Origin of the sequence: Mannheimia granulomatis (assembly GCF_011455695.1) — a bacterium.
GTDB lineage: Bacteria > Pseudomonadota > Gammaproteobacteria > Enterobacterales > Pasteurellaceae > Mannheimia > Mannheimia granulomatis_A.
The window spans coordinates 115343-230685 of record NZ_CP015030.1; the positions used below are offsets into that span (position 1 = coordinate 115343).

A 115343-nucleotide genomic window follows, 5' to 3' on the forward strand; every position below is an offset into this window, starting at 1 on the left:
CAACATGTGCATGCGGAAGTGGGTTAGGGTACACGCCTGCAGCGATTAAGCCTGCAACGTGTGCCATATCCACAAATAAGTAAGCTCCCACTTCGTCAGCAATTTCACGCATTTTTGCCCAATCAACGATTTGTGAATAAGCAGAGAAACCACCAACAATCATTTTAGGTTTTACTTCTAATGCTTGTTTACGTAGTGCATCATAGTCAATTAAGCCTTCAGCCGTAATGCCATATTGTTCAGCTTTATAGATTTTTCCTGAAAAGCTTACTGATGCACCATGAGTTAAGTGACCACCGTGAGCCAAGCTCATCCCTAAAATAGTATCACCCGGATTTAATAATGCCATATACACTGCTGCGTTTGCCTGAGAGCCTGAATGTGGTTGTACGTTTGCATAATCTGCACCGAATAACTCTTTAGCACGGTCGATAGCTAATTGTTCGATAATATCAACATATTCACAGCCACCATAGTAGCGTTTACCCGGGTAGCCTTCTGCATATTTATTGGTTAATTGTGAACCTTGAGCCTGCATTACACGCGGGCTTGCGTAATTTTCTGAAGCAATTAGTTCAATATGCTCTTCTTGACGGCGATCTTCATCTTGAATTGCTTGCCATAACACAGCATCGTAATCTGCGATATGCATATCTCTTTTTAACATTGCGGACTCCTCTAAAATTTAAGTAAACGTTTGCGTGGGTTATTTATAGCCCATTTTACGCATTTTTGAGCCTGATAGATAGTACTATTTATATAAAACTTTTTTAAAATCATAAAAACAAAGCGGTCATATTGAGTGAAATTTTTACCGAATATGACCGCTTGCTTGTTAGAATAATTTACTTGCCCAGCCTAATTTTGAGCCTAGCACCGTAAAGTAGTTGTAATCTTTCAAATGTAGAAGCTGTAGTTTATCAATGCTTTTTCTGACTAATACTCTATCTTCAGGGGTGAAGTTCATTTTCTCTTGTCCATCACAAATCACCTCTAAGTCAGGAGTATTATATTTGGCAAAGCGTAAGGAAATTTGACTATCACCATCAACCACTAACGGTCGGGAAGATAGGGTGTGTGGATGCATTGGGACTAATGCCATGGCATTCATATTTGGCGTCAGAATCGGGCCTCCGGCCGAAAGTGAATAAGCTGTTGAACCTGTAGGCGTTGATATAATTAACCCATCTGCACGTTGTGAAAAAGCAAATTTACCGTCAATATAAACCTCAAACTCAATAATACGGGCAACTTGGGTTGGGTGTACTACAATTTCGTTTAGTGCATTGTTAGAAGCAATAATTTTACCGTTACGCTCAATATAGGCTTCCAATAAAAAACGCTCTTCAATGATAAATTCATTTTTCACTAAGCAGCTATAGAGCTGTTCAAACGCGGTTTGAGGGGCAATATCCGTTAAAAAGCCCAGATTACCACGGTTAATACCAATAAGAGGAACCCGATATTTTGCCAATGCACGGGCGACTCCTAACATATTGCCGTCTCCACCGATTACAATCACCAACTCTGCACGTTGACCGATCTCATCTAAGTTGTAGCTTTCCTCAAGCTTTAACTGTGAGGCAACTGCTGATTCAACTAAAATGGTGTAGTTGCGATCTTTTAACCAGTTATAAATCGCAATATGGGTTTCGAATGCACTGTCGTGGCGAGGTGTGCCTACAATTGCAATTTTTTCAAATGGTTTTTGCTGATTCATCTTGTTAACCTAGATTAGGAGTTAAAGTATGTGAGTCTGATACCATTGGTTTAGTAAAATCCCGGCATTCACAGCAACATTTAATCCACTATTAAGTGGGTTTCCAAAGGAAAGTTGTACGGTAGTATCTTCTGCATGGGCAATATCACTGCTTGGAACTTCACTTAACACAAATACGACTTTTTCTGCAAGTTTAGTTTTGACGAGTGATTGGGCTTGTTTATTACGAGTTAAATGTACAATTTGGTAACCTGCTTGACGCAATTGTACTAAAGCAATCTGTTTATTTTTAGTTTCCAGCGTACGAACAAATTCCAAACCGCCTTCTGCAACACGGGCAGCAGCACTGGAATTTAAGGTATCGGCATTTTCAGTAATTATTCCTTTGATGCCATAAAAGGCACAGGTTCGTACAATGCCGCCTACATTCTGAGCATTATTGACACCATCTAATAGGATTAAACAATCCTGTTGCTTTGGTACTTGCAGATAACCTTCTAACACGAATGGTAAGTTTTTTTTCACCAATAAACAGACATCACCGTGATGTTCGGTACCGGTTACTCGTTCCATCTCTTCTCGGTCAATCACATGATAAGCTTTTTTGTTTTCTGCTAAATAGCTCATCATATCGCCCAATTTTTTCGCTCCCTCTACGGTTGCCCATAAACGGACAATCGCTTCAGGGCGTTGTTGGAAAAGCGTTATACAGGAATTTTCGCCGTAAATTTTCATCTCCTCGGCACGATTTTTTTTGATTTTTTCTGGTGCTCTTGGCGAAAGTGGGCCTGTCTTTTTCCCTTTTGTTGTCGCGTTTCCACCTTTTACCCAAATTTGAACATGACCTTCACCGTTAGCTTTTCTGCCCTCAGTTGGATAAATTCGTTCTTGAGGCGTATTTTCTTGCTCGCGGTTAACGCGAGGTTTGCGGTTGTCTTTATGTTCATATTTGGAATGTTCACCTTTACGGTTAAAAGCACCGGCTCTTCCTTTTTCTGAAGAGGGTGATGATTCATTAAAACGACGCTCATCTCTTATTTTGAAGCGGGCTTTATCTTGATTTTCTTTAAATTTGAATTGCATTTTTAATACCTAATAGGGGCTAAGATAAGGGCTATTATAACGAATCGTAACTGCAAGCGGTTAGAAAAAGCGAATTTTTTGCAAAATTTTTCACAGATTAGACCGCTTGTTATTTCTTTATCCGACTACTTTCTTTATAATCGCTATTCCTTATGTTCTTTAAAATCTGGTGGAAATATGAACCCAATGTTAAACATTGCTATTCGTGCTGCACGAAAAGCAGGCAATATTATTGCCAAAGGCTATGAACAATCGCCTCAAGATACACAGGTATCACAAAAAAATACAAATGATTACGTTACTGAAATTGATAAAGCGGCTGAAGCGGCAATTATTGATGTGATTCGTAAATCGTATCCTGACCATTCAATTGTTACAGAAGAATCAGGCATTTTAAACGGAAGCAATGAAAATGTGCAGTGGGTGATTGATCCATTAGATGGCACAACTAACTTCGTAAAACGCTTACCTCATTTTGCGGTTTCTATTGCTATTCGTGAAAATGGGCGTACCACTGTAGGTGTTATTTACGATCCTATCCGTAATGAGCTTTTCACAGCAGTACGTGGCGAAGGTGCGAAATTAAACGAGTTTCGTGTACGTATTGATGCTGAACGTCGTGACCTAAAAGGCGCGGTACTTGCAACAGGCTTTCCTTTCAAAGTAGTTAGACATCGTCCTGCACACTTAAATATGCTTGAAAGTTTGATGCATAATGGTGTGGCAGATTTCCGCCGTACGGGCTCAGCAGCCTTAGATTTAGCTTATGTTGCTGCAGGTCGTGTTGATGGTTTCTTTGAGATTGGCTTAAAACCTTGGGATTGTGCAGCCGGTGAACTGATTGCTCGTGAAGCGGGTGCGATTGTGACCAACTTTGTTGGCGGCACAGATTACTTGAAATCAGGTAATTTAGTTGTAGGTAACGGACGTGTGGTTAAAGAAATTTTAAATAGCATTCAACCGACTTTAACTGAAGAGTTAAAGGCATAAAGGAATTAGAGCGGCTTTCTGTTAATATCAGAAACAAGCGGTTCATTTTCGTCAAAAATTTGCGATATCCTGTTCTCTATTTTGTGGGAAGCTTGCCTCAAATATGAGGGAAGAAATTAGTAGGAGTGAAGATAAACATTATGGAAAAGAAGTATTCTTTGTTAAACAGCATCAACTCTCCGGAAGATTTGCGTGTACTTGCTAAAGATCAACTTCAAACGGTGGCCGATGAGCTGCGTGCCTATTTATTGGAGTCTGTCAGCCAAAGTAGCGGACATTTGGCTTCGGGGCTAGGTGTCGTTGAGCTTACCGTTGCATTGCATTACGTTTATCAAACACCGTTTGACCAACTAATTTGGGATGTTGGTCATCAAGCTTACCCGCATAAAATTTTAACCGGTCGCCGTGATCAAATGCACACTATTCGTCAAAAAGATGGTATTCATCCTTTCCCATGGCGTGAGGAGAGCCCTTATGATGTTTTAAGTGTGGGGCATTCTTCCACTTCAATTAGTGCAGGGGTAGGAATTGCGATTGCTGCCGAAAAAGAAAACGCCGGTCGTAAAACTGTTTGTGTGATTGGTGATGGCGCTATTACCGCCGGGATGGCTTTTGAAGCGTTAAATCACGCAGGTGCATTGCATACTGATATGTTGGTGATTTTAAATGACAATGAAATGTCTATTTCGGAGAATGTAGGTGCATTAAATAATCATCTTGCACGTATTTTTTCAGGCTCACTTTATACATCGGTACGTGATGGTAGCAAGAAAATTCTTGATAAAGTACCAACTATCAAAAACTTTATGAAAAAAAGCGAAGAGCATATGAAAGGGGTGATTTTCTCTCCTGAAAGTACGCTTTTTGAGGAGTTGGGCTTTAATTATATCGGTCCGATTGATGGACATAATATTGATGAGTTGGTGAAAACGCTTGGTAATATGCGAGAGCTGAAAGGACCTCAGTTTTTACACGTTCGTACCAAAAAAGGTAAAGGCTATACACCGGCGGAAAATGATCCGATTGGTTATCACGGTGTGCCGAAATTTGATTTAGCGGTAAGTGAGCTGCCTAAATCGAAAACATTACCTACTTATTCCAATATTTTTGGTGATTGGTTGTGTGAAATGGCTGAAAGTGAACCGAAAATTATAGGTATTACCCCTGCAATGCGTGAAGGCTCGGGGATGGTGGAATTTTCAAGACGCTTCCCTGAGCAATATTTTGATGTCGCGATTGCCGAACAACATGCTGTAACTTTTGGTGCAGGGCTTGCTATCGCAGGTTACAAACCGGTGGTGGCAATTTATTCGAGCTTCTTGCAGCGTGCTTACGATCAGCTAATTCATGATGTAGCGATTCAAAATCTGCCTGTTATTTTTGCTATCGACCGTGCCGGCATTGTTGGGGCAGACGGTCAAACTCACCAGGGAGCTTTTGATTTAAGTTTTATGCGTTGTATTCCGAATATGACTATTATGGCACCTAGTGATGAAAATGAAATGCGTCAGATGCTTTATACTGCTTATACGATGAATACGCCAACTGCAATCCGTTATCCACGAGGGAATGCAAAAGGAGTAGCGCTACAGCCGATGCAAGCATTGGAAATTGGTAAAGGTAAAGTGATCCGAGAGGGGAAAAAAGTCGCTATTATTAATTTCGGTGCTTTGTTAGATGAGGCAAAAGTCGTTGCGGAGAAATATGATTATACGTTAGTTGATATGCGTTTTGTAAAACCACTTGATGAAATATTACTCCAAAAAATGGCAGATTCTCACGAGCTTTTAGTCACGTTGGAAGAAAATGCAATTCAAGGCGGTGCAGGGAGTTTTGTAAATGAATATTTGCAAAATATTGGCAAAATCAAACCGCTTGTTATGCTTGGTATTCCTGACTTTTTCGTGCCTCAAGCGACCCAAACAGAGGCTTATGCAGAGCTTGGCTTAGATGCTAAAGGTATCGAAGCAAAAATTCAAAAATTAGGTTTCTAGTACTTTTCATATCCCCTTAAATTAAGGGGATTTTTGATGGGCTTCACACTTTTAGGAAAATATTCATACAAACCTAACAATTTGTTTTACTTTACCGGCACTCCTTCTTACAATAGCACGTCTTTTGGTCGTTTTGACTAAAAATAATCTTTTTCTCATTTATAATTTTATAGGATTTACTATTATGTTATGGTTCTTTTTCTGTGTAGCAGTTCTTGTGCTCGGCTACTTTGTTTACGGAAAGATCATTGAAAAGATTTTCGTGATTAACCCAAAAAGAACAACGCCTGCCTATTCTATGAAAGACGGTGTTGACTATATGCCAATGTCTAAGACAAAAATTTGGCTTATTCAGTTATTAAACATTGCCGGTACGGGGCCGATTTTCGGTCCTATCCTTGGCGCGTTATACGGACCTGTAGCAATGTTATGGATTGTTATCGGCTGTATTTTTGCCGGCGCTGTGCATGACTATTTCTGCGGTATGTTAAGTATCCGTAACGGTGGTGCAACAATGCCAAACCTTGCTGGTAAATTCTTAGGTCGCCCGGTCAAAGTGTTTATTAACGTGATGGCGCTAATTCTACTTTTATTAGTTGGCGTGGTATTCGTAGCAAGTCCTGCTCAATTATTAGCTACCATTACAATGGACGTTGCAGGAGCAACTCAAGGTACAATGGAGCTAGGTGATGTTGAAGCTATCAAACAAGCTGTTGCATCAGGTGGTGTAACTGTTTGGGGAATGGATAAAGCGACTGTTATATCCGTTTGGACATTGATTATTTTTGCTTACTATATTTTAGCGACGCTATTACCTGTGGATAAAATCATCGGTCGTATTTACCCATTCTTCGGTGCATTATTGCTATTCATGTCTGTAGGTATGGTATATGGCTTAGTTTCTGCACACTTAAGTGTTGCTGATCCGATTGACTTCTTCCGTACTGTAAATGCAGACGGTCAAGGCTTAACCTGGGAAAAATTTACCCAAAACTTCCAAGTGAAAGGTGATGTTCCAATTTGGCCATTACTATTCCTAACGATTTCTTGTGGTGCATTGTCAGGCTTCCACGCAACACAAACTCCGTTAATGGCTCGTTGTGCACAAAATGAAAGTGAAGGTCGTTTTATTTTCTACGGTGCAATGATTACCGAAGGTGTGATTGCATTAGTATGGTGTATGGTTGGTCTTGCATTCTATGAAAGCCCACAAGCATTACAAGATGCAATTAGTGCAGGTTCACCGTCTAAAGTGGTATATGATAGCTCATTACACTTCTTAGGCTTTATTGGCGGTATTTTTGCGGTCTTAGGTGTAGTTGTATTACCAATTACTTCAGGCGATACCGCATTCCGTGCAGCACGTTTACAATTAGCAGAAATTTTTGGTTTAGAGCAACGTACTTTAGTAAAACGTTTATATATTGCTATCCCATTGTTTGTGCTTGGTTTCATTGTATCGAAATTGGATTTCAGCGTATTATGGCGTTATTTCACTTGGGCAAACCAAATGACAGCAATGGTCATGTTATGGACAGCTGCAGCCTATTTATATCGTTATAAAAAGTTCCACTGGGTATGTTCGATCCCTGCATGGTTCATTACGACCGTATGTGCAACTTACTTAGCGTATAACAAAATCGGCTTTGGTTTAAATTACCAATTATCTGTATATATTGGTTTAGCTATTACATTAGTATGTATTATCTGCTTCTTCACCCTTCTAAAACCATTTGAAGGACGTGATGAACAAGCCTATATAACAAACTAAGCTTGATTAGATAATTAAAAATAGGGACAATGAAGTCCCTATTTTTCTTAGTTTTACTATGCGATTTTTTGATACCCACACTCATCTGGATTATTTATCCGAAAGTCTTAATTTAAGCGTGCCTACTCTAGTAGAAAATGCTAAACAAAATCAGGTTGAGAGAATTCTGATTGTATCTGTCTTTACAAAAAATTTCGCAAAAGTGACCGCTTGTGCCAAAGAAAAACCAGAAAATTTGGTGTATGGTTTAGGTTTACATCCGCTTTATATTCAACAACATACCTTGCAAGATTTGGATTTATTGGAAAATCTACTTCAACAGAAAGATCCACAATGCACTGCGATCGCTGAAATCGGTTTGGAAAAAGCTGTTGTTGAGCTGACTTCACCGGCGTTATGGAAGAAACAGTGTGAGTTTTTAGAGGCTCAACTGGCTTTCGCTAAACAATGCAACTTACCGGTGAATTTACATTCCAGGCGGAGCCATGATCAACTTTCCATTTTTTTGAAAAAAGTTCAATTGTCTAGAAGCGGTGTAGTGCATGGTTTCGCAGGAAGCTATGAGCAAGCCAAACGTTTTGTCGATTTAGGCTATAAAATAGGAGTAGGAGGTACTATTACTTACCAAAGGGCTAATAAGACTAGAGAGGCAATCCGCAAATTGCCGTTAGACAGCTTATTATTAGAAACTGATTCCCCTGATATGCCTGTTTGTGGCTTTCAAGGTGAACCAAATAGACCGGAACGTTTGATAAACACTTTTCATAGCCTTTGTGAGTTACGAACTGAATCACCACAGGAAATTGCTGAAACGATTTGGAAAAGTAGTGAAGTGCTGTTTTGGAAAAAATAAGATAAAAAAATCATAAAAGTTGAAAAACAGGATTTTAACCTAATTTCTTCGTAAATCAGTACTGCCAAATCTCCCCTAGCCCCTCTTTGCTAAAGAGGGGAATTGTATTGATTGTAAAATAAGTAAAATCAAAATGTTTAATTTTTCTTCTGCACTTGGTTGTGCTAAAATAGCCAAGCTTTTATTCCCCACTTGTACGGGCAATAATAAGCAATGCAAAATTTTAATAAAATAAGACCGCTTGTAAGCGGTTTTTTAATTCTATAAACCAAACAAGTAACCTCTCGTATGGGTTACCACTGTAACAAGGATACAAAATGCCTATTATCACTTTACCTGATGGCTCACAACGCCAATTTGATAGCCCGGTTTCCGTAATGGAAGTTGCTCAATCTATCGGAGCAGGTCTTGCTAAAGCTACCATTGCCGGTCGTGTAAACGGTGAACGCCGCGATGCGTGCGATATTATCAGCCAAGATAGCACTCTTGAAATCATTACTGCAAAAGATGAAGATGGTTTAGAGATCATTCGCCACTCTTGTGCTCACCTACTTGGTCATGCCATTAAACAATTATTCCCGGATGTCAAAATGGCAATAGGGCCAACTATTGAAAACGGTTTTTACTATGATGTGGATTTAGACCGTTCTTTAACCCAAGAAGATTTAGATGCAATTGAAAAACGTATGTTGGAATTAGCTAAAACCAACTACGATGTGGTAAAACGCCCGGTAACCTGGCAAGAAGCTCGCGATACCTTTGAGAAACGTGGCGAAAGCTACAAAATGGCGATCTTAGATGAAAATATCGAACGTACAGCTACACCTGCGTTATATCACCACGAAGAATATATTGATATGTGCCGTGGCCCACACGTGCCGAATATGCGTTTCTGCCAACATTTCAAACTACAGAAAGTCGCAGGTGCTTACTGGCGTGGCGACAGCAAAAACAAAATGTTGCAACGTATTTACGGTACGGCTTGGGCAGATAAAAAACAATTAGCGGAATATTTAACCCGTTTAGAAGAGGCGGCAAAACGCGATCACCGCCGTATCGGTAAAGCGTTAGACTTATATCATATGCAAGAAGAAGCACCGGGTATGGTGTTCTGGCACAATGACGGTTGGACGATTTTCCGTGAATTGGAAACTTTCGTACGTACCAAATTAAAAGAGTACGATTATCAAGAAGTGAAAGGTCCGTTTATGATGGACAGAGTGCTTTGGGAAAAAACGGGTCACTGGCAAAATTATGCAGATTTAATGTTCACCACACAATCTGAAAACCGTGAATATGCAATCAAACCGATGAACTGCCCAGGGCACGTTCAAATTTTTAACCAAGGTTTAAAATCTTACCGTGATCTTCCTATTCGTATGGCGGAATTTGGTTCTTGCCACCGTAATGAGCCATCAGGTTCTTTACACGGTTTAATGCGTGTGCGTGGCTTCACTCAAGATGATGCACATATTTTCTGTACTGAAGAACAAATCGAATCTGAAGTAACTTCGTGCATTAAAATGGTATATGACATCTACAGCACATTCGGCTTTACTAACATTGCGGTTAAGCTTTCTACCCGTCCAGAAAACCGTATTGGTGACGATGCAATGTGGGATAGAGCAGAAGAGGGCTTAGCAAATGCGTTACGTAACAATGGGTTGGAATATCAAATCCAAGAAGGTGAAGGGGCATTCTACGGACCGAAAATTGAATTTGCATTGCGTGACTGCCTAGGCCGTGAATGGCAATGTGGTACGGTGCAATTAGATTTTGCACTACCGGGTCGTTTAGATGCTTCTTATGTAGCGGAAGATAACGGTCGTCGAACACCGGTAATGATCCATCGTGCAATTCTTGGCTCCATCGAACGCTTCATCGGCATTATCACCGAAGAATATGCAGGTTTCTTCCCAACGTGGCTAGCTCCAGTGCAAGCCGTTGTGATGAACATTACCGATAGCCAAGCCGAATACGTTCAGCAAGTTGTTAAACAGCTTTCAGATGCAGGTATTCGTGTTAAAGCAGATCTTCGTAACGAAAAAGTCGGCTTTAAAGTGCGTGAGCACACTTTACGTCGAGTGCCTTATATGCTGGTTTGTGGTGATAAAGAAATTGCCGAAGGCAAAGTGTCAGTGCGTACCCGTAAAGGTGCAGATTTAGGTACTTATGCAGTGACTGAATTAGTTGAAATTCTGAAAAACCAAATCAAAGCACGTGAGCTGAAGTTATTGGGCGAAGAGTAAGCATTAAATAAAAATCCCCTCAAAACTAAATTTTTGAGGGGATTTTTTTATTCAATCGCAAATTTAACCGGTACGGTTACTTGAGTTGGGAATCCAGCAGGTGGAGGAGATACATTTAGACCTTCCGCACTTCTTACGGCGGCGGCATCCAAATTACTGTTACCTGATGAACTGACTACAGAGACATTCGAAATTGCTCCAGATGCGGAAATACTAAATTTAATCGTTACCGTCCCTGTTTTACGCATCATTTTTTCACGTTGAGGGTACGAGTTATTTGCTTTACGCTGTAATGCACGTTGTAATGCCACTTTATAAGCTGAAATTTCATTAGCGTTACCACCGTTTGCATTACTAGAGCCGGCAGTTGAAGTTGAATTTAGCGAGCCATTTTTCTGCCCACCTACAACACCTTTAACCTCTTTTTCACCTTGAATTGCATTTGGAATAGCTTTAGCAACAATACCTTGTTTGGCTTCTATGCCTCTCTCTAACGCTTTAATTGGCTTATTTTCTTTCGGTTTTGGTTTCTCTTTTGGCTTTTCTTCTTTAGGTTTTTCTTTTTTAGGCGGCTCTTTGCGTTTTTCCTCTTTTTTCGGTTTATCTTCTTTTGGCTTTTCTTTCTTTGGTTTCAAAGTAGGATCAGGAATCACATCGGGTTCCGGTTTGGGTTCAATTTTTTCTTCTTCAATTTCTTTGATTTCTTCCTTAACAGGCTCTGGTGCGACCGCAACTTGGGGCTGCTCAAGTAAGGCCGCAACCATTTCCAGTGATAATGCATTTTGCTCGGCAGCTTTTTCGATTGGGTGGTCACTTAACCACATATAAACACCGCCAATTAATGCACCATGAATTGCCAAAGAACTAATGAGCCCGATATGGGAATGTTTTTTTCTCATTCTCGTTTTGTCCTATTAAGGCGTTGTAGTTACTGGGGAGCTTGTTTGAGCAGGTTTGGTACTTGGTGATGCACTCTCTTTTTTAGTAATAATTGCCACATTTTTAATTTCATTGGCTGATAGCATATCCGTTAGTTCTACAAACTTCTCAAAAGCAACGGCACCATCTACTTTTAATGAGACTTTCTGACTTTTATCCCAAGTCGCAATTTCTGTTGCCAGCTGCTCTTTGGTGACAGCTTTATCATTAAAGAAAAACTCATTGTTCTCTGTAATGGTTAAAAGTTTTGCCAACTCATCTGCTTTCATTGGCTGTGTAGTAGTTGCTTTTGGGACATTAACTTGGATTTTACCTTGCGAGATAAATGAGGCTGTTACCAGTACTATTGCAAGTAACACCAACATAATGTCAATAAAAGGGATGATATTGATTTCATCAAATTTCTTCATTGGTTGTGTCTTATAATTTGCAAAAAATGGTTTAAATTAGACCGCTTGTTTGTCTTAAAATTAAGCTTTTTTAGCCTGTAAAGCTAACCATTTCAATTTATTTTCTTCTACTTTACGACCAAAACCGTTGTAGAACACCATCGCAATAATTGCCACTAAAATACCAACGGCAGTTGCTTTTAAGGCTAAAGAAAGGTTGACCATAATAGATGCAGCATCAATATCGCCACCTGATTGACCTAAATGATAGAAAGTTAAGAGAATACCCACAACTGTTCCCAATAAGCCGATATAAGGAGCATTTGAGCCTATGGTTGAAATGGTTGTGAGATTATGTGTTAAATCTATTTCTAATTCTTCTAGCGTATGGTATTTAGTAATATCTACTTTCGCATAAAACATAATACGCTCAATGGCTTTCCATAAACAGACAACGCTGAGTAAGCCTAATAATCCTAAAATAATGAAATCTGTGTAATGCTCTAAAAATTGAAATAGTTGATTCATAATAACCCTTAAAAAATTATTGATTAACTCTACGGAGTTGAAAATGGTTCGCAATTATATCTGAAAAGCATTGATTTTTCAACTTGAAATAATAGCCATTTTTTGAGGGATTTTATGGTATAGTTCCACCATTTTTATTGAGGATTACATCATTTATGGAAATAACTTTTAAAGAAATTACTCCCCAACAGGCTTGGGAATTAATGGAAAACGATGGCGCAGTTCTTGCCGATATTCGTGATGCTCGCCGTTATGTTTACAGCCATCCGCAAGATGCCTTTCATTTAACCAACCAAAGCTATGGCAAATTTTTAGATGAAGTAGATTACGATGAGCCTGTTATCGTGATTTGCTATCATGGCGTTAGTAGCCAAAGTACGGCACAATTTCTAATTGAACAGGGTTTTGAAGATGTCTATAGTGTTAAAGGTGGCTTTGAGGCTTGGGAAAGAAACGGTTTACCTATTGAAACTTCCTACTAATGCTACCATATCAAACATAATTTTTTGTTAAGCTAAGAAGGTTTTTATGGATTATGTAGTTAGTGTCAGTGAACAAAATTTTAGTGAAATATGGAGTACAGCGGGGCAGGTTCCGACTGTATTTAGCTTTATTTCGCCTAGAGAAGTTGCTTCGCTGGAAATGGATGCGTTATTACGCCGTATTTCGGATGAAAACCCAAAACAATTTTTATTGGCAACAGTAAATTGTGATGAGCAGCCTACGCTTGCAGCACAGTTTAGAATTATGCAGTTACCGGCTCTCTATCTATTTGCCGGTGGTCAGCCAATAGATGCTATTCAAGGTATGGTGAGCGAGCAGGAATTACGTATTCGTTTGGCAAATATTTTACCAAAGGAAGAAGAACTGAAATTTACTCAAGCCTTAGAGTTGCTGCAAGACGGGCGTTATGAAGACGCATTGCCGTTACTGAAATCTGCGTGGGAAATGACAGATAAGAAAAACAGTGATTTTGCTCTGCTTTATGCAGAAACTTATATCACAATGAAAAAAGTAGAAGAGGCACGTGAGATTCTCAAACAGATCCCGCTACAAGATAGAGATAGCCGCTGGCAAGGTTTACAGGCACAAATTGAGTTATTAGAGCAGGCGAATGACTCTCCTGAATTACAGCAATTACAAATCGATTATGCTCAAAACAAAAACCCTGAAATTGCGATTAAACTTGCTAACCAATTACATCAAGCACATAAGAATGAAGAGGCATTAAGCCTGTTATTTGATTGGCTAAAATCCGATTTAACGGTGGCAAACGGTGAGGTAAAAGCACAGTTTTTAGCGATTTTATCGGCACTAGGAAATGATCCGATTGTGCCTAAGTTTAGAAGACAGCTTTATTCTCTTTTGTATTAATAAAGCCATTTTGAGAAAGGAAAGATGCCGTGAATTTTTATATTTTACGGCATCTTTATATTTAAAAGGCTTGTTCTTGTTTAAGAGAAGCCGCTTCATTTACCTCTTTTAAGATATCTTCTAAACTATCTCCGGCAGAGGCTGCAACAACGGCAGCAAATGCACCTTCTACTAATGGTGCGTAGCTGATCACCACTTTATCGGCAATTTCGGGTTCAAGCAGATCAATTGCCGTTTGGGCACTTAAAATTGCACTGCCTAAATCCACAAATAGAATCACGCCATCAGGGGTAAATACTGACTCAATTGCTTGCATAATTTTTACTGCATCAGTCCCAATCGGATTCTCAGCATCTTCAATACCACCGGCAAGGGCGATTTTACAGCCGCCCTGAGCCATTTGAGAGAGAATCTCTCCAACTCCCTCCGCCAGCTTGGCACTGTGGGAAACAATCACTAAATTGACCATTATGCCTCCTTATTGCACTGCATCTGAGAGTGCTTTGAAAATATAGTAGCTTGAGGTTGCCCCCGGATCTTGATGTCCGATACTACGCTCACCCAAATAACTTGCACGCCCTTTTTTAGCAATAAACGGCACTGTTTGACTTGCAAAACTTTCAGCTTTTTCGACCGCTTGTAAGAGAATCTCTTCGATGGAATGGGAGCTGTCTGCTTGTTCAAGCTCCTGTAATAACGGTAGCCAAAAATCGCCCATCGTTTTATCGCCCACTTCAGCTTTACCTCTTTGGATAATGCCTTCTGTGCCTTGTTGCAACATCGTGAGTAACTCAGAAAACGTTAATGTTTCTTTTCCATTGGCACTTTGTGCGGCTTTAATGAAAAACGTGCCGTAAAGTGGTCCGCTCGCTCCACCTACTTGCGAAAGTAAAGTCATACCTACTGTTTTTAAGATAGTACCAATATCTTTATCTTCGACTGATTTCACTTTTTCAACGGCTTTAGTGAACCCCCTTTGCATATTTAGGCCGTGATCGCCATCACCAATAACCGTATCTAATTCGGTTAAATAATCACGTTTTTCATCCATTGCTTGTTGGCAATTATTAAGCCACGTTAAAATTTGTTGTTTAGAGATAGCCATTTTCTGTTTCCTAAAAGATAAACTTTACTCACCCCAACGCAATGCCGGCGTATTTACCGGAGCATCCCATAATTGAAGAATCGCATCATCTACTTTAAGTAAGGTGATTGAGATACCTTGCATATCTAAAGAGGTACAATAAGAACCCACTAAATTGCGTTCAATGTGCAGCCCAAATGTTTTACACTCTTTTTCCAAAGCATCATAGACTGCATAAAGTTCTGATAATGGCACTGCTCCAAGATTGTTCACCAAAGCGATAACTCGATCACCTTGTTTTAATGCTTGTTTACTTTCCTCAACTTCATCCCATTGTTGGTTTTCCTGATTCCAGTGGCGAATCGTTCGCTGATAATTGCCGTGCTCGATCAGCGTTTCAAACATTTGTTTAACTGTTTTATCTAGATTTTCAAAGGTACGGCGTTCAATCCCCGGCTCGCCGTGAATACCTACCCCAAATTCCATCTCATTTTCCGCTAACGTGAAAGAGGGTTTTCCTGCTGCCGGTACGGTACAAGCACCAAGTGCAATACCGATAGAATGTCCGTTGTTATTTAATTGATGACCGAGTTTGGCTAATTCAGCTAATGAATAACCTTTATCTGCCGCAGCACCCAATAATTTTTCAATCAATACCGTATTTGCTACACCTCGGCGTCCAGCAGTATATAAACTATCTTTTACCGCCACATCGTCATCTACTAATACAGTTGCCACTTGTATACCGGCATCGGCAAGTAATTCCGTAGCTGTTTCAAAATTCAGTACATCGCCGGTGTAATTTTTAATAATTAAAAGCACACCTTCACCACGATCAAGGGCTAAACCACATTCAAACATTTGATCTGGTGTTGGTGAAGTAAATATTGCTCCGGGACAAGCGCCGTCTAACATTCCTTTACCGATAAAGCCTGCGTGCATTGGTTCGTGTCCGCTGCCACCACCTGAAATTAGAGCAACTTTAGGCTGATTGCTTGACGGTTTGTGATGAATATAGGTAGGTTCAGTATTTAGTATTAAAGAAGAATGTGCTTTAACAAATCCTGAAAGTTGTTCATCTAGGACTGTTTCTACAGTATTAATTAATTTTTTCATACTTTATTCTCCATAAAACATTGGATTTATTTAATTTACATGGAATCGAAGAATATTTCTGTTAACTTTGTCACAAAATCAAAAAAATGTGAGCGAAAACGAAAATAGAGTTAAATGTAAATTTGAGATAAAATAGATGCCAATTTCATTCAGAGGATTAATTATGACAACAAGACACGTTAAACTGTTAATTTTAGGTTCAGGCCCGGCAGGCTATACGGCAGCGGTTTATGCGGCTCGTGCAAATTTAAGCCCTGTGTTGGTAACAGGTATGCAACAGGGCGGACAATTAACGACTACCGATGAAATTGAAAACTGGCCGGGTGAATTTGAGCAAACGACCGGTACAGAATTAATGAACAAAATGTTAAAACACGCGGAAAAATTTAATACGGAAATCGTGTTTGACCATATTCATACGGTAGATTTATCCCAACGTCCGTTTACGTTAAAAGGTGATTTACACACTTTCACTTGCGATGCGTTAATTATTGCCACAGGCGCATCTGCTAAGTATTTAGGTTTGCCGTCGGAAGAACTTTTCAAAGGTAGAGGGGTTTCTGCTTGTGCCACTTGTGATGGCTTTTTCTATCGCAATAAACCAGTAGCGGTAGTGGGTGGTGGTAATACTGCTGTTGAAGAAGCCTTATATTTAGCTAACCTAGCCAGTGAAGTGCATTTAGTTCATCGTCGTGATAGCTTCCGTGCCGAGAAAATTTTATTAGGCCGCCTACAAAAACGCATTGAAGAAGGCAAAATTATTCTGCATACCGACCGCACGGTTGAAGAAGTCTTAGGCGATAATATGGGCGTAACCGGCTTACGCTTAAAATCAACTAAAGAAGATTTAACTGAAGAAATCAAAGTAGATGGTTTCTTTGTGGCTATCGGACACGCTCCAAATACGGGTATTTTTGACGGGCAGTTAGAACTTGAAAACGGTTATATCAAAGTAAAATCAGGCTTAGAGGGCAATGCAACGGCAACTTCGGTAGAGGGGGTGTTTGCGGCAGGTGATGTAATGGATCACAACTATCGCCAAGCGATTACCTCTGCCGGTACAGGTTGTATGGCAGCCCTTGATGCAGAACGGTTTTTAGATGCGCAAGAAGCATAAGGAATTGTTATGAACTTTACTGTGATTATTCCGGCACGCTATGCCTCTAGTCGTTTGCCTCGTAAGCCATTGTTGGATATTGCCGGCAAACCGATGATTCAACATGTTTGGGAAAAAGCCCAACTGGCGGGTGCAACGCGTGTGATTATTGCCACTGATCACCCAGAAATTGAAGCGACCGCAAAAACCTTTGGGGCAGAAGTGTGTATGACTTCAGACAAACACAATTCAGGTACAGAACGTTTGGCGGAAGTAATTGAAAAAATGAATATTCATGATGATGAAATTATCGTTAATATTCAAGGTGATGAGCCATTAGTGCCACCTGTAATTGTGGAGCAAGTGGCTCGCAATTTAGATGCTTACCAAGTTAATATGGCAACGCTTGGGGTCAAGCTTGAAAGCCGAGAAGAGCTTTTCAACCCGAATGCGGTAAAAGTGGTGGCAGATTGTAACGGAATGGCGTTATATTTTTCACGTGCCAGCATTCCGTTTGCCCGTGATAACTTCCCAAATTGTGATGATGAATTTGTTGCAAGCCAAGGTTATTTGCGTCATATCGGCATTTACGCCTACCGTGCCGGTTTTGTGAAGCAATATGTCGCTTGGGAGCCGACAACGCTGGAAAAATTGGAATCTTTAGAGCAGTTACGTGCATTATGGTATGGTGAAAAAATTCATATCGAACTGGCGAAAGAAGCCCCACAGGTAGGGGTAGATACGCCGGAAGATTTGGAAAGAGTGCGAGCAATTCTGGCTCGTTAATTAAGTATTGCAAGCGGCTGAATTGGGTTAATTTTTTGCAAAATTTTCAGAAAAATCGACCGCTTGTTTAGGAGAAATTATGTTAGGGAATATTTTAGGTTCACTTGCTTCATCTGTTTTAGGTGGCAGTAATCAGTCAACGGCAACCCAATTAATTCAAAATTTAATTGCCTCACAAGGTGGTATTGAAGGATTAATTGCTAAATTCCAAGAAGGTGGATTAGATGATGTATTACGCACTTGGATCAGTAGTGATGAAGATAACGCACCTGTTTCAAGTGAGCAGATAAGTAATGTATTTGGCCAAGAAAACATTCAAAGTGTTGCTCAAGAAGCTGGTGTAGAGGCTGCGGATGCAAGCGATTTACTGGCTCAATTATTACCAAAAATTGTGGATACTTTAACGCCGAACGGAAAAGTAGAAGACTTACAAAATCTTGATGCAAATGATTTATTAGCTCAAGCAGCAAAGGGTATTTTAGGTAATTTGTTTAAGTAATTTTTAAGCTATATTGATTTTTATCTCTTAAATAGAAGGCTGATAATTTAATATCAGCCCTCTTTTTATAACGACTCACCTGCCTCAGGCAGTAATTCTGGAATGCCGTTTTTAATTGGGTAGGCAATATTAAGCTTACGATTGATTAAACGGTTGTTTTCTTTATCCCATTCCAATTTTTCATTCGAAACCGGACAAGCTAGGTTATTCAGTAATTTTTCATTCATCTTTTGTTCCTTTTTTGATTTTTTGCATCACCTGTTCGATTAAACAAGCGGTCGATTTTTCTGAAAATTTTGCAGAAACCGGCACATACCACCAATTTTTTTGCGCGAAGGCTTTGCATTTTACCGCATCTTTTTCTGTCATCAACAACGGTGTTTGCTCGTCTGCTAAGGCTTTAAGTTGATTAGCATCAAAGGTTTGATGATCGGCAAAACCTTGTGTTTTTATAAGTGGAATGCTTAATTTTTCCAGCATTGTGAAAAAGCGAGGCGGATGCCCGATACCGGCAATCGCCACACAAGGTGAGCGAAATTCACTTAAAGGCTTACGTTCATTTGTTAAAAGATGAATTGCATCAGACGGCTCAAGTGTCATCAAATGTTCGTTGTAGTTAGGTGTGCCACCGTTGCAAATAACTGCATCTACTGAATTTAAACGATTTGGCAGCTCACGTAATCCGCCGGCTGGTAGTACAAAACCGTTACCAAAACGCCTTGTGCCATCAACTACTACCCATTCAATATCTCTCTCTAAAGCGTAATGTTGTAAGCCATCGTCGGTAATAATCAGATCCAATTCAAATTGACTTAATAGCAATTCAATACTTTGCTGGCGGTTAGGTGAAATTGCTAGCGGAGCATTAGTCCGTTGCACAATCAATACCGGTTCATCGCCTACCATCTCCGCTGAGCTTTGTAGCGTGACTAGCTGTGGAAATTCCTTGATTTTCCCGCCATAACCGCGAGAAATTACCCCAACTTTTACTCCTCTTTGCTGTAACTGCTCAACCAGCCACACTACCACAGGCGTTTTACCGTTACCGCCAACAGAAATATTACCCACTACTAAAACAGGCACAGGCGAGCGGTACGATTGCAAAATATTCAGAGAATATAACCGCTTGCGAATTTGGCTAATTAACCAAAACAGTAGCGAAAGTGGCGAAAGCAGCCAAGTAATAAGAGATTTTGTTTGCCAGATTTTCATTTTATTGCTCGTTTTATCGCTCATTAATTTGAACGGTAAATTCAGTAAGTAAGCAAAAGGTGCATTAATGCACCTTTTTATGAAGAATGGATTATTCCACCTTCGGCTTATCGCCATTTTCTACACAGCCTTTGCCGATAGTGACTTTCTTCGCTTTTAAGGTTGGTAGGTCGTACATTGTATCGAGCAATAGGTTTTCGACAATTGAGCGTAAACCACGCGCTCCTGTTTTACGGGTAATTGCTTTATGGGCAATTGCAGTTAGCGCATCTTTAGTAAAGTGCAGTTCCACGCCTTCCATTTGGAATAGCGCTTGGTATTGCTTAATAATCGCGTTTTTGGGCTCTGTTAAGATCTGAATTAACGCTTCTTCATCCAACTCTTGTAATGGTGTAACGACCGGTAAGCGACCGATTAATTCAGGGATTAAGCCGAATTTGACTAAATCTTCCGGCTCAACTTGTTTGAATAATTCAGTTAAATCTTGGCGGTCTTTATCTTTTTTCAATGCCGCACCAAAGCCAATACCACCCTGCGTATTCGTACGAGATTCCACGATTTTATCTAAGCCTGCAAAAGCACCACCGCAAATAAACAGGATTTTTGAAGTATCCACAGGAATAGTTTCCCCTTTCGGGTGCTTACGACCACCTTGTGGGTTAATATTCGCCACTGTGCCTTCAAGCAGTTTTAATAAGGCTTGTTGTACGCCCTCACCTGAAACATCACGAGTAATAGAAGCACTTTCCGATTTGCGGGTGATTTTATCGATCTCATCAATAAAGACGATACCACGCTCTGCTTGTTCTGCTTCAAAATCACATTTCATTAATAGTTTTTGAATGACGTTTTCAACGTCTTCGCCCACATAGCCTGCTTGGGTAAGGGTAGTGGCATCCGCAATTGCGAAAGGCACATTTAAACGGCGGGCGAGTGTTTCGGCGAGTAACGTTTTACCGCTTCCTGTCGGACCGATTAATAAAATATTACTTTTGCCTAGTTCTACACCGTTTGTTGCTTCGTGGTTTGATAAGGCACTTTTTAAGCGTTTATAGTGGTTGTAAACCGCTACCGAAAGCACTTTTTTCGCATGTTCCTGACCGATCACATAATCGTCTAAATGCGCGTGTAATTCGTGCGGAGTCGGCACGTGGGTAAAAAAGCTACTTTCATCTTCTTGGTTTTCATCAATTAAAGATTCTTCATCACCGTGTAAAAGCGCATAAGATTCCTCAATACATTCATTACAAATATAGCCTTCAGAGCCTTCAACAAGTTGCTCAACTTCAGTACGTTTTTTGCCGCAAAAGCTGCAGTGTGGTTCTTTTTCAAATGCCATTATGCAAATTCCCCGCGTGAAGTTAATACTTTGTCAATTAAGCCGTAATCCGCTGCTTCTTGAGCCGACATAAAATTATCACGTTCGGTATCTGCTAACACTTTTTCGTAGCTTTGACCACTGTGTTCTGCCATACGACGGGTTAGGGTTTCTTTTAAACGTAAAATTTCTTCCGCTTGAATTTGAATATCGGTTGCTTGACCTCTTGCACCGCCTAACGGTTGGTGGATCATAATGCGAGCGTGTGGTAGAGCAAAGCGTTTACCTTTCGCTCCGGCTGAGAGTAAAAAAGCGCCCATAGAAGCTGCTTGTCCTGTGCAAAGTGTTGCCACATCAGGCTTAATGAAGTTCATAGTATCGTAAATTGCTAAGCCTGCGGTAACTACACCGCCCGGTGAATTAATATATAGGTAAATATCTTTTTCCGGATCTTCTGCTTCTAAAAAAAGTAGCTGTGCCACAATTAAGTTTGCCATTTGGCCTTCAACTTGACCATTTAAAAAAATAATGCGCTCTTTTAATAAACGTGAATAAATATCGTAAGAGCGTTCGCCTTTTGAGGTTTGCTCAACTACCATAGGGACTAATGCCATTTTGTTTTCCTCTGTCCTAATACGAAATGCAGGTATTCTAGCAAATTTTCAGAAAATCATTAACAACAAGCGGTCAGATTGTTAAAATCTTTTGCAAATATATTGAGGATAGTATGACGTTAGCTGAAATTTACGCAAAGTTTGAGCTTTGCAAATCTTGGGAAGAAAGATACCGCTTGTTGATTCAATTGAGTCGTGAACTACCTAAACCTAGTGAAGAAAGATTGATAGAGCTGCCTGAAATTGAAGGCTGTGAAAGCCGACTGTGGTTTGAATTTCAATTATCGCCCCGCAAGGTTGAGGCGTATAGCGATGCCCGTTTAATGCAAGGGATTTTAATGATTGTGCAGATTGCGTTGTTAGAAAAATCAGCGGAAGAATTGAAAGATTTTAATTTAAAGGTGATGTTTGATGAGCTAAAAATATCTCCGCACTTAACCAGTACAAGGTTAAATGGGTTAGGGCAGATACAGAAGTTGATTGAGGTTTGAATATAAATAGATGATCAATGAAATTCCCCTCTTTTTTAAAGAGAGGAATTAGAATACAGACATACAAATAACAAAAAAGCCTCTGATTTCTCAGAGGCTTAAATTTGTTGGCGGAACGGACGGGACTCGAACCCGCGACCCCCTGCGTGACAGGCAGGTATTCTAACCAGCTGAACTACCGCTCCGTACTGGTGGAAGAATAATAGTGTTTTCGGCTAAATTGAGCAAATGATTTTTCGCTAAATGGAGTTTGATTGGTTGTAAAATCGCCACTTTTAGTGATTATTTGCGTTTTTGAGCCTTAATAAACAGCAATGGCGGGCGGTGTTGCAAGTCTTTAAATTCATTCTGCCACTCGGGTTGTTCGGCAAGCATCGGCTCTTCTACCTGAATGATCTCAAAGCCACTTTGAATGAGCTGATTTAAAATGCTTGCCATTGTACGGTGGTAGGTTTTAAAAGGCTGTTGAAACCAACTGCGATCCCGCTCGCCTTCGTCTCGATAATAATTTAACCGATAAGCAACCTGTTGTTTTGCGTCATTTTTCTCCCAGCGGTAACCCTCTTTATAACAAGTCACAATCGGGTGTTCTTGCGAGAAAATCAGCGTGCTGCAAGCGGGCATTTTTACGGAAATTTTTGCAAGTAGATCAGTAAAATTTTCAATGTAGTGAAAAGCAAAAGAGCTGGTAACAACATCAAAATCACCCTCTTCAATTTCATCTAAACGCTCCATTGGCAGACAGTAAAGCGAAAAATCGCTGCCTTTTTGCCATTGTGTAGAAAGTTCGGTTTCGGCTTGTTGCAGCATTAATTCGGATAAATCTAAGCCGACTACTTTTGCCGCTCCTAAGCTTAAATAATGAGCGAGATGACCTCCTGTGCCACAGCCTAAATCTAACACTTTTTTGCCTTTGAGTGAGGGCAGTAGCGAGAACATTGTCGGTTTTTCTACGACTTCATTCATACTGATAGGATTTTGCCGTAGCTGCTGGTAGCGTTCAAAGAAAATGGGGGTGTCGTAAATACTTTTTTTCACGTAATAGTCTTTTAGTTGGTGGAAGGCTTTAATCGTTCGTCAATAAAGGCGGGTTAAAACCCGCCGCTACGATATGGTTATTGATATGTTGCTAATTTTCGCAAAGTTTCAAAGGCTTTGCCAGAGGCAAGGGCTTCTTTCACTTTTAATACATTGGCTTTGATATTGCTTTCTCCAAATACTTTCAGCAGTAATGCCACATTTACCGCTACCGCATCAATATGAGCAGGCTCACCTTTTCCTTGTAATATAGCGGTGATTTTTTCTGCATTTTCTGCAGGTTCACCACCTTTTAGGGCATCAAGTGAGTAGCGGGGAATGCCGAAATCTTCGGGGGTTAGGGTGTAATAATCAATCTGCCCGTTTTTAATTTCAGCAACTTGTGTTTCGCCGTGCACAGCCACTTCGTCTAGCCCCGCACCATGTACGACAATAGTATGCTCACAACCTAGTGTTTTGACTGTTTCGGCATATACTTTTATTAACTCTGGGGAATAAACTCCTAATAGCTGGCGTTTAGCGTGAGCAGGATTAACTAAAGGCCCTAAAATATTGAAGATTGTACGGGTTTTTAAGGCTTGGCGAACCGGAGCTGCATATTTAAAACCGCTATGATACGTTGGGGCAAATAAGAAACAGATACCGGTTTCATCAAGAGCAAGGCGTGCGTTTTGTGGGCTAATGCCTACATTAATGCCTAATTGGCTTAACACATCGCTTGAGCCTGTTTTGCTTGAAACGCTACGGTTGCCGTGTTTAGCAATTTTGTAACCCATTGTTGCGGCAACAAGTGCTGAAGTAGTCGAAATATTGATGGTGTTATGCCCATCGCCACCTGTACCGACAATATCAGCAAAAGCATAATGCGGTGTGGGGAACGGATTGGCATTTTCAAGTGCTGCGTTTGCCGCTCCTGCAATTTCTGCAACTGTTTCGCCACGCAGTTTCAAGGCAATTAACGCTGCTGCAAGCTGTTCATTTGAGACATTGCCTTTTATTACTTCATTAAAAAAAGCGTGTGATTCCTCTTGAGTTAAGGCTTGGTTTGCAAATAGTTTATCTAAGAGTGTCTGCATAATATATTCCTTATTTAAATACCTAAAATAGCAATAGAAGTACTAACGATGCACTTGGTATTCTAAATCGGTTGCCTCGTTACCGGTCATCCCGCGAAAGCCCCAGCAATGTTCGGGGTGTTCTTTAATGGTAATTTCCACATCCATCGGTAGGATCCCGACTTTAGATTGCAAAGAGCTGAATAAACCTTTTATTAGCCGTTTTTTGATCTGTTCGCTACGTCCTAACATGAGGTTAATTTCAATCACAATAAAATCTTGGCTGCGATTGATTGGTAAGTAGAAGTTTTCCGCCTCTAGCAGTTCAAAACGCAAGGCATGGCGTTGTTTTGGCACACCAAGGCTCATTTCCAAACAATCAAAGATGACCTCGGCAATTTTTGCTCGGCGGTCTGCTAATGTCTGCTTTAAACCATATACACTAATCATTTTTTGCTCTCTAATAACCATTGCACTGATTGTTTAAGTAATTTTGTGCCTTCCACCGTTAAAATGGATTCCGGATGGAATTGAAAGCCACAAATCGGTAAGGTTTTATGACGAATTGCCATCACAATATGCTCATATTTCGCATTGATGATAAATTCCTCGGGTAAATCATCACCCATGAGGGAATGATAACGAGCCACCGGCATCGGGTTGTTTATGCCTGCAAACATCGCTTGGTTATCGTGCTCAATACGAGACACTTTGCCGTGTAAAACTGTGCCGGTATGCACCACTTTGCCACCAAAGGCTTCAATTAAGGCTTGGTGGCCTAAACAAATCCCAATCATCGGTACTTTGTCTTTTAAGCGGCGGATAATCTCTAATAAATTGCCGGCTTCTGCTGGATTACCAGGCCCCGGTGACAGTGCCACTAAGCAATCCTCTGTGCTTAATGCTTTGTCTAAAAAATCTTCTAATGGGTAATCATTACGGAAAATGGTGACTTTATGTCCTAATTCACGGAATTGATCTACAAGGTTGTAGGTAAAAGAGTCAAAGTTATCAATAAAAAGAATGTTTGCCATAATGTTTCCCCTTAACCATTTGCCTGTGCGTTTACTTGCCCAATTGCCTTTAACACCGCTCGTGCTTTATGGCGGGTTTCATCAGCCTCTAATTGTGGATCGGAATCTAACACTTCGCCACAACCGGCTTGCACATAGGCAATACCGTTTTGCACGAATGCGGAGCGGATAACAATACAGGTATCTAAATTGCCTTCCGAGGTTAAATAACCCACTGCACCACCGTAGCTGTGGCGTTTTTGTTGTTCGACTTGATAAATTAACTGCATAGCTTTGATTTTTGGTGCACCGGTCAATGTACCCATATTCATACAGGCTTGGTAAGCGTGCAGGGCATCTAAATCAAAGCGAAGCGTGCCGATCACACGAGAAACCAAGTGCATAATTTGTGAATAGCGATCGATTTGCATTAAATCCACCACGCGGCGAGTGCCGGATTCACTTACACGAGCCACATCATTACGAGCCAAATCCACCAACATTAAATGCTCGGCAAGTTCTTTTTGATCTAAGCGAAGCTCTAATTCCAAGCGAGAATCCAATTCCGGATCGATATTGCCTTGTGCATCAAAACCACGAGGTCTAGAGCCTGCAATCGGGTAAATTTCCAGCTGACGGTTATGTTGTGAATATTTCAATGCACTTTCAGGCGAAGCACCAAATAAGGTGAAGTTTTCGCTCTGCATAAAGAACATATAAGGACTTGGGTTATTGATTTTTAGCTGTCTGTAACTGGCAAGTCTATTCGGGCAAGGCAAGCTAAAACGTCGAGATGGTACGATTTGGAACACATCACCGATGTTAATATGATGTTTTAATTTACGGATAATTGTCTTGAAATCTTCATCTTCAATATTGGTTTCGGCTTCAGCGTGGGCAGCTTGAATGTTTAGATCAAGCGTTTGCCCTTGCTGTTTTGCAAGAATTTCGGCAAATTCGACCGCTTGTTGAGCCAGATTTTGTTGCTCATTAGAATCAAAACAGAAGGTGCTTAAAAAGGCTTTTTGTGTTTGATGATCGATAGTCACTAACTGCTCAGCCAGATAGAAACTGTAATCCGGGCAGTTTAAGCCGTCATCTTGCAGGAGAATATTCTCCATTGGGATAAAATTAGCAACTAAATCATAACTAAACAAGCCACCTAAATAAATAGGCGATTCAGCATTACTAAACAGATGATTAACAGTACGCAAACCGTCAAATACAGTAGTGGTTTTCAGTTTACTGTCTTCATCTAAATGGTTGTTAATTTCCGGAAATTCGGCTTGCAAGCGGTCATTTTCTACCAAAAATTTGCAAGTAGGCGCAGGGTTGAGTTGATTCAGCGTTTGTTCAATGAATGGTAACACGGCTTTTCCGTTCGCAGTTAAAGCTTGAAAGGTAACGGTTTGTGCTTCGCAAAAAATATGCAATGCTGATTTAGCAAACAATAAACTTTTCAAACTGTTTTTGCTTTGAATTTCGGCAGAGTCTAATAGTAAAGTGTGCGGATTTTCGCCACATAAATGGTAGTAAACCGTTGTGGTATCGGCAAAGTAAGGAAGTTCCGTTTGAGTAACAGTTAATTGAGGCATAATAGATTCCTGCTATTTTTATTTTCTTTGCACTATTAAACTAGTACATTAAGGATAAGTCAAGAGATTAGTTGAGATATTTATTCAGTATTTCAGTTGGATTCGTGTATAATTGCGACAATTTTTATGTGTAGCCTTTGGCTTGAGGATAATATGACACAGTTTTTTTATATTCACCCAGACAATCCGCAACAACGCTTGATTCAACAGGCGGTTGAGATTATCAAAAAAGGTGGGGTTATTGTTTATCCGACAGATTCCGGCTATGCGTTGGGTTGTGCGATGGGTGATAAGCATGCGATGGATAGAATTGTAGCAATTCGTAAATTGCCGGAAAATCATAATTTCACCTTGGTGTGTAGTGATTTATCCGAGCTTTCGACTTATGCGTTGGTGACGAATCAATCTTATCGTTTAATCAAAAATAATACGCCAAACCCTTACACCTTTATTCTGCCTGCAACCAAAGAATTACCTCGTCGATTAATGACAAAGCGGAAAACTATCGGCATTCGGGTGCCGAATAATCCGATTGCATTGGCGTTAATTTCAACTTTGGGCGAGCCAATTTTATCTTGCTCGTTAATGTTGCCGGAAACGGAAGTAACAGAATCTGATCCTGATGCGATTAGAGATTATTTAGAACACCGTGTTGAGTTGATTATTCATGGTGGATATTTAGGGCAACAACCGACTACGGTGGTAGATTTGACCGGAGATAGTCCTGCTGTCATTCGAGCAGGCTCGGGCGATTTGACCCCGTTTAATTAATAGCTTAGCTCTTTCCCACAAAGGGAGAGATAATAATTCAGACGCTTGTGAAAGCGACAAAAGGAACTTTATGACAACTTTTCAAAAGAAACCAGCCAATAATTCTTGCTTTGGTAAGGCGATGCCAAATGCGAAATCTCATAGTAGTAACCGTTCATTTAAAAAGACAGATGAAAAAGCAGATAGCCATGAACGCAAATTCGGCAAAAATGCGGAAAAACCACAGCGTCCGACTTCTAAGCCTTTGGTACAAAAAACGGTAAAAAAAATCGAAAAAACGACCGCTTTATCCGCTGATAAACAAGGGAAAGTAGTCGGTGAAAAGCTACAAAAAATCTTAGCACGCGCAGGGCAAGGGTCTCGCCGTGAACTTGAGGAGATTATTGCTGCCGGACGAGTGAGTGTAGATGGCAAAATTGCCTCATTAGGTGATCGTGTTCAGGTGAGTTCATCGACTAAAATTCGTATCGACGGGCATTTAATTAATCTGATCCCAACGCAAAAAGAGATCTGCCGGGTCTTAATGTATTACAAGCCGGAAGGGGAACTATGTACGCGTTCTGATCCTGAAGGACGGGCTACAGTATTTGACCGTTTACCACGTTTAAATGGCGCGCGTTGGATTGCAGTTGGGCGTTTAGATATTAATACTTCAGGTTTATTGCTATTTACAACAGATGGCGAACTAGCTAATCGTTTAATGCACCCAAGTCGTGAAGTAGAGCGTGAATATTCGGTGCGAGTATTTGGTAATATTGATGATGCAATGCTTGGGCGTTTACGCAAAGGTGTTCAATTAGAAGATGGTCCGGCAAATTTTAAACAGATTAAAGTTGTTGGTGGTACAGGTTTAAATCAATGGTTTGATGTGACTTTAACCGAGGGGCGTAATCGAGAAGTTCGTCGTTTGTGGGAGTCACAAGGGGTGGAAGTAAGCCGCTTGATTCGTATCCGCTATGGTAATATTAAGCTGGATAAAGGCTTACCTCGTGGCGGCTGGGAAGAAATGGGGCTTGAGCAAGTGAACTATTTGCGTGAGCTGGTTGGTTTACCAGCAGAAACCGAAACGAAAGTTGATGTAACTGCTAATCGTCGCCGGACTAATATCCGCCAAATTCGTAAAGCGGTGAAGCAACATCAAAAATATCGCTCTTAGATAATGAATAACATTGCTGAAAGACTGTCTTAATTCTTAAGATAGTCTTTCTATTTTGCAATGAACACTCACTTTAAGAGTCAGTATAAGGTATGGATTATCTTAATTTACATATTTAATATGGAGTAAAGTTATGTCTTGGGACATTGTAATAACGTTAGCAGTAACTTTCATTGCCGTGTTTTTATTTGCAACAGAAAAAATGCGAATGGATGCCGTAGCCATTTTGGTATTATGTTCATTGGTTTTATTAGGGCAGGTTGATGCTCAATCTGCATTGAGTGGATTTTCAAATTCCGCAACAGTAACTGTTACTGCAATGTTTGTCTTAGCAGCGGGTTTACAAAACAGCGGCGCATTAGATAGGGTTGGGAGCTTATTGGCAAATGCGAAATCACCTTGGTTGTTTTTGTTGATATTATGTGGAGTGAATGCTGCAGTATCTCCTTTTGTTAATAATACAGCAGTAGTTGCCGTGTTAATTCCAATTGTTATTGTTGCTGCACAAAATATTAAAATGGCTCCATCTAAGGCTTTGATTCCACTCTCATTTGCTTCTCAAATGGCGGGTGTTTGTACGCTGATCGGGACTTCAACTAATTTGTTAGTCAATGCTATTGCTCAAAAACAAGGCCATTCCGGTTTCAGTATGTTTGAGTTTGCGCCTTTAGGGCTTATTTTCTTTGCAGTTGGTGTGGTTTACTTATTACTAACCAGCCGTTTTTTATTGCCGGAATCACGCTTGCAGCTGGAAGATGGCGAAGGCTTTGGAAAATATGTTTCTGAATTAAAAGTAAATAAGGATTCGCCTTTAATTGGTAGCAGTACTGCCGGTTCAGGTTTAAACGAAGAATTTAATTTATTCACTATTGGTGTATTGCGTGATGGTGAGAGATTATCTACACCAAGCCATCAAGTGCTGCAAAAACACGATATTTTATTGCTACGAGGGGAATCTGAAGACCTTGCTAAAGTTCGCGGAAAATATGGTTTACACCATGTTGTTTATGGGCGACGTGATAGTGATGAGGAGAACCTTGAGGATGATTTGATGGTAGCTGAAGTAATGATTTCACCTACTTCTCGTTGGATTGGCGGTACTATCCCGATTTTAAGACAGCGTTGGAATAAAAATGCGACAGTATTAGGCATACAACGTCGTAGTCAGGTCATTCGTGAACGTTTACGCTCTACAGCTTTTAAAATGGGGGATATTCTTTTACTGACATTACCCAAAGATGACATGGAAAGCTTACGTAAAGATAAAGATTTTATTGTGTTATCTTCCGATTTAGTGAAAGAGGAAGAATCATGGCACAGCAAATTTGCCCTATCTGTGATGGTAGCTGTTGTAGCAACCGCTGCATTAGGCTTAGTACCTATTGCCGTTAGTGCATTATTAGGGGCTGTTGCGATGTGTGTTGCCGGTTGTTTAACAGCCGAGGAAGCATACCGTTCTATTGACTGGAAAATTATTTTAGTACTTGCCGGCTTATTGCCATTGGGAGAAGCCATGGCAAATAGTGGTGCAGCACAGTTTATTGTAGATAATACTTTAGGAAAAGTAGGTGAATTTGGACCGTTGGTTGTATTTGCAGTGTTATATTTACTCACAATGATACTCACTGAGTTTATGAGTAACGCGGGAACTGCAGTATTATTGACTCCTATTGCTATTTCAACGGCCAAAATGCTTGGTGTTGATGCTTCACCTTTTATTATCGCTGTCATGTTTGCTGCGGCCACTAGCTTTATGACACCGGTAGGCTATCAAACTAATACGATGGTTTACAGTGCAGGGGGCTATAAATTTACTGATTTCATCAAAATCGGCTTGCCGCTTAATCTTTTATATTGGATTTTGGGTATTATCCTTATTCCGTGGTTCTTCCCGTTTAATCCATAATTAAGCACATTATTTAATTTAAAAAAGCTGCTAACTCTTTGAAAAATCGTTAGCAGCTTTTTTGTCAATATTGGTTGTTAGTGTCCGCTTAATACCTTAGCCGGTTCTAGTTTTGCTGCCCGGTTAGCAGGGTATAGGCTGGCAAATAAGCTTAAGATGATAGTTGCCAATAGCACATAACTTACGTCTTGCCAATGCAGCTCGCTAGGTAGAAAATCGACAAAATAAACACCGTCAGACAGTAATTTTATACCAAAAAATCCTTCAACAGCCTTGATGATAGCGGTCAAATTTAGCGATAAAATTACGCCTAAAATAATACCGCATACAGCCCCTTTCATTCCTGAAAGCAAGCCGTACCAAAGGAAAATTCGGCGGATAAAGCCGTTATTTGCTCCAAGGGTTCGCTGAATGGCAATATCGCCTTGCTTATCTTTTACCGCCATAATCAAGGTAGAAATAATATTAAAACATGCCACCCCAATGACCAACACCATCGCAATATACATAACGGTGCGAACCAACTGAATGTCGTTATACATATAGCCAAATTTCTCAATCCAAGTGTTTAAATACAGCGGTTGTGGATAGCCGTTGAGCTGTGGCATTTCCAAATGTTGTACATCAAAAGGATTAGACAGACTGATTTCAAGTCCTGATATTTCATTCGGCTGATATTCCATTAACTCTTGGGCTTTATTAAGCGGAATTAGCGCGTAGCTATGGTCAAGTTGCCCTTCTAAACGTAGCACGCCGGTGACAGACATATTAAAACGCAACGGCTGAGCTAATTTCCCGTCTTCTGTTGGCTGTGGAATCAGCATAGTGACTTCATCACCGGCAGAAACTTCTAATGCTCTAGCAATACCCGCTCCGAGAATTAAACCGTCTTCATGAGCCTGAAATTGTTTGGAGAACGCTTGCCATTGTTCTGGCGGAATAAATTGGCTTAGGCGGCTGACTTGATCTTGTTTTTGTGGATCAACCCCTCGCACTTGAGCAATTTTAAGCTGTGAGCCGTTTTCGATTAATGCGGTAAAGCTCACGAAAGGTGAACTAGCGGTCACATTTTTGGTTTTTTTTACCAATGTTTCTAATTTTGAAGCATTGCCAATCGGTACACTTTTATTACCTTGATAAGACACTAATTCTGCATGTGGTACAACAGAAAGCACTCGTTGGTTTAGCTCGCGCTCAAAACCATTCATTGCACTTAAGCCGATAATCAGCACCGCCACACCAAGGGCAATACCGATACTTGAGAAAAGCGAAATCAGCGAAACCAATCGATTTTTCTGTTTGCCACGTTGATAACGCCAACTGATAAAAAACGGAGTGTTCATTAATTTCCCTCGCTCAGCACACCATCTCGCATGACTAAACGGCGTGAAAGTTTATTGGCAAGGTTTAAATCGTGGGTAACCAATAAGAAGGCGATGTTTTGCTCGTGATTGAGTTGTTGAATCAGCTCAAAAATACTTTCGGTGGTTTTTTGGTCTAAATTGCCTGTCGGTTCATCGGCAAGCACTAAAGCTGGATTGTTTACTAAAGCACGAGCAATCGCCACACGCTGACGTTCGCCACCTGATAATGCTGACGGGCGATGTGTAATTCGATGAGCTAATCCGACCGCTTGTAACATTTTCTCTGCACGGCTGGCCGCTTCGGTTTTGTTTTGTTTACCGATTAACATTGGCATCATCACATTTTCAAGAGCGGAAAAATCGGCCATTAAGTGATGAAATTGATACACAAAGCCCAAATTTTGGTTACGTAAGAGGGCTAATTTATCTGAGCTTAATTTTTGCAAAGATTGCCCGCGAATCCACACCTCTCCTGAACTAGGTTGATCTAGACCACCAAGCGTATGAAGTAAGGTACTTTTACCCGAGCCGGAGCTACCAACAATTGCCACTAACTCACCGGTGTTCATTGAAAACGAAACTTCTTTTAGTACCTGAACTTTCTGTTCGCCTTCATCATAAAATTTGCTGATATTTTCACAGCGGAGTAATTCTGTCATTTTTTGTCCTAACACACTAAATTCATTGATTTATCGTCAATACAAGCGGTCATTTTTGCTTAAAATTTTGTAAATTGTTATTCATATCTCAATGCCTGAGCCGGCTCAATTTTTGAGGCTCGGTAAGCAGGGTAAATGGTGCAAAGTAGCGACAGCAAAATAGAAATGCCGATAATAATTGCAATTTGTGAGCCCGAAATTAAGCTTGGTAAATGAATGGTTGGGTTAAGCAATAAAATGATTTGATCCAAATTCATCGCAATCAGCACACCAATCGCTCCACCGACTAATGATCCAATCACGCCCACAATTGCTCCTTGGAACACAAAAATTTGCATCACTTGTTTTTTGGTTAAACCTTGGGTTTGCAAAATGGCAATTTCGCCCTGTTTATCCACCACCATTAAGCTAAGCGATGTGACGATATTAGAGATAGCAACTACAATAATCAGGCTAATGAGCAAGCCCATCATATTTTTTTCCATTTTCACCGCTTGGAAAAATTCGCCTTTTTGTTCACGCCAATCGCTGATTTGGTAGTTTTCTTCCATAAAATATTGTGGAAGTTCGGTCACTTGGAACGGATCTTGCAGATATAAACGTACGCCTTGAACTTGGTCTTCGGTAATTCTGAGTAAACGTCCTACATCGGCTAAATTCGCAAATAAGGTAAACTCACTCGCCTCTCGATTAGACTGGTAAATGCCTGAGATTTCAAATAACCGTTGTACCGGCACACGTCCTAAAGGAGTATATTGGCTATTTTCGGTAATCATTAAACGTAGCTTATCGCCTACGCTTAAATTGAGCTTATTTGCCAAACGTGAACCAACTACCACTTTAAATTCACCGGTTGGTAATAATTGGGAAATATTTTCTGAAACTAATAGTGGATCATCAGTTGAGTGCTCAACACCAATAAGCTGACCGGCATTAATTCCCTCTGAGCTTTGAATAATGACGTTAGCATGGTTAATAGCAACACTTCCGCTTACAAAGGCAGGGAGGTTCAGCTTTTCATCTTTGCTAAAGTTTCCCTCTTGGGGAGAAATAATCGCGTGCGGTAAGGTAGAAAGCAGATTGTTTTTCTGCATATTTTCCAAGCCGTTCATTACAGACAATACAATCACCAATGCCATCACCCCCAGCACAATGCCAAGGCTTGCAAGGTTGGTAACTAATCGTCCGAAACGGTCTGCGCTTTTCGATCTAAAATAGCGAAAAGCGATAAAAAAAGGGGTTAAATTCATTGAATTTCTTATCAAAATAACGAATAAAGAGGCGAACACAGCGGTTCGCCTAAATCAGCGAGCCTTAGTTAGCCGTATCAATTTCTGCAAAGGATTTCACTAAATCATCAATCGCTTTCATTTGAGACACAAAGGCTTCTAATTTTGAAAGCGGTAGGGCGGATGGGCCATCACATTTTGCGGAATTTGGATCCGGATGAGCTTCTAAGAAAAGCCCTGCTAAACCAACAGCCATGCCTGAACGGGCAAGTTCGGTGACTTGTGAGCGACGACCACCTGAAGCAGCGCCGAACGGATCACGGCACTGTAGTGAATGGGTTACATCAAAGATTACCGGGCAACCTTTCGATACTTTTTTCATAATGCCGAAACCTAACATATCCACTACTAAATTATCGTAACCAAAGTTAGTACCTCGGTCGCAAAGAATCACGTTTTCATTGCCACACTCTGCGATTTTTTCCACGATATTCCCCATTTGACCGGGGCTTAAAAATTGTGGTTTTTTTACATTAATGACCGCACCGGTGCGAGCCATCGCTTCCACTAAATCGGTTTGACGAGCTAAGAATGCCGGCAGTTGAATGACATCTACCACTTCTGCAACAGGTTTACATTGATGAATTTCGTGCACATCGGTAATGATATTCACACCAAAAGTCTGTTTTAATTCTTGAAAAATTTTCAACCCTTCTTCCATCCCAGGCCCACGGTAAGAGTGGATAGATGAGCGGTTCGCCTTATCAAACGATGCTTTAAACACATAAGGTACGTTCAATTTTTGCGTGACTTCCACATACTGTTCACACACACGAAGTGCCATATCGCGGCTTTCCAGCACATTCATACCACCAAATAGAGTAAATGGTTTGTTATTCGCCACTTCAATATTACCGACTTTTACAATTTTATCTGTCATAGGGGTTCCTTAATTTTAAGTGTCCTAGCACGCTTTAGCGTGCTAGAGGTAAAGTTAATGCACCAAACTTTTTTGGCTTTTGCGTTCCAAGCCTTGCACTTCCATTTTCAGTAATTCTGTAGATGGATCTTCAGGGCATTGGTCGATAAAATAATTAATATCTTCTAACGCTGCTTGGTAGCAATCCATACTTGCTAACACCATACCTCGGTCACGAATCTCGTATGGATCCTCCGGGCTAAAGGCTAGGCGGTATTCAATTAAGCGTAGCGTTTCTTCGTATTTCCCTTCTCGGGTAAGGGCCATTTTAAACACGGTTTCGATGCGTTCTAATAACTCGGTCACATTCGCTCGTTTTAAAAGATCGGGAGTGACTTCAGAGCCAAAGCCTAATTCTCCCTCTAGCCATTTATTTAGCATTTCAATTGTTAAAAATTCGCCGTTCCAAGGGTTGATAAAACGAACTTTGGTTGCTCCGTTCGGTTGACGGATTTCAGCTCGTAAAATCAGCTGGGTTGGGAAATTTACCGGATAGAGCGGTAAATCTAACACCGAGGCTAAATAAAGCACAATTGAACCCAGTGACACAGGCATTCCGCGTTTTTTACGGATTACTTGATTTAACAATAAATTTTCCGTATGGAAATAATCTTCATAATAGCAACTGAAGCCCCACTTGTGATAAACCAAAGTCAGAAGTTGATTAATACGTTCTTCATCTGTTTCGCCATTGACATTATAACGAGCTTTTTTTACTAAGGCAGACATCTGCCCAAACACTTGCTGCTCGCGTACATTACTATCAATAAGTGTAGTGAGTCGCAAAATTTCACGATAAAGATATTTTTTTAATTCCACTTCACTAATCGTAATTTGGGGTTCTTCCAGCTCTCTTAATAATTCTTGAATAATATCGTCCATTTCCTGCCTTTTATTCTTTTAAAACTGCTTTAGTCACTCGGTCATTACCGCCATAATCTTGTACTGTTTCAACGGCTTCCCACAAGGTTAAATTAAATAAATTTCGTACCATTTCAGCTTGTTGCCAACCGTGTTCCAGCATTAATGCCCCTTGTGGCTTTAAGTGAAGCGGTGCATTTTCGATAATTTTTTGCAAATCGTTCAAGCCATTGTTATCGGCAACTAAAGCGGTTAAAGGTTCAAAACGCACATCACCAAAACGGAGGTTTTCATCATCCATATCAATATAGGGCGGATTCGATAAAATCAAGTCAAATTGCTGATTTTCTAAGCTGGAAAACCAATCACTTTGTATAAAACGTACGTTATTAAAGCCAAGATTTTGACGATTTTCCTCTGCTAGTTTGACGGCATCAAGCTGAAAATCCACACCGATAATATCGGCTTTATCGCCCAACTCGCTCGCCATTGCCAACGCAATTGCCCCTGTGCCGGTGCCTAAATCTAAAATTTGCAAATTTTTTTGTTTTTCTAACCGCTTGTGAGCCCAATCTAATGCTAATTCCACCAAACGTTCCGTATCCGGGCGGGGAATTAAGGTCGCGGTTGAAACCTTTAACGGCAAAGACCAAAATTCTTTCTCGCCTAAAATATACGCCATCGGCTCGCCGTTTGCACGCCGCGCCAGCTTTTCAGCAAGTTCCACTAATTCCTGCTCTGAAAGTTTGGTTTCTGCAAAAGCAAAAATTGCCGATTTTGAGCGTTTTGTGACCGCTTGTAGTAGCAAATTTGCATCAAATTTGGCATCTAAAAATGGGTTGTTTTCCGCATTTTCAAGCAAAGTTTGTTCAGCGAAAGTGAGCCATTCCGCATAAGTTTTGGGGAAAATATTTACCGCATAAAACCGTTCGCAAACCACTTCAAAGTGTTCATCAATCTCCTTGCCAAGTTCCCCTTTAAAAAAATCGCGGTGGGCCATTTTCCAAGATTGATAGTCGCCTTCTCCTTCAGCAAGGGCAAACTCTTCTGTGACTTCATTAAAGCGTTCGATGAAGACTTCCTTCAGCTGAATACACACGACAGCTTGATTTTGGCTGTCTAATACGATGTGTTTTTCGCCTTTTTGTGGAAGCGGTTGATTTTCTGACGCATAAAAGCAGTAACCAGAGCAAGTTGCAGTCTTTCTACCGGCAACCACGAGATTGGCTAAGGTGTTGGGCTTTATGCCAAATTGCCATTGATAAGAGAAATTTGGTTCCATATTGATATATTCTAAAAAAACGATCTATTCTCAATTTAGAATAGTAAATTATAAAACCCTTACACAATTCCCCGAACGTACAGTTTCAGCAACTTTCTGTTCAATACTAAATGCTTTGCTTGTAAAGTTACTTACTGAAAGGTTAACGTTAGATTTGCCCGATTTTTTGGTTTGTTGATTTAATGCCTTAAAGTATTCTTTTTCTAAGTTTTGTAGTTCTTGGTCAGCTTGAATATTTGCTTGTACTTCGTCAGCGTGTGCACGAGAAACCTTACTCTGATTAAAGCTATAGGTTAAAATATTATCTGCAAATTTCCAGCTTCCTGAACGTTCAAGAGCATAGTTGAATAGTGGTTTTTCCGTAGGTAATGTTACATTACCGAGATAACTTGCTTTACCATTTTTATTCAGTTTAACTTTGTTTGAGGTTGCAGCCACACCATTCATTGCACATTCCCATTCACCAATAAAGTATTCAGTAGTTGGAGTAATCACTTCATTTTTTTGTGTTTGGGTAGAGGTGATAAAATTATTACAACCTACAAGTAGAGTAGTGGCTGTTATAAGTAACACTTTTTTCATATTAAAATTCCTCTCGTTCCTAAAAATGAGTTTGTAGCCTTTGCACCAAATTAGTTTAATAAGAGCAGCTATAACTCTATTTTTATGCTTGATCCGACAACGCCGCTAACTGATCTGCTTGGTATTCGGTAATAATCGGCTGAATTAATTCATCAATTTTGCCATTCATCACTTCATCTAAGCGGTAAACCGTGAGATTGATGCGGTGGTCGGTTACACGCCCTTGCGGGTAGTTGTAGGTACGGATTTTATCCGAGCGGTCTCCCGAGCCAAGCAAGTTACGACGGGTATCCGCTTGTTCTGCTGCTTGGCGTTCTTGTTCTACTTGCACGATACGAGAGGCTAACACGGCCAAGGCTTTGGCTTTGTTTTTGTGTTGTGAACGCTCATCTTGGCATTCCACTACAATCCCTGTCGGAATATGGGTAATTCGCACCGCAGAATCGGTGGTATTGACGTGCTGACCGCCTGCACCCGATGAACGGTAGGTATCGATACGCAAATCCGATGGATTGATTTCCGGCATTTCGCTTTCCGGCAACTCAGGCATTACCGCCACCGTACAGGCTGAGGTATGGATACGCCCCTGTGATTCAGTTTTCGGTACACGTTGTACGCGGTGGCCACCTGATTCAAATTTAAGCTGTCCGTAAACACCTTCACCGCTGATTTTGACGATGATCTCTTTGTATCCGCCCTGTTCGCTTTCGTTGGCTGACATTTCCTCAATTCTCCAGCGTTTGCTTTCACAGTAACGGCTGTACATACGGTATAAATCACCAGCGAAAATCCCTGCTTCATCACCGCCTGTACCGGCACGGATTTCAAGGAAGGCGTTGTATTCATCGTTCGGATCTTTCGGTAATAATAAAATTTGTAAATGTTGCTCAAGGTTCTCAATTTCGGCTTTGTTCTCAGCGATTTCTTCGGCTGCCATATCCTTCATATCAGGATCATCTAGCAATAATTGGGCCTCTTCAATATCGTTATTGAGCTTTTTCCAGCGATTGAATGTGCCAACTACTTCTTCTAATTGGGAATATTCTTTGGAATAGGCACGGAATTTTTCTTGATCGGCAATGACCGACGCATCACCCAAAAGTGCCTGTAATTCTTCGTGGCGTTCACTTAAACTTTCTAATTTATTAATGATGGAATCTTTCATTTTTTAAAGCTGTTCTCGTTTGTTTTGAAATAAGGTAAATAACCGCAGATTATAGCGGATTTTCGGCTGAAAATCTTGTTTAATTCGCCAGCCAATTTTGCAAAATTTGAAGCCCATATTCGGTGATAAAGGATTCAGGGTGGAATTGCACGCCGTAAATCGGCAAATTCCGATGTTTGAACGCCATCAACACATTTTGGTCGCAAATGGCGGTAGTAACAAGCGGTGTGTTTTCCAAAGAATTTTGCAAAATGCCCCAAGAGTGATACAAGCCCACTTGAAAGGTATTCGGCAAGCCGTTAAAAATCGGGTTCGGCTGAATTTGGCTTAACGTGCGTTGCTGCCCGTGTCGGACATCTTGCAGATTATACAAAGTACCGCCAAAAAATTCGCAAATCGTTTGATGCCCCAAACACACGCCCAAAATCGATTTGCTTTGGTGATAGCGTTCCAACATTGCAAAGGTTTGTGGGTAAGCTCTCGGCACATCAGGACCGGGCGAAATTAAAATATGACTAAATTGCTCAACCTCGTCTAGGCTAAGTTCTTCTACTAATACCACTTTGGTGGGAATATTGATTTTGCGAAGTAAATCCACCAAGTTGAAGGTAAAAGAGTCGTGGTTGTCGATGATAAGTAATTTTTTATTCATTTTGTTTTATGTAATTTTTCAAATCTCCCCTAGCCCCTCTTTGTCTAAAGAGGGGAACTAGATCACCATAAATATTCAATCCATCTTTCTTCTATCACTAAATAGCCAGATGAAGGTTATTTACTAGATGATGGATCACCCCTCTTTAGACAAAGAGGGGAGGGGGAGATTTGATTCTTCAAATTCCCTAGACACCATTTCCAATTTTATTGTATCTGCCTCGTTTTCCAACAATTCCACTTGTGGCAGAATTTGGCTGGCTTTGCTGGATAAATGTTGAAAACGTTCCACTTTGCCGATTAAGCCCTGTCGTCCAACAAGAGCAGTAACTGTTTGATTATATTGATTATTTGCGGTATTCAGCGTATTACCCAATTTGGCTAAACGATCAGCCACGGCACATACTTGGTTATAAATTTCGCCGGCTTTTTCGCTGATTTCCCGAGCTTCCGTGTTCCCTCGCTCAATTCGCCATAAATTCGCCACCGTGCGTAAAATCGGCATAAGTGTGGTGTAGGAAACCAAAATCACGTTGCGTTCATAGCCAAAATTAAACAATTGTGGGTCGTGTTTCATCGCCTCGATATAAGCCGGCTCAATCGGCACAAACATCAATACAAAATCAGGACTTTTCACGCCTAACAAGGCACTATAATTTTTCTTGGAAAGTCCCTCGATATGGGTTCTGAGTGAGCGACAATGTTCGCCTAAGGCTTGAGAAATTGCAAAATTTTCTTCGGATCTGACCGCTTGATCGTAGGCGACTAACGACACTTTACTGTCAATAATCAGGTGTTTTTGATCCGGCAAATGTACTACAAAATCCGGAGCGAAACGCCGCCCTTCTTCATCTCGAAAACTTTCTTGGGATTGATAATGCTCGCCTGCCAATAAGCCTGCCGATTGTAATGCACTTTCAAGCTGTACTTCGCCCCAGTTGCCGGCAATTTTATTGTTGCCTTTTAAGGCGGTAGCGAGGTTTTGTGCCTCTTCTGACATTGATGCCCCAATTTGCAACACTCGTTTGATTTCTGCCTCTAAATTCGCTGAGCCTTTAAGCGATTCGCTATGTACTTCATTCACCCGCTTTTGGAAGCCTTCAATTTGTTCTTTAAACGGCTTGAGTAGGGCTTCAAGCGAGCTTTGGTTGGTTTCACTAAATCGCTTACTTTTTTCGTCCAAAATTTGTTGTGCCAAATGTTGGAATTCCATATTAAGCTGTTGTTTAACTTCCACAAAATTGCGTTGTTGCTGATCAAAATTCGCCTGTTTTTCGCTTAAGGTGGTGCGTAATTCGGTCAGCTCGTTTTGTACCTCGTTTAATCGCCCAAACAGAGACTGATTTTCCTGCTCTTTATGAGAAAGCGAACTTTGGCTAAATTGCAGCTGTTCTTCCAAACTTTCCGCTTTCGCTTGCGCCGAACCAATGCGTTCTTTCAGTTCATTAATATAGCGTTCCAGCTGGTTTTCTTGTTGCTCGGCAAGCTCGATTTTTTGCTGAAAACGCTGAAGTTGGCTATCTCGCTCGCTTAACCGTTCGCACACCGATTCATATTTGGCTTGCTGCTGCACAGCCCATTGCTCAAGCTGACTTTTTTCTTGGCTGAGATTTTCATATTTCCGGCTGATTTGGTTAAAATCTTCGGTGATTTTGTTAAGATCTTGGCTTAACTCAAAGGCATCTCGCTGATAACGGGATTGCAGAAAAAACAGATAAATGCCAATCAGCAAGCAGAGTGCAAGGGCAACGTAAAGCCAAATTTCATCAATATTAAGTGATGCGTTCATCGGTAAAACCTTTTTCAAAAAATGCTTTTCAAAATTCTTGCTTTGCATTATAACAGAGCTTTTAAAGATTCAGCCAATTTCAGCATTTAGCGTAAGTTATGCAATATTTTATTCAAACAGCCAATGATTATGGCAAGCAAAAGCGACCGTTTTTCTTTTTAATTGATTTTGAACAGCAAAAACCGCGTATTTTTCCGTTAGAAAACGCAGCAACAAGCGGTCTTTTTTTTGATTTTTTTTGCAAATCGAATGTAGAAAAACCGTTTAAAAAAAATGATAAACCTTTTAAGTTTTCAGCCACGCCAATGGATTTTGCCGATTACCAAGCCGGCTTTGAATTAGTGAAAAAAGAGATTCAGGCGGGCAATAGTTATTTACTGAATTTAACCTACCCAACGGTGGTTAAAACTAATTACAGCTTGGAGGAAATTTTTGCTCAAAGCCAAGCTAAATATAAGTGTTATTTTGACGGGCAGTTTGTCTGCTTTTCGCCAGAATGTTTTGTGAGGATTGAAAATAACAAAATTTTTTCTTACCCGATGAAAGGCACTATTAATGCGAATGAAGAAAATGCCGAGCAGAAATTGATGGACTCTGTGAAAGAATTTACCGAGCATAACACCATTGTGGATTTGATTCGCAATGATTTAGCCTTGGTGGCTCAAAATATTGAAGTAACCAAATATCGCTATGTGGAAAAAGTAGAAACTCACCGTGGCACGATTTTACAAACCAGCTCGGAAATTTGCGGCGAATTAGCTGAAAATTGGCAGGAAAATATCGGCACAATATTAGCACAATTACTGCCGGCTGGCTCAATCAGCGGAGCGCCGAAAGAAAAAACAGTGGCGATTATCCAACAAGCCGAGTTAGGCAAACGTGGTTATTACACCGGCATTTTTGGCTATTTTGATGGCGAGAAATTAGAAAGTGCGGTGGCAATTCGTTATATGGAGCAAACCGAAAACGGCTTATTATTCCGCAGTGGTGGTGGTATTACCTCACAAAGTGTGCTGGAACAAGAGTATAACGAGATTTTGGAGAAAGTTTATGTACCAATTTCCGCTATTTGAAACTCTTTCAATTATTGACGGGCAGATTCAAAATTTGCCCTATCATCAACAACGCTTTGAGCGAGCGGTAAGAGCCTTTTTTGGCTGTGAGCCGACTTTTTCGTTAGTCCAAATTTTACAAGTTCCAACAGAATTTCAACACGGGAAAATACGTTGTCGCATTGATTACAACGCCGAGCAGTTTGAGGTGAAATTTTTCCCTTATCACCCGAAACAGATTCAACGGTTCCGCTGTGTGGAAGTGGAAAATTGGGATTATCATTTAAAATATAGTGATCGCAAGCGGTTTGATTCGCTCAATATTTTGCAAAATGAAGAGGTGATTATTGTAAATAATGGCTATGTGAGCGATTGTTCTATAGGTAATTTACTCTTCTTGAAGCAAGGTATTTGGTATAGCTCTGCAAATTATTTGCTCAAAGGTACACAGTTAACCCGATTGCTTGAACAACAAAAAGTGGTTTTAACACAAATTAAAAAAACTGATTTGCCACTTTATGAAAAGGTGATGCTGATTAATGCATTAAATCCGTTTGATGAAGAAAGGGCATTGGCAATTTCTCAAATTGATTTTTGTGATGCTGATCGAAATTCGTAAAAAAAGTACTTGAAACTGTATAAATAAACACTATAATAACGTGCAGTTATTTTTGGCGGCTTAGGGCTGCTTTAACCCAATAATCGTATAAAGGATAAATTATGGCGGTAGATAAAAAAAACCAAAAGAATGCAGCAGTAAAGCAAACTGATCCGGATCAAAAGGAAAAGGCGTTAGCAGCAGCCTTAGCCCAAATTGAAAAGCAATTTGGTAAAGGATCAATTATGCGCTTGGGGGATACTCAAGCACTAGATATTGAAGCAGTTTCAACCGGTTCTATTGGGTTAGATGCCGCACTTGGCATTGGTGGATTACCGATGGGGCGTATTGTTGAAATTTATGGTCCGGAATCTTCAGGAAAAACCACATTAACATTATCTGTTGTAGCTGAAGCACAAAAAACGGGAAAAACTTGTGCTTTTATTGATGCAGAACACGCTTTAGATCCTATTTATGCGCGTAAGTTAGGGGTAGATACTGATGCTTTATTAATTTCTCAGCCGGATAACGGTGAACAAGCCTTAGAAATTTGTGATGCACTAGTACGTTCCGGTGCAGTTGATGTGATTATTGTAGACTCTGTGGCAGCGCTTACGCCAAAAGCTGAAATTGAAGGCGATATGGGTGATTCACACATGGGATTACAGGCTCGTTTAATGTCTCAAGCGTTACGTAAATTAACGGCTAATATTAAAGCGACTAACTGTTTGGTTGTGTTTATCAACCAGATCCGTATGAAAATCGGTGTAATGTTTGGTAACCCTGAAACAACCACAGGTGGTAATGCACTTAAATTCTATGCTTCTGTTCGTTTAGATATCCGCCGCAGCGGTGTGGTAAAAGATGGTGATGAAGTGATTGGTAGTGAAACCAAAGTGAAAGTAGTTAAAAACAAGGTTGCTCCACCATTCCGTGAGGTCCAATTCGATATTATGTACGGTGAGGGTATCTCACGTATGAATGAATTATTAATTCTTGCTGAAGCAAATGGTTTTATTAAAAAGGCTGGTGCATGGTTTTCCTATGAAGGCGATAAAATCGGTCAAGGGAAAAATAATGCGATTAAATGGTTAAAAGAGCACCCTGAAGTAGCAGAGAAAATCGAGCAGGAAATTCGTGCTTCATTAATCAGCTCGCCAAATTTAACTGCAAGTAAATCAGATGCTGAAGATAGTGCAGATATTGATGAAGAATTTAATGACGAAGAACTATAATTAATTAAAATGAGTGCGGTTTCCTCTTATAAGTGGAAATCGCATTTTTATTTAGACAATATGACGATATCAGAAACTACAGCTAGAACAAATAAGTACACGGCAGTAAATTATCTGCTATATTTACTTTCCAAACGGGATTATAGCGAAAATGATCTCAGACAAAAGCTAAAGCAGAAAGAATATTCTCTGGAAGAAATTGATGAAGCACTTGCAAAAGCTCAAGAAAATCGTTGGCAAAGTGATGAACGTTTTTGTGTGACTTTCATTCGTTACCGCTCATCGCAAGGCATTGGACCTCGACGTTTAAAGCAAGAATTAAAGCTAAAGGGTATCAAAGATTGGTTAATCAACCAAGAATTAGAGAATGCAGAGGTTGATTGGTTTGCATTAGCTGAGCAAATTTTTGAGAAAAAACGACCGCTTGAGTGGGATCTCAAAGCCAAGCAAAAAATGTGGCGATTTATGGTTAGCCGAGGTTTTTACAGCGATCATTTTAGCCATTTAATGGATATTGATTACAATGAATATGAATAAAATTACTTTTTTTAGCCGATTTGAAGCAGATATTTTAAGTGGTAAAAAAACCATTACGATTCGAGATAAAGCGGAGTCCTACTTTCGTCCGAATCAAGAGTTAGATGTTTTTACTAATGAAACGGATCGCTTTTTTGCACGTATTAAAGTGCTTTCCGTCACGCCGATTAAATATAATGAACTCAATGAACAGCACGCTTTGCAAGAAAATATGAGCTTGGGACAACTTAAAGAAGTAATTCGAGCAATTTATCCAAACGATAATGAATTTTTTGTGATTCACTACCAACTTATTTAAGTTTTTATTGTTCGTGAATGAAAAGTATGGCACTTTTTAAATCTACTAAACAGACAGAGAAATGTCCGGAGTGTAGTTCTGCCTTGCAACTGAAACAGGGTAAAAAAGGGCTTTTTTTAGGCTGTTCGGCTTATCCTGAATGCGATTATATTAAACCTTTACACCAAGCCAGCCATATTATCAAAGAGCTAGATGAACTTTGCCCCGAATGCGGTGGAAATCTGCAGCTAAAACAAGGTAACTACGGTATTTTTATTGGTTGTAGCAATTATCCGGAATGTCACTTTATTGTGCAAGAAGAGAGTGAAGTTGAAGAAGAATTAGATTGTCCAGAGTGTAAAACGCATAAATTAGTGGCAAGACGGGGGCGTTCCGGAAAAACATTTTATGGCTGTGCAGGTTTTCCCGAGTGTAAATTTACTCTAGCGAGTAAACCGATTAAACAGCAATGTAGCGAATGTGGTTGCGAATTAGCTATTATCAAAAAAGTACGCGGTAAACAAATCTATATTTGCGCTAATAAAGAGTGCATGCATCAAACAGAAATAAAACCCAATGAATAATTTTTTAGACGTTGTTAATCAATTAAAACAAGAAGAAGTTGTTGCTTATCCAACAGAGGCAGTATTTGGTTTAGGCTGCAATCCGCAAAGTGAAAAAGCAGTGCGAAAATTACTGCAGCTTAAACAACGCCCGGAGGAAAAAGGGCTTATTTTACTGGCTTCTAACTTAAGCTATTTATTACCCTATATTGATGAGAGCAAAATGAACGAATCTGCTTGGCAACAATTAGCTTTGGTTGGGGAGCAGGCGATAACTTGGGTCGTGCCGGCAAAGGAAAGTGTACCAGCTTATTTACGAGGAAAATTTGATTCTATTGCAGTACGCCTATGCCATCTTCCTGCAGTTGTTGAATTATGTGAAGCAACCGGTTTTGCACTAACCTCTACCAGTGCTAATTTGAGCGGACTTCCTCCATGTAGAACGGCTTTAGAGGTGAAAAAGCAATTTGGTGATGCGTTTCCGGTATTAAATGCCCCAACTTTTGAAAGAGAAAACCCCTCTGAAATTCGAGATATATTTAGCCAACAGATTTTTAGACAAGGATAACCAATGAACCAATATGCTGTATGGGGGAACCCGATTGCACAGAGTAAATCGCCTCGTATTCATCAATTATTTGGCTTACAAACCAAAAAAAATATCGAATATTTAGCGAAATTGGGCGATGAAATTGAGTTTGAGCAACAGTTAAAAGCATTTTTTGCTCAAGGTGCGAGAGGCTGTAACATTACTGCACCTTTTAAAGAACGAGCTTTTAAATTAGCTGATGAGCATAGTGAAAGTTGCCTATTAGCTGAGGCGTGTAACACTTTAAAACGATTAGAAGATGGTCGATTATATGCTGATAATACCGATGGGGAAGGTTTAGCATCAGATTTGAAACGGCTAGGTTGGTTACAATCAGGTCAGAAAACCTTAATACTAGGTGCTGGCGGTGCGACTAAAGGGGTATTATTACCGCTACTCAAAGCCGGATTAGATATTACACTTTATAATCGAACCCATGATAAAGCGGTTATTTTAGTCGAAAAATTTGCAAAATTTGGCAAAATTCAGACCGCTTGTTTTGAACAGTTGGAAAACCAAGCATTTGATTTAATTATTAATGCAACTTCACTTGGTTTACAGGGAAAATATGTGGAGCTACCACCTGCTTTACTCACCTCGGCTAAAATTTATGATATGCAATATGCGCCAGATATGCAGACTCCTTTCCTCAATTATGCCAGAAGCTGCGGTGCTACACAGTGCCAAGACGGGTTAGGGATGTTAGTCGGGCAGGCAGCTTTTGCGTTTGCGTTATGGGAGGATAAATTCCCTGATGTTGAACCGATTCTTGCTCGACTAAAAGATGAAATGCAAACTGGAAAATAATCAAAGATAACTTATTATTTTATAAACAAAAAATGTTAGATTTACATCAAAATGATGAATATCTACTCAAGCGAATCAAAAAATCATTTTTTTTTGAAAAAGTATTTGACGAGAAGCTCTAAAATCAGCATAATGCACTCCGTTGACCGATATGGTGAACGCAAATGGCTACATAGCTCAGCTGGTTAGAGCACAACACTCATAATGTTGGGGTCGCAAGTTCGAATCTCGCTGTAGCCACCATTGCGGGACTGGCGAAATTGGTAGACGCACCAGATTTAGGTTCTGGCGCCGCGAGGTGTGTGGGTTCAAGTCCCTCGTCCCGCACCATTTATCGATTAACAAAAATTAGTGTTGGGGTATCGCCAAGCGGTAAGGCACCGGGTTTTGATCTCGGCATCCCTAGGTTCGAATCCTAGTACCCCAGCCACTTAATTTTCAAATTTTCAAGTCTTAATCACAAGCTAACGTTAAGTTAGTTTTTTTCTTTTGGGGTATCGCCAAGCGGTAAGGCACCGGGTTTTGATCTCGGCATCCCTAGGTTCGAATCCTAGTACCCCAGCCATACTTTCAAAGATTTCATTTTATTATTAAGTTAGTTTCTTTCTTATTCTTATTAAAGATTGCTTTATTCTCTGTACGGACCTTATGATTCAAGGCATAATATAGCTAATTATTAATGTCAAAATAAGCAATAAAATGAAAAAATTCGTCGTATTAATTTCAGGAAATGGTTCTAATCTGCAAGCTATTATTGATGCCCAAAAAGCAGGCAAAATAAGCGGTCAAATTTGCGGTGTAATTTGCAATAAGGCTGAAGCGTATGGTTTGGTTAGAGCAAAACAAGCAGGTATTCCAACCTTTGTGTTTTCCCGTAAGGATTATGAAAGCAATTTAGCAATGGATTTAGCTATTGCCGAGCAAATTGAAAAATTGGGATCGGAATTGATTGTACTCGCCGGCTATATGAAGATTCTCACCCCTGAATTTACGCAACGTTTTGACGGCAAAATTTTAAATATTCACCCTTCGTTATTGCCTAAATATCCAGGCTTAAACACCTATGAAAGAGCACTTGAGGCGGGCGAAATAGAACATGGAATGACAATTCATTTTGTAAACGAAGAGGTAGATGCTGGTGCGATTGTACTACAAGCCAAAGTGCCAATTTACCCTGAAGATAAAGTGGAAGATGTTCAGGCGAGAGTGGTGGAGCAAGAACATAGTTACTACCCACTTGTTGTTGAATGGTTTTGCGCAAACCGCCTTGTCGCTAAAAACGGCAAAGCTTATTTAGATAGCGATAAATTACCTCTAAATGGTTATGCTGCGGATTAATTAAAAATTCTAAATGAATTAACATAATCTGCCACAAAAACTTTGCAAACTTTCTAACAAGACAGACTGCTTGCACCCAACTTAAATGCCGCTATCATAACCTTTGTTTTTAACCCTATTTTAGGAAAATTTTTATGTCTAAATTTAAACTTATTTTACTCACTGTAACTGTTGCGGGCTTATTTGGCTGTACACCGACTGTACAAAAGAAATCGGCACAGGTAGGGTATTTGAAAGCAAATATCAGCCAGGCGGAATTAAATAATACCGCGAATTACAAACGCTACAATTATTATTGTAATAACATTGCGACCGGTGAAACCTCATTTTTGGCGACCTATTTTCCGCTGTCGCGTGAAAGCCGTAAGCAAGAAAATTTTGGTATCTATTTTCAGTTAGACGGGGGCAAAGCCGAGCCGTTTGACCATCTGCAAAACCGCACATTAGGCGGCAACAAGTTTGAGGTAAGCTACCGTTCCTACCAACCGATTGACGGCAGCACTGTGGAGTTAATCGCCCGTGAGCATAGCTCGACTTACTATCGAAATCTCAACGGCACACAAGTACCGTGGTTAGAGTGCCGTCAGGGCTAAAGTCAGGGAGGCTCGACCTCCCTATGCCAACTTCTCAATCCCCCACATTTCCCGTTTCTCCCAATCCATTTCCGCCTTAATACCAAAGGCTTTTGCCAGATTTTCAGCATTTATGACCGCTTGTGTGTTACCGTTGGCAAGTAAATTGCCGTCTTTGAGCAAAATAATTTCATCACAAAAGCGGTAGGCGAGTGGGAGATGATGAATCACCACTACGCAGGTTTTTTGTGGGGTAAGAGCTTTAAGCTGCTGCATAATGTCGATTTGGTAGTAAGGATCAAGGGCGGCAATCGGTTCGTCTGCCAATAAAAGTGAGGCATTTTTAACACAACAACGGGCGAGCTGCACCCGTGTTTTTTCCCCGCCCGAGAGGGTTTGATACGGCTTTTCAAGCAGATGCTGAATTGAAAACTGCTCGGCAACCGACCGCACTTTTTCCTGTTCAGCTTGTGTTGGGAGCGGTTTTGCCAAGCCCAACGCAATCACTTCATACGCTGAAAGTTGCCACGCCACCGGCAAATTTTGGGCAAGATAAGCGAGTTTTTCGCTCCGTTGTTGAGGGCTAAGTTCGCCGATTTTGCAATTTTCCAGCCAAATTTGACCGCTTGTTGGGGGTAAAATCCCTGCTATTGCTTTGAGCAGGCTAGATTTCCCTGCACCGTTTGCCCCGAGAATACCGATAAGTTTCCCCTGTGGCAGAACGCACGAGAGATGTTTAATGCCGTAGGGCAAAGAAAGATTTTCAATGTTTATCATCGCCATTTACCCCGTAATTTGTCGCTGTTGTGTGACTAAAATCCAAATCAAAAACGGTGCACCAAGCAAGGAGGTTAGCGTGCCGATGTAGATATTGGCAAAAAACGGCACAAACTGCACCGCAAGATCGGCGGTGAGCATAATCAACGCCCCAATTAACGCGCTCGGCAGATAGAGCTGCGAAGGCGGTTTTTTCATCCAAAGTCGGGCAAGGTGGGGGGCGATTAAGCCGATAAAGCCTATAGTGCCAGTTTGTGGAATGGTCGCCCCGAGCAGTAACGCGACACCAAGGCTGAGGAGAAAAAAGCTACGAGGCAAATTCACGCCCATTGTTGAGGCGGTTTCTTCGCCGAAGGTCAGCACATCTAAATAACGGCGTGTGAAATAAAGGCAAATTACACCGAGAGCAAGAAACGGTAGCGACATCAGCACTGAATCCAATCTTGCCCAAACTAATGATCCTTGCAACCAGCGGTAGAGTTCCGCCAACGCCCACGGACTTTCAGCGTTGGAAAGCAAGAGCGTAACTGTCGAACCGAGTAACACATTCACTGCAACACCGCTAAAAATCATCATCGTGGTGCCGTGATTTTTGGTGATCAACCAGACCAACAAAAAGCTCGACAACGCCCCTGCCATTCCGCCCAGCAGCAACCATATAAACGGCACAGAGAGATAATAGAGTATAAACACGCTCACCAATGTTGCTCCTGCACTGCTCCCAAGCAAGCCCGGGCTGGCAAGCGGATTTTGAAACACGCCCTGCATCGCATTGCCTGCTAAGGCAAGACTTGTTCCAGTCAGTACTGCAAGGGCGATACGTGGCAGGCGGATTTCCAGCAACACCAGAGAACGCATATCCGTCAGCACGCCTTCGTTATTTTTAAGTGAAGCGAAGTCGTTGAGTTGGTAGCTTGTTGCAATAGCGATAAGAGCGATTAAAAATATAAAAAGTAATAGATTGATCTTTGTTTTCATTATTTTGTAGGGTAGTTTTCTTCAAAATTAGGATTTAATTTATCCAATTCCCACATTATAGGATTATTTTCAATATATTCTGCGATTCTTTCATAATCTTGGTTATCACGAATAATATGCTCATAAAATCCACGTTGCTATAGTGGTAATAAAGGATAATGATGATCTAAATTGTATTGTCGATATGCAAAACCTGCTCGCCCTTTTATCATTTTCATCACAAAATAACAACCATATTGAGCATATTCATAAAATGGTAATCGCAGGCGTTTTCGTATAGGCTTATTATTCATTGTTTATTCCTAGTCGATATTATCCTTTTCGGGCGGGTTAAAACCCGCCCCTACGGATAATTTGTTTTTAATCAACTCCGCCCCCTGCCAAACACCGTGGTCGAAGCAGTAGGTGTATTTCATCGGAAGTGATACAAGCGGTCGGTTTACGAAGATTTTTTGCAAAGTCGGGTGATGTAGCCATTCAGCTTGAGCGTTGTAGCTTTGATTGTCGGTGAGTTGAATGAGCTGGTGCGGTTGGCTTTGAATTAGCTTTTCCAAGGAAAAATTCCGTTCTGGAAGTGGAATTTTGACCGGCTCTAACCCGAGTAATGCGAGCAACGTTTGGTATTGTGGTTGGTGCATTTCCGCCAAGCCGGTTTCCGAGAGGATCACTGTGTCTGCAAGCGGTCGTTTTTCAGGGATTTTTTGCAAACGCAGTTTTGCGACTAAGGCTTCCGCTTTAGCTTGATTTTGGGTCAGTTCGCCCAGTTGTAAAATCAATGCAAACAGCTCTTCTGCGGTTTGCGGGTTGTCGTTAAGTGGCACAACTTTAAAACCGAATTGGGTTAGCCGTTCGGCAAGCTCAGGGTAGAAAAGCGTGTTGACGAGAATGGTTTTATCCGCATAGGGCAATAATGCCGGCAGTTCGGGCTTGAGGCGCGGTTTGTCTAAATTCAGCTTATCCAACATCATTTTCGGGTTATTGGAATAGACCGATTGGGCGGCAATTTGATGAGGTTCGGCAAGTTCCAGCAGCAGGCGGTCGCTACACAAATTGAGCGAGATAAATTGCTCGGCTTGTGCGGTGGCAGTAAGCAAAAGTGTAGTCAGAATTTTGGCGGTTTTTTGCATAGACGTTGGGAGTGCCCAAAAGTAGGGGCGGGTTTTAACCCGCCCGTTTTTAGTTAGAACGAACCTTTTAAGCCTACATAAACGTTACGACCGTCTTGTCCGTAGCCCAATACATTCTCATATTTTTTATCAAACAGATTGTTCAAATTAATATAAACATTTAAATGTTTGTTGAACTGGTAATTTGTGCCGATATTAACCAAAGTATAAGATGGCAGTTTTACAGATACTTGATACGGATATGGTCCATAGTACATATCTTCACGTTTTCCTACATAAGAAATGTTCAAATTTGAACCCAATTTTTCGGTAATTTGATGAGCTAATCCGGCATTAGCGCTATGTTTTGGACGGCGTAGATAATTTTTGCCATATTGGTCTTTTTGTTTATCTAGCTCAATATCCGTGTAGGTGTAGTTAGCGAATACACTCAAATCTTGTGTTAATTTACCTTGATAAACCAATTCTACCCCTTTAATTTTTGCTTTTTTGTCTGCATTAAACGCTTGATAGATACATTCATAAGTTAAAGGATTACAGCTTACTTCTCGGCTATCAATGTAGTTTTTTACGTGACGGCTGAAATAGGTAATATCTAAACTTTGTTGTTTATCCGCAGTTTCGAACAATACACCAATATCTCCACCAAGGCTTTTTTCAGGTTTTAAGGCAGTGTTGCCTAAATATTTACTGTTCCAGCCGTAATACTCCATTAAATTTGGATTAAGAATAGCAGATCCAAATCCTGCGTGGATGCGTGCGTTTGGTAACAGACGATATGCACCAGCAATTCTACCTGTCCAAGCATTTTTATAATTGCTGTTATCAATAAAACGCCCACTTAGAGACAGGCTGTGATCTTGCTCGGTAAATAAGCGGTATTCGGTTGCTAAACTTTTTTCCGATAAACGCTTTTTAACACCATTATAATCAGTTGCCGTATAGGTTGTACGTTGATAATCCGCTAATAAACTCACTGCTTGTTGCACTTCACCTTCACGATCAAAATTAATATCTATTTGATAATTTGCGTTATATTTTTTCCAATCCTTGCTACTTTGCTTGTTAGACCAAGCTGTTGCATCAAATCTGTCTCCATCTAGTTTTAATTGGCTCACATTGATTTTATGCGTGAATAACTCTTGTTCATTGCCCAAATAACCGCTTAATTTAAATAAGGTTTCACGGTTACGCAGAGTATTTGCAGAGAGATTTTCAGAGGAAGAGTATAAGGTATTAGATAATTTATTTACCGTCACTTTATCATTATGGAAAGATTGAGAAGCACGAGAAGCCAAGACTTCAACTCCCTTGTGGCTGTCATCATAACCTAAACGTAGAGAAACATTATCGCTGTGGAACTTATCTCGTTCGGTTGCACCGCCGGTTTGGATAGTATTACCGTCTTTGGCACGATAGCTAAATTTGTCTTGGCTGGTGACCGAAATACCACGAGTACGATGGCTGTTACCGTTTAATGCATAGTAAAAATGATTTTGATAACCTGAGACAGTAACAGAACCATCATAAGTACCGTGTGAGCCTGTACCTAAATCAAAATCTACGTTAAATGCTTTATCTTTGTACAAGCCTTTTTTAGTGGTGATATATACTACACCGCCAACCGCATCGCTTCCCCATAAAGCAGATTGCTCACCTCGTAGGACTTCAATACGTTCAACATTACTTAAACTTAATCCGCCAAAGCTGAAATTAGTATCAGCCGGATTCATTTTTACCCCATCAATCACTACAAGCGTATGATTTGAGTTTGAGCCACGCAAAAATAGGCTGGCTACAGCTCCACGTCCACCAGTTGCCCCAATTGCCACTCCCGGCACGGTCTTCAACACATCACTCACATAAGTGGCATTGCGTGCGGCGAAATCTTTTTCGGTTAACACTGTGACACTGGAAGCGGTTTTATCTTGATTGATTGGGGTAGCATAAGCAGAGTAGACCTTCACTTCGTCTAGTTGAGTTGTCTTTGTTTGAGTAAAAGCAAGGTTTGGCAACACGGCAAGTAGTGCAGCTGTGATTAAATTTTTGTTCATTTTTAAGTTCCTTAGTGTAATTTGTGGGCATTATACAATAATAAAATCAATATAAAAATCGAGAGTTTATGAAAATTTTTAATAATTAAATTGAAATAATAACATCACCCAAAAGCTTGGGAGTTGTTGTTTTTTTAATTTTGTTTGTTATAGAATCCAACTAATCTTTTTATAGGAATATTAATAAATAACATGGAGCTTGGCTTATGAATTATGCAACACAAATTGATGCATTAAATCAACATATTGCAGATATTAATCATAAAATTAATGTCTCTTTTGAGTTTTTTCCGCCTAAAAATGAAAAGATGGAAACGATGCTTTGGGAGTCAATTGATAGATTAAGCCCATTAAAGCCGAAGTTTGTTTCAGTAACTTATGGTGCTAATTCAGGCGAGCGTGATAGGACTCATAGCATTGTAAAATCAATTCAAGATAAAACAGGGATTATTTCTGCTCCACATTTAACGGGGATTGATGCCAGTCCGGAAGAATTAAAAGTCATCGCTAAAGATTATTGGGATAGCGGCATTCGCCGTATTGTGGCTTTGCGTGGTGATGTGCCGCAAGGGTACAACAAAGAGCTATTTTACGCGTCTGATTTAGTGGCATTATTAAAATCGGTGGCGGATTTTGATATTTCCGTAGCGGCTTATCCGGAAGTTCACCCTGAAGCAAAATCGGCACAGGCTGATTTACTGAATTTAAAACGTAAAATTGATGCAGGTGCAAACCATGTAATTACGCAATTTTTCTTTGATGTAGAGAGTTATTTACGTTTCCGTGATCGTTGTGTGGCTATCGGTATTGACTGTGAAATTGTGCCGGGAATTTTGCCGGTAACGAATTTTAAACAATTACAAAAAATGGCTAAGGTTACTAATGTGAAAATTCCAAGTTGGATGGGGAAAATGTATGAGGGGTTAGACGATGATCAAACCACCCGTAATTTAGTGGCAGCAAGTATTGCAATGGATATGGTGAAAGTGTTATCCCGTGAAGGGGTGGACGATTTCCATTTCTACACTTTAAATCGTAGTGAGTTAACTTATGCCATTTGCCACACCTTAGGCGTTCGCCCTTAGTCGATATCATTTTAAAAGAAGGAGGTATGGTTTTAGCTAACCATACCTCTTTACATTATGTGTTGAGATGAAGAGTTTTATCAGCTCTTATAACCATTTGGGTTATTTTTTTGCCAATTCCAAGTTTCTTTCACCATTTGTTCCAAGCCGCGTTCGGTTTTCCAGCCCAGCTCAGTAAGGGCTTTTTGTGGGGCGGAGTAGCAAACGGCAATATCTCCCGGGCGGCGATCGACAATTTTATATGGAATAGTGATGCCATTCGCTTTTTCAAAGGCTTTTACCATATCCAACACCGAATAACCTGTGCCTGTGCCTAAATTATAAATGTGCAAGCCGGCATCATTTTGGTGTTTATCTAAGGCTTTTAAATGACCTAATGCTAAATCGACCACGTGGATATAATCACGTACGCCGGTGCCGTCGTGGGTATCGTAATCACCACCAAAGACAGAAAGCTGCGGTAGTTTACCTACAGCTACTTGGCTGATAAACGGCATTAAATTGTTTGGAATACCGTTTGGATCTTCACCAATCAAGCCGCTTTCGTGAGCCCCCACCGGGTTGAAGTAGCGTAAGATTACCGCACTTAATTGTGGGAAGGCTTTTACTGTATCTTCAAGTATGCGTTCGACCATGTATTTTGAGGTGCCGTAAGGGTTGGTTGTACCGCCAACCGGACAAGATTCGACAATCGGAATCACTTGTGGATCGCCGTAAACAGTTGCAGATGAGCTAAATACAATGGTATTTACATTTGCTTTTAGCATTTCTTCCACTAACACGATAGAGCCTGTTACATTATTTTGATAGTAACGTAGTGGCTCACGTACGCTTTCGCCTACCGCTTTTAAGCCGGCAAAGTGGATGACTGATTCAATCTGATTTTCAGCAAAAATTTTGCGTAACATTGCGCGATCTAAAATATCGCCTTGATAGAATTTTACGCTTTTGCCGGTAATTTGTTTTACGCGTTCAAGTGAAACCTCAGACGAGTTAGAAAGATTATCTAACACTACAATTTCTCGATTTTCGTTTAACAGTTCAACAACAGTATGTGAACCGATATAGCCTGCACCACCTGTGACTAAAATTGCCATATTCTATCCCTTTGTAAAATTTTCTGGAAAACGACCGCTTGCATTTTACTCGCTTTGCGCCGATTTCGCTAATATTAATGAGTTGTGAGTTCAATAAACTCTTGCTCACTTAAAATTTGAATGCCTAATTCTTGGGCTTTAGTGAGTTTTGAACCTGCTTTTTCACCCGCAATTAAATAATCGGTTTTACCAGAAACCGAGCCGGAAACCTTGCAGCCCAGACTTTGCAATAACGCTTTGGCTTCATCACGGGTTAATTGGGTAAGCGTGCCTGTCAAAACGACATTTTTATCTTTCAGTGGGTTATCGGCAATTTCCGTTTTCACTACATCTTGCCAATGTACACCTTGAGCGATCAAATCTTCAACCACATCCACATTATGCGGTTCTTGCCAAAAGCTGACAATACGGTTTGCGACCACTTCGCCCACATCTTGCACTTCTTTTAGTTGTTCGAAAGTCGCTTGGCGGATAGCCTCTAAATTGCCGAAATGGTTGGCTAAATTTAATGCGGTTGCCTCACCAACTTCACGAATCCCTAAAGAGAACAAGAAGCGAGGAAGAGTGGTGTTTTTCGCTTTTTCAATGCTGTTTAACGCATTTTGAGCAGATTTCTCGCCCATTCGCTCTAACCGCATTAAGGTGGTGTGGTCAAGCTTAAAGAGGTCTGCGGGAGTGTGGATTAACTCACGCGTCATTAATTGTTCAATCAGTTTTTCTCCCACTCCGTCAATATCCATCGCTTTGCGGGAAACGAAATGCTTTAAGGCCTCTTTACGTTGAGCCCCGCAGAATAATCCGCCAGTACAGCGGGCGACAGCTTCGCCTTCCACACGCACAACAGCTGAATGACAAATAGGACAAGCGGTCGGAAATTCGATTTTTTCTGCATTTTCCGGACGACGTTCTGCCACCACGCCGATAATTTGTGGGATCACATCGCCGGCACGGCGAATAATTACGGTATCACCAATGACAATGCCTAGGCGTTCAATTTCATCGCCATTATGCAAAGTAGCGTTACTGACGGTCACACCTGCTACAAACACCGGCTCTAATTTGGCGACAGGGGTAATCGCCCCTGTTCTACCAACCTGAAATTCGACATCTTTTAGAATTGTCATCTCTTCTTGTGCCGGGAATTTGTAAGCAATTGCCCAACGTGGTGAGCGAGAAATAAAACCAAGTTGTTCTTGCAAGGCAATATCGTTTACTTTTAACACGGTACCGTCAATATCATAGCCGAGTTGTGGGCGTTTTGCTTGAATATCGGCGTAATAATTCAATAATTCGCCTTTACCTTTTGCTAAACGAATTTCCGAATTTACCGGTAAACCGATGGATTTTAGCCATTGTAGGCGATCGTAATGAGTAGAGGGTAGCTCATCATCACTTTCATAAACGCCGATACTATAAGCATTTAGCACCAAAGGTCGCTGGCTGGTGATTTTCGGATCTAATTGACGTAACGAACCTGCAGCCGCATTGCGTGGGTTAGCAAAAGTTTTTTCGCCTTTAGCAAGTGCCTTTTCATTTAAGGTATTGAAGCCTGCTTGCGGCATAAAAATTTCGCCACGTACCTCCAAACGAGCAGGCGGATTTTGTAGATTAAGCTTTAACGGAATATTTCGAATAGTACGGATATTCGCTGTGATATCCTCACCTGTGGTGCCGTCTCCACGGGTTGCGGCTCGGGTGAGAATGCCGTTTTCATATAAAATGCTCACTGCTAAGCCATCAAGCTTGGGTTCACAGCAAAACTCCAAGTTACCCGGGTTCTCGCTAATATAGCTTTCCATACGGCGTAAAAAGCCATCTAATTCTTCACTCGCAAAAGCATTATCTAACGATAACATCGGGATTTCATGTGTGATTTGAGCAAAGCCCGATAGCGGTTTTGCACCTACTCTCTGAGTTGGGGAATCTGAGGTGATAAGCTCGGGGTGCTGCCATTCGAGATTTTTCAGCTCATTCATTAAACGGTCGTATTCTGCATCCGGCACGGTTGGGTTATCTAAGACGTGATATTCGTACTCATATTGACGCAGTTTTTGGCGAAGTTGTTCAACTTGCTCTGATAATTCCGTAGTGGCGTTTTCTTCAAAAGAGAAGGCTGTTTGATTGGATAAAGACATTGGTAAAATTCTCTACAAAAAAGACCGCTTGTTACAAGCGGTCGGATTTCTAAACTTTTTTGCAACTCGTTTTGTGATTAGTGCATCACACGCTGCATATAACGCTGGCGGGATTGCTCGTCAAATGGTTGTTGATTGTCATCGTATAAGAATCCGCCAAGTGAGCCAGCTAGGTGTTCGGCATTGTTAATCAGTAATTTCATATTAGCGATATCGCTACCCTCAGACGGCAATTGCATAAATAGCACTAAGCCTACAGTTGAGAAATTCGCGATATTGTGTAAATCAAAAGTACCCGGATTCATTAAGTTTGCCGCACTGAAAATAGTCGGGCTGAATAAATCATCGATATGCTGATGGCGGTGGAATATCTGGTGTTCACCAAAGCGTAATCCCACTTCTTCCAAATAATGTACCACTAAATCACCGCGGAAAGGCTCATTTTGCGGGGCATAGATATAAAGTGTAACAAACGGATTTTCTTCTTGTATGGTAGCAGGTTCCACAACTTGTTCCTCTACTGCTACATTTACTGCTACATTTGGCTCTTCAGGTAAAATTGCAGTGTTAATAGTTGGATTAGCAAAATCCGGAGCATTTTGGATATGTTGTTGATTAGAAATTTGCTGACCGTAGGTACTAAATGTTGGCTCTGCATTCACTTGTGGCTCGTTCGGCAAGCTGATTTTGATATTTTGCAGAGAACTTTCCACTTCTTGCTGGATTTGTTGTGGGGTTTCTTCCGGTACAGACATCGCTTGATATTCCTCAGGCTGAGGTTTGAGTGAAGTCGGGATATTAGCTTGAAGCCCTTGATTGGATGGTGGTACCGCAATAGGGCGGGTTGAAAACGTATTAGAGAAAATCGTAGATTTTTCACGACGGGCAGACCATAAGCTAAAGCCGATTAATACTGCAATCAGCACACCAGCAAGAATAAAGAAAATAATATGCAGTTCCATTGTGTCCTCTTTATCAAATAATCAATAAAAATTCATTTTCATGTTTGCGAAAATAATGTGCGTAGCTTACCATATTTCTGTGTAATTTTTGCAAAAAATAAGGAATGATTATGTCTTCATTGTTTTCTGAGCCACAAAACCAAGTTGGATTAGGCTTTCATTATTTTATTTATGGCTGGAGATTGATGCTTCAACGTCAATTTTTACCGTTTGTGATTTTCCCTATTTTAATTAACACTGTTTTAATGGTAGGGTTGATTTGGGCGTTTTTTGCCAATATTGGAGGATTATTGGCAATGCTACTACCGGATTGGTTAGAGTGGCTTAGCTTTATACTTATTCCTTTAATTTTTCTGATGATCCTAGTTGGGTTTTATTTTGCTTTTACCACACTTGCTAATTTTGTTGCAGCTCCTTTTAATGCTTTGTTGGCAGAAAAAGTAGAGTTGCAATTAACAGGTGAACCCTTGGGGGATATGTCATTTATGGCTATGCTAAAAGATGTGCCTAGAATGCTAAAGCGTGAGTGGCAAAAAATGATGTATAGCATTCCAAGATTAGTTGCCTTATTCTTACTTGGTTTTGTGCCGGTTTTAGGGCAAACTATTGTCCCTGTGTTGGCTTTTGTGTTTAGTGCTTGGTTGATTGCCATTCAGTATTGTGACTATCCGTTTGATAACCATAAAATTAGCTTTCAGCGGATGAGAAATGCCTTATCACAATACCGTATCCTTAACTTTACCTTTGGTGCTTTAGTAAGTTTATTTACTATGATTCCATTTGTGAATCTTGTGGTAATGCCTGTTGCGGTATGCGGAGCTGCAGCGTTATGGGTGAAAGAGTACCGTCCGTTTTTTATCCATAACCAAACCGGCGAGTTTAACCAAGCGGATTATACCTTTTCGAAAGTGAGTACTACCGCAGTTAGCACAGAAACCCGTTCGGGTGAGGTTAGCCGAGAAGTAAGAAAGGGCGATATAACGGAAAAATAGGAAACGTAATTTTTATATTTCAAATTAAAATGGTATATAGAAATAAGAAAACCCGGTTTTTACCGGGTTTTCTATTTTTTCAGTGATATTAACTAGATATCTAAAGCCATTACCACTGGTAACCCATACCTAGGCTACCACCGAAGTCGCCACGAGTATTGCTGTTTCCGGTTACTTTCCAGATAACTTTACCATTATCTGAGATACGAGAATAACCAACAGCGATTGCAGCTTCATTACGGTATGTGCCACCAGATGTAGCTAGCATGCTTTTACCCGGTAAATATGCTTGTGGTAAGCCTGCTGTAGCAGTTGCACCGGCAATTCCCGCGCGTAAGCGTTTATCGGTTCTATTGATTTTGGCGTCAATATTGTTGATCTTATTGTTAATATTTTGCTCAGATGCTCTTAATTGGCTAACATTAACTGCATCAGTATCTGCTGTACCGGCTTTAACATTCGTGATTTTATTTCCGGCCGCATTAATACCTGATTTAGTTACACTTGGACCACCGGCAATAGTTAACCCGTTGTTATCAATAGTAGTATCTCCGGCTTTAACTGTATCGGCAGTTACTGTTTTCGCTGTGATAGAATTAACTTTAATATCTTTAGCTAATTTAACCGTTAATGTGCCATTACCGTCTGACACAACGCCGATATTATTATCAGTTAGTTGTGCTTCATTAGACACACCACCTTTTACCGTAACAGTAGAGCCTAATTTACGTTTAGAAGCAGTGCCGGTGTCACCAGCAAATGTTAATGGACTGGTTACCGCATCATTTAATGCAGTAATTGCATCCCCTACATTATTAACCGTTTTACTTGCTTCGGCAGCAGGTGCTCCATTTACCACAGTATAACTTGGTGCTGAGACTGTGCCGTCAGTATTGACAGTTGAACCACCACCTAAAGCGTTGGCAACAGAGCTTGCAGTAGCATAAAGTTGGCTACCGTTAACAGCATCTTTTGAAACAGGTGAAATATCACCATCAGCTACGTTAGTTACTTTTAATTTGCCTGCATCGACACCTGTTGTTGTAACACTTGGACCATTATTAATGGTTAAGCCGTTGTTGTTTAGTTTTGAATTGCCAACAGTTACAGAGCCGGCAGGAGTTAAATCAATGTCTTTGGCTAATTTAACTGTTAATGTATTAGCATCTGTCGCCACTACACCGATATTATCATCAGTTAATTTATCAGCATCGGCACCGCCTTTAACGTTCAGAGAATCACCTAATTTACGAGCAATTGCAGTTCCTGCATCATCCACAAAAGTAAGAGTACCATTGCTTAACTCATCCACTTTAGTATTTAAACTATCAATTTCGGTATAAGCTGCATAAAGTTGTGAACCGTTGATAGCATCGGTTGACGAGTCTGAAATACGACCTGCTGCTACATTAGTTAAAGTACGTTCATTGCCTACAGAACCAATACTTACAGTTGAACTTGGCGTAGTACCTGCAAATGTGTATGTATTGCCGTTTAGAGTTGCACTTTTTGTTGCAACTGCAGCTGCTGTTTCAGAGTTAGTACCTAATGCAACAGAACCTTGATGTGTTGCTTTTGCATTTTGACCAAGAGCCACAGCACCGGTTGCTGTTGCTTGTGATGAAACACCTAATGCAACAGAAGCCGCACCGGCAGCATTTGCACTGTTACCTAAAGCAATAGCAGAGCCACCTGCGGCATTGGCATTTCTACCCACAGCAGTTGACCACATTCCACCTGCATTGGCAGAGTTACCTAAAGCGGTTGACTGTGTACCTGCAGCATTTGCGTTATAACCTGCTGCAAGAGAGCCTGCACCACTTGAGCTTGCCTCATAACCTACAGCGGTCGAGTTTTCACCAGAAGCTTCTGATTTAGCACCTAATGCAGTTGCACGGGCAGCTGTTGCTGCTGAAGCTGTACCAATAGCTGTTGAGGTATCACCATTTGCATTGGCTGCAGAACCAACTGCTAAGGCATTTGTTGCGTTTGCATTAGCATTGTAGCCAACAGAAGTTGCATTCATACCATCAGCGGTTGAGCGAGGACCAACCGCGGTTGTACGTTCACCGTTTGCTTTTGCTTCTGAACCTAAAGCGGTTGCAAGATCACCATTAGCACTTGTTGCAACACCGACAGCCATTGAGTTAACGCCGCTAGAGCCTGTGTTATCATAGTTAGCACGTTGAATACCGTCATCTGAAATACTGACGTAATGAGTTGCGAATTTGCTGATTGCTTGATTGAGCTGACTGACATTGACCGCATCAGTATCTGCATCGCCTGCGGCAACATTGATGATTTTATTGCCACCATTATCTAAGCCGGAGTTAGTAAGGCTTACCGGTTTGCCGGCCGCACCATTAGCAATAGTTACACCTGCATTATTAACAACAGTATTACCAGTTGTTAATGAACCATTAGTTCCTAAATTAACTTTTTCTGCTAATTTAATGGTTAAAGTATCGGTACCATCAGCCACAACACCAATATTATTCTCGGTTAATGTGCCTGTAGAGCCACCTTTGATAGTAACTGCTGAACCTAAACGACGTACAACATCAGTTCCTGTATCCCCTTTAAAAGTTAACGGACTGATCACCGCAGTGTTTAATGCACTTAGTGCTGCAGCAACATTATTATATGTTCCTTTATTACCGTTTTCATCATCATTTGGTGTACCACTTACTAAAGTGTAAGTTGGGTTAGATATTGTACCATTTTTGCCTACAGCTGCATTCCCACCAAGAATATTTGCGGTTGAGCTTGCAACATTGCCTAATGCTTCTTGGGTTAAGTATAGTTGTGAGCCGTTGATTGCATCTGTTGAGCCTGAAGAAATCCTACCTGCAGCTACGTTAGTAATAGTGCGGGTAGTCGTAGTAGAGACAGTTGCACCAGTATTATCTGTAGTTATGATAGTTCCACCTAAGCTTACAGTAGCGTTTGGAGAATTACCTGCAAAACCACTATAAGTAATTCCATTTACTGTTGCTTCATTTGTACCTACGGTAGATTCTGTGATTGAATTGCTACCTAATGCAACCGCATTTTCGTGGTTTGCAGCAGAATTATATCCAATAGCAGTTGCATTGAAAGCAGTTGAAGTTGATAAGCCACCAAGAGCCATAGCTCTCCTTCCACCTTCAGTTACATTTGCACTCATACCTAAAGCAATAGCAGTTGTTGCATTGGCAGTCGCGCGGTTACCTAAGGCGACTGATGACATACCTAATGCTTTTGATTCACGGCCAAATGCAGATGCATAGTCATTAGTTGCTTGTGCTTTGTTACCTACAGCTAATGATAGCAGTTTGGTAGCCTCAGCATAATAACCTAGAGCAGTTGAACCCTGACCTGGTGTTTTAGCTTCATAACCTATTGCAGTTGAATTATCACCTGAAGCAGCAGACTTCGCTCCAATAGCTGTTGAATAAATAGCAGAAGCATTAGCAGTAGAACCATAAGAGGTACTTACTGAACCTGTTGCTGAAGCGTGATCACCTACAGCAGTTGCACCACCTTGGTTAGTGTTTGGAATATTTTGGTCAGTAGGAGGAGTGGTATAACCATTTACACCATTTGCCAGTGATGCACTACCAATTGCAATATTATTTTTAGTATTAATAACATTTAATGGTCCAGCTATATTTGAGTTTGCGTAAGTACCAATTGCAATATTATGATCAGCAGCTGTGCCATCTCCTGCTCCAGTACCAATAGAGACTGTATTACTCGCAGTCAGATTAGCTCCGGCAGAGAAGCCTATACCTACGTTATATTGTCTTGTTTGGTCGTGGTTTGCACCAGCTTGGTTACCAATAAATACTTCTCGGAAACCTATTGCATTTGACAAATATCCTACAGCTACAGAACGGTTAGATGCCGTTGCTTCTGCACCTATAGCAGTTGAAGCAAGAGAAGCATTGGCTTTTCCGCCTAAAGCTGTTGATGCATCTTGAGAGGCTGTTGCATTATAGCCTATCGCAGTTGAAAGTTTGCCTGTATGGCCAGTCATGGCATTTGTATCTGGATCGATAGCGTTTGTTGCTATTACTTGAGAACCTGATCCGATAGCCATAGCAGTTACCGTAGTACCTGATTCTGCAGTAGATGAGTTATCAGGAATTTTACCTACAGTAACGGTATAATCTACTTGAGCCGCACTCACAAAACCCGCGGAAAGTGCAAGGCTTAATGCACTAAGTTTAATCACATTAGTGGCTGAAGGTGTTGTTTTGTTTGTTTTTGATTTTGTCGCGTTTCTGGATAATTCCGAAACAACCATCCAAGTACGTTTAGCGTGATTCCAAACTACACGATAAATTTTATTCATAAACCATTCCTTTTATTTATGTTAATTAGTAAGTATGAAGGCTACATCTATTAATTGGTAAAATAGATTCGAAAAAAGTATAAAATCAGGATTTTATGGTGTAAATAGGCGGTGTTTTGTTAGTTTTTTTGGGGGTATTTATGAGAAGAGTTATTAAAATCATACCATTTTGTTACACATGGTATCCTTATTTTGATTTTTCATTTTTTATACATTAGAATTTGGAAAGAATGGTTCACTTTATCTGGAGGAAAAATGAGCGGTACATCGATTTTAGTTAAGCTAAAACAAGAATTTTTAACTGGTTGGACCAGATTTGAGGCAGGTTGGTTGCTCACTTTTCTTGCGATCCAAATCGGAATTTTCATTTATCAGCCCGATACGTGGATTGCAACCATTGCAGCAATTACCGGTATTTTATGTGTGGTTTTTGTGGGTAAAGGTAAAATCAGCAACTATTTGTTCGGTTTAATTTCCGTCTCATTATATGCTTACATTTCCTATACCTTTAATTTGTATGGCGAAATGATGTTGAATTTATTCGTTTATGTGCCGGTGCAGTTTATTGGGTTCTACTTTTGGCGTAAGAATATGACCCGTGAGAATACAGTGAACAATGCCGGCGCTGAAGAGGTTATTGCTAAGTCATTAACCGCTAAACAATGGCTAATTGTAATATTTTCTGCCATTGTAGGAACTGTTCTTTATATTGAATTATTAAAATATTTAGGGAGTGCATTAGCAGTACTTGATGGAGCAACTGTTGTGATCTCCATCGTTGCACAAATTTTGATGGTACTGAGATACCGTGAACAATGGGCATTATGGATTATTGTCAATATTATGACTATTTCGTTATGGGCAGCAATGTACTTCCAAAATGGGGAAACCAGCTTACCGTTATTAGTGATGTATATAATGTATTTATGTAACTCAATTTACGGCTACTACAACTGGATTAAACTTTCCCGCAACCATCAACAGCTTGCTTAACATAAGCACAAGCGGTTGGATTTTGTCATTTTTTCGGTATTATGTAGCAGTTGCACAAAGACCTCAAATTCATTGAAACCGCTTAAAAATGAAATACCCTAAACTGATTTTCAGTCTAGGGCATTTATTATCGCATACTGTAGCTAATAGGGAAAACTCACATCATTGTTATGCTGGTGATATTTTTGCCAAAATGTGTGATATTGTTTTTTCACAGAGGTGTTTAATAAAAACGGGATTATCAACGCATAAGTCGGGCAATTCCATAACATTTCACGTTGTGTATCAGTGCCGATTTTTGTGCGTAAATAACCAAACTGATACACCACACCTAACCCAACCGTTCCCCACTCTAATAGCATAACGACTAAAGTCGCATCAGTGAGTGATACCAGTATCTTATGGTGCGACAGCCATTGATAAAGTAGCACACCTACTACCAACATTATTATGGATAACATCAGCGTGTACCTCGCCTTTAACTGGTGGCATTGGCGGCAGACAGCACAAAAGGCTAAAACGTATAACATCATAGAAGCATAAAATAACATCGTTATCATAAGATTTCCTCTTATCAAGTGTGATTAAATTGCTAGGTGATAGTGTGCTTCGTTTTCACTTAAACTCGCTATCCCAAAGACAGCAATCGGTCTTTTATTCCCTTGCCAATAACCCACAAAATGTCGTGAGGGCGGGCAACTTAGGCACTTGTTGAGTAATTGGGTAAATTTCTCTTTTACGCTTTTACGGCGTTCATCTTCCCGCCAAGCGGTTTCATTGGCATAGTGCATCATATAATTGTTACTGATTCGGTGATGAATTCCTGTAATCATTCGTCTGAATCGGGCAAAAAACGATTCAGTAAGATTGTTGGTGATACCGTCTATCGAGCAGTATTCTTGTGAGTGATTCACTCGCTCCAGCCGATAATGAATGTTGAGTAGGTCATAGGCGGCATTTTCGTCTGCACAAATCATACTGTTAGCTTCCACTAGACGATGTGTAAGAGCAAGAATGTCATCGGTATTTTCTTCCTTAATCATTGCCACAATACTTCTATCCGCCCCTTTTATAATCGACTGATTAGCCGCTCGTTGGCGGAAAACCATTACACACGCCTTGTCTTTACGTTGATTGCGTTTGGCTCGCCTATCTATCCGTCTATGTTTAAAATTCTTCGGGCGAATGTAGTAGTTCACATAGCAACCGTCCGAATGTATATCACCTGATAAGGGGGTTAAATCTTTAGTGAGATTTAGCGACTCTCGTAATTTATGCAGCAGCACCCAAGCGGTTTTATATTGCACGTTGAGCTTGTGGGAAAGCGAAACAGCGGACAAGCCTTTGCTTTCGGTGGCAAACAAATACAGAGCCATCAAAATCTGACGTAATGAGAGTTTATGAAATTGGAAAATCGTGCCAGTCGTAATCGAAAAGCGAGCGTGGCAATGCTTACATTGCCATTGTTGGCGAGTGTTAATGAAATAGGCGGAATGACGGACACCACAACGAGGGCAAACTTGCTCATCTTCCGTTCCCCAGCGGGCCTTTTTGAGTAGAGCCAGTATTTCTGCATCAGTAAGCCCAACCACTTGTGTCAGTGACAAGCGGCGAGCGTTCGCTGATAACAGGAAATGCTGTGCCATAAGAACAAAAATCCCTTTATTACCACTCTCGATTTTTCAAGCCTTTTTAGGCTTAAAAACAATCAAAAGTTGTAATAAAGGGACTATTATCCGTGCCAAAAATGATAATAGTAACAGGGGGTATTGTCAAGTGAAATTTTCAATCAAAAATTGAAAACTTTGTCAAGTTATTTTTGGTGAAATATAAAAAATAATTTTAACTGATTGATATGTAAGTGCTATTTTTGCGGAAAACAACCAAAATTTAGGAATTTTTAGGTGTTTGATTGCTGTTATTTTAAACAGTGTGAATCTATCAACTTGAGTAAATAATAAACAAATCAGCCACCTTTCAATAAGGTGGCTGATTAAGTATTTAATGCAAACTAAGGGCAACGATAATACCGTTTTCCATCAATAAGAAGTGTATTTTTGTTTACCAATTTTGCGTTGAGCGTTTCTTGAGTGACATTACTCGTAGTATCAGGATCGATATCTTGTGAGGTTACTTCTACTTGTGCATTAAACGCATTCTCCGTTAATGAGTTAAATTTAAGCACTTTATAGCTCGCCCAAGTGAGCAATTCTAAATGGTTTTGTTTCGGATTAATAATTAAGAGTGGTTGCTCAAGAAAATCTCCCGCTGGAGGATTGCAGTGCTTGTGTCTATGATTCTTCTTGTTTACCCATTTACCCGCAAAACCATCAGGTATAGTTAGTGCTACCTGCTGATTTTGTTGTGGTTTGAGTATAGTGCCTAAATCTAAATTAGCACAAGCAGATAACATACTGCTAACAGCCAATACAGATATCAATTTAAAATGTTTTTTCATATAAGTTCCTTTTGATTATTTTTTTATTTTACTTAATAGTAAATCCCAATATGGCTTTAGAATGAGCTTTATATTATCCACAACCTTTAGCACGTTACTTTCAAACTTAGCTAGTTTTTCCGATTCTTTCGGCATTTCTAGTGTGATTGGAGTATTAGGGTTATGAGGTGGTGGGCCGTATTTATTATGAAAGTCTTGACCTTTTTTGAAAAATAAAAACAACAAAGGAATCATAATAACCCAATTATCAAAGAATAACCAAATTGGGGCTAGAATAAATAATACCCACCAACCAAATGTGCCGATATCGTGCAAACGGCGTACTGCTCCTGCAATCCAACATATAACAAAGGGTAAAAATAGGAGATAAGTAAAAGAAGCTCGTATCATATTTTGAAATGTCGATCCTTCTAAATCTTGATAAAGAGTATTCGCTGTTTTATCAAGAGTTCCAGTGGCAGATAGCTCTATGATGGCGAAATATATTGACTTTTCAACATAATCTCTCGTATAGAAATTTTGAATATGCTCATCGTGAAAACTTTGAAATATTCTCATAAATAATGCGGTGATAAGCACAAAAGCTATTAGGGAGATAACACTTATAATGATAAACTCAGAACGATTTGCTCTTCCCGAAGTGCTTATCCATTTTTTGAATGACTTTTTCATAATTCTCCCTATTCATTATTGGTTGAATGAATCATTGCCATATTGCTTAATGGTTTTTTCATATCCTAAACTTTTACAAGTTGGTAACTTCTTAAAAAATGTAAATGTTGTAGCTGAACTAGCAGATCCACTCTCAAAATTTTCCATCATATATAGAGAAGAGCCGCTTTTTGTTACCAATTTATAAAATGGCACTGTTCTTCTATAAGAATGACAATGCTGTTTTAATTGAGAGATTTTGATATCACTAGGATTTAAGTTGAAGAGCTTATAGAAATTTGAGTGAGTAAAATTAACAACGGAGCTAAATGATAGGCTCACATCTTTCACCTTGTTATTTACTACTTCTACACTCGGGCGTACGACATTTGTAAAATTCCAAGATAGGGTTGGATCGTAATAATTGAATGTAGTCTCACTTACAAGAGTTGATGAAAATTTAAACACTTGATGTGTGCCATCTTCATCAACGAATGTAGTGATATTTTGCCTTAAAAGAGGTAATACAGTCGCTGCCTTATCTGTGATGGCATATTGCTCATAAAATGTGAGAGGTGGCATTTGACTATTAGATGTGGCAAGGTTTGCGAGAGATTGAAGCTCTGCACAAGATGTTAGAGCAAGGCTGAATGGTAAGAAAATAAGGTGCTTTTTCATATCTGAACTCCCGAAGTTGTTTGAATTTAAATCTGAAACGTAGTATGATTCAAAGAAAATTCTACTGAATTATAATCACATAATGTAGCCACTCAGAGTGGTTATTCATTGCCACTACAAGTGTGTACCATCAATAATCAATCAGTGAAAAATGGATATCAACGAGAAAATTCGCAAGCTACGAGAAAGTAACTCATGGTCACAAGAACAAATGGCTGAGAAGCTCAATATGTCTTTAAATGGCTACGCTAAGATTGAACGAGGTGAGAGCAAAATCTACCTAGAAAAACTTGAGCAAATAGCCCAAGTATTCGATATTGATGTTGTTGAGCTTATGCAAGCTGATGGTAAGAATATCTGTTTTCAGATTGAATCACCGTTAGGTTCAGTGTATCAAGGTGTGGGTGAATCAGCGTTACTTGTTGAGATTGAGAGATTGAAGTTGGCACTAGCTCACGCAAATGAAAAGGAAAATTTATTGAATAGGTTGCTTGAGCAGAAGGACAATGAAATTAGTGTATTAAAAGAATTACTTAATGTTAGATCGCCCATCATAAATTCATAATAGTTTATCCCGTTAGCTAACTATAAACTTAGTAACTTGTGAGTCTATGCCTATGCTTGGTATAGACAAAAGATCTCATTGCGATCTCTAATGCATTGTATGATTAAAAACTTATTGACAAGTATTCCTTTTAAAGGTAGAATATCAGGAAGCCTATCTTTAGACAGGAATCCTGCTCTAATTACGAAGATTATGGCTGGTTCTAAAGAGATTATAGTTAAAAATGGATTAAAAAAGGGCGATAAGTGGTTAGTGGTTACTTATTGCCCTTTTTTAATTAATGGAAAAAAATGAAAGATAGAAAGCATAATTTAAAATTTCTTTTTGAATCTTATTTTAACAAAAAGATTTCATTCGATATTTTTGAAAATATATCTATAGAAGAAAGTTATGATAAACTCTGTAAAAATAAAAGAGAGATATATATTCCTAACTATGAGTTAAAATTAGTTCTGTCATTTCTATCTCATTTTATATTCAAAAGCCTCCCAATAGAGGATGATGTAGCTTTTGCTTATAGAAGAGGGATTAATGTTAAGGATTGCTTATTACCACATGCAAACAGTAAGTTTTTTTATAAAACAGATATATTAAATTTTTTCCCTTCCATATCAAGTTCTTTAATTAAAGAGAATATTTATCAAGATATTCATAAATTATCATATTTAGATCAAGAAGACTTAGCATTATATTTAGATAAAATATTAAGCCTTGTAACTGTTGATGATAAGTTACCTGTTGGTTTCCCCACATCTCCTTTTATTAGTAATTATATAATGCGAAAGTATGATGTCAGTATAAAGTCATTTTGTAGTAATAATAAATTTATTTATACCAGATATTCAGATGATATTATTATTTCATCCAATACAGATATAGATAAAGACTATATAACAAATAACATTGAGAAAGTATTTCAACAAGGGGAAAACCTATTTCATTTAAATAATTCTAAGACAAAAGTATTTACTAAAAAGAATAAAATAAAGATGCTTGGATTGATTATTAACAATAATCAAATTAGCGTAGACAGAAAGGTAAAAGATGAAATTGAGGTTGGTATACATTTTTTCATAAAGGATAGGTTGAAATTTATAAATTTCTTTAATGATAGCGAGTTATCCGCCAAAAGAAAATTAGCTGGAAATATTTCTTATGCAATAAATATAGAACCTGATTATCTACAAAAATTAGCTAAAAAATATGGCTTGTTGACAATAAAAGAAATTCTCAAGGTTAATTTATGAAAATATCTATAAATATAAATAAACTACAGCATATAGAAAATGGATATGTTAATTTAGATATGGAAGATAGAAATATTATCTGTATCGTAGGAAAAAATGGGGTTGGTAAAACAAGCATTATTAAATCAATGTATCTAACAAAAGATATTGGTATTTTTAAGGAAAATAAATCTTTGTCAATAGGTAAAGAAACTAATATTTCTATATCTATTCTTAAGGATGGAAAAGAGTTTGAAAGTTTAAATTATTTTTATGATAATGAAAAAAAAGTATTTAAATACCAAAAATATAATAAAATCGAAATTATATATTGAATTACCAATACCACTTGGTAATCGTTTCACCACATATCCAAACTTGTCAAAAATTGATCTTGTACTCAGGGAAATGTATTTAAAAGGTCAATATAGTAAAAATGAAGAGATTATAGATTTCTTAAATAAAATATATCCAAGCAGCAGTAAATTTAATGACCTTAAAGAAGTAGAAGTTAATGGTGAAAATTATTATTTATTACCTCATCCCAATCAAGAAACAAAATACATTAGAGAGGACTATTTAAGCTCGGGAGAGTATTTTATAATAAATATATATAAAATGCTTTCATCTAAAGAACAAGATGTTATTATTGTTGATGAAATTGATATTTCATTAGATGCTTCAACTCAAGTTAATTTAGTGAGGGAGCTAAATAGTTTATGTGACAAATATCGTAAAAAAATTATTTTTACTTCTCATTCTTTAGTAATCATGAAGACGTTATATAATGAATTTCGAACTCCTATTTATTATTTGTCAAATGATAATGGAAAAATTAATATTATTGAAACATCATATGGCTTTGTAGCAGGAGAGATGTTTGGGTTTCAGGAATATGATAAATACATTATAGTTGAGGACATTGTATTAGAAAAATATATCCGATATCTATTAGATTCTTTGAAAGGAAAATACCCAGAAAAGAAAATTAGAACTCTCTATATTGGGGGTGCAGAAGAGGTAAGAGATTTTCTAAAAGGCTCAAGATTTAATATTTTAGATAAAGATAAGAAGGATGTTCTAGCTATTCTTGATGGAGATAAGAAAACAGTTACGTTAAAAAATAGGATATTGCACATTCCTTTTGATAATATAGAAAAAGAACTAATGAAAAAATGCAAAGATCATGAAGAAGAATATCACTTCCCCCCTAATTTCAGTTGTCCAGAAAATCTAAAAAATGCTAAAAAATATTACGAACTTTTAATTAATACGGGATTTAAATATTCATATATTATAGAAATAGTAGAGAAAGGCTGGGAGAATGAAATAGAGGAACTAAAAAATAAAATATTAACCTTCTTAAGGTGTTAAAGTGGCTACTGAAAATAGGTTAAAGCCTTGCACTATAAGGCTTTAACCAAATTTTCAGTACCCATTTTGTCTATTATTCCCATTTTATAGCTCAATGTTTGATTATGATATTAATGGAATAATGATTTTATAATCTATCTCTCTATTTGATTATTACTTCTCAGATAAAAATCTAAAAGATGCATCAAAAGCAGTTTGCATGTCATTAGACATTTTTCGATAGTAGCTGATTAGTTGCTTTTCTTTTTCACTCAGTTTACTTTCATTAGTAGAACTACGAAACATTTCACCCTCACCACGCATCAACCAATTCAAATCCACATTCAATATTTCGCTGACTCTAATTAAGACATCAACACTCGGATCACGCTCATTTAAAAGGTAGTTTTGAAGTGTACGGTAAGGCATATCAAGTAACTCAGCAAAGGCTTTGATATTCAAACCTTTGTATTCCATCACTTCTCTCAAACGGTTGCTTATACTCATTTTTGTATCTCATATTGACTTTTATGTAGTTTTTGGGTATGATGAAATTACTTTATATACCCATATTGTACATTTTACAAGATTATGACTCAACATTTTCTTCTATCCAGCAAAGCCCGCACGCTTTCGTCATTACAGATAGCCCGTCTATCTGATGACGAAGCGTTTGCAATGCTGTGCGAAATCCGTTGGGGAAGTCAGGAAAATGTCTGTTGCCCGAAATGTGGTGTGCAGCATAAAGCCTATTTTATTGCCAGTCGCAAACAATGGCGATGCAAACATTGCAACCATACTTTTAGTATTACATCAGGCACGATTTTTGCCAATCGTAAGAAATCGCTACAAACTTATCTCTACATCATCGCCAAATTTGTGAATGCCGCCAAAGGCATTTCATCACTGCAACTGGCTCGTGATGCGGGAGTCAATTACCGCACAGCGTTTGTTTTGTCGCATAAAATCCGCAAAGCCTTATTAGATAAGCGAGATTTACATCCCCTATCAGGGGAAGTGGATATGGACGGTACTTATGTTCACCCCGCCCCTCGCAAAGAAAACAAGAAATCTGACCGCTTGGATTACCGTTTGAAAGCCAATCAACACCCCGATAAACGTTGTGTGATTGTGGCTCGTGAGCATTACACCGTTAATGAAAAGCGTGAGAGTGTATTGCATTGTGGGACAAAACGCTCACTAGTGATGGTAGCAAAATCCGAAACGCAGCCTGTCGTCAATACGTTTGCGAACCGTTTTATTCAAGCGAATAGCCGTATCAATACCGATGAAAGCTCTGCCTACGATGTATTATTGCCACGTTACGATTTACGCACGGTCAATCATAAGGAAGAATACCGTAGCGATTTAGGCGTAACCAATAACCAAGCAGAAAGTCTATTCAGCCGCTTTAAACGAATGTATTACGGCCAAGTACATAAAATGAGTAATGCCTATTTACTCAATTATGCTCACGAAGTGGCTTACCGTGAAGATAACCGTAGAAAGCCGAACGGTTGGCAGTTTAATGACATTTTAGACAAATGTTTACATACCACCAACGAAAACAATGAGTGGTGTGGTTATTGGCAACGAAAAATCATACATCAAGAGGTGTTGTGGCAATAATGGCTAAATCGGTCTGTATCAACCAAATTGAACGTAAAATCCACTTATTTGAGCGAGAACGTGAACAAGTGCTGAAACACTTGGCTCTTGTGGACAATAAGCTCCAAAAGCTCCGCCACGCCCTTGAAGTATTAGAGCATCGCCATTCAGTAGAGGAATACAATACGCCCCATTTCACTTACAAACTGCATCAACGCCATTTCAAAGGCAAACTGCGGAAAATGGTACTTGAAGTTTTAAAGCAAGAGCCAAACCGTTATTTTACGGTGAATGAATTGATTAGATTAGTGCTAATTAAGGACGGACAAGCTGATACTCCCATTACCACTCAACATACCGTATCAATGCGTGGTGCATTAAAGCACTGGCTTGATAAAGGTATTGTTGAACGCATTGAAAAGAATGTAGTTGATGTGCGTTGGCGACTGAAACAATAATAGCGACATCTGTCGCTATTTTACTTTTAACCGCCAATGGCATTTTTCCTCAATCCAACGTTTTTCAACCAGTCCTTTATCCATTAGATAGCGTAATATCGTGTAAATCGTCTGTGTTTGCCGGGTTGGCAAGGTATGTCCTATCTTTTGTCCGTCTAATTTCATCGCTTGGTGGGTAATTTCATTTGTACTTAACCATTTTCAGGTCGCTGTTTTAGAATATGAGCAATTAACTCTTGAGGAGAGGCAAGAAAGCGGGCATTTTTCGCTTTCTTACCTGTGGAAAATGGGGTGTTTTTAGTATGATTGAGAGCGGTGCGGTAATCAGCGAGTTTTTGATAAACATCTTTCAACTGATGTTCAAGTAAAGCGATTTTCTTTTCAAGCTCTTCACCCTCTTGTTCACATTCAGCAATCGCTGCTGCTAATGCTTTTGCTAAAACAGCCTGAGAGTGTTTCATTGCGTTTTCCTTATCTTTAGGTTATAACAGATAAGAAAAATGTAGCAGAAACAAAAAGAGAAATCTTTGTGCAACTGCTACATAATACCGCATTTTTTTGCAAAATTTGACCGCTTGTTATTTATAGTTTTCTGCGAATTTGATGAATATCCGCCAGCAGTTTTTGGATGCTTGCATCACTAAATATCTGCTTGGTGGTGGCAGATAATTTTCGCCGCCAGTTTGGGTATTCGGTGCTGGTTCCTGGAATATTTACCGGCTCAAGCATATTCAGCCAATCTTCGGGCTGAGTGCCAAACAAGGCACTGTTGGTATGTGCAGCATAGCGTTGCAGTTGGTGGGTGAACTTAACGGTTACTCCTACCTCATTCGGCTCAAGCTCCATTACTTTTTCTACTGCATTACGAATATTCAGCCTATCGTAAGCACGATCTTCTTTTAACTTTCGTAGCACTGCCTTGCTTGGGTAAGTGTTGTATTTTTCCCCCAGCTCAAAATCATAACCTTTCCAGTAACCTTGGATAGTCGGTAAATCGTGAGTACTGAGAGTGGTCATTGCTTGATAAGGGTAGTCTGACAGTGGTTTATAGCCTTGTTCATTTTTTTCAAAATAGAAAATGTTGTAGGCTAAAATACCTTTTTGTTCAAGGGATTCCAAAATGCCTTCCGGCACAGTGCCAAGAGCTTCGGCAATAATCAAGCATTGATGGCGTTGACTTTCTAACGCCAAAATAGAGAGCATATCTTCCAGAGGATAACGCACATAAATCCCCTCTTTTGCCGAATCTCCATTTGCCACCCACCACATACGGGCAAAGCCGAGAATATGGTCGATTCGTAATGCCCCGCAGTGTTTCATATTAGCACGCAATAAATCAATAAAAGGCTGGTAACCACGGCTTTTTAAAATGTGCGGATGCATTGGCGAAAGTCCCCAATTTTGTCCGTTCGGGCCAAGCATATCTGGTGGGGCACCGATAGATACATTTTGTACAAATAAAGTTTTATCCGCCCAAGTTTCTGCTCCATTAGTAGCCACACCTACTGCTAGATCACGGTAAAAACCAATCGACATTTTGAGCGATTTTGCCAGCTCGTCACACTCGGCTAATTGCTTTAATAAGAGAAATTGCAGCCACATATAAAAGCGGATGGAATTGCGATGCGTTTTTTGAAATTCAGCGACCCTTGGCAAACGATAATCTTGATATTCTTCAGCCCAATTGGTCCAGCCGCCTTTTTCTGCGGTTTGAGCATAAAGCCATTGATGTAAAGCATCGAACGTTGCTTGAATTTTTAATGGCTCGCCAGATTTTTCAATAAATTGCTCAAATTCTGTTTGTGATTGTACAGAAAATTGTTCAAAAGCAAGCTGTAATGCGTGAAGTTTAAGTGCTATGACTTGTGAATAATCCACATAATCTTTTGCTCTTAACTCCGCCAATTGTTGCTGGATTTCCACCGAATTAAACCATTTTTGTGCTTTAGCGGAATGCTGAAAGGCTTCAACAGTATTCACATCAATATAAATAATATTTTGCCACAATCGGGAAGAAGGGCTGTAAGGGCTTACAGCATCAGGGTTGGCAGGAAATAGCGCGTGAGTAGGGTTCAATCCTACAAAATCTGCTCCTTGAGCTGCCATATTTGACAAAAATTGTTTTAGATCACCAAAATCTCCAATCCCCCAATTTTGCTCAGATCTTAGTGTGTAAAGTTGCAGAAAAGCGCCCCATAGCTTTTTCTTGTTTTGTAATGGTTTGGGTTGAAAGGCTTTTTGTGGGGTAACAATTAGCGGACAGCTTTCCGAAAGTTTATCATTTTGAATAGAGAGTGTGTGATAGCCTAAGGGCAAATCTGTAGGGAGCGTTAAAGTAGTTTTATCTTCTGTGATTTTGCCTGTGAGAATCTGCCCGTTTTCAAGCGTAATTTGCCATATTGCAGAATTTGCAAAATTTAGTGAGATTTCGACCGCTTGTGTTTCTTGAATTACCTGTACAAGCGGTAAGATTTTCTGGTTTTTTTGCAAATCCAAAGGGGAGTTTAGAATATGTTCAATTTTCTCGAAGCTAGCCGGATTAGCGTTTTCCTTAACATTCGGATCGTAAAAATAGGAGGTTAATATTGTGGTTGGCATAGGATTTTAGTACTTTTTATTATTAGCATTAATTAATAGAAATTGAACCCATAATAGCCTTAAAAACAAAGGCATACAATATGAGGTTGTATGCCTTTTCTATTGATTTTGAGATTACTTGGTCTGTTCTCTGGCAACCGCTCGGTAGCCAATATCTCGTCGGTAAAATTTGCCTTTCCATTGGATTTGTTCGGCAAGTTTTAAGGCTTGTTGTTGTGCTTCAAACACGCTGTTGCCGAGTGCGGTAGCACAAAGTACTCGCCCCCCGTTGGTGAGTAATTTATCGTCTTTTTGCTCAACGCCAGCTAAGAAGACTTTTTGATTTTGCGTTGCAGACGGAATACCACTTATTTCATCACCTTTTCGGTAATCAGCAGGGTAGCCTTCAGCGGCAAGTACAATCCCTAAGGCGGCTTTTTCACTCCATTTTGATTGAATACTATCTAATTTGCCTTCGCAAGCTTTTAGGCAGAGTTCGACTAAATCTGATTCCAAACGCATCATAATTGGTTGAGTTTCCGGATCGCCAAAGCGGCAGTTAAATTCAATCACTTTCGGCTGACCGTTTGGCATAATCATTAAGCCTGCATACAGGAAACCTGTGTATAGATTGTTTTCGCTTGCCATTCCTCGTATAGTCGGGTAGATAATTTCTTCCATTACACGCTTGTGGATTTCTTGAGTTACCACAGGAGCAGGGGAATATGCTCCCATTCCACCGGTATTTAAGCCTTTATCACCTTCACCCACGCGTTTATGGTCTTGTGAGGTGGCCATTGGTTCGACATTTTTGCCATCAATCATTACGATAAAGCTGGCTTCTTCACCATCTAAAAATTCTTCAATCACCACACGGCTGCCTGCTTCACCAAAGGCATTACCTGAAAGCATATCATACACTGCATTTTCTGCTTCTTGTAAAGTCATTGCTACAATGACTCCTTTACCCGCAGCTAAACCATCGGCTTTAATCACAATAGGAACGCCTTTTTCTTTTAAGTAGGCAAGGGCTGGCTCGATTTCAGTGAACTTTTGGTATTCTGCGGTTGGGATATTATGGCGAGCTAAAAAGTCTTTGGTAAAGGCTTTCGAGCCTTCTAATTGTGAGGCTGCTTGTGTTGGACCAAAAATTTTTAATCCATTGGCTCGAAAAACATCTACTACACCCAACACTAAGGGTGTTTCCGGACCAACGATAGTCAAACCAACATTATTTTCTTTAGCAAATGCAACTAAGGCATTTAAATCTGTGCATGAAATAGCCACATTTTCAATGTCGTTTTCTGCTGCTGTGCCAGCATTGCCTGGTGCAACGAAGACTTTGTCTGCCAATGGAGATTGACGTATTTTCCAAGCAAGAGCGTGTTCACGCCCACCGTTGCCAATAATTAAAATATTCATTTGGATTCCTTGATGAAAAGAGTAAAGCAAACGTTTGCGTATTGTACTTGATTATTTAATACAAATAAACCTTAAAACAAGCGGTCGTTTTTAAGTGATTTTTTGCAAATTTGCTAATTGTTGCTTGCAAAATATGCTTTTTTCAGTATAATTCCGCCGTTCAGTCACATCCGTTTTTTAATCCTTGCTTCCACAAGTTGGTGACTGGCTAAAGTTGGAGGCTGCTAACCCGTAAGGATAGTCAATGCGTCACTACGAAATCGTTTTTATGGTTCACCCGGACCAAAGCGAACAAGTACCGGCAATGATTGAGCGTTACACAGCATCTGTTAAAGAAGCTGGCGGTCAAGTTCATCGCTTAGAAGATTGGGGTCGTCGTCAATTAGCATACCCAATCAACAAACTTCACAAAGCACACTATGTGTTAATGAATGTAGAAGCACCTCAAAGTGTAATCGACGAGTTAGAAACTAACTTCCGTTATAACGATGCAGTTCTTCGTAACTTAATCGTTCACACTAAAGCGGCAGTAACTGAAGCTTCACCAATGGCGAAAGCGAAAGAAAGCAAAGTTGCTGAAGCGGTAGCTGAAGTTGAATCAGAGGAAGCTGGCGAGTAATTCGCCGATTGATAACTGTTTAATCTTAAGTGGCAGAGTTGTCAGTTTAGTTAAACAGAGCCTAAGCCCACTGGGGATTCCAAATTATAGTTTTTGGTTAGAACATCGTTCAAGTCAAATCGAAGTTAATTTAGAACGCCAAGCGTGGTGCAAAATCCAAGTGGTTTTGAGTGGCAATCAATTTAGTTATTTAACCCAACAAATTAAGCTCGGTGAGAGAGTGAGAATTAAAGGTTTTATCCATACTCACAAAGACTACAACGGTTTAAACCAATTAGTTTTACACACCGAACAAATTGAATTTATAGATCAGGAGAAGCCAAATGGCACGTTATTTCCGTCGTCGTAAGTTCTGCCGTTTTACAGCGGAAAATGTTGTTGAAATCGATTACAAAGATATCGCTACATTAAAGAACTACATTTCTGAAAGCGGCAAGATTGTTCCTAGCCGTATTACTGGTACTCGTGCGAAGTATCAACGTCAATTAGCTCGTGCGATCAAACGCGCTCGCTACCTTGCGTTACTTCCATATACTGATAACCACCAATAATCAGGAGAGAGTACAATGCAAGTTATTTTATTAGACAAAGTTGCTCACTTAGGTTCTGTGGGTGACCAAGTAACAGTTAAATCTGGTTTTGCTCGTAACTTCTTAATCCCACAAGGTAAAGCAGTTATGGCAACTAGCCAAAACATTGCTCACTTCGAAGCTCGTCGTGCAGAATTAGAAGCGAAAGCGGCAGCAGCATTATCAGCAGCACAAGAGCGTGCAGCAAAAATTGCAGCTATCGCAGCAGTATCTGTATCTGCAACAGCAGGTGATGATGGTCGTTTATTCGGTTCAATCTCTGCAAAAGACATTGCTGAAGCATTAACAGCAGCAGGCGTTGAAGTTGCTAAATCTGAAGTTCGTTTAGGTGAAGGTCCACTTCGTACAACTGGCGAACATGATGTTAAAGTTCACTTACATCCGGAAGTGAATGCAACTGTAACAGTTAACGTAGTTGCTGAATAATCAGTTAAAGCAAAAAGAAAACCCAGCGAAAGCTGGGTTTTTTGTAGCTTTTTAAACTTAATTAAGGTTTTCTGCTTCTTCAGTAAATGCTTTTGCCCATAAGCAGTTTCCTTTTGATTTTTTTTCAATTAATTTCAATAATGCTAAATGTGATGTTTCTTCTTCATCTGTCGCTTTTAAAATAATGGCATCATCAGCATTTAACACAATGCTTGGAAGTTCCTCTTCTGTATCCACACTTATTGGACTAGTTTCCACTTCTTCCTCACCTAATAAGGAAATCTGACCACCTGTCATCATTAAGAATACATCGGCTAGAATTTCCGCATCCAGTAAAGCACCATGAAGGATACGTTTACTGTTATCAATGCCTAAACGGTCACATAATGCGTCTAAATTGTTACGTTTTCCCGGATACATTTTGCGGGCCATTTGTAGGCTATCAGTAACGGTACACATTTCAGCCGTTTTAGCCGGAGGATTTGGTAGGTAAGAAAATTCTTGATCCATAAACGCCACATCGAAGGGGGCATTGTGGATAATTAATTCTGCGCCTTTGATGAATGCTAAAAACTCATCGGCAATTTCTGCAAAAACGGGCTTATCTCGCAAAAATTCATTTGTAATACCATGAACTGCAATGGCTTCTGCATCAACTTCACGAGGCGGTTTGATATAGACATGATAAGTTCTGCCTGTTAGGCGGCGGTTAATGACTTCAACTGCACCGATTTCAATAATATTATGCCCTATTTGTGGCGGTCCTCCTGCCATATTCATCCCTGTAGTTTCAGTATCAAGAACAACTTGGCGTATAATCGGGTCACTCATTTTTTATTCCTTACATAATAGTATTCAGTAAATTTTACCAAAATTAAATTGTTTAAATGCTGTTTTTATGCAGATTATCTCTAGGTGGTACGAACAGTTAAATGTCATAATAAAAATATGGATAATTTGTATAATTTAATATAAAATCTGTCCGCAATTTTTAGTTGCTAAATAATTTTATTAAGGAGTTTTAACTGATGAAAAAAATAACAAAAATTTTTGCTTTTACTGCACTAATTGCTACATTATCTGCTTGTACGGGGGTTCGTGGACACGATGGTTCAGGTAATGTATGTAAAAATTCAACTTGGATGGGTATTTCTATCATTGAACTTGTTTCACCTTGCAAAAAATAAAACTGTCGATTTGGGGCTGATACCGTCATTAACGGTCTCAGCCTTTTAGTTTCTAAAATAAAGTAAATTCTCGCACTTGAAATCCAACTTCAACCTGTTCACCTAATTTCAAATCTTGAGTTTGGTAAGCAGTCAGTTCCACACCGTTAATAGCGATTTGGTAGCGGTAGTAGAGTCCTAAAAATAACTTACCAACCACCTTACCCAATCCTAGTTCATTTGGTTTTAAAATCAACTGTTCAGGGCGTAGCATCCATTGGCACGCGCCTTTTTTTACCTCCATCTCTGGAAAAAGACGAAATTCTCCAATCGGACTACGTAGTAACTTTTCTTCGCTCACGGTGCAACTTAGATAGTTGGTTCCACCTAAAAAATCTGCAACAAAGGGATTAACCGGTGAATGATACAGTTCATTTGGTCTACCGAACTGGATAATTTTGCCTTTATCCATTACGGCAATTTTATCTGCGAAGGCAAAGGCTTCTTCTTTGCTGTGAGTAACGAAAATCGCAGGAACATTTTGGCTTTTCAAGATTTGTTTAATCTCTTGGATCATAGCATATCGGGTTTGGCTATCAATGTTCGAAAAAGGTTCGTCTAATAGCAGTAATTGCGGACGGCATGCCAAAGCTCGTGCAATAGCAACACGCTGTTGTTGGCCACCAGAAAGTTCATGCGGGAAACGGCTTTCCAAACCTTGCAATTTCACCACGGAAAGCATTTGCTCCGTAATACTTTCTTGCTGGGTTTTTGCTAGTTTTGACAGCCCAAATTGGATATTTTCTGCTACAGTTAAATGGGGGAAAAGGGCATAATCTTGGAAAATTAGTCCGATTTGGCGATTCTCTACCGCTTTGCTTTTCAGACATTCTTCTGCCAAATGAATATCTCCTTGTTCAATCGGTAATAGACCTGCGATCGCTTTTAAAAGCGTGGTTTTTCCACAACCGCTTGCACCGAGTAAGCAGATAATTTCATTTTCATTCACCGCTAAATTAAGCGATTGTAATACCGAAGTTTGCCCGAAATCGAGGCAGAGGTTTTTGATAGTTAAAACAGACATAAAATTCCTTGTGTAGGTGGGTTGAAACCCGCCCCTACGTTGTTTTGTATTTTCGTTTTTAATTTTTCTTATGTTTTGATGGCAGGTTAAAACCCGCCCGAATAGATTTTACGTATATTATCGTTCTTTTTCCGATTGCGAAATCAGCGATCTTGTCAGCCAGATGACAGGCAACAGTCCGACCAATACTAACACAATCGCAGGTAGAGCTGCTTGCTCTAATTGTTCATCAGAGGTAAAGGTAAATACATGGGTGGCAAGGGTGTCAAAATTAAACGGGCGTAACAAGAGTGAAGCATTTAGCTCTTTCATACTTTCGATAAATACCATTAAACCACCGGTTAAAATGCCTTTATAAATCAGTGGGATATGAATATGTTTAAACATTTTTAACCCACTTTTACCAAGCGTTTGGCTTGCCATATCAAGTGATGGTGAAATTTTTCCGAATGAGGTTTCCAGACTTCCGATTGCCATTGCCAAAAAACGTACTGTATAGGCAATCACCAGAGCAAATAAGGAGCCTGAGAAAATCAAGCCGACCGGTGAAAGTTCAAGACTCTTTAAAATAGCATGTAAATTATGATCGGCAAACGTCAGTGGAGAAAGCAAGCCAATTGCTAAGACTGTACCGGGAATAGCGTAACCTAATGATGAAAACTGTAGCAACAAGCGGGCAGATTTTACCGAAAATTTACCAACAGCAAGACGGTTAGCAAAATGGAGTATTAAGGCGAACAGTACAGTAATAACAGAAGCAATAACTGACACTTTTAAGCTATTTATTGCAAATTGGACGAAATCTAAATTCCAAGACTGTTCAAAATAATGATAGGCCCAGTAGAGCAGTCTTGCAAGCGGAATAAAAAAGGCAAGGGCAAGCAAGCCCCAGCACCAGGTAAGTGCTAAAACTAATTTCCAACCTTTAAGTTGTTTAAAGGCTGATTTTTTTTCGTATCCCCTTTGATAGCTTTGCTGTTTGCGGCGGCTGTATTGTTCGAGGCTTAAAAACAGGAAAATCATCAGCAACATAAAAATAGCAATTTGGCTGGCGGTACCAAGGTCGTGATAACCCAGCCAAGAGTCATAAATGGCGGTTGTTAAAGTTGGTACGGCAAAATAGGCGACAGTTCCAAAATCTCCTAAGGTTTCCATTGCAACTAAAGCTGCTCCAATGGCAATTGCCGGGCGAATCAATGGCAAGGTAATCCTGCGGAAAATTTCTGCCGGTGATGCCCCAAGCATTTTGGCACTGTGGGTTAGATTTTCCGATTGTTCTAATAATGCGACTCGAACCAGTAGGAAGATATAAGGGTAAAGCACTAAGGCAAGTACAAAGCAGGCACCGTAAAGGGTGCGGATTTGTGGAAACCAATAATCTTGTGGACGTTGCCAGCCGAAAATATTTCTTAGCATTTCTTGCAATGCACCTGAGTAGTCGAGCAGATCGGTATAAAGATAGGCAATTAAATAGGCGGGCATTGCAAGTGGCAGACAGAGTAGCCACTGTAAGGTTTTTTGTCCCCAAAATTGATAATTTGCCATGATCCAAGCCGTTGGAAGAGCAAAAAAAAGAGCGAGGAATACGGTTCCTAATACTAATAAGCTGGTATTTTTGATGTAAATCGGCAACATGGTATTCCATAGATGTGCCAAATTCTCCGAATCACCACTGAGGGCGTGATAGCCGATAGCCAGTAGTGGTAGGAGGATAATTAACGTAATTAGTAGGGAAAGGGTTTTCCAGCCGAGGTTTTTTTTCATTTTCTAGTTATTACTCCGTTTTCATTACTGCCAAATCTCCCCTAGCCCCTCTTTGCTAAAGAGGGGGACTTGATCTCCAAAGATTTCAAATTCATCTTTTTTCCTTATATTTTTAAAGAGTCAGACGAATTTTACATTTTCTCTGAATGATCCCCCCTCTTTAGCAAAGAGGGGAGGGGAGATTTGGCAGAATAAATAAACGAAGCTCGAGTTATATTTTTTCAAAAACACAAAAAGGACGCAAAGCGTCCTTTTGCAAGCGGTATAATTTTAGCAAAATTTTGCAATTTTTTGCTTAAAATTCACCGCTTGTCGGCATTATTTTTTCTCAGCGAAATCATCAAATTTAACTTCATCCACTAATTTTAACGCTGCTTCATAGTGTTTTGCGATGTCTTCTAATTTGATGGTGTCAGATGAGAATTCACCCCAGCCTTTCACTAGAGCAGATGGTTGAACATCAGCTTTTACCGGATATTCGTGGTTGAGTTCTGCATATAAACCTTGTGCTTTATCGCCACTGAGGTATTCAATCAATTTAACTGCGTTTGCTTTATTCGGTGCGTGTTTTGCAACTGCAACGGCACTGATATTTTTATGTGTACCGTATTTACCACTTGGGAAGTTAATGATTGCAGATTCTGCCCAGGCTTTTTGTTTTTCGTCATCTAACATTTTGCCATAGTAGTAGCTATTGCCTAAAGCGTAGTCACAAATACCTTCTTTAATTGCTTTTACTTGGTCACGGTCGCCACCTTGTGGTTTCTGTGCTAAGTTTGCTTTTAAGCCTTCTAGGAATGCTTTGGTTTTTTCTACACCGTAGTGTTCTATCATTGAAGCAAAGAGCGATACGTTGTAAGAGTTTTTACCTGAGCGGACACAAACCTTGCCTTTATATTCCGGTTTAGCTAAGTCTAAGTAGTCAAAACCTGCCGGTAATTTGCCTACTCGATCTTTCGATGTATAGATTACACGTGCACGAGTGGTTAAACCGAACCAGTCACCTTGAGAGTCACGGAATTGTGCAGGAATGTTCTTCTCTAATACTTTTGATTCAATTTTTTGTGATAAACCGGCATTTACAATCTCCATAACACGCGAGATATCTACGGTTAAAAGTATGTCTGCCGGGCTAAGTTCGCCCTCTTTTTTCACACGATCAACTAAGCCACGATCTGCGAAGATAACATTTACTTTAATGCCGGTATCTTTTTCAAAGTTTTTCAGCATTGGCTCAATTAAATACGGCTGGCGGTAAGAATAAACGTTTACTTCATTAGCAGCAAAAGTAGTAGTTGATGCAAAAGCAGAAACTGCAAGTGCGAGAGTAGAAAGGGCTTTTTTCATTTTCATCTCCTAGAATAAAATATGAGCGGTATCTTGGCTAGTGTAGTCTTAATTTAAATCAAAATCAATACGAATTATTCTTATTTATTAAAAACAAATAGCGGATAAGCTTGTCCTTATCCGCTATTTTCTTATAAGCTAATAATCTGATTATTTCGCGATACGCTTATATTGCATACGATGTGGCTGAGTCGCAGCTTCTCCAAAAGTTTTCTTCTTCCATTCTTCATAGTCAGAGAAGTTACCTTCGTAGAAAGTCACTTTGCCTTCATCGCCGTAGTCTAAAATATGGGTAGCAATACGGTCTAAGAACCAGCGGTCGTGTGAAATCACCATTGCACAGCCCGGGAATTCTAAGATCGCATTTTCTAGCGCACGCAGGGTTTCGACGTCAAGGTCGTTGGTTGGTTCGTCCAGTAACAGTACGTTACCGCCACGTTGGAGAAGCTTCGCTAAGTGTAAACGACCACGCTCACCGCCTGATAACTCGCCGACACGTTTTTGTTGATCCACGCCTTTGAAGTTGAAACGTCCAACATAAGCACGGCTTGGAATCTCAAAGTTGCCGATTGTCAGAATATCTTGCCCGTTAGACACTTCTTCCCACACCGTTTTTTTATCATCCATTGAATCACGGAACTGATCCACAGAGGCAAGGGTAACAGTCTCACCCATTACAATAGAACCTGAATCCGGTTGTTCTTGCCCTGAAAGCATACGGAATAGGGTTGATTTACCCGCACCGTTCGCCCCGATAATGCCGACAATCGCCCCTTTCGGAATCGAGAAAGATAAATTATCAATTAAAGTGCGGTCTCCGTAAGATTTACTTAAACCTTCCACTTCAATTACTTTATCGCCTAGTCTTGGACCTGGTGGAATAAACAATTCGTTGGTTTCGTTACGTTTTTGGTATTCGCCGCTGTTAAGCTCTTCAAAACGTGCCATACGCGCTTTACTTTTCGCTTGGCGACCTTTAGGATTTTGGCGTACCCATTCCAATTCTTTCTCAATCGATTTTTGACGAGCAGATTCTGCCGCTTGCTCTTGTGCCAAACGTTTCTCTTTCTGTTCTAACCAAGAAGAGTAGTTACCTTCCCAAGGAATACCCTCACCACGGTCAAGCTCTAAAATCCAACCTGCCACGTTGTCTAAGAAGTAACGGTCGTGGGTAATCGCTACTACTGTGCCTTCGTAGTCGTGTAAGAAGCGTTCTAACCATGCCACAGATTCTGCATCCAAGTGGTTGGTCGGTTCGTCTAACAACAACATATCTGGTTTTTCGAGCAACAGACGGCAAAGTGCCACACGACGACGTTCACCCCCTGATAAATGCTCGATCTTAGCATCCCAATCCGGCAGACGTAACGCATCGGCGGCACGCTCTAATTGGTTTTGCAGATTATGACCGTCGTGGGCTTGAATAATCGCTTCCAGTTCCGCCTGTTTAGCCGCTAACTTATCAAAATCCGCATTTTCATCAGCGTACATCGCATAGACTTCATCAAGTTGCGTTAAGGCATTTTTGACTTCCGCTACCGCTTCTTCCACCGCTTCACGCACGGTTTGTTGCGGGTCAAGTTTAGGCTCTTGTGGCAAGTAGCCGATTTTAATGCCCGGCTGTGGACGAGCTTCGCCTTCAAACTCCTTATCCACACCTGCCATAATACGTAATAGGGTTGATTTACCGGCTCCGTTTAAACCGAGTACACCAATTTTTGCACCCGGGAAAAAACTTAAAGAAATATCTTTAAGGATATGACGCTTTGGCGGTACAACTTTACCGACACGGTGCATCGTATAAACAAATTGAGTTGACATCGTTAGTTTTCCTCACAAAAAAATTCTCCCTATTTTACTTGAATTTACTGCCAAAATATAGGGCACTTTTTGATTGCGTTGACTATCTCCGATTTCTTATTGTGAATGAATGCAAAACAAGGGATAATACCATGTTTATTTTTATGAGATGATTTAGCAAGCGGTCAGATTTTTTTATTATTTTGCAAAATCAGTTACGTTTTTGATCGCTTGTATTCTGTAATTCTGTGGATGTTATGGTCGATTATATTTTGTTAGTCATCAGCACTGCCTTAATTAATAACTTTGTCCTAGTAAAATTTTTAGGACTTTGTCCGTTTATGGGCGTGTCGAAAAAAGTTGAAACTGCAATCGGAATGGGGCTTGCCACCACTTTCGTGTTAACAGTTGCCTCACTTTCTGCCTATTTGGTGGAAACTTACCTGCTTGTGCCGTTAAATGCTCAGTTTTTAAGAACCTTGGTGTTTATTTTAGTGATTGCGGTAATTGTTCAGCTAACGGAAATGATCGTACATAAAACCAGCCCGATGCTTTATCGGCTATTAGGCATTTATTTACCGCTTATTACCACCAACTGTGCCGTACTTGGGGTGGCATTACTGAATGTGAATTTAGCCAATAACTTAGTGGAGTCTGTGCTTTACGGCTTTGGTGCGGCTGCTGGTTTTTCCTTAGTATTAGTCTTGTTTGCGGCCTTGCGTGAGCGTTTGGCGGCTGCCGATGTGCCGCGTCCATTCCAAGGGGCTTCTATTGCCCTGATTACTGCAGGTTTAATGTCGCTTGCCTTTATGGGCTTTACAGGGTTGGTGAAACTATAATGTTAGATCTTCCAATTATTGCCTATATCCTTGTTGCTATTGCGATTATTGCTCTGATTTTCGGGGCGGTATTAGGCTATTCCTCAATCAAACTTAAAGTAGAAGCCGATCCTATTGTTGAAAAAATTGATGCTTTGTTACCGCAAAGCCAATGTGGACAATGTGGTTACCCCGGCTGTAAACCTTATGCTGAAGCGATTGCCAATGGTGATGTAATCACTAAATGTGTACCGGGCGGGCAGCCTTTGGTAGTGAATCTTGCCGAGCTTTTAGGTGTTGAAGTGCCTGCAATAGATGGAATGGTAGAGCCTGAAGTGAAAGTGGCATTTGTAATTGAAGATATGTGCATTGGCTGCACTAAATGTATTCAAGCCTGTCCGGTGGATGCGATTATCGGTACCAATAAAGCAATGCACACTGTGATTGCTGATCTTTGCACAGGTTGCGAGCTATGCGTTGCGCCTTGCCCGACTAACTGTATTGAAATGATTCCGATAAAACAAACAACAAAATCTTGGAATTGGCAATTTGACCAAAATTTAATTATCCCGATTGTGAATACGACCGAACTACAAAAAAAATTAGTGACCGGCGGAGGGCAAAATGAGCCATCCTAATTTAGTGATTGAGCGAATCCGCCAAAATAAAGAAACCGGAAAATTATGGGATTTCCCGGGTGGTATTCACCCTATGGAAAATAAAGCCCAATCGAATGGCAAGCCTATTCGTCGCTTAAATTTACCTCGCTTTTTCTATGTGCCGCTGGTGCAGCATTCCGGCTGGGCGGGTGAGCTATTGGTTAAAGTTGGGGATAAAGTCTTAAAAGGCCAGCAACTTACTAAAGGTGATGATTATCGTCAATTACCGGTGCATAGCCCGACCTCCGGTAGGGTTATCGGTATTGAGCCTTACCCCTCTGCACATCCCTCCGGATTGCCGGAAATGACGGTTATTATTGAAACCGACGGTAAAGATGAGTGGGATGAACGTCAGCCGATTGAGGATTTTCTAACTTTAACAAGCGATCAAATTATTCAAAAAATTTACCAATACGGTATTGCGGGGTTGGGCGGTGCGGTATTTCCAACGGCATCAAAACTAAATTTTGCCGATAAATGTTGTAAGTTACTGGTAATCAACGGGGCAGAATGTGAGCCATATATCACCTGTGATGATCGCTTAATGCAAGACTACACTCACGATATAATCGAGGGTATCCGCATTTTACGTTATGTGCTACGCCCTGAGGAAGTCGTCATTGCGGTGGAAGACAATAAGCCTGAAGCCATTAAGGCATTAGAAAAAGCATTAAAGGGCTCAAACGATATGTTTGTGCGAACGATTCCGACAAAATATCCATCGGGTGCTTCGGATCAACTGGTGCAAGTGCTGACAGGGTTGGAAATCCCTTCCGGCAAGCGAACCATTGAAATGGGCATTGTAATGCACAATATCGGTACGGCATTTGCAGTAAAACGGGCGATTATTGATGATGAGCCGTTAATTGAACGGGTAGTAACGCTTACCGGCGATAAAATCCGTAATAAAGGCAATGTGTGGGCAAGATTAGGGACGCCGATTCAGCATTTATTGGAACAGGTTGATTACCAAGCAGACAAACGCTTTCCGGTCTTTTTCGGTGGTCCGATGATGGGCTTTATTTTGCCCTCGTTACAAGCTCCGATCACCAAAACAGCTAACTGTTTAATCGCGCCGGATCATTTTGAATACGCACCACCGGAGCCGGAACGAGCTTGTATCCGTTGTTCGAGCTGCTCAGATGCCTGCCCGGTTGGATTATTACCGCAGCAACTTTATTGGTTTGCCCGTTCGGAAGATCACGATAAATCCAAAGAATACCGCCTAGATGCCTGTATTGAATGCGGTGTTTGTGCTTATGTTTGCCCAAGTTACATTCCGCTGATTCAATATTTTCGCCAAGAAAAAGCGAAAATTCATGAAGTGGAAGAAAAAGCCCGTAAAGCAGAGGAAGCCAAACAGCGTTTTGAAGCCCGAGAGGCTCGTTTACAAAAAGAAAAAGAGGCTCGTACTGCACGTATTACCCAAGCCGCTGAGAAACGCCGAGAAGAAGTGGCAAATGCCGGCGGAATTGATCCGGTTAAAGCCGCTCTTGAACGTTTGAAAGCGAAAAAATCGGACCACACAGAACAACCGGTTGTTCAAGCTAAAGCGAACGGTGAGCCGGACAACAGTGATTTAATGGCACAGCGTAAAGCCCGCCGAGCTGCAAAATTAGCAGAACAGGAACAAGCAGTTAAGAACAATGTAGAAACGGAGAATCATTCACCAGAAACCGCGCTTAATGACCCTCGCAAAGCAGCGGTTGCTGCCGCACTTGCTAGAGCCAAAGCGAAAAAGGCGACTCAACAAGCGGTCGGAAACGGTGAAAATATTGCAAATCCGGATAGTGAAATTGAAACCCGCAGGGCGGTGATTACTCCACCGGATGAGACAGACCCTCGCAAAGCAGCGGTTGCTGCCGCACTTGCTCGTGCTAAAGCGAAAAAAATGGCTCAACAAGCGGTCGGAAACAGTGAATATTCTGCAAAATTGGATGAAACCATAGGGACGAATAATCATGTTCCCGAAACTGTGGCAGAAGACCCGCGTAAAGCTGCCGTTGCTGCTGCATTAGCTCGGGCCAAAGCCAAGAAAGCGGCTCAACAAGCGGTTGAAAATAGTGAGAATTTTGCAAAATCGGATAATGAAAATGAAATCGTTGGGGCGAATGGTAATGCTCCTGAAACAGCAGTCGAAGATCCACGCAAAGCTGCTGTTGCGGCAGCCATAGCTCGAGCCAAAGCGAAAAAAGCGGCTCAACAGGAGAAGAATAATGTTTAGTAGTCTAATCCCCGAATTTCCTTGGTCGTTTTTATTCGTGCAGGATTTAATTGGTACTATTGTGTTTGCCATTTCAGGGGCTATCGCGGCCCGCCAGCATAAAATGGATATTTTCGGCATGTTTGTGCTGGCATTTGTAACCGGTGTTGGTGGTGGCACATTGCGAGATATGATGATTGGCTCGACTCCCGTGTTTTGGATGAAACAGCCGATTTATGTGTTGATGATTACTTTGGCAGTAGTTATCACTGCCATTTTCCGTAATCAAATTTCCCGCAAAAGTTGGCAAACAGGGTTGTTAGTATTTGATGCAATTGGACTGGGCGTTTTTACTGTTATTGGCGTGCAAAAAGGGTTGGATTTCGGCTTGCATCCTCTGATTTGTATCGCGCTTGGTGCGGTAACAGGCTGCTTTGGTGGCGTAATTCGCGATATTTTACGCAATGAGGTGCTGATTGTTCTACAAAAAGAAGTGTATGTGACGGCAAGTTTGATTGGTGGTGTGATTTTTGTAATGGCCAACTCATTGGGGCTGGAAAGCGATTGGGTTTATTTAACAACGGTTGCTACTGTAATTACTATTCGCTTACTGGCAATCCGCTTTAATTTGAATTTGCCGAAGGTATAACAAGCGGTCAAATTTTACCGATTTTTTGTAAAAAAGAATGAAAAAAGACCGCTTGTGTGGTTAGAAAAAGGAAAGATATGTTTAAAATGGTCAGTTCCCCCCATACGCATTCAAGCAATCTGACAGCAAATTTTATGTTGTGGGTAATTGCGATGATGCTACCTGCTTTAGGGGTTCAGCTTTATTATTTTGGGTTTGGAGTTCTCATTCAAACGCTATTAGCGATTAGTCTTGCAATAGTGATTGAAATCATTATTGCAAAATTACGCAAAAAAAAGACCGCTTTCTATTTATCGGATTTATCCGGCATTTTAACAGCGATGATTTTAGCGATGTCAATTCCACCTTATGCTCCTTACTGGGTAGTTTTGATTGGGGTAATAGTCGCATTATTATTAGCAAAACATAGCTATGGTGGTTTAGGGCAGAATTTGTTTAATCCTGCAATGGTAGGATACGCTTTATTATTGGTTTCTTTTCCTGTTCAAATGACATCTTGGATGGTGCCAACTCATTTGCTCAGTGAACCACCAATGTTTGCAGACGCAATATCGCTTATTTTTAAGGGAGTAAGCACTGATGGCTTTAGTGCATATCAGCTAGTAAATAGTGTAGATGGTATTGCTCAAGCGACACCTTTAGATAGTATGAAAAGCAATGGCCATAAATTGGGTTTTGAGGCTGTGATGGCAAGCCCGATTTTTAGTGGATTATTTGCAACAGGTTGGTTTCAACTGAATATTGCCTTTTTATTTGGTGGGTTAGTTCTGATTTATAAGCGAATTATTCATTGGCAAATTCCTGTTTCAATGCTGACGGTATTTTTATTGTTGAGTTTGGTAACAGAACTTTTTTCTAATAATCTACACTTACATCCAATTACTCATCTGTTTAGCGGAGCGATGATGTTTGGTGCATTTTTTATTGCAACAGATCCTGTTACCGCCTCGATTACACCTAAAGGAAAGTTAATTTTCGGCAGTTTGGTTGGTTTGTTGATGTATGTAATTCGTTATTATGGCAATTACCCGGATGCGATAGCGTTTTCAGTCTTGTTGGCAAATATCTGTGTGCCTTTAATCGACCATTATACGCAGCCAAGACTATACGGTACAAAATTGGATAAAAGATAATGAATACTTCAAAAGTTACTTTGAAATATGCCTTAATTTTAGGTGTGATTGCGTTGCTTTGTACGGCGGTTTCTACCGGTGTGTATTTGCTTACAAAAGGCAAAATTGATGATGTTACCGCAATGCAGCAACGCAAGTTATTAGAAGAAGTCGTGCCGAGAACACATTTTGATAATGATGTATTAGCCACTTGTAAAGTGGTTAAGCTAGAGCATGCGCCTTATTTAAATCGTATTTATTTTGCAAAAAAATCGGAAAATCTAACCGCTTACCTTATTCAAGGCACTGCTCCTGATGGTTATTCGGGCAATATTGTGCTGCTAATGGGGATTCAGCCAAATGGCAATGTATTAGGTGTTCGTACCCTTGAGCATAAAGAAACACCAGGCTTAGGCGATAAAATTGAGACCCGTATTTCAAATTGGATTTTATCTTTTACTAATAAATTATTTAGTTTGGAAAATGAAGCCGATTGGAATGTTAAAAAAGATGGTGGGCAATTTGATCAATTTACCGGGGCGACTATTACTCCTCGTGCGGTAGTGAATAACGTTCGCCAAAGTGCGAAATGGGTGATTACTGAATTAGCACAAAATCCGGCAATGCTTGCGCAATTTCAATCTTGTAAATAATCGGTAGAAGAAATGGAAACAGATAATCAAATTCCTGTGCTGAATGTAGAAGCTGAGCCTAAACAAGTTTCGGTGTGGAAAAACCTATTTACTGAAGGTGTTTGGAAAAATAACGGGGCGTTAGTCCAATTACTCGGGCTTTGCCCGCTACTTGCAGTTTCAAATAGTGTAACCAATGCGTTAGGATTAGGCCTGGCAACTATGTTTGTGTTGATTTGTACTAATCTGACAATTTCGCTTTTCCGAAAAGTGATCCCCCATGATATTCGCATCCCGATTTATGTTATGGTGATTGCAACGGTAGTAACTGCGGTTCAATTACTAATGAATGCTTTTGCATTTCCTGTGTATCAATCATTGGGGATTTTTATTCCGCTGATTGTTACCAATTGTATTGTGATTGGTAGAGCAGAGGCTTACGCTTCAAAAAATGAGGTTAAACTCTCTGCTTTTGATGGCTTTGCAATGGGATTAGGGATGACATTAAGTTTGGTTGTTCTAGGGGCATTGCGTGAGGTAATCGGCAACGGAACTTTATTTGACGGATTAGATTTATTGCTGGGTGATTGGGCAAAAGCACTCCGTATAGATGTGCTGCATATTGATTCCGGATTATTATTAGCTATTTTACCACCGGGAGCTTTTATTGGGCTTGGGGTGATTTTGGCTGTGAAGAATATTATTGATAGGAAGTAGTACTTTACCCCATACGAGCCGTATGGGGTTCGATTAACCGAGTCACGCTGTGGCTAAAGTCCCGGAGGGACTTAGATTATCTAGCCTGGCACGGCTCGTGCGAGGCACATATGGGAGTTAAAGAGATAATATGACACGAATTACCGCCCAAGACGGCTATACGCACAAATTCTTATGGTCTTTTCTGCACCCGAGATATTGGGGAGTGTGGTTAGGGGTGTTTGGATTGGTGATTTTAGCCTATGTGCCGGCTCGTTTGCGGGATAAGTTTTCCGGTTGGATTGGGAAAATGGCTTACCAATATCTTAAAAAGAAAAATAAAAAAGGCTATCATCGAGCAAAAGTGAATTTGCGTTACTGCTTTCCTCATTGGGATGAGCAAAAACGAGAAGAAGTGATTGAACGGATGTTTGTTACTGTGGCGCAAACCATGCTTGCCATTGGTGAAACCGCTATTCGCCCTGTTTCTTATTTACAAAAACGCTGCGAGTTTTCCGGCTTTGAGCATGTTGTTAAAGCAAAAGAGAGCGGGAAAAACGTAATTATGCTTGTACCACATACGTGGTCGATTGATATGGCAGGCGTTGCAATGTTCTCTTTAGGTTATCCTATGACTTCCATGTACAATCCACACCGCAATGCGTTAGTCGATTGGTTATGGAATATTACTCGAGAGCGTTTAGGTGGGCGAATGCACACCCGTCAAAATGGTATTAAAGCGTTTTTGGCAGATGTGCGTAAAGGTGATGTCGGTTATTTTTTGCCGGATGAAGATTTTGGCGAAGAGTTAAGCGTCTATGTGGATTTCTTTGCGACCGAAAAAGCGACTTTACCGGGCTTAAATAAAATGGCGAGAGTGGCGAATGCAGAGGTTATCCCAATGTTTTCCATTTACAATGCCGAAAAAGCAGTTTATGAAATGGAAATTCTCCCTCCCCTTGAATTTTCGGGCGACCCTAACCAATCAGCTCGTGAAATGAACCGAGTGATTGAATATTTTGTTGAGAAAAACCCAGAGCAATATGTTTGGATTTTACGTTTGCTTAAAACCAGACGTAACGGGGAAGATATTTACGCAAATTAAAAAATAGGGGCGAATGATCATTCGCCCCTAAAACATTTTAAAATAACGCTTATTTCTCAGGCGTTTGAGCCAAGAGCTTAGTTAAAAGGTTCCAATAATTTTCCACCGCAGGAATATGCACTTTTTCATCCGGTGAGTGAGCATTTAAGATAGTTGGGCCAATTGAGACAAAATCCATATCCGGATAAATTTTCTTAATTAAGCCACATTCTAGACCGGCATGAATTACCTTAATTTCAGCTTCATAGCCCAAAATCTCGTCATAAATTGCCTTAGTTAATGGGGTGATTTTTGAATCCGGATTTGGCTCCCAGCCCGGGTAGCTACCTTTAAATTCAACATTTGCCCCAACTAAGGCAACTAACGAGCTGATTTTGCTCCTAACATCTGCTTTCCCTCCCTCAATTAGTGAGCGAGCAAGAATAGTTGCTTTCACTTCATTATTTTCTGTTTTAAGAATGCCAATACTTAATGAGGTTTCTACTACGTTTTCCACCACATCGCTATTACGAACAACGCCATTCGGTAACACATTGATAAAATGGATTAAACGCTGTGTGCTTGGAAGATCGAAACTTTGTGCCGGAATTGGGCTTTCTTCAATAAAAAAGCTGAAATTTGGCTCAGCAAATTTTAATTCCGATTTTAGTTGAGCAGCAATTTCGGTTAAACAAGCGGTCAATTTTTCCTTGTTTTTTGCAGATAACACGATGGTTGCGTGAGCTTCACGTGGAATAGCATTACGTACCGAACCACCTTGAATATCAGCAATTTGGAATTCGGCAATTGATTGTGCTTCAGCCAAAATGCGAGTGAAAACTTTAATTGCATTGGCTCGATTGGTGTGAATATCACAGCCGGAATGCCCGCCTTTTAAGCCTTTTAAAGTAATAGTCAACGCAGTATCTTGTCGGTTAGCTTCTAACTTAACCGGTAAGCTCACATTCACATCCTCGCCACCGGCACAACCAATATAGATTTCACCGTTTTCTTCGGTATCGGTATTGATCATTGCATCAGCTGTAAGCCAATTCGGACGTAAACCAATCGCCCCTTCCATTCCGGCTTCTTCTGTCATTGTAAGCAACACTTCAATTGTCGGATGAGCCAAGTCCGAGCTTTCCAACACCGCCATACAAGAGGCTAAACCAATGCCGTTATCAGCACCGAGTGTTGTTCCTTTAGCTTTCACCCATTCGCCATCAATATAAGGAAGAATCGGATCTTTTTTGAAGTCATGCACAGTGTCGGCATTCGCTTGTGGCACCATATCTAAGTGTGCCTGTAATGCGATAGTTTGGCGGTTTTCCATACCTGCTGTAGCTGGCTTGCGAATTAGAATATTACCGGCTTCATCACGTTCTACAAATAAATTTTTTGATTTTGCCCAATTCACAATAAATTCAGCCAGTTCCTCTTCGTGATAAGACGGATGAGGAATAGAACAGATTTTATCAAACCATTGCCAGAGCAGGTGAGGGGCGAGAATTGAGATTTCAGACATAGATAACTCCTTTGTAAAATTTTGCGAAAAAATGACCGCTTAAATTTAAGTCGGCATAGATATTCTCTATTTTAGAATAAGTTAAGGTGATTTTTCACTAAAAACAAGGAAAGAATTGTTTTTCACATTGGAAAAATTATTTTAGTCGATATGGGAGTTGTGAGTATTTTTTGTACTAAATGTGCGGTTGTGTGAGCGTTTAGATAAAAAATTAAATGAAATGATGGCGAAAAAAGCATTTTCGGGTTATCCTAACGCAATTTTTATATTCAGGGGTTGGTCCCAATTTTATATTAGGTTGTTTCTATGAGTGAAAAGTACACAAATGAAAAATATGTGGTAACGTGGGATATGTTCCATATGCACGCCCGTAAGTTAGCAGAGAATTTATTACCTGCTTCCCAATGGAAAGGGATTATTGCAGTAAGCCGTGGCGGTTTATTTCCCGCTGCTGTTTTAGCACGTGAATTGGGTGTTCGCCACGTAGAAACAGTTTGTATCGCAAGTTATGAGCACGATAATCAAGGTGAGCTAAAAGTATTGCATGCGGCCCAAACTGATGGTGAAGGCTTTATTGTGGTAGATGATTTAGTGGATACCGGCAACACAGCAAAAGAAATTCGTAGAATGTATCCGAAAGCTCGTTTTGTAACGGTATTTGCTAAACCACATGGTGCACCACTTGTTGATGATTATGTGATTGATATTCCTCAAGAAACTTGGATTGAGCAACCTTGGGATTTAGGTATTACCTTTGTTCCACCGCTTGCTCGCAAGTAATTTTATCGTGTAATGGACAATGAAAATTGTCCATTATTTTTACCTGTTTTGTAGATTTTTAAAATGAGTTTAGGTCATCTTTATATTATTTCAGCACCAAGTGGTGCAGGAAAATCGTCATTAATTAACGCATTATTGGCAGATTTACCCCGCTCTGAAGTTCAACTCTCTATTTCTCACACAACACGTCAACCTCGCCCCGCAGAAGAAGATGGTGTGCATTATTATTTTACAACCCATGATGAGTTTAAGCGTTTAATTGAACAGGGGCATTTTTTAGAATGGGCAGAGGTGTTTGGTAATTACTATGGTACCTCATTGCCAATGATTGAACGTAGCCTTGAACAAGGTATAGATGTCTTTTTAGATATTGATTGGCAAGGCGCACGTCAAATTCGTGAAAAAGTGCCGAATGTGAAAACTATCTTTATTTTACCGCCTTCAAAAGCGGAATTAGAAAAACGATTAATTGGGCGTGGGCAAGATTCGGCAGAAACCATTGCAAAACGGATGGCGGAAGCCGTGTCAGAAATGAGCCATTATGATGAGTTTGATTATGTAATTATTAACGATGATTTCAAGCAGGCTTTAGCTGAATTGAAATCTATTTTAATGACAGAGCGTTTGTGCTTAAAGAGTCAGAAAATTCGCCATCAAAATCTGATTGGTGAACTGTTAAATGATTAAATGAACATTTGTTCATTTTAGCTGGCAAGTGAAAATATTTTTACGTAAAATACGACAAATTTTTATTTAAGTAAGGAAAGTGTAATGAAACTCTCTAAATTAGCATTCTCCGTAGTGCTTGCATTAGCCTTGAGTGCTTGTACAACCGGGAATATGAGTCGTGATGGTTCGTTGCAACGGGCAACAGATACCTATCAAAGTTATGAAGAAATCACCAAACAATATCAAATCAATGAACAATGGTGGCAGGGTTATAGTGATGCGGAATTAAATCGCCTTGTTGATTTAGCAATTAAAAATAACCTTGATTTGGCAAAAAGCGGGATCGCCGTTAATAAGGCTCTTTATAAAGCAAACTTGGTTGGTGCTGAATTAGTACCTACTTTTAGTGCTTCTGGTACAGCCTCCGCTTCTAAAGGTATAGGCTCTACTTCAAATAATATTTCAACAGGTGTTTCAAACACTACAGCTCAAGCTGCATTTAATTTGAGTTATACCATTGATTTATGGCAGCGTTTGGCGGATACCGCGAGTGCAGCTGAGTGGACTCATAAAGCGACGATTGAAGATTTAAAAGCAACTCGTTTGTCGATTATTAACTCTGTGGTGACGACTTACTATAATTTGGCTTATTACCATGATGCTATTCGTCTTACGGAAGATAGTATTAGAGATTATGAGCAAATCAGCCGTATTTTAAATAATAAATTAAGTGCAGGTGTAATCGACCGTCTAGCGGTGGATCAAGCTCAGCAAACCGTATTAAATGCACGAAATAATGTGGTTAAATTACGTACTGAGCAAAAAGTGGCGGAACAGACATTACGTAATTTGTTAAATATTCAACCAAATACACCGCTTAATATTCGTTATCCGAATATTATGAATGTGAAATTACAAGATATTGATTTAAATGTGCCGGTTTCAGCTATTGCAAATCGCCCTGATGTGGTTGGAGCGCTACAACGTTTACAAAGTGCGTTTAAAACTTTAACGGCAACAGAAAAAAGCTGGTTCCCAACCTTAACTATTGGCGGTTCAATTACAGGTAGTGCGAAAAATTTAGGTAACTTGGCGGATAATCCTGTAGGTAATGGTCTTATTAAATTGGATTTACCTTTCTTAGATTGGAATCGTGTGAAAAATAATGTAAAAATCTCAGAAACTGATTATGTTACAGCTCGTTTGAATTATGAGCAGAAAATTACCTCAGCATTAAATGAGATTGATCGTTATTATTACAGCTACACACAAGCAAAAAGCACATTAAAAACCTTGCAAGATACTCATGAGCATGACAAACGTATCAGTTCATACTATAAAAATCGCTATGAGCAAGGAATTTCCGAATTCCGTGATTGGATTACATCAATGAACACTGCACGTAACTCGCAGCTTGCTATTTTAAATGCAAAATATGCGATTATTGCTAATGAGAATGCTGTTTACCAAGCTATGGCAGGTAAATATAGAAAATAGGCGATATAAAAAAGAGTGAGTATTTTAAAATACTCACTCTTTTTGTTCGATAGATATTTAGATTAACCCTAGAACCTTTCTACCGTTAACACTTGCAATATTTGCCATTTCTTCTAGATTAGTAAAGCGGCAACCGGCAGAGAGTAGGCTGAGTTCTTGCCACATATCGCCTTCACAAAGTGGCACCATGTAGTCACAGATATTGTCTGTGCCGATTGCAACAGTAATTCCTTCCGGGATGAGTTCATCTGCCGGTGTTAATGCATTATGGAACGGTTGCAGATCTTCTTTTCTGCCGCTATCAATCCATGCCATCGGGCAGGCAATCACCATCATTTGACTTTCTTGCATTTTTTTGTAAAGCATTTTACGGTAATCTTTTGGATGTGCGCCGATCGAAATACCATGAATGGCAACCACTTTCCCTTGCATACCATGTTCGATAGATTTATCGCACAGTTGCTCGGTTTCTTTCTCTTTTGGTGAGTTAAATTGATCTACATGGACATGCAACATTTTACCGAGAGATTTTGCTTTATCCATTAAAATATCCATAGCTTCCAATCCTTTACCGTAATCCAATTCATCTCGGTATGGCAAGCCTCCAATCATATCCACCATTTCAGATCCGATATCAAACCACTTTTTAGCAGTTGGCTCAATCACGCCTTTTAAGGTTTGGTTAGCAAATTTTAAAATAATATCACTTTTATAAACTTCTCGAGCTTTGTGGGCTGCAATAATAGCTCTGTCCTCGCAAACCTGATCAATATCAACAAAGGTACCGAATGCTGTAACCCCTTGAGAAATCATTAACTCAATAGCTTGTGAAAAACGGCGATAATAGTCATCAACACTAGAGTTTCGTTTTACTTCATCAACTAAATCCCATTTTTGCTGAAGATTAGCATTTTGGTAGACAGTAATTTTTTCAGGTGTCATTGTAAACGCACGGTCAGCGTGAGCATGTGCATTAACCCAGCCGCCTTTTTTGATAATTTCATCACGAATATGGCTTTTTAGGGTGCGAATCAATTGGCTCATTTATGCTCTTCCTCTGTGTTATATATTGAATCTGCAAATTTAGGGTGATAAACGCTTTTGTTTGAAAACGTAAGTATAAAGAATAAAAAAATCGCTTATAAAAGCGATTTTTAAAAAGTAAGAAATGAATAATAAAAGAGCCACGCCTCGAAAAACGATGCGTAGCTTTGTAGAATTTACTTTTGTGAGTGTATGGTGATTCATTTCTAGTTCCTTGTTTGGACTAGAGCAGTAGTATAATGATTTTTTTATAAAATAGCAAACGTTTGCCTAAAGTTGAAATTTATAGATAAACTTTTTACAATGGCAACGTTCTCATTGGGGTGCTACAAGCGGTCATTTTTAGTAAAAAATTTGCAAAATGTATTCGCAATCCTTTGAAGGATTGTTCACAGCTTCGCTTCCGTTGGCAAAGCCAACGTTCAAAAAGAAATGTTTTTGTGACCGCTTGTGGCTGAGAAAGACCCATAGAACCTGATCTGATTAATATCAGCGTAGGGATTTGAGATAGCAAACTGCCATTCTTAAATCCTTCTATTTATTGATTTTTAGAAGGAAACGTTATGAAATTTATTGTATCTTCGCTGGCACTTTTTGCCGCGACAGCCTTTGCTCAGCAGCCCACCCTAACGGTTTATACCTATAGCTCTTTTGCTTCTGAATACGGACCTGCACCAAAATTAGAACAAAACTTCGAAAAAGTATGTAGCTGTGATTTAAAATTTATGCCTTTTGATGATAGTGTTACGATGTTTAATCGTGTACGTTTAGAAGGCAGTAAAACTAAAGCGGATGTAGTAGTCGGTATCGATAACTTTTTACAGCTTGAGGCGGAAAAATCGGGACTGTTCACAGAATTTGAGGTGAACACGCCTCTAGAGATTAAGAGCAAAATATTTTTCCCTTATGATACCGGCTCTTATGCGTTTATTTATGATAAAGAAAAATTAAAAAATCCACCTAAAAGCTTAAAAGAGCTGGTTGAACGCCAAGATTTAAAAGTGATTTATCAAGATCCAAGAAGCAGCAGCGTTGGACGTGGTTTTCTATTATGGATGAACCAAGTTTACGGAAATAAAGCGGCAAATGCTTGGAAAAGCTTAGCAAAACACACGGTAACTGTTGGTAAAGGGTGGTCTGAAACCTACGGTGCTTTTTTAAAAGGCGAATCTGATTTAGTATTAAGTTATACTACTTCGCCCTTATATCATCAATGGCATGAAAATACCGATAAATATGTGGCAGCACCTTTTGAAGAAGGGCATTTAGTACAAGTTGAAAATGCAGCTATCTTAAAAAGTAGTCAGCAAAAAGCATTAGCCAATCAATTTTTGAACTTTTTGCATACACCGGAATCACAGCATATTATTTCATACCATAATGTGATGAATCCTGTGTTAAGTGAAGGTGTTGATGCAGCCTTTGCAAAAATGCCAGCTTACAAAACATTAGAATTTAGCCAACCATCGCCTGAAACGGTTCAAAAGTGGCTTTCTGAGTGGTCAAAAAGTTGGTAATTGCATTAAATTAATAGGATGTGAACAAAAAAACAATAGCCGAATAATATTCGGCTATTGTTTTGAACGAAGTCAAATAAATGAAATTTAATGCAAAATTTTTGCAAATTCATTTGATTAGTTAGGCGATTTTGTGTTATTTATAGCCGCCGTTATTATGAAAGCCCGAAGATGTTGATTTTCGCGTATAGTGAAATTACAAGGAAGTTAGTTCGTATTCGGGGATAATAATTCCAACAATGAAAATTCTGAACAAGGAGTATAATCTATGACTCAAGTGGCTAAAACCACATCTCTAGGTTTATTGGCACTAGCCGGTGTTAAACCTTATGAGCCGAAAAAAGATGAAGAATATATGAATGAAGCTCAACGTGAGCATTTCACAAAAATTCTTAAAGCATGGCATAGCCAAATCATGGATGAAGCGGAACGAACAAAGAGCCAGCTGCAAGAGGATATGACTAACTTTGCTGATCCAAATGACCGAGCAAGCCAAGAGGAAGAGTTCAGTTTAGAATTACGTAACCGTGATCGTGAGCGCAAGTTATTGAAAAAAATTGAACAAACATTGCATAAAATTCAAGATGATGATTATGGTTTCTGTGAAACTTGTGGTGTAGAGATTGGTATTAAACGCTTAGAAGCACGTCCAACAGCTGATTTATGTATAGATTGCAAAACATTGGCTGAAATTCGTGAGAAGCAGCTAGGTTTATAATCAGTTTTACATAATGCCTCTTTTTTAAGAGGCATTTACTATTTTGAGGTGTATTATTTTTAATTATATTAAGTCATTGTTTTCCAAGTCTAAAAAACAAACACAGGAAAATGAGCAGAAACCAAGGGTGAAACAGACGGGGAATGTTGAAAAACCAAACCGTACTAAACGCTCAACGCCTAAATTGACCAGACAACAAAGTGCGAAAAAAAACGTTAAAGGGCATCAAACAGATGTACCCTCTCATCTTTTACATAAAAAATTCACGGTAAATGCTTCACAATATGGCATCAGTCCGAAGAGTTTCCCTAAAAATGCGCTTTCTATTGTTGATAAATTACACTTAGCTGGCTATGAAGCTTATGTGGTGGGCGGTTGTATTCGTGATTTACTACTTGAGAAAAAACCAAAAGATTTTGATATTGCTACAAATGCTCGCCCGGAAGATATTCAGCGTATTTTCGGCAGACAATGTCGTTTAATCGGTCGTCGTTTCCGTTTGGCTCATATTGTGTATGGACGTGAGATTTTTGAAGTAGCCACGTTTAGAGCGAGTCACGATTCTCATAGCAATGATAAAATATCAAAAGTAAGTGATGAAGGAATGTTACTGCGTGATAATGTTTACGGCAGCTTAAGAGACGATGCCGAACGCCGTGATTTTACCGTTAATGCGTTATATTATGATACAAAACGTAACTTAATTTTTGATTTCTTCAATGGTATTGAAGATTTAAGATCCGGAAAATTATCATTAATTGGAGAGCCGGCAATACGTTATCAAGAAGACCCTGTGCGTATGCTACGGGCTATTCGCTTTATGGCGAAGCTAGATATGTTTTTAGATAAAGCAACGGCTTCTCCAATTCGAGAGATGGCTCCTTTGTTAACTAATATTCCTGCTGCTCGTTTATTTGATGAATCGTTAAAATTATTGCAGTCGGGGCAAGGACTTAAAACTTACCAGTTACTACGTGAATATGGCTTGCTAAATTTCTTATTCCCTGTGCTTATTCCGTTTTTTACTCAAAAAGAAGACTCTAATGCTGAGCGAATGATTGTAAAAGCATTAACTTCTACTGATGAGCGTATTGCTGATAAATTGCCGGTGAACCCTGCGTTTTTATTTGCGGCACTGCTTTGGTATCCATTACGTGAAAAAATGGAACAGCTCAAAAATGAAGGTGGTTTTAACAGCCACGATGCGATGATGTTAGCAGCAAATGATGTGTTGGCAGAAAGCTGTAAATCTATTGCGTTGCATCGACGTCATACTGCGGTTATTCGAGATATTTGGTCATTGCAATTTCAAATGATGAAACGCAATGGAAATCGCCCACAACAAACGCTAGAGCATATTAAATTCCGAGCCGGTTTTGATTTATTGGTTATGCGTGCGGAAATTGAAGGAGGAGACTTAGTTGAGCTATCTGCCTGGTGGCATGAATATCAATTCAGTAATGATGGACAACGCAATGAGTTGTTAAAATCTGTCCGCCATTTATCAAGCGTGCAAGCAGAACAAAAGAAAAAACGTCGCCGTAAGACGTTTAGGAAAAGGTCAAAAGCAGCTAAAGTAGAATGATTTTATTGGGGCAAAATATTTTTTGCCCCAATAAAATTTAAGGATATGGTCGAAAAATCTTTCGCCCTTATAGGAAAGGTTATGCAAACAGTTTATATTGCCTTAGGTTCAAACCTAAATAATCCCTTAGAGCAGCTAAAACAAGCGGTCGAAAATTTAAAAAGTTTTGCAATTCGCTTTGAGATTAGCCCATTTTATGGTTCAAAGCCGGTGGGGCCGCAAGATCAGCCCGATTATGTGAATGCGGTAGCAAAATTTGATACTGATTTATCGCCAACGGATTTATTAGATAAATTACAAGGTATTGAACAGAAGCAAGGGCGGGTTCGTTTACGCCGTTGGGGAGAGCGTACTTTGGATTTGGATATTATTTTATATGGTAATCAGCAGATTCAAACCGAGCGTTTAACAGTGCCACATATTGAGATGAAAAATCGTGAATTTGTGATTGTACCGCTGTTTAGCTTAGCCCCTGATTTAATTTTACCCACAGGGGAAAAACTGTTCGATCTTTATCAGCAATTTAAAGATCACCAGATGGTTGTATTTAGTTAATCTTTTATTTATTTTCGCCAGTTTTGATCACCGCTCTGGATTTATCATCCATTTTCACATCAATGCGGTGATCAACTACCACATTCATATTAATCGTAATGCCTTCAGTAGGGGTTTCCAGCTGCACTTTTGGCGTGCAAGCGGTCAAATTTGCTAAAAATATTGCAAAATAAAATTGGCTCGTTTTCATTCTTTATCCGTGATGTTTTATTTTTCCAATTTTTGATAGAGATAATTTTCCAGTTTTTGTTCAAACTGAGAACCATAGTTAATCAAATCCCATAAATCAAACATATTTTCTCGGTGATTATAATTTAAATTTACCTTAGATTTTCCTTGATTTGAGGATAATTTTAATTTGCCATCCAGCACTAAATCCCCACTAGGTCCGACATTAATAAGACTACGAAAATCGTTGATTGTACTTTTATCTACTAAGTGTAGCAGAATTTGCTCGGTATAGCCGCTATTTCCCATTGCAGCCAGTAATTCAGGGGTGAAAGTTAAATAAGAGGTTTGTGCTTGGGTTAGTAGTCCATCACAGATATAACAAGGTTTACCGCTTAACCAGAATGGTAAAGTGGCGTTTGCTTTTCCTTTTAAATCAATTTGTTGATATTGTATAAAGTTAAGGAGTTCTTCGAAATCAATCCGCTCTAAGTTTAAATATGCGAGTTCTGTTTGTGGCAAGGAAAAGCGTTTAATATTGAGATTTCCCCCAAATAATTTAAAGGTTAGTTCATTTAAATTTAACGGTTTTGTTTTGTTATAAGGGTAGTAGCCGTTGATTTTCATAGAAATCTTATCTAGCGCTAAATCCCCTAATTTAATTTGTGCAATGTTGACTGCAATAGGCTTTTTGACTCCGAAGTGAAAATATCCGTCTTGGTAACGGTAAGGCAATGCAAACTCTATACCTGTGGCCTCACCATCCGGCAAAGATATGCCCCCGTTTCGAATAGCAAGATGCCCACCTGCGATTAAGCCGTTTTTTATGCTGGCACTAAAAGCAGTTTCTCCTCGAATCGTTCCTTGTTTGATAATCCATTGGCTTCGAAACGGAAAAAGTGGTTGAAAACCACGTGCGGATTGTTCCGGCCAATACAATTTACCGACAATTTGGCTGGCTTGTTCGGTTAATTGGCGGCGAGCAAAGAGTTTTAGCGGACCTAGTTCGGTTGTATTAATAATGCCTTTAAAATTGAGATTTTCGGTCCGACCGTTAAACGCTAATTTTGCCTCAGGTTTAGGTAAATTGCCGCCATAGCCAAAACGGATCTCTGGCGATTTTAATTTGATTTCACCCTTGAGTGTGTTCTGTGCAGTATCAAATTTGATTATGTCATTTAGAGTTAATTCTGTTTTTGGAATGATGGTGTCATTCAGTTTTATCTCGGATAGATCGCCTTTAAACTCAGTAAGCTGAATACTATTTTTATGCCATTGCCCCCGACCGTTTAAATTGACTTTGCTGTTAAAGGCTTTGAGAGTGGAATTTCCCCAAATTCTCCAGCTCCAGTTGTCTTGAAGGAGAGCAAGCTGAGGGGCATTTTGGAAGAAATCTAATGCTCCGGCTTTAAAATTATTTGCATAGCCGTCTAAATGGAAGTTGATATTTTTAAAGTCGGGGCTTTCGCCTTTTAAAATGGCATATAAACGACCGTGGATGCCGTATTTATCGACTTGTAATCCTGCAAGTGGAAAACGTAAATCTTCAATGGTTAAGTAGCGCTCTTTTCCGGTAAGTCGCAGTAGAGAAGAAGGTAGAAATTTTAGCCTTAGATCGTCAAATTTACCTTGTAAATCTAAAGGAATACTACTGTATAAAATAAAATTCCCATGTTTAATGTTCCCGGTTAATCGTATTGGGAGCATTAAGCTTTCTTGAGTGATTTCACCTCCTTCACTTGAAATCACGATATTGCCTTTTCCCCATCTATTTTGAGAAAGCAAGCTTATTCGTACAGCAGTCTTAATCGGGAACAGATTCTCTAACTGCAATGTTTCGGGGGTGAATTTAGCACTAATAAAGCCGTGAAATGGAAAGTGTTCTATTAAGTTCCAGTCAAAACGCCCCTGTTTTATTTCTAGATTTTTCCCGTCAAAGAGAAACGGAAAATCGAATTGATCGTTTTCTGAGCTTGCTAAATTAAGTTGCCAATTTCCTTCTAGTTGTTGTGCGGTATTTTGTTGCCAAGTTAGGGTTGAGGTTCCGCTTTGTAAGGTTGCATTTGAAATAATTTCATCAGGCAAGTGCCATTGGTATTTAGCTGAAAGCTGAGGGGGAAGTTGGTTTAGATCATCTTTGAGCTGAGCAGAGAAATTTAATTTGTGTTGTTCTTTTTCATTGGGGTGATAACTTAATTCGGCATTAAGTTGCTCAGTTGCAAAATTTGCCGAAAATTCGACCGCTTGTTGCTGTAAAGAAGCAGTAATACTTTGATTTAACGAAGTAATATGGAGTGACGCAGGCTTGCTTAATAAGGCATTTAGCCGAGGCGATAAATTTTCAGGTAGATTGATCCATGTTAAGGCGTGAATACTGACCTCACCATTGGGAATAACGGTTAATAAGGCTTTTAGTGATGTACCGGAATTATTACTTTGCGTTTGTGGTAACTGCGATAAGCATTGGTAGTCAACTTTTATGTTTTCGATAGATAAATGCTGTTTTTTAATCCAAGTAACGGCACTGTTATCCACGGTAAGCAGTAGGCAATTTTGGTAGGAAAGCTTAAAGTAAGGCAGCGATGTCCCCTGCCAGCTGGGGGTTAAGCCTTCGGTTAATTGAATTTGCCATCCCTTAGGTAAAAGCCAATTAAGCGTAGTACTGAGCGTTGAGCCGGACATAAGCACAGCAATCGCTGTCATTAACATGACCGCGAGAATGCCAAGAATGCCTAATGTCCGTTTCATCATAATTAAATGATATTAGTAAAGGGATATAAAATCGCAAGGAAAGTTGCTACTGTCCAAGCGGTTGGATTTTTAATGTTTTTTCCCAGTAGTAGCCAAGCTAACATAGCTAATATAACAAACTGTAGCATACAATAAATGGCGAAAGGGATAACTGACATATCAGGCATAATTTGTAGGTGTTGATAGAGTACGAATGCCGTCCAGCAATAATTGAGTACCAGCACAATTAACGCTATTTTGACCAATAATTTCAGGAAAACCTCCAATCGGCTTTTCGCTAGCATTAAATACCAACCGGCTAATAAAATACCCAGTAATATTTGTGCAAAGTTGTTGGCCCGAATGCCATTAAATAAAGAGGGAATTTCAAACCAATAGACTGCGAGGTATTGAATAATACCAACAGCAACAATAGCGAATCCGCAATACATTAAGGTGTTATATAGGTTCTCATCCTCCGGCAGGCGGAAGTAAATTAAACATAAAAAGATCGCCGCAATGTTAGCGATAGCAAGTGGATTGTGCTTAGGGGTAAAGCCTATTGAATAAATAAAGTTACCGATAGTAAAAATCAGCAAAAAAGGCAGGATAAAGGTTAAGCGACTACTTTGTCCACGGCAGATTTCGCCTTTCCATAGCACAATAAAGCTGATTAAAGCGGTAATGAAGATAGCTAATAAATAAGGTGAAATAAAAATAGAATTTGTTGGTGCAGCGTAAAAATTTAAAGCCATCTCGATAAATAGCATTAATACCATTGGCAAAGCCGCATGGGTGGCAATTTCAAGTTTTGACGGCGTATCGTGAGCGTGAGCCATAAATAATCCCAAAAGGTTCAAAGAAAAATGATTTTAGGACAAGATTATGCCATAATAACAACTGTTTTTTAACTTCAAGAGGGCATAAGAAATGCGAATTTTACATACTATGTTACGTGTGGGCGATTTAGAGCGTTCTATTAAATTTTACACTGAAGTTTTAGGGATGCGTTTATTGCGTAGAAGTGAGAATGAGCAATATAAATACACTTTAGCATTTTTGGGCTATGCTGATGAGAGTGAAAGTGCCGTTATTGAGTTAACTTATAACTGGGGTGTGGATAAATACGAACTGGGTACAGCTTATGGTCATATTGCATTAGGCGTGGATGATATTTACGCGACTATTGAATCTATACGTGCTGCCGGAGGCAAAATTACCCGTGAGCCGGGCCCTGTTTTAGGGGGGAAGACAGTTATTGCGTTTGCAGAAGACCCGGACGGTTATAAAATTGAATTTATTGAAAATAAAAACGCACAAGCAGCATTAGGTAACTAATTTTTGCACATTGTTGTGCGACAAGCGGTCGGATTTGTTTGAAAATTTGCAAAAATTTTCGCTAATCAGACCGCTTGTAGTTTAAATTGATGAAGAAAAGAAGATGGAAAAAACAGCGGAACAAATCGATTATAAATTATTAAAAAATCGTTTTCGGGGCTACTTACCTGTGGTAATTGATGTTGAAACAGCAGGGTTGAATGCACAGACAGACGCGTTATTAGAGCTTGCGGCGATTACGGTGAAAATGGATGAAGAAGGCTATTTAGTGCCTGACCAGAAATGCCACTTCCATATCAAGCCTTTTGAAGGAGCGAATATTAACCCCGAATCGCTGAAATTTAACGGTATTGATATTGATAACCCACTGCGTGGTGCAGTAGCAGAAAATATTGCGATTCCTGAAATGTTTAAAATGGTTCGTAAGGCAATGAAAGAGCAAGGTTGCCAGCGTGCGGTAATAGTTGCTCATAATGCGGCTTTTGACCAAGGTTTTATACAAGCTGCGGTGAAGCGTATTAATGCTAAACGTGATCCGTTTCACCCTTTTGCCATGTTTGATACCGCAAGTCTTGCCGGTTTTATGTATGGACAAACGGTTTTAGTCAAAGCATGCCAAATGGCTAAAATTGCTTTTGATGGTCACCAAGCACATTCTGCGTTATATGATACGGAAAAAACGGCCGAATTGTTTTGTGCAATGGTCAATCGATTGAAGGATCTGGAAGGCTTTCCATTAGCTTCGCCGGAGCAAAGCGGTTAAATTTATTTCTATCTTATTTGAATCTGTTTTTGGGAAGTTAGGGAGTGATTAGACTTTTTAACTTTTTAGAAGCAGATTTTTTTATTGTTTATAAATTGATTATATATACATTATAAAATGCTTTATTTCTTTGATTTAGGTAAAATATTTAACTTTTTGTCGGATTATTGTTCGTATAAAAAACTATTTTTATTAACTTTGCTAGCGAGTTCACATAATCAAAATAATCTGATTGTTTTGTTTTTCTAAAGGCGTAGCATATCGCTGTTTTAAATTAATTTACTAGATCAAGGAGACTTATTATGGCTATGCCATCTCAACGTTTTTCTCTAACTTGGGTGCTTAATTTATTTGGTACGGCGGTTGGAGCTGGGGTTTTATTTTTACCGATTAATGCTGGTATGGGCGGATTTTATCCACTTGTGATCATGACCTTATTAGTGGGGCCTATGACTTATTTAGCACACCGTGGGCTAACACGTTTTGTACTATCTTCAAAGAATGAAGGAAGTGATATTACTGAAGTTGTGCGTGAACATTTTGGCGATAAAGCCGGTAAATTAATTACACTGCTTTATTTCTTTGCGATTTTTCCAATTTTATTGATTTATGGGGTGGGTATTATCAATACCGTTAGTTCTTTTATTGAAAACCAACTTCATCTAACAGCACCACCTAGAGTGATTTTATCGTTTATCTTAATTGCAGCAATGATTGGGGTGATGTTGTTAAGTGAACAAGTGATGTTAAAAATCACTACTTGGTTAGTTTATCCGCTAGTCTTTATTTTATTTGGGCTATCAATTTACCTTATTCCTGAATGGAATGGTGCGGCATTAAAACAAATGCCGACAACAGGCGATTTTTTAACGACACTTTGGTTGACTATTCCGGTATTGGTTTTTGCTTTTAACCATTCTCCTGCAATTTCATCTTTTGCACTCTCGCAGCAAAATTTCTATAAAGATAGTAATAAAGCAGAAATTGAGGCAAGTAAAGTATTACGTTCAACAGCCTTTATTTTAGTGTTATTTGTGATGTTCTTCGTGTTTAGCTGTGTGCTTACACTCACGCCTGAAGAATTAGCCCAAGCAAAAGTACAAAATATTTCGATTTTGTCTTATTTAGCGAATAAATTTGATAACCCGATTATTTCCTATTTTGGTCCTTTCGTTGCCTTTTTAGCAATCGGTAGCTCATTCTTTGGGCATTACTTAGGGGCTCGTGAGGGATTAGAAGGGTTAGTCAACCAAATGCGTGAGCATCCGATTGAACCAAGCAAATTCCGTAAAATTACTGCGGTGGTTTTTTTAGTCGTCTTATGGATTGTCGCGACGATTAACCCAAGTATTTTAGGGTTTATTGAAAGTTTAGGTGGACCGATTATTGCGATGATTCTATTTATTATGCCTGTTTATGCGGTTTATAAAGTACCGGCATTAGCTCGCTTTAAAAATCTATTTAGTAATGCTTTTGTTTTTGTAATGGGCTGTATAGCTATTTCAGCGATAGTGTACGGATTACTTTAATCCATGTAGAATGACGCCCTTATTTTTATTATTTATTTAAGTGTGTGTTTATGATTAGTGTTTTTGATATGTTTAAGGTGGGAATAGGACCGTCCAGTTCCCATACTGTTGGGCCGATGAAAGCGGCGAAAGAATTTGTTGATGACTTACTTAATCGTAAATTTTTAGCAAAAATTGACCGCTTGCGTGTTGATGTTTATGGCTCTCTCTCGTTAACAGGACGTGGGCATAATACAGATACTGCTATTATTATGGGGCTAATGGGCTACCTTCCGCATAATGTTGATATTGAACGTATTGATCAAACCGTTGCTGGTTTAAAATCAACTAAGCAGTTAACCTTAGCTGAAAATAGTCAGCAGCCGAAAGTAATTACTTTTGATTTCTTTGAGGATATGCCTTTTCATCGCGATTTTTTACCGCTACACGAAAATGGAGTTAAGTTTAGTGCTTTTGAGGGGCAAAATTTACTCTTTGAAAATACTTATTACTCCATTGGCGGTGGTTTTATTGTTGATGAAGCAAACTTTGGCAAAGTCCAAGAAAGTACGATAACAGTACCTTTTCCTTATAAAAATGCAGCAGACTTATTGACACATTGTAGCGAAAATGGCTTGCCGCTTTCTTCTGTGGTGTGGAAAAATGAATTAGTACTTCACAGTAAAGAAGAGATTTCGGCCTATTTGGCTAAAATTTGGCAAACGATGGAAGCTTGCATCCAACGAGGTATACATACTGAAGGGTTATTACCTGGGCCAATAAAAGTTGCTCGCCGTGCTTGCTCTTTACGTCGTACATTAGAAGCGAACAGTAAGTTTAATATTGACCCGATGCAGATTATTGACTGGGTAAATATGTTTGCCCTAGCAGTAAATGAAGAAAATGCGGCGGGGGGAAGAGTCGTTACCGCTCCGACTAACGGTGCTTGTGGCATTGTGCCTGCAGTTTTGGCATATTATGAAAAATTTATTTCCCCTCTTAATACCGAAACAATAGAGCGTTATTTGCTGACAGCAAGTGTAATTGGTTCACTTTATAAGATGAATGCCTCCATTTCCGGTGCGGAGGTAGGATGTCAAGGCGAAGTTGGTGTTGCTTGTTCAATGGCAGCGGCTGCTTTAACCGAAATTATGGGGGGATCCGCAGATCAGGTTTGTATGGCTGCTGAAATCGGGATGGAGCATAATCTAGGATTAACTTGCGATCCTGTAGGCGGACAGGTGCAAGTGCCTTGTATTGAGCGAAATGCAATTGCATCAGTGAAAGCAATTAATGCCAGCCGTATGGCTTTACGTCGTACAACCCGTCCACAAGTAAGCTTGGATAAGGTTATCGAAACGATGTATGAAACGGGTAAGGATATGAATGCGAAATACCGTGAGACCTCCACCGGTGGTTTAGCTATAAAAATATTACCTTGTGATTAAAACAAAAAATCCACTTTCAAGGAAAGTGGATTTTTTATTCGGATTTAAATGGTAATTAACCCATACCGTATTTTTTTAATTTTTTGCGTAATGTACCACGGTTGATACCGAGCATTGTTGCAGCACGAGTTTGGTTACCACGTGTATATTGCATCACCATATCTAACATCGGGTGTTCGATCTCAGATAATACTAATTCGTATAATTCTGTTGGATCTTCGCCATTTAATTGAGATAAATAGTTTTTTAATGCAGCTTTCACATTGTCACGAAGCGGTTTGCTGACTTGCTGTGCTTGTGCATTTAACATGGTTACTGTTAATGGGTTTTGTGTAGGTTGTTGCTCTAACATTTTTTCTATCCAACGTTTATTCTTAAGATTCTAACGAATCGATTTAACAAAATCTTCTAATGCATTAAGTTGCTCGTGAGTCGAGCTTAATGTATTAAAAGTGCGTTTAAAATTTGATTCCGGCTGTAATTGTTCAATGTACCAACCAACATGTTTTCTTGCGATTCGATAACCTTTTTCTTCACCATAAAAGAGGTGCAGGTCTTCAATATGCTTAAACATTAATTGATATTTTTCATATTTGGCCAAGCTTGAATATTGTCCGGTTTCAAAAAAATCATTGATTTCCTTAAATAACCAAGGATTCCCAAAACTGCCCCTACCAATCATAACCGCATCGGCATGAGTATAGTCAAGAACAAATTTTGCCTTGTCTGCAGAGGTAATATCTCCATTAGCTATTACAGGGATTGAAATTGCTTGTTTGACTGCTTTGACACTCTCATATTCAGCCTCGCCGTTGAATAAACAGCTGCGAGTACGTCCATGAATTGTTAATGCAGCAATACCTGCTTGCTCTGCGATTTTGGCAATTTGAAGACAATTTCTATTTTCCGGATCCCAGCCTGTTCTAATTTTTAGCGTTACAGGCACATTCACAGCATTCACTACAGCATCTAATATTTGAGCGACTAATTCCGGTTCACGTAGCAGAGCAGAGCCTGCCATTTTTTTATTGACCTTTTTAGCTGGGCATCCCATATTAACATCAATAATATCGGCACCATACTCAACATTTATTTTTGCAGCTTCAGCCATTTCAGCTGGATCTGATCCTGCAATTTGTACAGCATTGATACCGATTTCTTCATGATGTGCTAAACGCAATCTTGATTTTTCAGTATGCCATACATCAGGGTTAGTGGACATCATTTCTGAAAAGGTTAAGCCTGCACCAAGTTGGTGGCATAAACGCCGAAAAGGTTGGTCAGTAATACCTGCCATAGGTGCAAGGAAAATACGGTTTTTTATTACATATTGTCCTATTTGCATTTTTAACCTTTTATTAACAAATTTGAAGTAATTTTAACCAGAAATATATCCAAATAAAAAGTACGGCAAATACCGTACTTCTTATATAAGCTAATTATCAGCTTTTGCTGACTTGAGGGGGCGTATGATACGCATTTTTTAATCATTTTGGAAGTCTATAAATTGGACAATTTGCAAAAATATTGAAAATATTTCTATTGACATCCCAAAAATAATTAAATTAAGGGTATTTAACCTGAATCAGGTTGCCTTGTGTTTGGTGCCAGTCAATTTCTGCGATGGTAGCGGTTTGAAAGGCAATATTGGCTTGATGATGAGTTAATGAGAGAGCCAGATCAAATACCAGTGGTAGATGAGAAATTACCAAAACCTGTTTTGCTCCCTCACTGCGCAAAAAGTCCAGATAGTTTTCTACCGTATATGGATTACCATCAGGTGTGATTTCATCCCAGATTTCAGTGATATTGGCAAAATTTTGTGAAAATTTAACCGCTTGCATACCTAAAATTAGTTGTTCAAGTGTTTGCTGAGCTCTTAAATAGGGGCTAACGATAATTTTATCTAATTGGATGTTTTGATTCATTAAATGTTGCCCTAGCCATTGCCCTTGTAATCTAGTGCTTTTTATACCAGAGTCGGTTAAAGAACGAGCTGCATCATTCGGTGCATTAAAACCAGCTTCCCCATGTCGCATAATCCAAATATTCATCACTTTCTCCTTCTGTTTGTATTTAAACTCTTGCAATTTAAGCGTATAATGAACGCCGTTTAAAGCATAATCAATATGTTTAGAAAGATTTTAACTTATATTTCAAATTCATTTACGGAGTCAAATAATGTCTAGAAAACTCAGAAGAACCAAGATTGTTTGTACAATGGGACCGGCAACGGACCGTGGCAATACTTTAGAAAAAATTATTGCAGCCGGTGCGAACATGGTTCGTATGAACTTCTCTCATGGTGTGCCTGAAGATCACATTGAACGTGCTAATAAAGTGCGTGAAATTGCATCAAGATTAGGTCGTCATGTTGCGATTCTTGGTGATCTTCAAGGCCCGAAAATTCGTGTATCTACGTTTAAAGATGGAAAAATTTTCTTAAATATCGGCGATAAATTTACCTTAGATGCAGATTTACCTCGTGGTGAGGGCTACCAAGAAGCGGTAGGTTTAGATTATAAAAACCTTCCAAACGATGTAGTGC

118 protein-coding genes, 5 tRNA genes, 1 pseudogene and 1 riboswitch (2 of these 125 running past the window's edge) are annotated in these 115343 nt (G+C 39.7%); of the genes and pseudogenes, 63 read left to right on the plus strand and 61 right to left on the minus strand.

Annotated elements, in window-relative coordinates; genetic code table 11:
• The 3 genes from glyA to A4G16_RS00505 all read right to left on the minus strand — a co-directional run.
• A protein-coding gene (gene glyA, locus A4G16_RS00495; RefSeq protein ID WP_165888233.1) for a serine hydroxymethyltransferase crosses the window boundary here: on the minus strand, positions 1-667 show its 5' portion. 596 nt of this gene lie to the left of the window's left edge; 667 of the gene's 1263 nt are visible here — the first part of the coding sequence; the start codon lies at positions 665-667; the stop codon falls past the left edge of the window.
• Positions 668-835: 168 nt separating this feature from the next.
• A complete protein-coding gene (locus tag A4G16_RS00500) occupies positions 836-1720 on the minus strand; it encodes an NAD(+) kinase (protein WP_165888234.1) in 885 nt (294 codons plus the stop codon).
• Positions 1721-1741: 21 nt separating this feature from the next.
• The gene (locus tag A4G16_RS00505) at positions 1742-2803 is read right to left on the minus strand and encodes a TrmH family RNA methyltransferase (RefSeq protein WP_165888235.1); all 1062 of its coding nucleotides are present in this window, start codon (positions 2801-2803) and stop codon (positions 1742-1744) included.
• A gap of 177 nt (positions 2804-2980) precedes the next feature.
• Here A4G16_RS00505 and suhB point away from each other — a divergent pair, with 177 nt between their 5' ends.
• The 5 genes from suhB (at position 2981) to thrS (ending at position 10660) form a co-directional block, all read left to right on the plus strand.
• Positions 2981-3793, plus strand: coding sequence for an inositol-1-monophosphatase (gene suhB, locus A4G16_RS00510; RefSeq protein WP_165888236.1), 813 nt, complete (start codon positions 2981-2983; stop codon positions 3791-3793).
• 140 nt (positions 3794-3933) lie between these two features.
• Positions 3934-5787, plus strand: a complete 1854-nt coding sequence (gene dxs, locus A4G16_RS00515; protein ID WP_165888237.1) for a 1-deoxy-D-xylulose-5-phosphate synthase — start codon at positions 3934-3936, stop codon at positions 5785-5787.
• Between the two features lie 184 nt (positions 5788-5971).
• Positions 5972-7558, plus strand: coding sequence for a carbon starvation protein A (locus tag A4G16_RS00520; RefSeq protein ID WP_165888238.1), 1587 nt, complete (start codon positions 5972-5974; stop codon positions 7556-7558).
• 58 nt (positions 7559-7616) lie between these two features.
• Complete coding sequence (locus A4G16_RS00525) at positions 7617-8411, plus strand: TatD family hydrolase (protein ID WP_165888239.1); 795 nt, start codon at positions 7617-7619, stop codon at positions 8409-8411.
• Between the two features lie 317 nt (positions 8412-8728).
• Entirely contained in the window at positions 8729-10660 is a 1932-nt protein-coding gene (thrS, locus tag A4G16_RS00530) for a threonine--tRNA ligase (protein WP_165888240.1), read from the plus strand.
• A gap of 47 nt (positions 10661-10707) precedes the next feature.
• Here thrS and A4G16_RS00535 read toward each other — a convergent pair whose 3' ends face one another.
• Genes A4G16_RS00535 through exbB form a run of 3 tightly spaced genes read right to left on the minus strand, consistent with a single transcriptional unit; the run spans position 10708 to position 12516 of the window.
• On the minus strand, positions 10708-11559 hold the full coding sequence (locus tag A4G16_RS00535; protein WP_165888241.1) for a TonB family protein: 852 nt from the start codon (positions 11557-11559) through the stop codon (positions 10708-10710).
• A gap of 15 nt (positions 11560-11574) precedes the next feature.
• On the minus strand, positions 11575-12009 hold the full coding sequence (gene exbD / locus A4G16_RS00540) for a TonB system transport protein ExbD (protein WP_165888242.1): 435 nt from the start codon (positions 12007-12009) through the stop codon (positions 11575-11577).
• Between the two features lie 60 nt (positions 12010-12069).
• Positions 12070-12516 (minus strand): TonB-system energizer ExbB, encoded by a 447-nt coding sequence (gene exbB / locus A4G16_RS00545; RefSeq protein WP_027075109.1) that lies wholly within the window; start codon positions 12514-12516, stop codon positions 12070-12072.
• A gap of 155 nt (positions 12517-12671) precedes the next feature.
• On the opposite strand from exbB, the gene glpE reads away from it, so the two are divergent.
• A complete protein-coding gene (glpE, locus tag A4G16_RS00550) occupies positions 12672-12998 on the plus strand; it encodes a thiosulfate sulfurtransferase GlpE (RefSeq protein WP_165888243.1) in 327 nt (108 codons plus the stop codon).
• Positions 12999-13044: 46 nt separating this feature from the next.
• Positions 13045-13890, plus strand: coding sequence for a co-chaperone YbbN (locus tag A4G16_RS00555; protein ID WP_165888244.1), 846 nt, complete (start codon positions 13045-13047; stop codon positions 13888-13890).
• A 61-nt stretch (positions 13891-13951) separates the two neighbouring features.
• Here A4G16_RS00555 and dhaM read toward each other — a convergent pair whose 3' ends face one another.
• Genes dhaM through dhaK form a run of 3 tightly spaced genes read right to left on the minus strand, consistent with a single transcriptional unit; the run spans position 13952 to position 16090 of the window.
• Positions 13952-14359, minus strand: coding sequence for a dihydroxyacetone kinase phosphoryl donor subunit DhaM (gene dhaM / locus A4G16_RS00560; protein ID WP_165888245.1), 408 nt, complete (start codon positions 14357-14359; stop codon positions 13952-13954).
• A gap of 9 nt (positions 14360-14368) precedes the next feature.
• The gene (dhaL, locus tag A4G16_RS00565) at positions 14369-14995 is read right to left on the minus strand and encodes a dihydroxyacetone kinase subunit DhaL (protein WP_165888246.1); all 627 of its coding nucleotides are present in this window, start codon (positions 14993-14995) and stop codon (positions 14369-14371) included.
• Positions 14996-15019: 24 nt separating this feature from the next.
• The gene (gene dhaK / locus A4G16_RS00570) at positions 15020-16090 is read right to left on the minus strand and encodes a dihydroxyacetone kinase subunit DhaK (protein WP_165888247.1); all 1071 of its coding nucleotides are present in this window, start codon (positions 16088-16090) and stop codon (positions 15020-15022) included.
• Between the two features lie 163 nt (positions 16091-16253).
• Here dhaK and trxB point away from each other — a divergent pair, with 163 nt between their 5' ends.
• The 3 genes from trxB to A4G16_RS00585 all read left to right on the plus strand — a co-directional run bounded on the left by trxB (position 16254) and on the right by A4G16_RS00585 (position 18471).
• On the plus strand, positions 16254-17207 hold the full coding sequence (gene trxB / locus A4G16_RS00575; RefSeq protein WP_165888248.1) for a thioredoxin-disulfide reductase: 954 nt from the start codon (positions 16254-16256) through the stop codon (positions 17205-17207).
• Positions 17208-17216: 9 nt separating this feature from the next.
• Complete coding sequence (gene kdsB, locus A4G16_RS00580; protein WP_165888249.1) at positions 17217-17972, plus strand: 3-deoxy-manno-octulosonate cytidylyltransferase; 756 nt, start codon at positions 17217-17219, stop codon at positions 17970-17972.
• Between the two features lie 76 nt (positions 17973-18048).
• On the plus strand, positions 18049-18471 hold the full coding sequence (locus tag A4G16_RS00585) for a YidB family protein (RefSeq protein ID WP_374936528.1): 423 nt from the start codon (positions 18049-18051) through the stop codon (positions 18469-18471).
• A gap of 65 nt (positions 18472-18536) precedes the next feature.
• Here the strand turns inward: A4G16_RS00585 and A4G16_RS00590 are convergent, their stop codons facing one another.
• The 4 genes from A4G16_RS00590 to clpP all read right to left on the minus strand — a co-directional run bounded on the left by A4G16_RS00590 (position 18537) and on the right by clpP (position 21636).
• Positions 18537-18698 (minus strand): Trm112 family protein, encoded by a 162-nt coding sequence (locus A4G16_RS00590; RefSeq protein WP_042802246.1) that lies wholly within the window; start codon positions 18696-18698, stop codon positions 18537-18539.
• Positions 18691-19683 (minus strand): tetraacyldisaccharide 4'-kinase, encoded by a 993-nt coding sequence (lpxK, locus tag A4G16_RS00595; RefSeq protein ID WP_165888250.1) that lies wholly within the window; start codon positions 19681-19683, stop codon positions 18691-18693. The genes A4G16_RS00590 and lpxK overlap by 8 nt, the downstream gene beginning before the upstream one ends.
• 91 nt (positions 19684-19774) lie before the next feature.
• Positions 19775-21022, minus strand: coding sequence for an ATP-dependent protease ATP-binding subunit ClpX (gene clpX / locus A4G16_RS00600; RefSeq protein WP_165888251.1), 1248 nt, complete (start codon positions 21020-21022; stop codon positions 19775-19777).
• Positions 21022-21636 carry an ATP-dependent Clp endopeptidase proteolytic subunit ClpP gene (clpP, locus tag A4G16_RS00605; RefSeq protein ID WP_257793003.1) on the minus strand — a complete coding sequence of 205 codons (615 nt, stop codon included), beginning with the start codon at positions 21634-21636 and terminating at the stop codon, positions 21022-21024. Before clpP ends, clpX begins: the two co-directional genes overlap by 1 nt.
• Positions 21637-21728: 92 nt before the next feature.
• Here clpP and A4G16_RS00610 point away from each other — a divergent pair, with 92 nt between their 5' ends.
• Positions 21729-22106: a SufE family protein gene (locus A4G16_RS00610; protein ID WP_165888253.1), complete on the plus strand. Its 378-nt coding sequence runs from the start codon at positions 21729-21731 to the stop codon at positions 22104-22106.
• A 108-nt stretch (positions 22107-22214) separates the two neighbouring features.
• Here the strand turns inward: A4G16_RS00610 and A4G16_RS00615 are convergent.
• The 6 genes from A4G16_RS00615 to A4G16_RS00640 form a co-directional block, all read right to left on the minus strand.
• Positions 22215-22291, minus strand: a tRNA-Asp gene (locus tag A4G16_RS00615).
• Positions 22292-22388: 97 nt separating this feature from the next.
• Positions 22389-23144 carry a class I SAM-dependent methyltransferase gene (locus tag A4G16_RS00620; protein WP_165888254.1) on the minus strand — a complete coding sequence of 252 codons (756 nt, stop codon included), beginning with the start codon at positions 23142-23144 and terminating at the stop codon, positions 22389-22391.
• Positions 23145-23221: 77 nt separating this feature from the next.
• The gene (gene trpD, locus A4G16_RS00625) at positions 23222-24220 is read right to left on the minus strand and encodes an anthranilate phosphoribosyltransferase (protein ID WP_165888255.1); all 999 of its coding nucleotides are present in this window, start codon (positions 24218-24220) and stop codon (positions 23222-23224) included.
• 42 nt (positions 24221-24262) lie between these two features.
• Positions 24263-24649, minus strand: a complete 387-nt coding sequence (locus tag A4G16_RS00630; RefSeq protein WP_165888256.1) for a tautomerase family protein — start codon at positions 24647-24649, stop codon at positions 24263-24265.
• Complete coding sequence (locus A4G16_RS00635) at positions 24646-25233, minus strand: aminodeoxychorismate/anthranilate synthase component II (protein ID WP_165888257.1); 588 nt, start codon at positions 25231-25233, stop codon at positions 24646-24648. The genes A4G16_RS00630 and A4G16_RS00635 overlap by 4 nt, the downstream gene beginning before the upstream one ends.
• A gap of 11 nt (positions 25234-25244) precedes the next feature.
• Positions 25245-26807 carry an anthranilate synthase component 1 gene (locus tag A4G16_RS00640; RefSeq protein WP_165888258.1) on the minus strand — a complete coding sequence of 521 codons (1563 nt, stop codon included), beginning with the start codon at positions 26805-26807 and terminating at the stop codon, positions 25245-25247.
• A 153-nt stretch (positions 26808-26960) separates the two neighbouring features.
• Between A4G16_RS00640 and A4G16_RS00645 the strand changes: the two genes are divergently transcribed.
• The 3 genes from A4G16_RS00645 (at position 26961) to A4G16_RS00655 (ending at position 30640) form a co-directional block, all read left to right on the plus strand.
• A complete protein-coding gene (locus A4G16_RS00645; protein WP_027075128.1) occupies positions 26961-27578 on the plus strand; it encodes an L-threonylcarbamoyladenylate synthase in 618 nt (205 codons plus the stop codon).
• 121 nt (positions 27579-27699) lie between these two features.
• Positions 27700-28734 (plus strand): 23S rRNA pseudouridine(2605) synthase RluB, encoded by a 1035-nt coding sequence (gene rluB / locus A4G16_RS00650; RefSeq protein ID WP_237052398.1) that lies wholly within the window; start codon positions 27700-27702, stop codon positions 28732-28734.
• 133 nt (positions 28735-28867) lie between these two features.
• Positions 28868-30640 carry an SLC13 family permease gene (locus A4G16_RS00655; protein ID WP_165888259.1) on the plus strand — a complete coding sequence of 591 codons (1773 nt, stop codon included), beginning with the start codon at positions 28868-28870 and terminating at the stop codon, positions 30638-30640.
• A gap of 77 nt (positions 30641-30717) precedes the next feature.
• Here the strand turns inward: A4G16_RS00655 and lolE are convergent, their stop codons facing one another.
• From lolE to rmuC, 10 genes are all read right to left on the minus strand, one after another.
• Positions 30718-31983, minus strand: a complete 1266-nt coding sequence (gene lolE, locus A4G16_RS00660) for a lipoprotein-releasing ABC transporter permease subunit LolE (protein ID WP_165888260.1) — start codon at positions 31981-31983, stop codon at positions 30718-30720.
• On the minus strand, positions 31983-32663 hold the full coding sequence (lolD, locus tag A4G16_RS00665) for a lipoprotein-releasing ABC transporter ATP-binding protein LolD (RefSeq protein WP_165888261.1): 681 nt from the start codon (positions 32661-32663) through the stop codon (positions 31983-31985). The genes lolE and lolD overlap by 1 nt, the downstream gene beginning before the upstream one ends.
• 77 nt (positions 32664-32740) lie before the next feature.
• The gene (locus A4G16_RS00670) at positions 32741-33913 is read right to left on the minus strand and encodes a lipoprotein-releasing ABC transporter permease subunit (RefSeq protein WP_165888262.1); all 1173 of its coding nucleotides are present in this window, start codon (positions 33911-33913) and stop codon (positions 32741-32743) included.
• A gap of 64 nt (positions 33914-33977) precedes the next feature.
• Positions 33978-34832, minus strand: coding sequence for a 3-deoxy-8-phosphooctulonate synthase (gene kdsA / locus A4G16_RS00675; protein ID WP_165888263.1), 855 nt, complete (start codon positions 34830-34832; stop codon positions 33978-33980).
• Positions 34833-34886: 54 nt separating this feature from the next.
• Positions 34887-35753 carry a SirB1 family protein gene (locus A4G16_RS00680; protein WP_165888264.1) on the minus strand — a complete coding sequence of 289 codons (867 nt, stop codon included), beginning with the start codon at positions 35751-35753 and terminating at the stop codon, positions 34887-34889.
• 10 nt (positions 35754-35763) lie between these two features.
• Positions 35764-37014 carry a peptide chain release factor N(5)-glutamine methyltransferase gene (prmC, locus tag A4G16_RS00685; RefSeq protein WP_165888265.1) on the minus strand — a complete coding sequence of 417 codons (1251 nt, stop codon included), beginning with the start codon at positions 37012-37014 and terminating at the stop codon, positions 35764-35766.
• Between the two features lie 48 nt (positions 37015-37062).
• Positions 37063-37596 carry a hypothetical protein gene (locus tag A4G16_RS00690; protein WP_165888266.1) on the minus strand — a complete coding sequence of 178 codons (534 nt, stop codon included), beginning with the start codon at positions 37594-37596 and terminating at the stop codon, positions 37063-37065.
• Positions 37597-37678: 82 nt separating this feature from the next.
• Positions 37679-38761 (minus strand): peptide chain release factor 1, encoded by a 1083-nt coding sequence (gene prfA, locus A4G16_RS00695; protein WP_165888267.1) that lies wholly within the window; start codon positions 38759-38761, stop codon positions 37679-37681.
• 79 nt (positions 38762-38840) lie between these two features.
• On the minus strand, positions 38841-39413 hold the full coding sequence (locus A4G16_RS00700; protein ID WP_165888268.1) for an anthranilate synthase component II: 573 nt from the start codon (positions 39411-39413) through the stop codon (positions 38841-38843).
• A gap of 135 nt (positions 39414-39548) precedes the next feature.
• Positions 39549-41201, minus strand: a complete 1653-nt coding sequence (rmuC, locus tag A4G16_RS00705) for a DNA recombination protein RmuC (protein WP_165888269.1) — start codon at positions 41199-41201, stop codon at positions 39549-39551.
• Between the two features lie 98 nt (positions 41202-41299).
• On the opposite strand from rmuC, the gene A4G16_RS00710 reads away from it, so the two are divergent.
• The 14 genes from A4G16_RS00710 (at position 41300) to A4G16_RS00775 (ending at position 48790) form a co-directional block, all read left to right on the plus strand.
• On the plus strand, positions 41300-42274 hold the full coding sequence (locus tag A4G16_RS00710; protein ID WP_165888270.1) for an aminodeoxychorismate synthase component I: 975 nt from the start codon (positions 41300-41302) through the stop codon (positions 42272-42274).
• Positions 42252-42872 carry an aminotransferase class IV family protein gene (locus tag A4G16_RS00715; protein WP_165888271.1) on the plus strand — a complete coding sequence of 207 codons (621 nt, stop codon included), beginning with the start codon at positions 42252-42254 and terminating at the stop codon, positions 42870-42872. The genes A4G16_RS00710 and A4G16_RS00715 overlap by 23 nt, the downstream gene beginning before the upstream one ends.
• 101 nt (positions 42873-42973) lie before the next feature.
• On the plus strand, positions 42974-44086 hold the full coding sequence (recA, locus tag A4G16_RS00720) for a recombinase RecA (RefSeq protein WP_042802292.1): 1113 nt from the start codon (positions 42974-42976) through the stop codon (positions 44084-44086).
• Between the two features lie 60 nt (positions 44087-44146).
• Positions 44147-44623, plus strand: coding sequence for a recombination regulator RecX (gene recX, locus A4G16_RS00725; protein ID WP_165889869.1), 477 nt, complete (start codon positions 44147-44149; stop codon positions 44621-44623).
• Positions 44616-44921 (plus strand): N(4)-acetylcytidine aminohydrolase, encoded by a 306-nt coding sequence (yqfB, locus tag A4G16_RS00730; RefSeq protein WP_165889870.1) that lies wholly within the window; start codon positions 44616-44618, stop codon positions 44919-44921. The genes recX and yqfB overlap by 8 nt, the downstream gene beginning before the upstream one ends.
• A gap of 26 nt (positions 44922-44947) precedes the next feature.
• Entirely contained in the window at positions 44948-45484 is a 537-nt protein-coding gene (locus tag A4G16_RS00735; protein WP_165888272.1) for a type I DNA topoisomerase, read from the plus strand.
• On the plus strand, positions 45477-46031 hold the full coding sequence (locus A4G16_RS00740) for a Sua5/YciO/YrdC/YwlC family protein (protein WP_165888273.1): 555 nt from the start codon (positions 45477-45479) through the stop codon (positions 46029-46031). Before A4G16_RS00735 ends, A4G16_RS00740 begins: the two co-directional genes overlap by 8 nt.
• Positions 46032-46034: 3 nt before the next feature.
• Entirely contained in the window at positions 46035-46859 is an 825-nt protein-coding gene (gene aroE / locus A4G16_RS00745; RefSeq protein ID WP_165888274.1) for a shikimate dehydrogenase, read from the plus strand.
• Positions 46860-47025: 166 nt separating this feature from the next.
• Positions 47026-47102 (plus strand) — tRNA-Met (locus A4G16_RS00750).
• 2 nt (positions 47103-47104) lie between these two features.
• Positions 47105-47189 (plus strand) — tRNA-Leu (locus A4G16_RS00755).
• Positions 47190-47214: 25 nt separating this feature from the next.
• Positions 47215-47289 (plus strand) — tRNA-Gln (locus tag A4G16_RS00760).
• A gap of 60 nt (positions 47290-47349) precedes the next feature.
• A tRNA-Gln gene (locus tag A4G16_RS00765) sits at positions 47350-47424 on the plus strand.
• Between the two features lie 134 nt (positions 47425-47558).
• On the plus strand, positions 47559-48197 hold the full coding sequence (gene purN, locus A4G16_RS00770; RefSeq protein WP_165888275.1) for a phosphoribosylglycinamide formyltransferase: 639 nt from the start codon (positions 47559-47561) through the stop codon (positions 48195-48197).
• 134 nt (positions 48198-48331) lie between these two features.
• Positions 48332-48790 carry a hypothetical protein gene (locus A4G16_RS00775; protein WP_165888276.1) on the plus strand — a complete coding sequence of 153 codons (459 nt, stop codon included), beginning with the start codon at positions 48332-48334 and terminating at the stop codon, positions 48788-48790.
• A 21-nt stretch (positions 48791-48811) separates the two neighbouring features.
• Here A4G16_RS00775 and A4G16_RS00780 read toward each other — a convergent pair whose 3' ends face one another.
• The 5 genes and pseudogenes from A4G16_RS00780 to A4G16_RS00795 all read right to left on the minus strand — a co-directional run bounded on the left by A4G16_RS00780 (position 48812) and on the right by A4G16_RS00795 (position 53705).
• Positions 48812-49546: an ABC transporter ATP-binding protein gene (locus A4G16_RS00780; RefSeq protein WP_165888277.1), complete on the minus strand. Its 735-nt coding sequence runs from the start codon at positions 49544-49546 to the stop codon at positions 48812-48814.
• A 6-nt stretch (positions 49547-49552) separates the two neighbouring features.
• Positions 49553-50524, minus strand: a complete 972-nt coding sequence (locus tag A4G16_RS00785; protein WP_165888278.1) for a FecCD family ABC transporter permease — start codon at positions 50522-50524, stop codon at positions 49553-49555.
• A pseudogene (locus A4G16_RS11030) lies at positions 50524-50670 on the minus strand (transposase); the annotation flags it as partial. The pseudogene A4G16_RS11030 and the gene A4G16_RS00785, both read right to left, overlap by 1 nt.
• A gap of 156 nt (positions 50671-50826) precedes the next feature.
• Complete coding sequence (locus A4G16_RS00790) at positions 50827-51651, minus strand: helical backbone metal receptor (protein WP_165888279.1); 825 nt, start codon at positions 51649-51651, stop codon at positions 50827-50829.
• 53 nt (positions 51652-51704) lie between these two features.
• Positions 51705-53705 (minus strand): TonB-dependent receptor plug domain-containing protein, encoded by a 2001-nt coding sequence (locus A4G16_RS00795; protein WP_165888280.1) that lies wholly within the window; start codon positions 53703-53705, stop codon positions 51705-51707.
• A gap of 206 nt (positions 53706-53911) precedes the next feature.
• Between A4G16_RS00795 and metF the strand changes: the two genes are divergently transcribed.
• A complete protein-coding gene (gene metF, locus A4G16_RS00800; protein WP_165888281.1) occupies positions 53912-54790 on the plus strand; it encodes a methylenetetrahydrofolate reductase in 879 nt (292 codons plus the stop codon).
• 80 nt (positions 54791-54870) lie between these two features.
• On the opposite strand, the gene galE is transcribed toward metF, so the two are convergent.
• From galE to zipA, 3 genes are all read right to left on the minus strand, one after another.
• Positions 54871-55887, minus strand: a complete 1017-nt coding sequence (galE, locus tag A4G16_RS00805; protein ID WP_165888282.1) for a UDP-glucose 4-epimerase GalE — start codon at positions 55885-55887, stop codon at positions 54871-54873.
• 74 nt (positions 55888-55961) lie between these two features.
• A complete protein-coding gene (gene ligA, locus A4G16_RS00810) occupies positions 55962-58022 on the minus strand; it encodes an NAD-dependent DNA ligase LigA (RefSeq protein WP_165888283.1) in 2061 nt (686 codons plus the stop codon).
• Between the two features lie 77 nt (positions 58023-58099).
• Positions 58100-58984, minus strand: a complete 885-nt coding sequence (gene zipA, locus A4G16_RS00815; protein ID WP_165888284.1) for a cell division protein ZipA — start codon at positions 58982-58984, stop codon at positions 58100-58102.
• Positions 58985-59094: 110 nt separating this feature from the next.
• On the opposite strand from zipA, the gene cysZ reads away from it, so the two are divergent.
• Complete coding sequence (gene cysZ, locus A4G16_RS00820; protein WP_165888285.1) at positions 59095-59976, plus strand: sulfate transporter CysZ; 882 nt, start codon at positions 59095-59097, stop codon at positions 59974-59976.
• A 109-nt stretch (positions 59977-60085) separates the two neighbouring features.
• On the opposite strand, the gene A4G16_RS00825 is transcribed toward cysZ, so the two are convergent.
• Entirely contained in the window at positions 60086-64312 is a 4227-nt protein-coding gene (locus tag A4G16_RS00825; protein WP_165888286.1) for a YadA-like family protein, read from the minus strand.
• Positions 64313-64567: 255 nt separating this feature from the next.
• On the opposite strand from A4G16_RS00825, the gene pnuC reads away from it, so the two are divergent.
• On the plus strand, positions 64568-65305 hold the full coding sequence (gene pnuC, locus A4G16_RS00830) for a nicotinamide riboside transporter PnuC (protein WP_027075163.1): 738 nt from the start codon (positions 64568-64570) through the stop codon (positions 65303-65305).
• Between the two features lie 143 nt (positions 65306-65448).
• Here the strand turns inward: pnuC and A4G16_RS10930 are convergent, their stop codons facing one another.
• The 5 genes from A4G16_RS10930 to A4G16_RS00855 form a co-directional block, all read right to left on the minus strand.
• Positions 65449-65865, minus strand: coding sequence for a hypothetical protein (locus A4G16_RS10930; RefSeq protein ID WP_237052378.1), 417 nt, complete (start codon positions 65863-65865; stop codon positions 65449-65451).
• Positions 65866-65889: 24 nt separating this feature from the next.
• The gene (locus A4G16_RS00840) at positions 65890-66951 is read right to left on the minus strand and encodes an IS1595 family transposase (RefSeq protein WP_165888287.1); all 1062 of its coding nucleotides are present in this window, start codon (positions 66949-66951) and stop codon (positions 65890-65892) included.
• A 365-nt stretch (positions 66952-67316) separates the two neighbouring features.
• Positions 67317-67763: a hypothetical protein gene (locus A4G16_RS00845; protein WP_165888288.1), complete on the minus strand. Its 447-nt coding sequence runs from the start codon at positions 67761-67763 to the stop codon at positions 67317-67319.
• 15 nt (positions 67764-67778) lie between these two features.
• Entirely contained in the window at positions 67779-68435 is a 657-nt protein-coding gene (locus A4G16_RS00850; protein WP_165888289.1) for a DUF805 domain-containing protein, read from the minus strand.
• Positions 68436-68450: 15 nt separating this feature from the next.
• Positions 68451-69092, minus strand: a complete 642-nt coding sequence (locus A4G16_RS00855; protein ID WP_165888290.1) for a hypothetical protein — start codon at positions 69090-69092, stop codon at positions 68451-68453.
• A gap of 151 nt (positions 69093-69243) precedes the next feature.
• Here A4G16_RS00855 and A4G16_RS00860 point away from each other — a divergent pair, with 151 nt between their 5' ends.
• The 5 genes from A4G16_RS00860 to A4G16_RS00880 all read left to right on the plus strand — a co-directional run bounded on the left by A4G16_RS00860 (position 69244) and on the right by A4G16_RS00880 (position 72257).
• On the plus strand, positions 69244-69657 hold the full coding sequence (locus tag A4G16_RS00860) for a helix-turn-helix domain-containing protein (RefSeq protein ID WP_165888291.1): 414 nt from the start codon (positions 69244-69246) through the stop codon (positions 69655-69657).
• A 99-nt stretch (positions 69658-69756) separates the two neighbouring features.
• Positions 69757-69951 carry a hypothetical protein gene (locus A4G16_RS00865; RefSeq protein WP_165888292.1) on the plus strand — a complete coding sequence of 65 codons (195 nt, stop codon included), beginning with the start codon at positions 69757-69759 and terminating at the stop codon, positions 69949-69951.
• Positions 69948-70904 (plus strand): reverse transcriptase domain-containing protein, encoded by a 957-nt coding sequence (locus tag A4G16_RS00870; protein ID WP_165888293.1) that lies wholly within the window; start codon positions 69948-69950, stop codon positions 70902-70904. Before A4G16_RS00865 ends, A4G16_RS00870 begins: the two co-directional genes overlap by 4 nt.
• Positions 70901-71218, plus strand: coding sequence for a hypothetical protein (locus A4G16_RS00875; protein WP_165888294.1), 318 nt, complete (start codon positions 70901-70903; stop codon positions 71216-71218). The genes A4G16_RS00870 and A4G16_RS00875 overlap by 4 nt, the downstream gene beginning before the upstream one ends.
• A 73-nt stretch (positions 71219-71291) precedes the next feature.
• Entirely contained in the window at positions 71292-72257 is a 966-nt protein-coding gene (locus tag A4G16_RS00880; RefSeq protein ID WP_165888295.1) for an AAA family ATPase, read from the plus strand.
• 153 nt (positions 72258-72410) lie between these two features.
• Here A4G16_RS00880 and A4G16_RS00885 read toward each other — a convergent pair whose 3' ends face one another.
• A complete protein-coding gene (locus A4G16_RS00885; RefSeq protein ID WP_165888296.1) occupies positions 72411-72743 on the minus strand; it encodes a helix-turn-helix domain-containing protein in 333 nt (110 codons plus the stop codon).
• A gap of 84 nt (positions 72744-72827) precedes the next feature.
• Between A4G16_RS00885 and A4G16_RS00890 the strand changes: the two genes are divergently transcribed.
• Together A4G16_RS00890 and A4G16_RS00895 are read left to right on the plus strand one after the other, a co-directional pair.
• Positions 72828-73865 (plus strand): IS1595 family transposase, encoded by a 1038-nt coding sequence (locus tag A4G16_RS00890; protein ID WP_165888297.1) that lies wholly within the window; start codon positions 72828-72830, stop codon positions 73863-73865.
• Positions 73865-74302 (plus strand): DNA repair protein, encoded by a 438-nt coding sequence (locus tag A4G16_RS00895; RefSeq protein ID WP_165888298.1) that lies wholly within the window; start codon positions 73865-73867, stop codon positions 74300-74302. Before A4G16_RS00890 ends, A4G16_RS00895 begins: the two co-directional genes overlap by 1 nt.
• Before the next feature lie 15 nt (positions 74303-74317).
• On the opposite strand, the gene A4G16_RS00900 is transcribed toward A4G16_RS00895, so the two are convergent.
• From A4G16_RS00900 to purD, 4 genes are all read right to left on the minus strand, one after another.
• Complete coding sequence (locus A4G16_RS00900; protein ID WP_165888299.1) at positions 74318-74467, minus strand: hypothetical protein; 150 nt, start codon at positions 74465-74467, stop codon at positions 74318-74320.
• 26 nt (positions 74468-74493) lie between these two features.
• Entirely contained in the window at positions 74494-74763 is a 270-nt protein-coding gene (locus A4G16_RS00905) for a hypothetical protein (RefSeq protein ID WP_165888300.1), read from the minus strand.
• Between the two features lie 121 nt (positions 74764-74884).
• Complete coding sequence (gene malQ, locus A4G16_RS00910; protein WP_165888301.1) at positions 74885-76900, minus strand: 4-alpha-glucanotransferase; 2016 nt, start codon at positions 76898-76900, stop codon at positions 74885-74887.
• Between the two features lie 114 nt (positions 76901-77014).
• Positions 77015-78301: a phosphoribosylamine--glycine ligase gene (gene purD / locus A4G16_RS00915; RefSeq protein ID WP_165888302.1), complete on the minus strand. Its 1287-nt coding sequence runs from the start codon at positions 78299-78301 to the stop codon at positions 77015-77017.
• 244 nt (positions 78302-78545) lie between these two features.
• Here purD and rpsF point away from each other — a divergent pair, with 244 nt between their 5' ends.
• Genes rpsF through rplI form a run of 4 tightly spaced genes read left to right on the plus strand, consistent with a single transcriptional unit; the run spans position 78546 to position 79936 of the window.
• Complete coding sequence (rpsF, locus tag A4G16_RS00920) at positions 78546-78920, plus strand: 30S ribosomal protein S6 (RefSeq protein WP_027075165.1); 375 nt, start codon at positions 78546-78548, stop codon at positions 78918-78920.
• On the plus strand, positions 78895-79269 hold the full coding sequence (priB, locus tag A4G16_RS00925) for a primosomal replication protein N (RefSeq protein WP_165888303.1): 375 nt from the start codon (positions 78895-78897) through the stop codon (positions 79267-79269). The genes rpsF and priB overlap by 26 nt, the downstream gene beginning before the upstream one ends.
• Positions 79244-79471: a 30S ribosomal protein S18 gene (rpsR, locus tag A4G16_RS00930; protein ID WP_005598105.1), complete on the plus strand. Its 228-nt coding sequence runs from the start codon at positions 79244-79246 to the stop codon at positions 79469-79471. The genes priB and rpsR overlap by 26 nt, the downstream gene beginning before the upstream one ends.
• A gap of 15 nt (positions 79472-79486) precedes the next feature.
• Positions 79487-79936 (plus strand): 50S ribosomal protein L9, encoded by a 450-nt coding sequence (rplI, locus tag A4G16_RS00935; protein WP_042802324.1) that lies wholly within the window; start codon positions 79487-79489, stop codon positions 79934-79936.
• A gap of 57 nt (positions 79937-79993) precedes the next feature.
• Here the strand turns inward: rplI and dnaQ are convergent, their stop codons facing one another.
• Positions 79994-80767 carry a DNA polymerase III subunit epsilon gene (dnaQ, locus tag A4G16_RS00940; RefSeq protein WP_165888304.1) on the minus strand — a complete coding sequence of 258 codons (774 nt, stop codon included), beginning with the start codon at positions 80765-80767 and terminating at the stop codon, positions 79994-79996.
• Positions 80768-80964: 197 nt separating this feature from the next.
• Between dnaQ and A4G16_RS00945 the strand changes: the two genes are divergently transcribed.
• The gene (locus A4G16_RS00945; protein ID WP_156930234.1) at positions 80965-81123 is read left to right on the plus strand and encodes a hypothetical protein; all 159 of its coding nucleotides are present in this window, start codon (positions 80965-80967) and stop codon (positions 81121-81123) included.
• A gap of 52 nt (positions 81124-81175) precedes the next feature.
• On the opposite strand, the gene A4G16_RS00950 is transcribed toward A4G16_RS00945, so the two are convergent.
• From A4G16_RS00950 to ettA, 4 genes are all read right to left on the minus strand, one after another.
• On the minus strand, positions 81176-82186 hold the full coding sequence (locus A4G16_RS00950; protein WP_165888305.1) for an ABC transporter ATP-binding protein: 1011 nt from the start codon (positions 82184-82186) through the stop codon (positions 81176-81178).
• 117 nt (positions 82187-82303) lie between these two features.
• On the minus strand, positions 82304-83950 hold the full coding sequence (locus A4G16_RS00955) for an ABC transporter permease (RefSeq protein ID WP_165888306.1): 1647 nt from the start codon (positions 83948-83950) through the stop codon (positions 82304-82306).
• A gap of 318 nt (positions 83951-84268) precedes the next feature.
• Positions 84269-85297, minus strand: coding sequence for a Fe(3+) ABC transporter substrate-binding protein (locus A4G16_RS00960; protein ID WP_165888307.1), 1029 nt, complete (start codon positions 85295-85297; stop codon positions 84269-84271).
• Between the two features lie 150 nt (positions 85298-85447).
• On the minus strand, positions 85448-87118 hold the full coding sequence (gene ettA, locus A4G16_RS00965) for an energy-dependent translational throttle protein EttA (protein ID WP_165888308.1): 1671 nt from the start codon (positions 87116-87118) through the stop codon (positions 85448-85450).
• 236 nt (positions 87119-87354) lie between these two features.
• Between ettA and rsxA the strand changes: the two genes are divergently transcribed.
• The 8 genes from rsxA (at position 87355) to lpxM (ending at position 94971) form a co-directional block, all read left to right on the plus strand.
• Positions 87355-87936, plus strand: a complete 582-nt coding sequence (gene rsxA, locus A4G16_RS00970; RefSeq protein ID WP_165888309.1) for an electron transport complex subunit RsxA — start codon at positions 87355-87357, stop codon at positions 87934-87936.
• Entirely contained in the window at positions 87936-88553 is a 618-nt protein-coding gene (gene rsxB / locus A4G16_RS00975; protein ID WP_165888310.1) for an electron transport complex subunit RsxB, read from the plus strand. Before rsxA ends, rsxB begins: the two co-directional genes overlap by 1 nt.
• Positions 88540-90798 (plus strand): electron transport complex subunit RsxC, encoded by a 2259-nt coding sequence (gene rsxC, locus A4G16_RS00980; protein ID WP_165888311.1) that lies wholly within the window; start codon positions 88540-88542, stop codon positions 90796-90798. The genes rsxB and rsxC overlap by 14 nt, the downstream gene beginning before the upstream one ends.
• Positions 90791-91426 carry a trimeric intracellular cation channel family protein gene (locus A4G16_RS00985; protein WP_165888312.1) on the plus strand — a complete coding sequence of 212 codons (636 nt, stop codon included), beginning with the start codon at positions 90791-90793 and terminating at the stop codon, positions 91424-91426. Before rsxC ends, A4G16_RS00985 begins: the two co-directional genes overlap by 8 nt.
• 77 nt (positions 91427-91503) lie before the next feature.
• Positions 91504-92559 carry an electron transport complex subunit RsxD gene (gene rsxD, locus A4G16_RS00990; RefSeq protein WP_165888313.1) on the plus strand — a complete coding sequence of 352 codons (1056 nt, stop codon included), beginning with the start codon at positions 91504-91506 and terminating at the stop codon, positions 92557-92559.
• Positions 92559-93191, plus strand: coding sequence for an electron transport complex subunit RsxG (gene rsxG / locus A4G16_RS00995; protein WP_165888314.1), 633 nt, complete (start codon positions 92559-92561; stop codon positions 93189-93191). The genes rsxD and rsxG overlap by 1 nt, the downstream gene beginning before the upstream one ends.
• 12 nt (positions 93192-93203) lie before the next feature.
• Positions 93204-93887 carry an electron transport complex subunit E gene (locus tag A4G16_RS01000; protein WP_165888315.1) on the plus strand — a complete coding sequence of 228 codons (684 nt, stop codon included), beginning with the start codon at positions 93204-93206 and terminating at the stop codon, positions 93885-93887.
• 130 nt (positions 93888-94017) lie between these two features.
• Positions 94018-94971, plus strand: coding sequence for a lauroyl-Kdo(2)-lipid IV(A) myristoyltransferase (gene lpxM / locus A4G16_RS01005; protein WP_165888316.1), 954 nt, complete (start codon positions 94018-94020; stop codon positions 94969-94971).
• 49 nt (positions 94972-95020) lie between these two features.
• Here lpxM and A4G16_RS01010 read toward each other — a convergent pair whose 3' ends face one another.
• Positions 95021-96475, minus strand: a complete 1455-nt coding sequence (locus A4G16_RS01010; protein ID WP_165888317.1) for an aminoacyl-histidine dipeptidase — start codon at positions 96473-96475, stop codon at positions 95021-95023.
• A 306-nt stretch (positions 96476-96781) separates the two neighbouring features.
• Here A4G16_RS01010 and gpt point away from each other — a divergent pair, with 306 nt between their 5' ends.
• The 3 genes from gpt (at position 96782) to tdeA (ending at position 99421) form a co-directional block, all read left to right on the plus strand.
• Positions 96782-97255 carry a xanthine phosphoribosyltransferase gene (gene gpt, locus A4G16_RS01015; protein ID WP_165888318.1) on the plus strand — a complete coding sequence of 158 codons (474 nt, stop codon included), beginning with the start codon at positions 96782-96784 and terminating at the stop codon, positions 97253-97255.
• Between the two features lie 63 nt (positions 97256-97318).
• The gene (gene gmk, locus A4G16_RS01020) at positions 97319-97942 is read left to right on the plus strand and encodes a guanylate kinase (protein WP_165888319.1); all 624 of its coding nucleotides are present in this window, start codon (positions 97319-97321) and stop codon (positions 97940-97942) included.
• An 84-nt stretch (positions 97943-98026) separates the two neighbouring features.
• Positions 98027-99421: a toxin/drug exporter TdeA gene (gene tdeA / locus A4G16_RS01025; RefSeq protein ID WP_165888320.1), complete on the plus strand. Its 1395-nt coding sequence runs from the start codon at positions 98027-98029 to the stop codon at positions 99419-99421.
• 57 nt (positions 99422-99478) lie between these two features.
• Here the strand turns inward: tdeA and A4G16_RS01030 are convergent, their stop codons facing one another.
• Positions 99479-100465 carry an amidohydrolase family protein gene (locus tag A4G16_RS01030; RefSeq protein ID WP_165888321.1) on the minus strand — a complete coding sequence of 329 codons (987 nt, stop codon included), beginning with the start codon at positions 100463-100465 and terminating at the stop codon, positions 99479-99481.
• 309 nt (positions 100466-100774) lie between these two features.
• Positions 100775-100984, plus strand: a riboswitch (TPP riboswitch).
• A gap of 44 nt (positions 100985-101028) precedes the next feature.
• Between A4G16_RS01030 and thiB the strand changes: the two genes are divergently transcribed.
• From thiB to folK, 4 genes are all read left to right on the plus strand, one after another.
• Positions 101029-101982, plus strand: a complete 954-nt coding sequence (gene thiB, locus A4G16_RS01035) for a thiamine ABC transporter substrate binding subunit (protein ID WP_165888322.1) — start codon at positions 101029-101031, stop codon at positions 101980-101982.
• Positions 101983-102250: 268 nt separating this feature from the next.
• The gene (gene dksA / locus A4G16_RS01040; protein ID WP_027075187.1) at positions 102251-102700 is read left to right on the plus strand and encodes an RNA polymerase-binding protein DksA; all 450 of its coding nucleotides are present in this window, start codon (positions 102251-102253) and stop codon (positions 102698-102700) included.
• A 184-nt stretch (positions 102701-102884) separates the two neighbouring features.
• The gene (gene pcnB / locus A4G16_RS01045) at positions 102885-104285 is read left to right on the plus strand and encodes a polynucleotide adenylyltransferase PcnB (protein WP_165889872.1); all 1401 of its coding nucleotides are present in this window, start codon (positions 102885-102887) and stop codon (positions 104283-104285) included.
• Positions 104286-104366: 81 nt separating this feature from the next.
• Positions 104367-104840, plus strand: coding sequence for a 2-amino-4-hydroxy-6-hydroxymethyldihydropteridine diphosphokinase (gene folK, locus A4G16_RS01050; protein WP_165888323.1), 474 nt, complete (start codon positions 104367-104369; stop codon positions 104838-104840).
• A 4-nt stretch (positions 104841-104844) separates the two neighbouring features.
• Here folK and A4G16_RS01055 read toward each other — a convergent pair whose 3' ends face one another.
• Genes A4G16_RS01055 through A4G16_RS01065 form a run of 3 tightly spaced genes read right to left on the minus strand, consistent with a single transcriptional unit; the run spans position 104845 to position 108577 of the window.
• Positions 104845-105030: a YnbE family lipoprotein gene (locus tag A4G16_RS01055; RefSeq protein ID WP_165888324.1), complete on the minus strand. Its 186-nt coding sequence runs from the start codon at positions 105028-105030 to the stop codon at positions 104845-104847.
• A 17-nt stretch (positions 105031-105047) separates the two neighbouring features.
• Positions 105048-107759 (minus strand): YdbH family protein, encoded by a 2712-nt coding sequence (locus A4G16_RS01060; protein ID WP_165888325.1) that lies wholly within the window; start codon positions 107757-107759, stop codon positions 105048-105050.
• 2 nt (positions 107760-107761) lie between these two features.
• Positions 107762-108577, minus strand: a complete 816-nt coding sequence (locus A4G16_RS01065; protein WP_165888326.1) for a hypothetical protein — start codon at positions 108575-108577, stop codon at positions 107762-107764.
• A gap of 91 nt (positions 108578-108668) precedes the next feature.
• Between A4G16_RS01065 and gloA the strand changes: the two genes are divergently transcribed.
• The 4 genes from gloA to A4G16_RS01085 all read left to right on the plus strand — a co-directional run bounded on the left by gloA (position 108669) and on the right by A4G16_RS01085 (position 112795).
• The gene (gene gloA / locus A4G16_RS01070) at positions 108669-109076 is read left to right on the plus strand and encodes a lactoylglutathione lyase (protein ID WP_027075193.1); all 408 of its coding nucleotides are present in this window, start codon (positions 108669-108671) and stop codon (positions 109074-109076) included.
• A 103-nt stretch (positions 109077-109179) separates the two neighbouring features.
• Positions 109180-109839: a ribonuclease T gene (rnt, locus tag A4G16_RS01075; protein ID WP_165888327.1), complete on the plus strand. Its 660-nt coding sequence runs from the start codon at positions 109180-109182 to the stop codon at positions 109837-109839.
• 302 nt (positions 109840-110141) lie between these two features.
• Positions 110142-111368 (plus strand): HAAAP family serine/threonine permease, encoded by a 1227-nt coding sequence (locus tag A4G16_RS01080; protein ID WP_165888328.1) that lies wholly within the window; start codon positions 110142-110144, stop codon positions 111366-111368.
• Positions 111369-111418: 50 nt separating this feature from the next.
• Positions 111419-112795, plus strand: coding sequence for an L-serine ammonia-lyase (locus A4G16_RS01085; RefSeq protein WP_165888329.1), 1377 nt, complete (start codon positions 111419-111421; stop codon positions 112793-112795).
• A gap of 55 nt (positions 112796-112850) precedes the next feature.
• On the opposite strand, the gene fis is transcribed toward A4G16_RS01085, so the two are convergent.
• The 3 genes from fis to sixA form a co-directional block, all read right to left on the minus strand.
• A complete protein-coding gene (fis, locus tag A4G16_RS01090; RefSeq protein WP_027075197.1) occupies positions 112851-113147 on the minus strand; it encodes a DNA-binding transcriptional regulator Fis in 297 nt (98 codons plus the stop codon).
• A 30-nt stretch (positions 113148-113177) separates the two neighbouring features.
• Positions 113178-114140 (minus strand): tRNA dihydrouridine synthase DusB, encoded by a 963-nt coding sequence (dusB, locus tag A4G16_RS01095; RefSeq protein WP_165888330.1) that lies wholly within the window; start codon positions 114138-114140, stop codon positions 113178-113180.
• A 220-nt stretch (positions 114141-114360) separates the two neighbouring features.
• Positions 114361-114849, minus strand: coding sequence for a phosphohistidine phosphatase SixA (gene sixA / locus A4G16_RS01100; RefSeq protein ID WP_165888331.1), 489 nt, complete (start codon positions 114847-114849; stop codon positions 114361-114363).
• A 127-nt stretch (positions 114850-114976) separates the two neighbouring features.
• Here sixA and pyk point away from each other — a divergent pair, with 127 nt between their 5' ends.
• Positions 114977-115343, plus strand: partial view of a pyruvate kinase gene (gene pyk / locus A4G16_RS01105; RefSeq protein WP_165888332.1) — the start only. Its footprint extends 1073 nt past the window's final position; only the first 367 of its 1440 coding nucleotides appear in the window; its start codon is at positions 114977-114979; the stop codon falls past the right edge of the window.

Coding starts and splice junctions, on each gene's coding strand:
- A4G16_RS00500 (WP_165888234.1), bottom strand. CDS start 1,720: ATGAATCAGCAAAAACCATTTGAAAAAATTGCAATTGTAGGCACACCT.
- A4G16_RS00505 (WP_165888235.1), bottom strand. CDS start 2,803: ATGCAATTCAAATTTAAAGAAAATCAAGATAAAGCCCGCTTCAAAATA.
- suhB (WP_165888236.1), top strand. CDS start 2,981: ATGAACCCAATGTTAAACATTGCTATTCGTGCTGCACGAAAAGCAGGC.
- dxs (WP_165888237.1), top strand. CDS start 3,934: ATGGAAAAGAAGTATTCTTTGTTAAACAGCATCAACTCTCCGGAAGAT.
- A4G16_RS00520 (WP_165888238.1), top strand. CDS start 5,972: ATGTTATGGTTCTTTTTCTGTGTAGCAGTTCTTGTGCTCGGCTACTTT.
- A4G16_RS00525 (WP_165888239.1), top strand. CDS start 7,617: ATGCGATTTTTTGATACCCACACTCATCTGGATTATTTATCCGAAAGT.
- thrS (WP_165888240.1), top strand. CDS start 8,729: ATGCCTATTATCACTTTACCTGATGGCTCACAACGCCAATTTGATAGC.
- A4G16_RS00535 (WP_165888241.1), bottom strand. CDS start 11,559: ATGAGAAAAAAACATTCCCATATCGGGCTCATTAGTTCTTTGGCAATT.
- exbD (WP_165888242.1), bottom strand. CDS start 12,009: ATGAAGAAATTTGATGAAATCAATATCATCCCTTTTATTGACATTATG.
- exbB (WP_027075109.1), bottom strand. CDS start 12,516: ATGAATCAACTATTTCAATTTTTAGAGCATTACACAGATTTCATTATT.
- glpE (WP_165888243.1), top strand. CDS start 12,672: ATGGAAATAACTTTTAAAGAAATTACTCCCCAACAGGCTTGGGAATTA.
- A4G16_RS00555 (WP_165888244.1), top strand. CDS start 13,045: ATGGATTATGTAGTTAGTGTCAGTGAACAAAATTTTAGTGAAATATGG.
- dhaM (WP_165888245.1), bottom strand. CDS start 14,359: ATGGTCAATTTAGTGATTGTTTCCCACAGTGCCAAGCTGGCGGAGGGA.
- dhaL (WP_165888246.1), bottom strand. CDS start 14,995: ATGGCTATCTCTAAACAACAAATTTTAACGTGGCTTAATAATTGCCAA.
- dhaK (WP_165888247.1), bottom strand. CDS start 16,090: ATGAAAAAATTAATTAATACTGTAGAAACAGTCCTAGATGAACAACTT.
- trxB (WP_165888248.1), top strand. CDS start 16,254: ATGACAACAAGACACGTTAAACTGTTAATTTTAGGTTCAGGCCCGGCA.
- kdsB (WP_165888249.1), top strand. CDS start 17,217: ATGAACTTTACTGTGATTATTCCGGCACGCTATGCCTCTAGTCGTTTG.
- A4G16_RS00590 (WP_042802246.1), bottom strand. CDS start 18,698: ATGAATGAAAAATTACTGAATAACCTAGCTTGTCCGGTTTCGAATGAA.
- lpxK (WP_165888250.1), bottom strand. CDS start 19,683: ATGAAAATCTGGCAAACAAAATCTCTTATTACTTGGCTGCTTTCGCCA.
- clpX (WP_165888251.1), bottom strand. CDS start 21,022: ATGGCATTTGAAAAAGAACCACACTGCAGCTTTTGCGGCAAAAAACGT.
- A4G16_RS00610 (WP_165888253.1), top strand. CDS start 21,729: ATGACGTTAGCTGAAATTTACGCAAAGTTTGAGCTTTGCAAATCTTGG.
- trpD (WP_165888255.1), bottom strand. CDS start 24,220: ATGCAGACACTCTTAGATAAACTATTTGCAAACCAAGCCTTAACTCAA.
- A4G16_RS00630 (WP_165888256.1), bottom strand. CDS start 24,649: ATGATTAGTGTATATGGTTTAAAGCAGACATTAGCAGACCGCCGAGCA.
- A4G16_RS00635 (WP_165888257.1), bottom strand. CDS start 25,233: ATGGCAAACATTCTTTTTATTGATAACTTTGACTCTTTTACCTACAAC.
- A4G16_RS00640 (WP_165888258.1), bottom strand. CDS start 26,807: ATGCCTCAATTAACTGTTACTCAAACGGAACTTCCTTACTTTGCCGAT.
- A4G16_RS00645 (WP_027075128.1), top strand. CDS start 26,961: ATGACACAGTTTTTTTATATTCACCCAGACAATCCGCAACAACGCTTG.
- rluB (WP_237052398.1), top strand. CDS start 27,700: ATGCCAAATGCGAAATCTCATAGTAGTAACCGTTCATTTAAAAAGACA.
- A4G16_RS00655 (WP_165888259.1), top strand. CDS start 28,868: ATGTCTTGGGACATTGTAATAACGTTAGCAGTAACTTTCATTGCCGTG.
- lolE (WP_165888260.1), bottom strand. CDS start 31,983: ATGAACACTCCGTTTTTTATCAGTTGGCGTTATCAACGTGGCAAACAG.
- lolD (WP_165888261.1), bottom strand. CDS start 32,663: ATGACAGAATTACTCCGCTGTGAAAATATCAGCAAATTTTATGATGAA.
- A4G16_RS00670 (WP_165888262.1), bottom strand. CDS start 33,913: ATGAATTTAACCCCTTTTTTTATCGCTTTTCGCTATTTTAGATCGAAA.
- kdsA (WP_165888263.1), bottom strand. CDS start 34,832: ATGACAGATAAAATTGTAAAAGTCGGTAATATTGAAGTGGCGAATAAC.
- A4G16_RS00680 (WP_165888264.1), bottom strand. CDS start 35,753: ATGGACGATATTATTCAAGAATTATTAAGAGAGCTGGAAGAACCCCAA.
- prmC (WP_165888265.1), bottom strand. CDS start 37,014: ATGGAACCAAATTTCTCTTATCAATGGCAATTTGGCATAAAGCCCAAC.
- A4G16_RS00690 (WP_165888266.1), bottom strand. CDS start 37,596: ATGAAAAAAGTGTTACTTATAACAGCCACTACTCTACTTGTAGGTTGT.
- prfA (WP_165888267.1), bottom strand. CDS start 38,761: ATGAAAGATTCCATCATTAATAAATTAGAAAGTTTAAGTGAACGCCAC.
- A4G16_RS00700 (WP_165888268.1), bottom strand. CDS start 39,413: ATGAATAAAAAATTACTTATCATCGACAACCACGACTCTTTTACCTTC.
- rmuC (WP_165888269.1), bottom strand. CDS start 41,201: ATGAACGCATCACTTAATATTGATGAAATTTGGCTTTACGTTGCCCTT.
- A4G16_RS00710 (WP_165888270.1), top strand. CDS start 41,300: ATGCAATATTTTATTCAAACAGCCAATGATTATGGCAAGCAAAAGCGA.
- A4G16_RS00715 (WP_165888271.1), top strand. CDS start 42,252: ATGTACCAATTTCCGCTATTTGAAACTCTTTCAATTATTGACGGGCAG.
- recA (WP_042802292.1), top strand. CDS start 42,974: ATGGCGGTAGATAAAAAAAACCAAAAGAATGCAGCAGTAAAGCAAACT.
- recX (WP_165889869.1), top strand. CDS start 44,147: ATGACGATATCAGAAACTACAGCTAGAACAAATAAGTACACGGCAGTA.
- yqfB (WP_165889870.1), top strand. CDS start 44,616: ATGAATAAAATTACTTTTTTTAGCCGATTTGAAGCAGATATTTTAAGT.
- A4G16_RS00735 (WP_165888272.1), top strand. CDS start 44,948: ATGGCACTTTTTAAATCTACTAAACAGACAGAGAAATGTCCGGAGTGT.
- A4G16_RS00740 (WP_165888273.1), top strand. CDS start 45,477: ATGAATAATTTTTTAGACGTTGTTAATCAATTAAAACAAGAAGAAGTT.
- aroE (WP_165888274.1), top strand. CDS start 46,035: ATGAACCAATATGCTGTATGGGGGAACCCGATTGCACAGAGTAAATCG.
- purN (WP_165888275.1), top strand. CDS start 47,559: ATGAAAAAATTCGTCGTATTAATTTCAGGAAATGGTTCTAATCTGCAA.
- A4G16_RS00775 (WP_165888276.1), top strand. CDS start 48,332: ATGTCTAAATTTAAACTTATTTTACTCACTGTAACTGTTGCGGGCTTA.
- A4G16_RS00780 (WP_165888277.1), bottom strand. CDS start 49,546: ATGATAAACATTGAAAATCTTTCTTTGCCCTACGGCATTAAACATCTC.
- A4G16_RS00785 (WP_165888278.1), bottom strand. CDS start 50,524: ATGAAAACAAAGATCAATCTATTACTTTTTATATTTTTAATCGCTCTT.
- A4G16_RS00790 (WP_165888279.1), bottom strand. CDS start 51,651: ATGCAAAAAACCGCCAAAATTCTGACTACACTTTTGCTTACTGCCACC.
- A4G16_RS00795 (WP_165888280.1), bottom strand. CDS start 53,705: ATGAACAAAAATTTAATCACAGCTGCACTACTTGCCGTGTTGCCAAAC.
- metF (WP_165888281.1), top strand. CDS start 53,912: ATGAATTATGCAACACAAATTGATGCATTAAATCAACATATTGCAGAT.
- galE (WP_165888282.1), bottom strand. CDS start 55,887: ATGGCAATTTTAGTCACAGGTGGTGCAGGCTATATCGGTTCACATACT.
- ligA (WP_165888283.1), bottom strand. CDS start 58,022: ATGTCTTTATCCAATCAAACAGCCTTCTCTTTTGAAGAAAACGCCACT.
- zipA (WP_165888284.1), bottom strand. CDS start 58,984: ATGGAACTGCATATTATTTTCTTTATTCTTGCTGGTGTGCTGATTGCA.
- cysZ (WP_165888285.1), top strand. CDS start 59,095: ATGTCTTCATTGTTTTCTGAGCCACAAAACCAAGTTGGATTAGGCTTT.
- A4G16_RS00825 (WP_165888286.1), bottom strand. CDS start 64,312: ATGAATAAAATTTATCGTGTAGTTTGGAATCACGCTAAACGTACTTGG.
- pnuC (WP_027075163.1), top strand. CDS start 64,568: ATGAGCGGTACATCGATTTTAGTTAAGCTAAAACAAGAATTTTTAACT.
- A4G16_RS10930 (WP_237052378.1), bottom strand. CDS start 65,865: ATGATAACGATGTTATTTTATGCTTCTATGATGTTATACGTTTTAGCC.
- A4G16_RS00840 (WP_165888287.1), bottom strand. CDS start 66,951: ATGGCACAGCATTTCCTGTTATCAGCGAACGCTCGCCGCTTGTCACTG.
- A4G16_RS00845 (WP_165888288.1), bottom strand. CDS start 67,763: ATGAAAAAACATTTTAAATTGATATCTGTATTGGCTGTTAGCAGTATG.
- A4G16_RS00850 (WP_165888289.1), bottom strand. CDS start 68,435: ATGAAAAAGTCATTCAAAAAATGGATAAGCACTTCGGGAAGAGCAAAT.
- A4G16_RS00855 (WP_165888290.1), bottom strand. CDS start 69,092: ATGAAAAAGCACCTTATTTTCTTACCATTCAGCCTTGCTCTAACATCT.
- A4G16_RS00860 (WP_165888291.1), top strand. CDS start 69,244: ATGGATATCAACGAGAAAATTCGCAAGCTACGAGAAAGTAACTCATGG.
- A4G16_RS00865 (WP_165888292.1), top strand. CDS start 69,757: ATGATTAAAAACTTATTGACAAGTATTCCTTTTAAAGGTAGAATATCA.
- A4G16_RS00870 (WP_165888293.1), top strand. CDS start 69,948: ATGAAAGATAGAAAGCATAATTTAAAATTTCTTTTTGAATCTTATTTT.
- A4G16_RS00875 (WP_165888294.1), top strand. CDS start 70,901: ATGAAAATATCTATAAATATAAATAAACTACAGCATATAGAAAATGGA.
- A4G16_RS00880 (WP_165888295.1), top strand. CDS start 71,292: ATGTATTTAAAAGGTCAATATAGTAAAAATGAAGAGATTATAGATTTC.
- A4G16_RS00885 (WP_165888296.1), bottom strand. CDS start 72,743: ATGAGTATAAGCAACCGTTTGAGAGAAGTGATGGAATACAAAGGTTTG.
- A4G16_RS00890 (WP_165888297.1), top strand. CDS start 72,828: ATGACTCAACATTTTCTTCTATCCAGCAAAGCCCGCACGCTTTCGTCA.
- A4G16_RS00895 (WP_165888298.1), top strand. CDS start 73,865: ATGGCTAAATCGGTCTGTATCAACCAAATTGAACGTAAAATCCACTTA.
- A4G16_RS00900 (WP_165888299.1), bottom strand. CDS start 74,467: ATGAAATTAGACGGACAAAAGATAGGACATACCTTGCCAACCCGGCAA.
- A4G16_RS00905 (WP_165888300.1), bottom strand. CDS start 74,763: ATGAAACACTCTCAGGCTGTTTTAGCAAAAGCATTAGCAGCAGCGATT.
- malQ (WP_165888301.1), bottom strand. CDS start 76,900: ATGCCAACCACAATATTAACCTCCTATTTTTACGATCCGAATGTTAAG.
- purD (WP_165888302.1), bottom strand. CDS start 78,301: ATGAATATTTTAATTATTGGCAACGGTGGGCGTGAACACGCTCTTGCT.
- rpsF (WP_027075165.1), top strand. CDS start 78,546: ATGCGTCACTACGAAATCGTTTTTATGGTTCACCCGGACCAAAGCGAA.
- rpsR (WP_005598105.1), top strand. CDS start 79,244: ATGGCACGTTATTTCCGTCGTCGTAAGTTCTGCCGTTTTACAGCGGAA.
- rplI (WP_042802324.1), top strand. CDS start 79,487: ATGCAAGTTATTTTATTAGACAAAGTTGCTCACTTAGGTTCTGTGGGT.
- dnaQ (WP_165888304.1), bottom strand. CDS start 80,767: ATGAGTGACCCGATTATACGCCAAGTTGTTCTTGATACTGAAACTACA.
- A4G16_RS00945 (WP_156930234.1), top strand. CDS start 80,965: ATGAAAAAAATAACAAAAATTTTTGCTTTTACTGCACTAATTGCTACA.
- A4G16_RS00950 (WP_165888305.1), bottom strand. CDS start 82,186: ATGTCTGTTTTAACTATCAAAAACCTCTGCCTCGATTTCGGGCAAACT.
- A4G16_RS00955 (WP_165888306.1), bottom strand. CDS start 83,950: ATGAAAAAAAACCTCGGCTGGAAAACCCTTTCCCTACTAATTACGTTA.
- A4G16_RS00960 (WP_165888307.1), bottom strand. CDS start 85,297: ATGAAAAAAGCCCTTTCTACTCTCGCACTTGCAGTTTCTGCTTTTGCA.
- ettA (WP_165888308.1), bottom strand. CDS start 87,118: ATGTCAACTCAATTTGTTTATACGATGCACCGTGTCGGTAAAGTTGTA.
- rsxA (WP_165888309.1), top strand. CDS start 87,355: ATGGTCGATTATATTTTGTTAGTCATCAGCACTGCCTTAATTAATAAC.
- rsxB (WP_165888310.1), top strand. CDS start 87,936: ATGTTAGATCTTCCAATTATTGCCTATATCCTTGTTGCTATTGCGATT.
- rsxC (WP_165888311.1), top strand. CDS start 88,540: ATGAGCCATCCTAATTTAGTGATTGAGCGAATCCGCCAAAATAAAGAA.
- A4G16_RS00985 (WP_165888312.1), top strand. CDS start 90,791: ATGTTTAGTAGTCTAATCCCCGAATTTCCTTGGTCGTTTTTATTCGTG.
- rsxD (WP_165888313.1), top strand. CDS start 91,504: ATGTTTAAAATGGTCAGTTCCCCCCATACGCATTCAAGCAATCTGACA.
- rsxG (WP_165888314.1), top strand. CDS start 92,559: ATGAATACTTCAAAAGTTACTTTGAAATATGCCTTAATTTTAGGTGTG.
- A4G16_RS01000 (WP_165888315.1), top strand. CDS start 93,204: ATGGAAACAGATAATCAAATTCCTGTGCTGAATGTAGAAGCTGAGCCT.
- lpxM (WP_165888316.1), top strand. CDS start 94,018: ATGACACGAATTACCGCCCAAGACGGCTATACGCACAAATTCTTATGG.
- A4G16_RS01010 (WP_165888317.1), bottom strand. CDS start 96,475: ATGTCTGAAATCTCAATTCTCGCCCCTCACCTGCTCTGGCAATGGTTT.
- gpt (WP_165888318.1), top strand. CDS start 96,782: ATGAGTGAAAAGTACACAAATGAAAAATATGTGGTAACGTGGGATATG.
- gmk (WP_165888319.1), top strand. CDS start 97,319: ATGAGTTTAGGTCATCTTTATATTATTTCAGCACCAAGTGGTGCAGGA.
- tdeA (WP_165888320.1), top strand. CDS start 98,027: ATGAAACTCTCTAAATTAGCATTCTCCGTAGTGCTTGCATTAGCCTTG.
- A4G16_RS01030 (WP_165888321.1), bottom strand. CDS start 100,465: ATGAGCCAATTGATTCGCACCCTAAAAAGCCATATTCGTGATGAAATT.
- thiB (WP_165888322.1), top strand. CDS start 101,029: ATGAAATTTATTGTATCTTCGCTGGCACTTTTTGCCGCGACAGCCTTT.
- dksA (WP_027075187.1), top strand. CDS start 102,251: ATGACTCAAGTGGCTAAAACCACATCTCTAGGTTTATTGGCACTAGCC.
- folK (WP_165888323.1), top strand. CDS start 104,367: ATGCAAACAGTTTATATTGCCTTAGGTTCAAACCTAAATAATCCCTTA.
- A4G16_RS01055 (WP_165888324.1), bottom strand. CDS start 105,030: ATGAAAACGAGCCAATTTTATTTTGCAATATTTTTAGCAAATTTGACC.
- A4G16_RS01060 (WP_165888325.1), bottom strand. CDS start 107,759: ATGATGAAACGGACATTAGGCATTCTTGGCATTCTCGCGGTCATGTTA.
- A4G16_RS01065 (WP_165888326.1), bottom strand. CDS start 108,577: ATGGCTCACGCTCACGATACGCCGTCAAAACTTGAAATTGCCACCCAT.
- gloA (WP_027075193.1), top strand. CDS start 108,669: ATGCGAATTTTACATACTATGTTACGTGTGGGCGATTTAGAGCGTTCT.
- rnt (WP_165888327.1), top strand. CDS start 109,180: ATGGAAAAAACAGCGGAACAAATCGATTATAAATTATTAAAAAATCGT.
- A4G16_RS01080 (WP_165888328.1), top strand. CDS start 110,142: ATGGCTATGCCATCTCAACGTTTTTCTCTAACTTGGGTGCTTAATTTA.
- A4G16_RS01085 (WP_165888329.1), top strand. CDS start 111,419: ATGATTAGTGTTTTTGATATGTTTAAGGTGGGAATAGGACCGTCCAGT.
- fis (WP_027075197.1), bottom strand. CDS start 113,147: ATGTTAGAGCAACAACCTACACAAAACCCATTAACAGTAACCATGTTA.
- dusB (WP_165888330.1), bottom strand. CDS start 114,140: ATGCAAATAGGACAATATGTAATAAAAAACCGTATTTTCCTTGCACCT.
- sixA (WP_165888331.1), bottom strand. CDS start 114,849: ATGAATATTTGGATTATGCGACATGGGGAAGCTGGTTTTAATGCACCG.